This is a genomic window from Planococcus soli (assembly GCF_016881065.1).
Taxonomy (GTDB): domain Bacteria; phylum Bacillota; class Bacilli; order Bacillales_A; family Planococcaceae; genus Planococcus; species Planococcus soli.
This window is the reverse complement of the sequence record NZ_WXYN01000004.1, coordinates 115,344-230,686: the sequence shown is the minus strand read 5'-3', so window position 1 is coordinate 230,686 and position 115,343 is coordinate 115,344. Positions and strand designations below refer to the sequence as shown.

106 protein-coding genes and 1 pseudogene (1 of these 107 only partly in view) are annotated in these 115,343 nt (G+C 44.2%); 22 read left to right on the top strand and 85 right to left on the bottom strand.

Annotation, left to right across the window (positions count from 1 at the left end; genetic code table 11):
• Window positions 1-48 precede the first annotated feature (48 nt).
• Both GJB59_RS02090 and GJB59_RS02085 read left to right on the top strand, forming a co-directional pair.
• A complete protein-coding gene (locus tag GJB59_RS02090; protein WP_142828633.1) occupies window positions 49-522 on the top strand; it encodes a plastocyanin/azurin family copper-binding protein in 474 nt (157 codons plus the stop codon).
• Window positions 523-1,146: 624 nt separating this feature from the next.
• Window positions 1,147-2,769: a sensor domain-containing diguanylate cyclase gene (locus GJB59_RS02085; protein ID WP_142828631.1), complete on the top strand. Its 1,623-nt coding sequence runs from the start codon at window positions 1,147-1,149 to the stop codon at window positions 2,767-2,769.
• Window positions 2,770-2,954: 185 nt separating this feature from the next.
• Here the strand turns inward: GJB59_RS02085 and bglA are convergent, their stop codons facing one another.
• Both bglA and GJB59_RS02075 read right to left on the bottom strand, forming a co-directional pair.
• Window positions 2,955-4,394 carry a 6-phospho-beta-glucosidase BglA gene (gene bglA / locus GJB59_RS02080; RefSeq protein ID WP_142828629.1) on the bottom strand — a complete coding sequence of 480 codons (1,440 nt, stop codon included), beginning with the start codon at window positions 4,392-4,394 and terminating at the stop codon, window positions 2,955-2,957.
• Between the two features lie 13 nt (window positions 4,395-4,407).
• Window positions 4,408-6,294, bottom strand: a complete 1,887-nt coding sequence (locus GJB59_RS02075) for a beta-glucoside-specific PTS transporter subunit IIABC (RefSeq protein WP_142828627.1) — start codon at window positions 6,292-6,294, stop codon at window positions 4,408-4,410.
• A 167-nt stretch (window positions 6,295-6,461) separates the two neighbouring features.
• Here GJB59_RS02075 and GJB59_RS02070 point away from each other — a divergent pair, with 167 nt between their 5' ends.
• A complete protein-coding gene (locus tag GJB59_RS02070) occupies window positions 6,462-7,163 on the top strand; it encodes a GntR family transcriptional regulator (protein ID WP_142828626.1) in 702 nt (233 codons plus the stop codon).
• 86 nt (window positions 7,164-7,249) lie between these two features.
• On the opposite strand, the gene srtD is transcribed toward GJB59_RS02070, so the two are convergent.
• The 6 genes from srtD to GJB59_RS02040 form a co-directional block, all read right to left on the bottom strand.
• Window positions 7,250-7,897, bottom strand: coding sequence for a class D sortase, LPxTATN-specific (srtD, locus tag GJB59_RS02065; protein ID WP_142828625.1), 648 nt, complete (start codon window positions 7,895-7,897; stop codon window positions 7,250-7,252).
• Between the two features lie 83 nt (window positions 7,898-7,980).
• Window positions 7,981-8,913 (bottom strand): LPXTG cell wall anchor domain-containing protein, encoded by a 933-nt coding sequence (locus tag GJB59_RS19090; RefSeq protein WP_236015345.1) that lies wholly within the window; start codon window positions 8,911-8,913, stop codon window positions 7,981-7,983.
• A gap of 257 nt (window positions 8,914-9,170) precedes the next feature.
• Entirely contained in the window at window positions 9,171-9,461 is a 291-nt protein-coding gene (locus GJB59_RS02055) for a hypothetical protein (protein WP_142828624.1), read from the bottom strand.
• A 126-nt stretch (window positions 9,462-9,587) separates the two neighbouring features.
• On the bottom strand, window positions 9,588-10,082 hold the full coding sequence (locus tag GJB59_RS02050; protein ID WP_142828623.1) for a DinB family protein: 495 nt from the start codon (window positions 10,080-10,082) through the stop codon (window positions 9,588-9,590).
• A gap of 75 nt (window positions 10,083-10,157) precedes the next feature.
• Window positions 10,158-11,096 carry a magnesium transporter CorA family protein gene (locus GJB59_RS02045; protein WP_142828622.1) on the bottom strand — a complete coding sequence of 313 codons (939 nt, stop codon included), beginning with the start codon at window positions 11,094-11,096 and terminating at the stop codon, window positions 10,158-10,160.
• A 268-nt stretch (window positions 11,097-11,364) separates the two neighbouring features.
• Window positions 11,365-11,616 (bottom strand): hypothetical protein, encoded by a 252-nt coding sequence (locus GJB59_RS02040; protein WP_142828621.1) that lies wholly within the window; start codon window positions 11,614-11,616, stop codon window positions 11,365-11,367.
• Between the two features lie 232 nt (window positions 11,617-11,848).
• On the opposite strand from GJB59_RS02040, the gene GJB59_RS02035 reads away from it, so the two are divergent.
• Window positions 11,849-12,040 (top strand): hypothetical protein, encoded by a 192-nt coding sequence (locus tag GJB59_RS02035; RefSeq protein ID WP_142828620.1) that lies wholly within the window; start codon window positions 11,849-11,851, stop codon window positions 12,038-12,040.
• Between the two features lie 297 nt (window positions 12,041-12,337).
• Here the strand turns inward: GJB59_RS02035 and GJB59_RS02030 are convergent, their stop codons facing one another.
• The 3 genes from GJB59_RS02030 to GJB59_RS02020 form a co-directional block, all read right to left on the bottom strand.
• The gene (locus GJB59_RS02030; protein WP_142828619.1) at window positions 12,338-12,526 is read right to left on the bottom strand and encodes a hypothetical protein; all 189 of its coding nucleotides are present in this window, start codon (window positions 12,524-12,526) and stop codon (window positions 12,338-12,340) included.
• 222 nt (window positions 12,527-12,748) lie between these two features.
• Window positions 12,749-13,042: a hypothetical protein gene (locus tag GJB59_RS02025; RefSeq protein ID WP_142828618.1), complete on the bottom strand. Its 294-nt coding sequence runs from the start codon at window positions 13,040-13,042 to the stop codon at window positions 12,749-12,751.
• Window positions 13,043-13,081: 39 nt separating this feature from the next.
• Window positions 13,082-13,390 carry a TIGR04104 family putative zinc finger protein gene (locus tag GJB59_RS02020; protein ID WP_142828617.1) on the bottom strand — a complete coding sequence of 103 codons (309 nt, stop codon included), beginning with the start codon at window positions 13,388-13,390 and terminating at the stop codon, window positions 13,082-13,084.
• Window positions 13,391-13,603: 213 nt separating this feature from the next.
• On the opposite strand from GJB59_RS02020, the gene GJB59_RS02015 reads away from it, so the two are divergent.
• Window positions 13,604-13,753 carry a hypothetical protein gene (locus GJB59_RS02015; protein WP_185960078.1) on the top strand — a complete coding sequence of 50 codons (150 nt, stop codon included), beginning with the start codon at window positions 13,604-13,606 and terminating at the stop codon, window positions 13,751-13,753.
• A 108-nt stretch (window positions 13,754-13,861) separates the two neighbouring features.
• Here the strand turns inward: GJB59_RS02015 and GJB59_RS02010 are convergent, their stop codons facing one another.
• The 3 genes from GJB59_RS02010 to GJB59_RS02000 form a co-directional block, all read right to left on the bottom strand.
• Window positions 13,862-16,696 (bottom strand): YhgE/Pip domain-containing protein, encoded by a 2,835-nt coding sequence (locus tag GJB59_RS02010; RefSeq protein ID WP_236015361.1) that lies wholly within the window; start codon window positions 16,694-16,696, stop codon window positions 13,862-13,864.
• Window positions 16,697-16,698: 2 nt separating this feature from the next.
• Window positions 16,699-17,205, bottom strand: coding sequence for an RrF2 family transcriptional regulator (locus tag GJB59_RS02005; protein WP_142828615.1), 507 nt, complete (start codon window positions 17,203-17,205; stop codon window positions 16,699-16,701).
• Window positions 17,206-17,776: 571 nt separating this feature from the next.
• On the bottom strand, window positions 17,777-17,971 hold the full coding sequence (locus tag GJB59_RS02000) for a hypothetical protein (RefSeq protein WP_203583260.1): 195 nt from the start codon (window positions 17,969-17,971) through the stop codon (window positions 17,777-17,779).
• A 312-nt stretch (window positions 17,972-18,283) separates the two neighbouring features.
• On the opposite strand from GJB59_RS02000, the gene GJB59_RS01995 reads away from it, so the two are divergent.
• Window positions 18,284-19,228, top strand: a complete 945-nt coding sequence (locus tag GJB59_RS01995) for an arsenic resistance protein (RefSeq protein ID WP_142828613.1) — start codon at window positions 18,284-18,286, stop codon at window positions 19,226-19,228.
• Between the two features lie 455 nt (window positions 19,229-19,683).
• Window positions 19,684-21,093 carry a DHA2 family efflux MFS transporter permease subunit gene (locus GJB59_RS01990; RefSeq protein WP_142828612.1) on the top strand — a complete coding sequence of 470 codons (1,410 nt, stop codon included), beginning with the start codon at window positions 19,684-19,686 and terminating at the stop codon, window positions 21,091-21,093.
• A gap of 77 nt (window positions 21,094-21,170) precedes the next feature.
• Here the strand turns inward: GJB59_RS01990 and GJB59_RS01985 are convergent, their stop codons facing one another.
• The gene (locus GJB59_RS01985) at window positions 21,171-21,578 is read right to left on the bottom strand and encodes a DUF4181 domain-containing protein (protein ID WP_142828611.1); all 408 of its coding nucleotides are present in this window, start codon (window positions 21,576-21,578) and stop codon (window positions 21,171-21,173) included.
• A gap of 24 nt (window positions 21,579-21,602) precedes the next feature.
• A complete protein-coding gene (locus tag GJB59_RS01980; RefSeq protein WP_142828610.1) occupies window positions 21,603-21,818 on the bottom strand; it encodes a DUF6366 family protein in 216 nt (71 codons plus the stop codon).
• A gap of 141 nt (window positions 21,819-21,959) precedes the next feature.
• Between GJB59_RS01980 and GJB59_RS01975 the strand changes: the two genes are divergently transcribed.
• Window positions 21,960-22,136, top strand: coding sequence for a hypothetical protein (locus GJB59_RS01975; protein WP_185960077.1), 177 nt, complete (start codon window positions 21,960-21,962; stop codon window positions 22,134-22,136).
• Between the two features lie 92 nt (window positions 22,137-22,228).
• On the opposite strand, the gene GJB59_RS01970 is transcribed toward GJB59_RS01975, so the two are convergent.
• From GJB59_RS01970 to GJB59_RS01925, 10 genes are all read right to left on the bottom strand, one after another.
• On the bottom strand, window positions 22,229-22,972 hold the full coding sequence (locus GJB59_RS01970) for a GntR family transcriptional regulator (RefSeq protein WP_142828609.1): 744 nt from the start codon (window positions 22,970-22,972) through the stop codon (window positions 22,229-22,231).
• Window positions 22,973-23,048: 76 nt separating this feature from the next.
• Window positions 23,049-23,864 (bottom strand): PfkB family carbohydrate kinase, encoded by an 816-nt coding sequence (locus GJB59_RS01965; RefSeq protein ID WP_142828608.1) that lies wholly within the window; start codon window positions 23,862-23,864, stop codon window positions 23,049-23,051.
• Window positions 23,865-23,879: 15 nt separating this feature from the next.
• Window positions 23,880-24,806 (bottom strand): carbohydrate ABC transporter permease, encoded by a 927-nt coding sequence (locus GJB59_RS01960; protein WP_142828607.1) that lies wholly within the window; start codon window positions 24,804-24,806, stop codon window positions 23,880-23,882.
• A gap of 1 nt (window position 24,807) precedes the next feature.
• A complete protein-coding gene (locus GJB59_RS01955) occupies window positions 24,808-25,710 on the bottom strand; it encodes a carbohydrate ABC transporter permease (protein WP_236015343.1) in 903 nt (300 codons plus the stop codon).
• A gap of 57 nt (window positions 25,711-25,767) precedes the next feature.
• Entirely contained in the window at window positions 25,768-27,039 is a 1,272-nt protein-coding gene (locus GJB59_RS01950) for an ABC transporter substrate-binding protein (protein WP_142828606.1), read from the bottom strand.
• A gap of 35 nt (window positions 27,040-27,074) precedes the next feature.
• Window positions 27,075-28,121 carry an SIS domain-containing protein gene (locus tag GJB59_RS01945; protein WP_236015341.1) on the bottom strand — a complete coding sequence of 349 codons (1,047 nt, stop codon included), beginning with the start codon at window positions 28,119-28,121 and terminating at the stop codon, window positions 27,075-27,077.
• 284 nt (window positions 28,122-28,405) lie between these two features.
• A complete protein-coding gene (locus GJB59_RS01940) occupies window positions 28,406-29,356 on the bottom strand; it encodes a ribose-phosphate diphosphokinase (protein ID WP_142828605.1) in 951 nt (316 codons plus the stop codon).
• Window positions 29,357-29,602: 246 nt separating this feature from the next.
• The gene (locus tag GJB59_RS01935; protein ID WP_142828604.1) at window positions 29,603-32,032 is read right to left on the bottom strand and encodes a DEAD/DEAH box helicase family protein; all 2,430 of its coding nucleotides are present in this window, start codon (window positions 32,030-32,032) and stop codon (window positions 29,603-29,605) included.
• Window positions 32,025-32,351 carry a nucleoside triphosphate pyrophosphohydrolase gene (locus tag GJB59_RS01930; protein WP_142828603.1) on the bottom strand — a complete coding sequence of 109 codons (327 nt, stop codon included), beginning with the start codon at window positions 32,349-32,351 and terminating at the stop codon, window positions 32,025-32,027. The genes GJB59_RS01935 and GJB59_RS01930 overlap by 8 nt, the downstream gene beginning before the upstream one ends.
• A gap of 43 nt (window positions 32,352-32,394) precedes the next feature.
• A complete protein-coding gene (locus tag GJB59_RS01925; protein ID WP_142828602.1) occupies window positions 32,395-32,661 on the bottom strand; it encodes a hypothetical protein in 267 nt (88 codons plus the stop codon).
• Between the two features lie 269 nt (window positions 32,662-32,930).
• Here GJB59_RS01925 and GJB59_RS01920 point away from each other — a divergent pair, with 269 nt between their 5' ends.
• Window positions 32,931-33,548: a recombinase family protein gene (locus tag GJB59_RS01920; RefSeq protein WP_142828601.1), complete on the top strand. Its 618-nt coding sequence runs from the start codon at window positions 32,931-32,933 to the stop codon at window positions 33,546-33,548.
• A 253-nt stretch (window positions 33,549-33,801) separates the two neighbouring features.
• Here GJB59_RS01920 and GJB59_RS01915 read toward each other — a convergent pair whose 3' ends face one another.
• The 10 genes from GJB59_RS01915 to GJB59_RS01875 form a co-directional block, all read right to left on the bottom strand.
• Complete coding sequence (locus tag GJB59_RS01915) at window positions 33,802-34,911, bottom strand: nucleotidyl transferase AbiEii/AbiGii toxin family protein (protein ID WP_142828600.1); 1,110 nt, start codon at window positions 34,909-34,911, stop codon at window positions 33,802-33,804.
• Between the two features lie 19 nt (window positions 34,912-34,930).
• The gene (locus tag GJB59_RS01910; RefSeq protein WP_142828599.1) at window positions 34,931-35,665 is read right to left on the bottom strand and encodes a DUF6577 family protein; all 735 of its coding nucleotides are present in this window, start codon (window positions 35,663-35,665) and stop codon (window positions 34,931-34,933) included.
• A gap of 508 nt (window positions 35,666-36,173) precedes the next feature.
• On the bottom strand, window positions 36,174-36,893 hold the full coding sequence (locus tag GJB59_RS01905) for a tyrosine-type recombinase/integrase (RefSeq protein ID WP_236015339.1): 720 nt from the start codon (window positions 36,891-36,893) through the stop codon (window positions 36,174-36,176).
• A 14-nt stretch (window positions 36,894-36,907) separates the two neighbouring features.
• Window positions 36,908-37,069, bottom strand: coding sequence for a hypothetical protein (locus tag GJB59_RS19080; RefSeq protein ID WP_236015338.1), 162 nt, complete (start codon window positions 37,067-37,069; stop codon window positions 36,908-36,910).
• Between the two features lie 324 nt (window positions 37,070-37,393).
• The gene (locus GJB59_RS01900; protein ID WP_142828598.1) at window positions 37,394-40,480 is read right to left on the bottom strand and encodes a type I restriction endonuclease subunit R; all 3,087 of its coding nucleotides are present in this window, start codon (window positions 40,478-40,480) and stop codon (window positions 37,394-37,396) included.
• Between the two features lie 11 nt (window positions 40,481-40,491).
• Window positions 40,492-41,745 (bottom strand): restriction endonuclease subunit S, encoded by a 1,254-nt coding sequence (locus GJB59_RS01895; protein ID WP_142828597.1) that lies wholly within the window; start codon window positions 41,743-41,745, stop codon window positions 40,492-40,494.
• Window positions 41,742-44,309 (bottom strand): type I restriction-modification system subunit M, encoded by a 2,568-nt coding sequence (locus GJB59_RS01890; protein ID WP_142828596.1) that lies wholly within the window; start codon window positions 44,307-44,309, stop codon window positions 41,742-41,744. Before GJB59_RS01890 ends, GJB59_RS01895 begins: the two co-directional genes overlap by 4 nt.
• Window positions 44,310-44,524: 215 nt before the next feature.
• Window positions 44,525-45,298 carry a hypothetical protein gene (locus tag GJB59_RS01885; RefSeq protein WP_142828595.1) on the bottom strand — a complete coding sequence of 258 codons (774 nt, stop codon included), beginning with the start codon at window positions 45,296-45,298 and terminating at the stop codon, window positions 44,525-44,527.
• Between the two features lie 44 nt (window positions 45,299-45,342).
• Window positions 45,343-45,606 carry a hypothetical protein gene (locus tag GJB59_RS01880; protein WP_142828594.1) on the bottom strand — a complete coding sequence of 88 codons (264 nt, stop codon included), beginning with the start codon at window positions 45,604-45,606 and terminating at the stop codon, window positions 45,343-45,345.
• 23 nt (window positions 45,607-45,629) lie between these two features.
• Window positions 45,630-47,522 carry an N-6 DNA methylase gene (locus GJB59_RS01875; RefSeq protein ID WP_185960076.1) on the bottom strand — a complete coding sequence of 631 codons (1,893 nt, stop codon included), beginning with the start codon at window positions 47,520-47,522 and terminating at the stop codon, window positions 45,630-45,632.
• A 413-nt stretch (window positions 47,523-47,935) separates the two neighbouring features.
• On the opposite strand from GJB59_RS01875, the gene GJB59_RS01870 reads away from it, so the two are divergent.
• Complete coding sequence (locus GJB59_RS01870; protein ID WP_142828592.1) at window positions 47,936-48,688, top strand: hypothetical protein; 753 nt, start codon at window positions 47,936-47,938, stop codon at window positions 48,686-48,688.
• A gap of 306 nt (window positions 48,689-48,994) precedes the next feature.
• On the opposite strand, the gene GJB59_RS01865 is transcribed toward GJB59_RS01870, so the two are convergent.
• The 9 genes from GJB59_RS01865 to GJB59_RS01825 all read right to left on the bottom strand — a co-directional run bounded on the left by GJB59_RS01865 (window position 48,995) and on the right by GJB59_RS01825 (window position 61,389).
• Entirely contained in the window at window positions 48,995-50,020 is a 1,026-nt protein-coding gene (locus tag GJB59_RS01865; RefSeq protein WP_142828591.1) for a hypothetical protein, read from the bottom strand.
• 422 nt (window positions 50,021-50,442) lie between these two features.
• Complete coding sequence (locus tag GJB59_RS01860; RefSeq protein ID WP_142828660.1) at window positions 50,443-50,853, bottom strand: (deoxy)nucleoside triphosphate pyrophosphohydrolase; 411 nt, start codon at window positions 50,851-50,853, stop codon at window positions 50,443-50,445.
• Between the two features lie 26 nt (window positions 50,854-50,879).
• On the bottom strand, window positions 50,880-51,905 hold the full coding sequence (locus GJB59_RS01855; RefSeq protein ID WP_142828590.1) for an McrC family protein: 1,026 nt from the start codon (window positions 51,903-51,905) through the stop codon (window positions 50,880-50,882).
• A gap of 1 nt (window position 51,906) precedes the next feature.
• Window positions 51,907-54,867, bottom strand: coding sequence for an AAA family ATPase (locus GJB59_RS01850; protein ID WP_185960075.1), 2,961 nt, complete (start codon window positions 54,865-54,867; stop codon window positions 51,907-51,909).
• Between the two features lie 496 nt (window positions 54,868-55,363).
• Window positions 55,364-56,335: a DNA/RNA non-specific endonuclease gene (locus GJB59_RS01845; protein WP_142828588.1), complete on the bottom strand. Its 972-nt coding sequence runs from the start codon at window positions 56,333-56,335 to the stop codon at window positions 55,364-55,366.
• A 194-nt stretch (window positions 56,336-56,529) separates the two neighbouring features.
• The gene (locus GJB59_RS01840) at window positions 56,530-58,845 is read right to left on the bottom strand and encodes an MMPL family transporter (RefSeq protein WP_142828587.1); all 2,316 of its coding nucleotides are present in this window, start codon (window positions 58,843-58,845) and stop codon (window positions 56,530-56,532) included.
• 26 nt (window positions 58,846-58,871) lie between these two features.
• Window positions 58,872-59,483: a TetR/AcrR family transcriptional regulator gene (locus GJB59_RS01835; protein ID WP_142828586.1), complete on the bottom strand. Its 612-nt coding sequence runs from the start codon at window positions 59,481-59,483 to the stop codon at window positions 58,872-58,874.
• A gap of 731 nt (window positions 59,484-60,214) precedes the next feature.
• Window positions 60,215-60,469, bottom strand: coding sequence for a hypothetical protein (locus tag GJB59_RS01830; protein WP_142828585.1), 255 nt, complete (start codon window positions 60,467-60,469; stop codon window positions 60,215-60,217).
• A 23-nt stretch (window positions 60,470-60,492) separates the two neighbouring features.
• Window positions 60,493-61,389, bottom strand: a complete 897-nt coding sequence (locus GJB59_RS01825) for an acyl-ACP desaturase (protein ID WP_142828584.1) — start codon at window positions 61,387-61,389, stop codon at window positions 60,493-60,495.
• Between the two features lie 208 nt (window positions 61,390-61,597).
• Here GJB59_RS01825 and GJB59_RS01820 point away from each other — a divergent pair, with 208 nt between their 5' ends.
• Both GJB59_RS01820 and GJB59_RS01815 read left to right on the top strand, forming a co-directional pair.
• The gene (locus GJB59_RS01820; RefSeq protein ID WP_142828658.1) at window positions 61,598-62,161 is read left to right on the top strand and encodes a GNAT family N-acetyltransferase; all 564 of its coding nucleotides are present in this window, start codon (window positions 61,598-61,600) and stop codon (window positions 62,159-62,161) included.
• 57 nt (window positions 62,162-62,218) lie between these two features.
• Window positions 62,219-62,503, top strand: a pseudogene (locus tag GJB59_RS01815) (cyanophycinase); the annotation flags it as partial.
• Between the two features lie 451 nt (window positions 62,504-62,954).
• Here the strand turns inward: GJB59_RS01815 and desB are convergent.
• Window positions 62,955-64,040, bottom strand: coding sequence for a Delta(10) desaturase DesB (desB, locus tag GJB59_RS01810; RefSeq protein WP_142828583.1), 1,086 nt, complete (start codon window positions 64,038-64,040; stop codon window positions 62,955-62,957).
• A gap of 462 nt (window positions 64,041-64,502) precedes the next feature.
• Between desB and GJB59_RS01805 the strand changes: the two genes are divergently transcribed.
• Window positions 64,503-64,754 carry a hypothetical protein gene (locus GJB59_RS01805; protein WP_142828582.1) on the top strand — a complete coding sequence of 84 codons (252 nt, stop codon included), beginning with the start codon at window positions 64,503-64,505 and terminating at the stop codon, window positions 64,752-64,754.
• 168 nt (window positions 64,755-64,922) lie between these two features.
• Here the strand turns inward: GJB59_RS01805 and GJB59_RS01800 are convergent, their stop codons facing one another.
• Window positions 64,923-65,996: an aldo/keto reductase gene (locus GJB59_RS01800; RefSeq protein ID WP_142828581.1), complete on the bottom strand. Its 1,074-nt coding sequence runs from the start codon at window positions 65,994-65,996 to the stop codon at window positions 64,923-64,925.
• A gap of 393 nt (window positions 65,997-66,389) precedes the next feature.
• Between GJB59_RS01800 and abc-f the strand changes: the two genes are divergently transcribed.
• The gene (gene abc-f, locus GJB59_RS01795; RefSeq protein ID WP_142828580.1) at window positions 66,390-68,024 is read left to right on the top strand and encodes a ribosomal protection-like ABC-F family protein; all 1,635 of its coding nucleotides are present in this window, start codon (window positions 66,390-66,392) and stop codon (window positions 68,022-68,024) included.
• Window positions 68,025-68,140: 116 nt separating this feature from the next.
• On the opposite strand, the gene GJB59_RS01790 is transcribed toward abc-f, so the two are convergent.
• From GJB59_RS01790 to GJB59_RS01760, 7 genes are all read right to left on the bottom strand, one after another.
• On the bottom strand, window positions 68,141-69,364 hold the full coding sequence (locus GJB59_RS01790) for an ABC transporter permease (protein WP_142828579.1): 1,224 nt from the start codon (window positions 69,362-69,364) through the stop codon (window positions 68,141-68,143).
• The gene (locus GJB59_RS01785) at window positions 69,357-70,289 is read right to left on the bottom strand and encodes an ABC transporter ATP-binding protein (protein WP_142828578.1); all 933 of its coding nucleotides are present in this window, start codon (window positions 70,287-70,289) and stop codon (window positions 69,357-69,359) included. The genes GJB59_RS01790 and GJB59_RS01785 overlap by 8 nt, the downstream gene beginning before the upstream one ends.
• 31 nt (window positions 70,290-70,320) lie before the next feature.
• Window positions 70,321-71,166: an ABC transporter ATP-binding protein gene (locus GJB59_RS01780; RefSeq protein ID WP_142828577.1), complete on the bottom strand. Its 846-nt coding sequence runs from the start codon at window positions 71,164-71,166 to the stop codon at window positions 70,321-70,323.
• Between the two features lie 3 nt (window positions 71,167-71,169).
• Window positions 71,170-71,559, bottom strand: coding sequence for a GntR family transcriptional regulator (locus GJB59_RS01775; RefSeq protein ID WP_315898428.1), 390 nt, complete (start codon window positions 71,557-71,559; stop codon window positions 71,170-71,172).
• 15 nt (window positions 71,560-71,574) lie between these two features.
• Window positions 71,575-72,297: a hypothetical protein gene (locus GJB59_RS01770; protein ID WP_142828575.1), complete on the bottom strand. Its 723-nt coding sequence runs from the start codon at window positions 72,295-72,297 to the stop codon at window positions 71,575-71,577.
• 159 nt (window positions 72,298-72,456) lie between these two features.
• Entirely contained in the window at window positions 72,457-72,786 is a 330-nt protein-coding gene (locus GJB59_RS01765; protein WP_142828574.1) for a TIGR04104 family putative zinc finger protein, read from the bottom strand.
• 14 nt (window positions 72,787-72,800) lie between these two features.
• Window positions 72,801-73,070 carry a hypothetical protein gene (locus tag GJB59_RS01760; protein ID WP_142828573.1) on the bottom strand — a complete coding sequence of 90 codons (270 nt, stop codon included), beginning with the start codon at window positions 73,068-73,070 and terminating at the stop codon, window positions 72,801-72,803.
• A 169-nt stretch (window positions 73,071-73,239) separates the two neighbouring features.
• Here GJB59_RS01760 and GJB59_RS01755 point away from each other — a divergent pair, with 169 nt between their 5' ends.
• On the top strand, window positions 73,240-74,058 hold the full coding sequence (locus GJB59_RS01755; protein ID WP_142828572.1) for an aldo/keto reductase: 819 nt from the start codon (window positions 73,240-73,242) through the stop codon (window positions 74,056-74,058).
• Between the two features lie 319 nt (window positions 74,059-74,377).
• On the opposite strand, the gene GJB59_RS01750 is transcribed toward GJB59_RS01755, so the two are convergent.
• The 6 genes from GJB59_RS01750 to ganR form a co-directional block, all read right to left on the bottom strand.
• The gene (locus GJB59_RS01750) at window positions 74,378-76,366 is read right to left on the bottom strand and encodes a glycosyl hydrolase 53 family protein (RefSeq protein WP_236015335.1); all 1,989 of its coding nucleotides are present in this window, start codon (window positions 76,364-76,366) and stop codon (window positions 74,378-74,380) included.
• 350 nt (window positions 76,367-76,716) lie between these two features.
• On the bottom strand, window positions 76,717-78,780 hold the full coding sequence (ganA, locus tag GJB59_RS01745) for a beta-galactosidase GanA (protein ID WP_142828571.1): 2,064 nt from the start codon (window positions 78,778-78,780) through the stop codon (window positions 76,717-76,719).
• Between the two features lie 31 nt (window positions 78,781-78,811).
• Window positions 78,812-79,651 (bottom strand): galactooligosaccharide ABC transporter permease GanQ, encoded by an 840-nt coding sequence (ganQ, locus tag GJB59_RS01740; protein WP_142828570.1) that lies wholly within the window; start codon window positions 79,649-79,651, stop codon window positions 78,812-78,814.
• A 2-nt stretch (window positions 79,652-79,653) separates the two neighbouring features.
• Entirely contained in the window at window positions 79,654-80,910 is a 1,257-nt protein-coding gene (gene ganP, locus GJB59_RS01735; RefSeq protein ID WP_142828569.1) for a galactooligosaccharide ABC transporter permease GanP, read from the bottom strand.
• 110 nt (window positions 80,911-81,020) lie between these two features.
• The gene (gene ganS / locus GJB59_RS01730) at window positions 81,021-82,301 is read right to left on the bottom strand and encodes an arabinogalactan oligomer ABC transporter substrate-binding protein GanS (protein ID WP_425325252.1); all 1,281 of its coding nucleotides are present in this window, start codon (window positions 82,299-82,301) and stop codon (window positions 81,021-81,023) included.
• A gap of 171 nt (window positions 82,302-82,472) precedes the next feature.
• A complete protein-coding gene (ganR, locus tag GJB59_RS01725; protein ID WP_142828568.1) occupies window positions 82,473-83,465 on the bottom strand; it encodes a galactan degradation operon transcriptional regulator GanR in 993 nt (330 codons plus the stop codon).
• 588 nt (window positions 83,466-84,053) lie between these two features.
• Between ganR and GJB59_RS01720 the strand changes: the two genes are divergently transcribed.
• Window positions 84,054-85,667 carry a glutathione ABC transporter substrate-binding protein gene (locus GJB59_RS01720; RefSeq protein WP_142828567.1) on the top strand — a complete coding sequence of 538 codons (1,614 nt, stop codon included), beginning with the start codon at window positions 84,054-84,056 and terminating at the stop codon, window positions 85,665-85,667.
• Window positions 85,668-85,736: 69 nt separating this feature from the next.
• On the opposite strand, the gene GJB59_RS01715 is transcribed toward GJB59_RS01720, so the two are convergent.
• Window positions 85,737-86,804, bottom strand: coding sequence for a M42 family metallopeptidase (locus tag GJB59_RS01715; RefSeq protein ID WP_185960074.1), 1,068 nt, complete (start codon window positions 86,802-86,804; stop codon window positions 85,737-85,739).
• A gap of 182 nt (window positions 86,805-86,986) precedes the next feature.
• Here GJB59_RS01715 and GJB59_RS01710 point away from each other — a divergent pair, with 182 nt between their 5' ends.
• The 4 genes from GJB59_RS01710 to GJB59_RS01695 all read left to right on the top strand — a co-directional run bounded on the left by GJB59_RS01710 (window position 86,987) and on the right by GJB59_RS01695 (window position 91,707).
• Entirely contained in the window at window positions 86,987-88,111 is a 1,125-nt protein-coding gene (locus tag GJB59_RS01710; protein ID WP_142828565.1) for an amidohydrolase, read from the top strand.
• A 145-nt stretch (window positions 88,112-88,256) separates the two neighbouring features.
• Complete coding sequence (locus GJB59_RS01705; RefSeq protein ID WP_142828564.1) at window positions 88,257-89,075, top strand: alpha/beta fold hydrolase; 819 nt, start codon at window positions 88,257-88,259, stop codon at window positions 89,073-89,075.
• Window positions 89,076-89,336: 261 nt separating this feature from the next.
• Window positions 89,337-90,677 (top strand): hypothetical protein, encoded by a 1,341-nt coding sequence (locus GJB59_RS01700; RefSeq protein ID WP_142828563.1) that lies wholly within the window; start codon window positions 89,337-89,339, stop codon window positions 90,675-90,677.
• 58 nt (window positions 90,678-90,735) lie between these two features.
• Window positions 90,736-91,707 carry a class F sortase gene (locus tag GJB59_RS01695; RefSeq protein ID WP_142828562.1) on the top strand — a complete coding sequence of 324 codons (972 nt, stop codon included), beginning with the start codon at window positions 90,736-90,738 and terminating at the stop codon, window positions 91,705-91,707.
• Window positions 91,708-91,779: 72 nt separating this feature from the next.
• Here the strand turns inward: GJB59_RS01695 and GJB59_RS01690 are convergent, their stop codons facing one another.
• The 3 genes from GJB59_RS01690 to GJB59_RS01680 are packed head-to-tail and all read right to left on the bottom strand — an operon-like array spanning window position 91,780 to window position 93,736.
• On the bottom strand, window positions 91,780-92,277 hold the full coding sequence (locus tag GJB59_RS01690) for a methylated-DNA--[protein]-cysteine S-methyltransferase (RefSeq protein ID WP_142828561.1): 498 nt from the start codon (window positions 92,275-92,277) through the stop codon (window positions 91,780-91,782).
• On the bottom strand, window positions 92,274-93,167 hold the full coding sequence (locus GJB59_RS01685) for a DNA-3-methyladenine glycosylase family protein (RefSeq protein WP_142828560.1): 894 nt from the start codon (window positions 93,165-93,167) through the stop codon (window positions 92,274-92,276). Before GJB59_RS01685 ends, GJB59_RS01690 begins: the two co-directional genes overlap by 4 nt.
• The gene (locus GJB59_RS01680) at window positions 93,164-93,736 is read right to left on the bottom strand and encodes a bifunctional transcriptional activator/DNA repair enzyme AdaA (protein WP_142828559.1); all 573 of its coding nucleotides are present in this window, start codon (window positions 93,734-93,736) and stop codon (window positions 93,164-93,166) included. Before GJB59_RS01680 ends, GJB59_RS01685 begins: the two co-directional genes overlap by 4 nt.
• Window positions 93,737-93,977: 241 nt before the next feature.
• Between GJB59_RS01680 and GJB59_RS01675 the strand changes: the two genes are divergently transcribed.
• Window positions 93,978-94,334 carry a hypothetical protein gene (locus tag GJB59_RS01675; RefSeq protein WP_142828558.1) on the top strand — a complete coding sequence of 119 codons (357 nt, stop codon included), beginning with the start codon at window positions 93,978-93,980 and terminating at the stop codon, window positions 94,332-94,334.
• 81 nt (window positions 94,335-94,415) lie between these two features.
• Here GJB59_RS01675 and GJB59_RS01670 read toward each other — a convergent pair whose 3' ends face one another.
• On the bottom strand, window positions 94,416-95,297 hold the full coding sequence (locus tag GJB59_RS01670) for a fumarylacetoacetate hydrolase family protein (RefSeq protein ID WP_142828557.1): 882 nt from the start codon (window positions 95,295-95,297) through the stop codon (window positions 94,416-94,418).
• 326 nt (window positions 95,298-95,623) lie between these two features.
• On the opposite strand from GJB59_RS01670, the gene GJB59_RS01665 reads away from it, so the two are divergent.
• On the top strand, window positions 95,624-96,583 hold the full coding sequence (locus tag GJB59_RS01665) for a sugar-binding transcriptional regulator (RefSeq protein ID WP_142828556.1): 960 nt from the start codon (window positions 95,624-95,626) through the stop codon (window positions 96,581-96,583).
• Window positions 96,584-96,701: 118 nt separating this feature from the next.
• Here GJB59_RS01665 and lpdA read toward each other — a convergent pair whose 3' ends face one another.
• The 20 genes from lpdA to GJB59_RS01565 all read right to left on the bottom strand — a co-directional run.
• Window positions 96,702-98,084: a dihydrolipoyl dehydrogenase gene (gene lpdA / locus GJB59_RS01660; protein ID WP_142828555.1), complete on the bottom strand. Its 1,383-nt coding sequence runs from the start codon at window positions 98,082-98,084 to the stop codon at window positions 96,702-96,704.
• A 13-nt stretch (window positions 98,085-98,097) separates the two neighbouring features.
• The gene (locus GJB59_RS01655; RefSeq protein WP_142828554.1) at window positions 98,098-99,432 is read right to left on the bottom strand and encodes a dihydrolipoamide acetyltransferase family protein; all 1,335 of its coding nucleotides are present in this window, start codon (window positions 99,430-99,432) and stop codon (window positions 98,098-98,100) included.
• 12 nt (window positions 99,433-99,444) lie between these two features.
• Window positions 99,445-100,428, bottom strand: a complete 984-nt coding sequence (locus GJB59_RS01650; RefSeq protein WP_142828553.1) for an alpha-ketoacid dehydrogenase subunit beta — start codon at window positions 100,426-100,428, stop codon at window positions 99,445-99,447.
• A gap of 24 nt (window positions 100,429-100,452) precedes the next feature.
• Window positions 100,453-101,436 (bottom strand): thiamine pyrophosphate-dependent dehydrogenase E1 component subunit alpha, encoded by a 984-nt coding sequence (locus tag GJB59_RS01645; RefSeq protein ID WP_142828552.1) that lies wholly within the window; start codon window positions 101,434-101,436, stop codon window positions 100,453-100,455.
• 137 nt (window positions 101,437-101,573) lie between these two features.
• Entirely contained in the window at window positions 101,574-101,921 is a 348-nt protein-coding gene (locus GJB59_RS01640) for a bh protein (RefSeq protein WP_142828551.1), read from the bottom strand.
• A gap of 57 nt (window positions 101,922-101,978) precedes the next feature.
• The gene (locus GJB59_RS01635; protein ID WP_142828550.1) at window positions 101,979-103,304 is read right to left on the bottom strand and encodes an NAD(P)H-dependent oxidoreductase; all 1,326 of its coding nucleotides are present in this window, start codon (window positions 103,302-103,304) and stop codon (window positions 101,979-101,981) included.
• Between the two features lie 18 nt (window positions 103,305-103,322).
• On the bottom strand, window positions 103,323-103,688 hold the full coding sequence (locus GJB59_RS01630) for a PTS glucitol/sorbitol transporter subunit IIA (RefSeq protein ID WP_236015333.1): 366 nt from the start codon (window positions 103,686-103,688) through the stop codon (window positions 103,323-103,325).
• A 31-nt stretch (window positions 103,689-103,719) separates the two neighbouring features.
• A complete protein-coding gene (srlE, locus tag GJB59_RS01625) occupies window positions 103,720-104,772 on the bottom strand; it encodes a PTS glucitol/sorbitol transporter subunit IIB (protein ID WP_142828548.1) in 1,053 nt (350 codons plus the stop codon).
• Window positions 104,773-104,808: 36 nt separating this feature from the next.
• Window positions 104,809-105,336 carry a PTS glucitol/sorbitol transporter subunit IIC gene (gene srlA / locus GJB59_RS01620; protein ID WP_142828547.1) on the bottom strand — a complete coding sequence of 176 codons (528 nt, stop codon included), beginning with the start codon at window positions 105,334-105,336 and terminating at the stop codon, window positions 104,809-104,811.
• A 12-nt stretch (window positions 105,337-105,348) separates the two neighbouring features.
• Window positions 105,349-105,735 (bottom strand): transcriptional regulator GutM, encoded by a 387-nt coding sequence (locus GJB59_RS01615; protein WP_142828546.1) that lies wholly within the window; start codon window positions 105,733-105,735, stop codon window positions 105,349-105,351.
• Window positions 105,736-106,014: 279 nt separating this feature from the next.
• Entirely contained in the window at window positions 106,015-107,349 is a 1,335-nt protein-coding gene (locus GJB59_RS01610) for an MmgE/PrpD family protein (RefSeq protein WP_142828545.1), read from the bottom strand.
• A 2-nt stretch (window positions 107,350-107,351) separates the two neighbouring features.
• Window positions 107,352-108,008, bottom strand: coding sequence for a GntR family transcriptional regulator (locus GJB59_RS01605; protein WP_142828544.1), 657 nt, complete (start codon window positions 108,006-108,008; stop codon window positions 107,352-107,354).
• A 177-nt stretch (window positions 108,009-108,185) separates the two neighbouring features.
• Entirely contained in the window at window positions 108,186-108,872 is a 687-nt protein-coding gene (locus GJB59_RS01600; protein WP_142828543.1) for a FusB/FusC family EF-G-binding protein, read from the bottom strand.
• Window positions 108,873-109,218: 346 nt separating this feature from the next.
• The gene (locus GJB59_RS01595; protein ID WP_142828542.1) at window positions 109,219-109,917 is read right to left on the bottom strand and encodes an aspartate/glutamate racemase family protein; all 699 of its coding nucleotides are present in this window, start codon (window positions 109,915-109,917) and stop codon (window positions 109,219-109,221) included.
• Window positions 109,918-110,062: 145 nt separating this feature from the next.
• Window positions 110,063-110,806, bottom strand: a complete 744-nt coding sequence (locus GJB59_RS01590) for an SDR family NAD(P)-dependent oxidoreductase (protein WP_142828541.1) — start codon at window positions 110,804-110,806, stop codon at window positions 110,063-110,065.
• 92 nt (window positions 110,807-110,898) lie between these two features.
• Window positions 110,899-111,753 carry a phosphonate ABC transporter, permease protein PhnE gene (gene phnE, locus GJB59_RS01585; protein ID WP_142828540.1) on the bottom strand — a complete coding sequence of 285 codons (855 nt, stop codon included), beginning with the start codon at window positions 111,751-111,753 and terminating at the stop codon, window positions 110,899-110,901.
• Window positions 111,753-112,541, bottom strand: coding sequence for a PhnE/PtxC family ABC transporter permease (locus tag GJB59_RS01580; RefSeq protein WP_142828539.1), 789 nt, complete (start codon window positions 112,539-112,541; stop codon window positions 111,753-111,755). Before GJB59_RS01580 ends, phnE begins: the two co-directional genes overlap by 1 nt.
• A gap of 12 nt (window positions 112,542-112,553) precedes the next feature.
• Window positions 112,554-113,336 (bottom strand): phosphonate ABC transporter ATP-binding protein, encoded by a 783-nt coding sequence (gene phnC, locus GJB59_RS01575; protein ID WP_142828538.1) that lies wholly within the window; start codon window positions 113,334-113,336, stop codon window positions 112,554-112,556.
• Between the two features lie 78 nt (window positions 113,337-113,414).
• Window positions 113,415-114,455: a PhnD/SsuA/transferrin family substrate-binding protein gene (locus GJB59_RS01570; protein WP_142828652.1), complete on the bottom strand. Its 1,041-nt coding sequence runs from the start codon at window positions 114,453-114,455 to the stop codon at window positions 113,415-113,417.
• Window positions 114,456-114,558: 103 nt separating this feature from the next.
• Window positions 114,559-115,343, bottom strand: the 3' portion of a protein-coding gene (locus tag GJB59_RS01565) for a PHP domain-containing protein (RefSeq protein WP_142828650.1). The gene runs 31 nt beyond the window's last position; the window shows 785 of its 816 coding nt (coding positions 32-816); its start codon lies off the right edge, out of view — the gene reads right to left on this strand; it ends in the stop codon at window positions 114,559-114,561.

The window sequence follows — 115,343 nt, the reverse complement described above, 5'->3', positions numbered from 1 at the left end:
ACTTTTCTTACGTTCTATAAGAAAGAACAAAATAGAGGAGGAGAAAAAATGATCCATAAAAAGTTCGGATTAGTACTCGCCGCTGCCCTTCTGTCCCTGGCAGCTTGTGGAGAAGAGCAGCCAACAGCCAACGAGAGTGTTGAAGAAGAAGCTGTGGAACAGGAAAACACAGCGGAGGAAGAGACAAGTACAGAAGAAGAAACTACTGAGGAAGAACCAGAAGAGGAACCTGCCGAAGACAGCACCCCGGAAGCTGAGAGCGGTGCTGCTTCAGATTTATTGTCAAACGGTGAACAAACCAGTTATATATTTAATGAAGCGGGCGAGTACGCAATCTTTTGCGAGCCCCATCCAGTCATGCAAATGACTGTTCTTGTAGAAGAAGGCGCAGAACAAACAGGTGAAGTCGCCATAGATATTGCCGACTATGAGTTTGGGGAAGAAACCATCACAGTTGCCCCAGGCACTACCGTAGTATGGACCAATCAAGACCAGGTCCAGCATAATGTCGCGATTAAGTAAACAGCCCAAACCAAAGCAGCCCAGGTATTTTGAAACCTATACCTGGGCTGCTTTTCTTTGTATTTAGTTTTGAAATCACCATTCAGCAAAATACTCGTTAACGGAAGTTTAGTGTACCTCTTCAAATACTTGACGCAGTTCAATCTGTCCTTCCCCATGTCCTATAGGATCCGGCATCCGCTCCTTTAGCCATAACCCGCACGCAAACTCATCTATAAAAATAAACAATAATCAACTGATTCCTTGGACTAATATGACAATTTTTTTAATTTATAACAACCAATAGTTAATATAGACTATATTAAGTCGAGGAAACGCTGTATATAATTCTTTCTAGCAAGCATTTAAAATAAGTAATTATATCTACCTTTTATTCATTTCGAGTTATTAATTGCCCGGAAAACTTTAGTTGCACAATAAGAGTGTTTATAAAAACCAATCTATTTTTCTGCTTTCTTCGTTGTAAGAGTGAAAAAAATCATAGTTTAGGTGAAAATCCATCCTATCTTCATAGCCTTTCAACCAGGCTTTTTTCTATGGTCGAATTTTCTATACGCTCCATAGCTTTTTCGAGAACCTGCTATATAAAGAACATTAATTTTTATGAGCTTTGGGGGATGAATCATGCGTTTATCGTTAAGTCTTCGGACACAACTATCCATTATTTTTGCAGGCACTACCATCCTACTGATTTTGATCTTCGGCGGTGTTTATGGTGAACGCTCGATCAAACAGGTTGAAGTGGAAATCGGAAACTCGCTTAGTGAATCTGCTTATTTGATGGAGAATAATTTGGATCAGTATATGTGGTCCCGCTACGGCGAAACCATTATGCTCAGCAGCTTGTCCGATATCCGGCAGCTGGAGGATCCGGACGAAATAGAATCCATGCTCAACCAAACACAGGCGACTTTCCCATCGTTTTCATGGATTGGCCTTACGGACCGAGACGGAACAGTCGTTGCATCCACGGATTCAATCCTAAAAGGAGTCGATATTTCCGAACGGCCGGTTTATTTGGAGGCATTGGAAAAAACCTTTATTGGCGACGTACACGAGGCGGTGCTGCTGGCTGACCTCCTGCCTAACCCAACGGGAGAAGAAATGAAGTTCGTCGATATCAGCACTCCAATTTATGATGACAATGACGACTTTATAGGTGTTTTAGCGACTCACCTAAGCTGGGAATGGGTTGAAGAAGTTGAGGCTTCTATGCTTGATTCGCTGAAAAATCGGGACAGCATCGAGTTTTTGATTGTCAGTAAAATAGATGATGTTGTTATTTTAGGTCCTGATGACCTGCTGGGAAAACGGCTGAATTTGGAAAGCATAGAGTTGGCCAGAACCGGCCAAAATGGGTCGATTATTGAAACTTGGCCGGATGACAAAGAGTATGTCACTGGCTACATGATGGAAAATGGCTATAAAGAGTATCCTGGGTTGGGATGGACGATTTTAGTCAGACAACCAGTGGAGGTTGCCTATGCCCCTACCAAAGAACTTATGATGTTTTTCCTCATATCCGGACTTATCTTTGTTCTCCTTTTCGCTGTGATCGGCTGGTTTCTTGCGGAACGGTTAACTTCGCCATTAAAAAACATCGCTGGTGCAGCCGATCGCCTGAGGCTCGGGGAGTTTGTCCAGATTCCGCTTTACCGGGGCACATCGGAGTTGGAAACTTTATCCCTTTCATTAAGAAAACTGGTTTCGGATCTGACCCATACAGAATCGGCTTTAGTGGAAATGAAGGAAGTAGCCAACCGAGATGAACTCACAGGGTTGGCAAACCGGTACGCCCTGGATTATTACTTGCGTGAATTTATCCAAAAGCACCAAACAGCAACTGTTTTATATATCGACCTAGATGGATTTAAAAAGATTAATGACACAATGGGCCACAATGCAGGCGACGAACTTCTTATCCAAGTAGCCGAGCGGCTGAAGAAAATCGTCAGAGAAGGAGAAATGATTTCAAGGGTAGGCGGCGATGAATTTATAGTTGTCCTGCCAGTAGGGAAAGGCGATCTGGCCAACAGAGGAAAGATTGTCGGAGAAAAAATCATTTCATCTATCAATAAGCCGTACTCGCTCGATGGGCAAAGCGCTTCTGTCAGCTGCAGCATCGGAGCCGCTTTTTGGGAAGCATCCGGTTCAATCAATATCGAAGAGACGATCAGAACAGCAGACGAAGCTTTGTATGCAGCAAAGAGAGAAGGAAAAAACCGGATTCATATGTACGGCTACTAGATTTACCTGGACTTATAGGAGCATACAACATTGGGGCACTGACTTGTATAAGTCAGTGCCCCAATGTTGTCAAAAAGGAGAGAAGCTGCAAATCAGCCCCTCTCCTTCAAACTTCTCTGAATGAGTTTATAATTTCACCTCATACATTAGGCGAATAAAAGAATCGCTTATGAAAGCAACTTCTTTTATAACTCTTCGCCATTCGTCGCAATCACTTTTTTGTACCATTCAAAAGAATCTTTTTTGGATCGTTTCATTGATCCGTTCCCTTCGTTATCACGGTCGACATGTATCATGCCGTAGCGTTTCTTCATTTCGCCGGTTGTGAACGAGACGATATCAATAATTCCCCATGGCGTATAGCCCATCAGTTCAACGCCGTCGTACGTGACGGCTTTTTTCAAGGCTTCGATGTGTGATTTCAAATAGTCGATTCGTTGCGCATCATGGATTGTACCGTCTTCTTCCACCGTGTCAATTGCGCCAAAGCCGTTTTCGACGATAAACAAAGGAATCTGGTAGCGGTCGTAAAGGCGGTTCAATGTATACCTCAAGCCGGTAGGGTCGATTGCCCAGCCCCAGTCGCTCGATTGGGTATATGGATTTTCTACGCCATTCGGCAATCCGCCGTTAACGATGTTGCCAAGATTGTCATTTTCAACATCGCTTTTTACCGTCGTCGACATGTAATAGCTGAATCCTAAATAGTCGACTTTGCCGTTTCTCAAGATTTCGTCATCGCCCGGTTCCATTTGGATGTTGTAGCCTTCCCGTTCAAACTCTTTCAACACGTAGTTTGGATAAAAGCCGCGTACATGAACATCCGGGAAGAAATAGCGCTGTCTCATTTCTTCTTCCGCCAGCATGACGTCTGCCGGATTTGAAGAATACGGATAAATTGGCACATGGGACACCATGGCCCCAATCTGGAATTCAGGATTGATGGCCTTTCCTTTTGATACAGCAAGTGCGCTCGCAATCAGTTCGTGATGCCCTGCCTGGTACATCACTTCTTTGGCATTTTCTCCTTCTCCAATGACAACGCCTGAATTTGTCCATAGGAAAATCGGGTTGTTGACGTCCATTTTGTTGTTGATTTCGTTGAAAGTCATCCAATATTTCACTTTGTCCTGGTAACGGTTAAAGCAAACTTCCACGAATTTGACGAAATGTTCGACCACTTTGCGGCTTCTGAATCCGCCGTACTCTCTTGCCAAGTGGAGCGGCATTTCAAAGTGGGATAGCGTGATGACTGGCTCAATTCCATTTTCCAACAATTCGTCAAATACATTATCATAAAACTGCAATCCTTCTTCGCAAGGTTCTGCCTCGTCTCCTTTTGGAAAAATCCGGCTCCATGCGATTGATGTCCGCAAGCAGTTTAGTCCCATTTCGGCAAACAAAGCGATATCTTCTTTGTATTTGCTGTAGAAGTCAATTGCCTCATGGTTGGGGTAGAACGTATCTGTTTCGATCGTATCCGTTATCTCTCTTGCAACACCGTGCGCGCCAGCTGTCATAACATCAACGACGCTCGGCCCTTTTCCGCCTTGGTCCCATCCGCCTTCAAATTGGTGAGCAGCTAAAGCGCCGCCCCATAAAAAATCATTTGGTAGTTTTCCCATTTTATCTCTCTCCTTATTTAACAACTGTCAGTAATTTATCGCCTACAAGGCCATCCAAAATATTCTCGACGATCACTTCTTTATAAGAATCCGTATTGGTAATAATCAAAGGTGTCGTTATTCTGATGCCTTCATTCTCAATAAACTCCCGGTCAAACGTCATCAGCAAATCGCCTTTTTTGATTTTTGCGCCGTCTTCCACGTGCAGCGTAAACGGCTTTCCTTTTAGCATGACGGTATCCAAGCCGACATGGACGAGCAGCTCGGCACCTGAATTGGAACGCAAGCCGATTGCGTGTTTCGTCAATGCAATCATCACCACGGTTCCGTCAAACGGCGCATACAATTTGTTGTCCAGCGGCTCTATGGCAACGCCTTTGCCCATCGCACCTGAACTGAACACTTTATCCGAAACCTGGGAAAGGGGAATAATTTGTCCTCTTAAAGGCGCATGGATAGACTCTTCATTTAAGTTCTGCAAGTCCAGTTCCGGTTGTTGAGTTGCCGGGTCTTCGTTCACTTTTTCCGCCGCATTCTCGCCAAATCCGAAAATTTGAATCAAGACGATCGGCAGAATGATGGCAATCGCGGAACCGATCAGGATTCCCCAAATCGACGACGGGAAGTCCGGACTGATTCCGTTGACAATCGTTAAAGGACCAGGCAAACCTGCATAAGCAAAGTAATTCGGGTTAAAGAAACTTGCCGTTACAGCCCCTGCAGCACCTGCAATGCTTCCGAAGATGAACGGTTTCTTGAACTTCAATGTAATCCCGTAGATAGCCGGTTCCGTAATACCGAACAAGCCGGTTATTCCTGCTGAAACGCCCAGCTTCTTGGTTTCCTGACTTTTCGTTTTAATGATTACACCCAATACAGCACCAATTTGGGCAATGACTGCAATCGTTTGGTAAGCCTGGAAAGAATCGCGGCCGTACAAATCGAAGTTCGCTAATACCATTGGCGTGACTCCCCAGTGGATGCCGAAAATGACCAGCACTTGCCAGAATCCTCCGATGAGCGCCCCTGCTACAGCCGGTGCATTTTCAGCCAAGAAGTTATAGCCATTTGCGATTCCGTTTGCGCCTATTGTTGAAAGCGGACCGATCAATAGAATCGTTAATGGAACCATGACGACCAGGCATACGAGTGGAACAAATAACGGCCGGACGACTTCGTGTATGCGCTTATTTAAGAAACGTTCCAGGTAGGACAAGATCCATACCAAGAATAGCGGCGGCAATACAGAAGATGTATAGACGGTCTGAGATAATGCCATTCCGAGGAATGTAATGCTTTCTCCTTCTGCAATTCTTCCGGCCATTTCTGTCCAGGTCGGACTGACCAGCGCCGCACTCGCAGCAACAGCTATAAAAGTGTTGCTCTTAAAATGTTTAGATGCCGTGATGGCAATGAAAATCGGCAAAAACGTAAACGGCGCCCAAGAGATGAAGCTGAACACTTCATAGGTTCCGGTTCCTGCAAAACTGGGAAACAGTAAATTCAGTAATATCAACGCACCCTGCAAAATACCGGCTGCCGCTAGAATATAGATAAATGGTGCAAAAACAGCGGACATCGTCGCAATGATGCGATTTAAAATCGTTCCTTTGTTTTCATTGACATCATCCGCTGCTTCCAGCTGTACCAGGTTTGAAAATTCTTCAAAAACTTCCCCCACATGCTGGCCGATGACTACTTGGAACTGGCCACCATTTTCTACAACCGTAATAACACCCGGCATTTCCGATACAATTGCTTTAGCTTCCGGCTTAGAACGCTTCAGGACAATCCGAAGTCTAGTTGCACAGCGTGCAGCACTTGCCACGTTCTCTTCCCCGCCTACAGCTTCCAAGATATCTTCCGCAAGTTTTGAATAATCCCTGATTTTTGCTCCCATTTGTTTCACCCCTTTATTTGAATACTCTTACATATTAATTGTACCGGTACAATTAATCAAGTACCTAACAATATAATTATTTGTTATTAATTTAATTAAAAGAGCTTTCAGGTACTTTATGATATAATTCGAGTATCTTTCAGACATTAAAGTAAAGAGGTATCCATATGTTAAAATATCAGCACATCGCAGACGAACTGGAAAATTACATAGAAGAGCACAAACTTCAGCAAGGAGATAAACTGCCTGTACTGCAAGATCTGATGATCCAATTCAATGTGAGTAAAAGTACGGTCACAAAAGCATTGGAGCTGCTGGAGAAAAAAGGGGTCGTGTTCCAAGTCAGAGGAAGCGGGATTTTCGTCAGAAGGCATAAAAGAAAAGGGTACATCAGCCTTACTTCGAGTCAAGGATTCAAAAAAACGCTGGAAGACTTTCAAATAACGTCAAAAGTTATTGAACTCGATGTACGAAAACCGACCAAAGAAGCGGCGTTTAATTTGAACATCAGCCTCGAAGAAGATGTTTACTACGTAAAACGAATTCGTTTTATCCAAGGGCAGACGCTTTGCCTGGAGGAATCATACTTCAAAAAGTCAATCGTCACTTATTTAAACAAAGAAATTATTACCGAGTCGATCTTCCACTACATTACGGAAGGGTTAGGGTTGAGCATCGGATTTGCCGATACCTTTCTCCATGTCGAAAAACTGACCGCTGAAGAAGCACAGTATTTAGCGTTAAAAGAAGGCGATCCCAAACTGGATGTTGAATCTATCTTTCACTTAAGCAACGGCCAGCCATTCGATTTTTCCAAAGTAACGTACAATTACGTGCAGTCACAGTTCTTTCTTCAAGCAGTTCTATAGAATATGAAATGGACTGTCCAATAAATCCCCATGAAAAAGGACGGAGAAAAAAGTTTCTTTTTCTCCGTCCTTTTTTAACTGACTTCTTACATCTCTTGAACCTCGACAAGCTGCCCTTGAATAATATAACGTTCTGGTGCATACCCGATGTAATCAAATGGGTAGCAGGTCGTCAAAGTCAATGTGGCCTCATCTTTATCTACAATGACGGTTCGGTCGTCGGCATCGGTTATCCACATATCCTCGACTTTGTATTCAAAACGCTGGCCTCCATACTCAAGGAAAATAGAGTCGTCTTTTTCTACTTTATCCAACCCTGTAAAAACCGTGTTTCGATGGCCGCTCAGTACGGTATGCCTTTTTTGATCAGGAGTGGCCGTCCATCGGCTGACGTACATTCCCACCCCTTGATCCAGTGTCGCTTCATCGGCTCCCCAGTAAATTGGATATCCTTTTTCAATGGAAGGAACCACAAGCCGGCCGACCTCTTCTCCCAGTTGATATTGATCCAACTGGTCACTCATTAAGGCTGGCGGTTCTTGAACCGTTTCAGCGGCAGTTTCCGGTGCCGGCTGCGCGACTTCTCCAGCCTCTTCCGGCCCAGCATTGTTCCAACCTTCAATTTCAGCAAGCGAAACCGTCTCGGTCGCTTGAGAACTCTGCCACCATTGAAAGCCATAAAAGCCCATCATCGCAAGGCCGACAACAAGAATAGCACTATATATTTTATTCATGGAGCCGACTTGCACCTCCTTCTCTACTAAAACTAACAGTCACATACAAAAAAACCGTATTCAAGATACGGTTTTTTGTTTTCTTATTGAGCAATCGAGCGTCTTCTGAACAATAGCATCCCAGCGCCTACAGCAGCCAATCCCAAGCCTGCAAAAGCAAATAATGGATCATTGCTTGCAGTATCCGGCAATTCTCCGCCTTCTTCACCGATTCCTTCAAGCGGGACCGCACCACTTAAAACATCTTCCGGCACTGTAATAGGTTCTACACCATTAAAGTTGCTGATGGACATGTCCATGCTTTGGACCATGTTCAAGCTTTCACCTTCTGCTGAAATATCCATATCGATATACATGGACATTTCCGTCATGTAAAAAGTTTCTTTATCAACAGTCATTTCATAGCTGATGTCATTGAAATTGATTTCTTCCATCATCCCTTCCATCGACATCGAGGCATCTTCTTCCCCCATCATGGATTCAAATGAAGCAAGAACAGCTTCCATCAAAGCTTCGCCATCGCCTTCATAGCTCAACTGGTAGGCATCTCCTGCATCTTCCACCGTCATGTCTTCCCCGAGTGCTTCTGCCTGGGCAACCTGGTCGCCAGCAGTCGTCATGGCCATAAGTTCATCCAAGCCCTCTGAAAGTTCGCTCGGCAATTTCACCCAGCCTTCCACCGGATCTTCCTGGTAGAAGCCATCTTCTGTCCAGTAGGATTCCAATGTCTCTTCTTCCCCGTCAGGTGTAGAAGTGGTGACCGTCTGATGCATCGCAAAAGGATTGAATGTCACATCTTCTTCAGTATGGATTGGAACTGTGATGGATTCTCCAGTCGTAATGTCGGGCATGGTAATTTCCATCATCGTCTTGCTGGAGTAACTGTCCAAAGAAGACATTGCCTCATTGGATTTTTGCAGCACATCCGCAACACTCATGTCCGCTGCTAAAGCAGGGGTGGCTCCCGCAGCCGCAAGCATGGCAACCAAAGAGACAGGTATCGCTTTTTTCAACATGTAAACACTTCCCATTCCATCAATTTTAAGGGGCAAGTTGAAGAACTAGCATATGTATGTAATTTCCATTTAGACCCTTATAGTTCCTGTTTCCCTCTTTCTTTTAGATTAAACACATATATAGTCACGCATTTTTGGAAGTTTACTGTTTAATGCTGTGGGTTTAGCTCCCCAATACATTTTTGTTGAGTAAAATTTCTTTTAAGCTTTTTACACAAAATAAGCGCGCCATTGATCGGAGAGTTTCCACTCCCTTTTTAATGAATGATGTATAGACTGCCGTCTTTCATAATTCGAACCGGCTGATAACTTTTCATAAATTCCATTCCGACATAGCCAGTGGAATTCAAATCCGATATCCCTTTTACATAAGCTTCCTCATCTATAATCAATCGATAGTAGAAACAAGTTCCATCACTGGTATCTAAAGACTCTTCAAATACGAATTTTTCTCCATACTTCTCTTCAAAATAATCGAACGCTTCTTCATGACTTTTAAATACTGGAAATTCGGCTTGTTCTTGTTTGCTGATTCCCTGCTTCCCCACCATTTTCCCTCCTTAAAAGATTAAGTAATGATATAAATGAAAGAAAAGGCCGCAAAGGAAGTTTTTATTCCTTCATAGCCCATGAATACTTCTTCCTCAATCTTTCACTGTTTCTTAAAAACTCTCTTACAGGTAACTTTCCAACTCTTCTTTCTGGCGCAGGTGATGTCGGGAATGCATTTCAACAAGTTTAAGCCACTCCTCCGCGTTCAGCCAGCCGAATCCTCCGTGTTCAACTTTATAATTCGGGTTGATCAAGTCCACTTTCGCTTCCCAGTTTTCCAATCTCCCAATCAGTTCATCCAGCCTGCTTGCCAGCTGTTCTTGGCTGTCGGAATTATTGGGTGGTGCATTCATTTCATCGGGCAGCCTGATTTTAACCGGCGGAAATCCGCCCGCTTTCATTAATTGTTCTCCCGTCCGTGTTTTTCCGAGCGGTTGTTCTTCATTTAGCGATGCACAACTTTCTGCGCTGTCGAGGTACTCATGCGCTACTAGAATTATATGGTCATACATCTGGCCAATGGACCAAACGCCTTCTTTCGGGATATACCGGAGCTGCTCTGGAGAATAGTTACTCAGTTCCTGTTTAAAATGGAAAAGCAATTCTTTGCCGCTCATCCAACTCCTCCTTTAAATACTTTAATAGAAATTCTTTAAATTACTAAAGCAATCTTTGACGGTAATTGAACAATTTCAGAAGATCCTTCTTCTCCATAACGCCAAGCCGATTAAAACCACAAAGACCAAGGCGATTGCCAGTGTAATCACCCAAGAGACTGGGTCTTGATTCGCAATCGGCAATGTCACGTTCATCCCAAAGAAACTGAACACCAGTGTAGGAAGTGTTAAAAAAACGGTAAATAAGGTAAGAGTTTTCATTGTATTGTTCAACTCATTGGATATTAGCGAAGAATAGGAACCCGTTATACTATTCAATATTCTCGTATACAATTCGGTGGTTTCAATTCCTTGGTTATTTTCAATTTTCACATCTTCCAGGAGATCTTGGTCGTCTTCATATAATTTAATGGAATGAACACGAAACAGCTTGGTGATGACATCTCCATTAGACTTTAAGGAAGTGAGAAAATACACTAAGCTTTTCTCGATTTCCATTAAGTCGTAAAGCTGCTTGCTCGTTAATGAATCACGCAAGTTGCCTTCTATTTTAAGCCGGTGTTTATTCAGTTGCTTTAAGTTATCTAAATACTGAGTTGAGATGGCCAATAATACTTCTAATGCAAAGCGGCTTTTCATTAAGGTGCTGACATTTTTCTTTATGAGCCCGTTTAAAAAACTGCTCGGCTGGTGACAAACCGTTACTATGTAATCGGCTCCCACAATTATGCCGATCGGAATGGTGATATACGAATTAAACTGATTATTATTGGAGTCGACTATCGGAAAATCATTAATAATCAACGTACTATTCGCCTCTTCATCGTATTCGATGCGGGCCGTTTCTTCTAAATCCAACGGGTCTTCCAGAAACTCAATCGGGATATTGCAAAGTTGGGATACTCTCTCGAGTTCTTCTTTTGTCGGCGCGGTTATATTGATCCAGCAGTTGTTTTCAAAGTTCTCAACGACTTCTAAAATTCCATCGGGAGAGGATTTATAGATGCTAAGCATTCTATATCCCCCTTTCTATTTTTAATTGAAGGCCGTTTCCAACCACAAATTTAACCCTACCTCAAAATCAAAATAAAAAAAGCTTTTTATAGAAAAAAAGAAGAAAAGATAGGCTTTAATCAGCCTCTCACCTTCCTTCATATCTTCTGCTATTTCGATTTCAGTTTTCATTTCGCTTGCATTCCATTACCAAATCATAAGCATACAACTATGGTATAAGTTAAATATCATCGTACAAAATTTGATTTTTTATCTAAACGCCCCTAACTTATAGTTTGCTAAACTCTGCGCCAATTAATAAAAGATAAGCCATTCCCAACATTGCAAGGTTTGATAGAGTTCCTGCGAGGACGTACCACAGTTCTTTAGATCCTAAAGCAAATCCTATCCCCAATAACGAAATCAACCCAATTATAATTGCATCTGTTTCAACATCTATTGGCAAAAAGAAAAAAACTATACTGGTTGCTGCTGCTAGTAGTGATAAATAGCCTAGCGTATTTCTTTTATTTTTCTTCATGATTTCACCTCCAGAAAATGGATAAATGCTTCTTTTATTTAGCTCTGGCTTAACTTATCTACACTTTACAAATGAGTTAAACATGACATTCCTTTAACATGGAGATTATCATATCCAGTCGAATTTATTTATAATAACGATGCGCTTTCACAAAAAGTTTCCAGTGGTGAATGTGAATTAGGGTAATCGTTTGCCCAAGCAGGATTGTAAAGACAAAAGGAGGAGCACTAGTATGGCGGGGACAAAAATATCTCGATGGAACCTTAGTAAGGCTGGCTTTACTGCGTTTGGTTTAGCTACTATTTTCTACTTAATAACTGGTCCTAATATACCTGCAATACTTGGCTTTTTAACATCCGCAATAATATTGTTCATTCTAAATGCTGTTTATGTTTTTTACACAAACAAGAAATCAGGGAACTAAAAAAATAGTGAAACTGAAATTCTTTATATGTTCTCCGTTTCGTCCCTATGAATAGAACATACCTGTACATAAGTTATATTCATATCCCAGTCTTTGCCCAAAACTTCCATTTGGACTTTGCCAATTCATTTTTCATGTAGGCAAGCAGATCCGTTTGGTTTACCAGACTGGACAATGTTTGCTCTCAAAAAAGAAAGCTATGTTTTCTAACCAACAAACGAACATAAAAATGAGCTGGGAAATGCTGCTCCAAGCTCATAGTATCCGTTAGTTATATAACCAATTCCGTTCATTCATTTAAAACATTCCACCTTGATTGTTATCCCGTCCAGCATCTCTGCGAGCCTCTGCTTCGGCTAAATTCTGGTTCAAAGTCTTTTCCTGTTTATTTAAGTTGTATTTCCCCCGAGTCAAAACATCCACAAGAAAACTACCCGCAAATAAAGCTGCCAAGGAACCCCAAAAGATCCACATCATCCAATGCATATATTTCACCCCTTTTCATTTCAGTCATTGCTTCCATCACCCATGACTTCTTAGTATTATTATACGGTTACTACTGGAATAAGTTTCAATATTCAATATTTTAAAAGCAACAATTTATACTTTGTTTCCAGTCGATTACAAATTTAATTATTGTTGAATTGCTTACGCAGTTATTCAACATTGGGCTTGGAAGAAATAAATAAAATCCTCCTGCTTTCTGCACTAAGCAACCGAGGCCGCCTTTTTCTGCTTGCCGCACCTTTCGCATGAGTAGACATACAGCGCCGGGACTTCGCTGTCTTGGCTAATGCGCTTGTATTTATGCAGCCCGATTCTGCACAACAAGCTGCTTTCCTTGTTGTTCAGCAGCAATAACAGGATTAAGCCTATAAAACCGGCAGCGATCAAAATATACGGCAAGTTATACAGATTGAAGGTTTCATCGACTCCAGCCAACAAAAGAACGGCGCCGGCCAACAGATAAAATGAAAAGACGATTTTCAGCTTGGCAATCACCAGAACACCTCCTTCGCTTCTTTTAAAAACAGCTTGACCTCACTTTTCCATCTGCTGCACATTAGACAATTCGACTAAAGAGAGATTGGCCACTATCAAGCCAACAGCCAACGGAACAGCCAGCAGCAGCGAAGTTCCAAAGTCCTGAGGCAGCAAGGGACGGATGACCACGGTAAGGACCAAGCTCACTATCGCCGCGATTCCGATCCGGTTCAAAGACTTTTTAGATATATACTGGGTATCGCCGCAGTGCGAACACACTTTTCCGCTGGTTCCCCTGAACTTAAAAGCGATTTTGCATGTATCTTTCAAACTCCATCTATGTCCACAATTTTGGCATTTCGGCATTTAGTAACCTCCAGAACAAATCTTTTCTTCTATCTACCAAATACCCTAATTTGTGTAAGATAAAAGAGAATTGGCCATTAGGCTTTTTTTTAAATGAAGAATGGTATTATGAAAATTGTAGTTACTAATAATCCCATTATTTATTAATATCCATTCAAACTGATTACTTCAATTTGCCGCTTCGAATAATTACAGGAGGTGCATTCTCCAGATATGAAAAACTTTGCAGATGACTTGGCCGGAGCGATTTTAGATATTTTAAAGTTGGTTTGTTACTTTGTAGCCGGCGGGCTGATTGTGACCGTTTTATTGTATGCCATCACGTGGGGTATTGAATGGATTCTCGTCCATATCATGACGTAGCGGTTTCTCTTAGACTAGACGATAAAACTCAGTTTTATTGGCATTTTTCCAAAACCAAAAGCCTCTCTTAACTGTCAGCTTACACAACAGTTGAGAGAGGCTTTCTTGTTAGTTTTCTTCCGCCAGCTTGAATGCTTTTCTGCTTCTGAGACAAAGCACCAGCCACAGGAGTACATTGAAGACAACGAAGAACGCGCCGAGCACGGAAATGCTCATTATAAATGTATCCCATCCATATGCCGAAGACATCGATTCCCTAAAACCGAGCAGCGCATAGCTCATCGGAACAAAATCATGCACGGTCTGGAAAAATCCATTGGTCAGCTCCACCGGGAACATGCCGCCGCTTGCCCCCAATTGGAGAACGAGCAGGATCATTGCCACAAACCGGCCCGGATTTCCAAACGTCATCCCCAGGAACATGATCAGGAACATATAGGTGAGCGAAGTGATGACCGAGACCGCGATAAACTCTCCGATATGCTCCACTTGAAGGTTGAAGCCAAACAGCATGATGGCGTCGACAATGAGTGCAGCGGCCGTTGCCTGGACAAAGCCGAGTGAGAATTTGCTGAGCCACCAGGCTGTGCCTGATGTCGGGCGTCCTGCCGGTGCATTGATCGGGAATACCAAGTTGAATGATAAAGCCCCAACAAAAAGACCAAGCGACAAAATATACGGTGCCAGCGCATGGCCGTAGTTCGGCACTTCGCTGCGCTGGCTCTCGGTCGCGGTTGCCGGAGCAGCAAGCAAGTCGATGTTGGCATCCGCCAGTTGCGTGCCGTTTACGTCTTCTGCTCCTTCCGCCAAGCTATCAGCAAGTTCAGACGACCCTTCTGAAAGTTTGCCGAGGCCGTCCCCGAGTTCACCCGAACCTTCTTCCAGCTGATCTGCTCCACCACGAAGGCCGGCTGCACCATCCGCAAGGTCTATCGCTCCGCCGGAAAGCGCCGGAATTCCTTCAGCCAGCCGATTGGCCCCATCCGCTAATTCGCCGGAACCGGAATTCAGCGCTGCCGAGTTGGCAGCCAGCCCATCGGCTCCCTGTTGAAGCTGACCGGCTCCTTGTGCCGCTTCTGATACTCCGGCCGCATAAGCAGCTGTTCCTTGTTCCAGTTCCACTGAGCCTTGCTGCAAAGCACTCGCACCTTCAACAAGTCCTTCCGAACCGGAAGCTAGCGACGATACGCCTTCGTTCAACGACGAACTGCCTTGCGCTAAACGGTCGACGGCTTCCGCCAGCTGCGGAAGATTTTCCGTAGCTTTTTCCGCTCCTGCCAGCAGCTTGCCACTGCCTTGCATGGCTGCCTCTGCACCTGCTGCAAGAGAGGATGCACCCGGGATCAGCTGATCTGCAAGTGCACTATGGACCGCTCCATACCCGTCGAGTGCCTGAACCGCTTGAGGATTTACTTGCTCCACAGCGCTGTTCAATTCCGCGATTTGTGCCGGCAATGAACCAAGCGACTGAAACGCGGGAATCAGTTGTTCGTTCAAATCGGCGGATACTGCAGCGAGGTTCGCTCCAAGCGTTTCAACAGCGGCCTGCTGCACCGCTGCTTGTTCTTGGGTACTGCCGGATACTGCAGCTGACAGCTCTGCCTGCTGCTCTTCGGTCAGACTGCCAAAAGCCGGTGATGCTTGCAGCGCTTCAACTGCCGAGCCGGAAGATGCTGTCTGCAATTCCTCCACTCCTTGCTGCGCCGCAGCCAAATTGGCCTGCAGCGCTGATGCATCCTGCACGTTGCTCGCAGCAACAGCGCCGTTTAATTGGCTGAGGCTTGCTTGAATGCCTGCGAGCCCCTGCTGCAAGCTGTCGATTTGATCGGCAGCGGGCAGGCCGCTATTTAATGCCTTCAGACCTTCTTGCAATGCCGAACTTCCGGTCTTTAGTTCGCCAAGGCCTTCGCTCAGCGCCGCTTGGCCGGAAACCAGTTGCTGAATGCCTGAAGAGCTGTCCACTAGTCCGCTCGTTTGCGCCTGCAGTTCATGAAGTCCCTCATCCAGCTGTGCACTGCCTTGCTGAGTTTCCGAAAGCCCCTCACTCAACTGCTCCGCTCCCGGCACAAGAGATCCAAGACCTTCAGCCAGTTTTTCGGAACCTTGAACGAGCGTGGATCCTTTGTCGTTCAATTCCGCTGTCCCTGCAGCGAGGCCATTGACCCCACTCTGCAGTTTTCCTACCCCTTCCGTATAGTCAAAAACCCCTTTGTTCAGCCCTTCTGCTCCTTCCTGCAATGCGGTCGCACCGCTCGCAAACTGGCCGACGCCGACTTCCAATTGCTCGGCGCCTTCCTGGAAAGTCAAACTGCCTTCTGACAGTTCGAGCAGCCCTGCCGTTAGGTCGGTGTTGCCGTCCTGCAGCTCTACCGTTCCTGCATCCAGCTGTTCTGCGCCGTCCGCCGCTCTTCCGACACCTTCTCCAAGCGTTTCAATTTGCGCAAAAACCGCTTTGACGTATTCTTTTGTGACGTTCTCAGCGATTTCTTCTTTAATGCTCGTTGTCGCCTGTTTGCTGACCGCTTCAATAAAAAAGCCGCGGCCGGGGTTGGTTTCATACTGCAAATTCATGGCTTTTGGCTTGTCGTCCATGACAGATGCCGCATTTGCCGAGAAATTTTCCGGAATGGTCAATACCATGAAATAGTCGCCATCGTTCATTCCTCGCTGTGCTTCTTTGGCATCTGTAAAATGCCAGTCAAGCGTGTCGTTTTCTTTCAGGTTGCCGACCAGTTCATCACCGACAGCAAAGGTTTTGCCCTCATATTCTGCAGCTTCATCTTCGTTGACGACCGCTACCGGCAGTTGATCGGTTTTTCCGTAAGGATCCCACGACGAACCGAGGAAAAATCCGCCATAGATAATGGGGATGAACATCATGATGATCATCGTCCCGAGTAAAAGAGGTTTGGAAAACAGCTGTTTCCATTCCTGTTTCAGCATGTTCACTTGTCATCATCCCGTTCTTTGTCTATTACGTCGCTTAAGGTTTCCCGGTTCCAGTTTAAAGTCGGCAAATTCGACGTGCCTAATCCTTCTTTCAACAGATCTGCTGCTGTTACTTTAGAAAAATACTCGATCAGCAAGCGGTCTCCTTGGGAAAAGACGCTGCGGAGAAGCTTCTGTCCTTTTTCGGTGTATTGCTTATCATGAAACGCGAGTCCGATCAACCCCGTATCCGGATACATCTGAATCGGCCCTTCCATAGCTTCAATCACATCAAGCATGGTAATATCCGCTGCGGGTTTCGCAAGCGAAACACCGCCGTTATTCCCTGAAACCGACACGGCAATCCCCTGGACGACTAATTTTCTTATGATTTTTTTCATATAGGATGGCGATACGCCCAAGCGCTTGCTGATTTCATCTGAAGCGAGCGGCGCGCTGCTTTCCTGTGTGGCAAGCAAGACGATAATGCATAAGGCTTGCTCTACCCCTTTGGTCAATTGCATCGTGAACACCTCTTTCTTCTACTTTGAATATCCATTATGGATATTCTTTATCCAATTAGTGATGATACGCTCTTTTTTAAAAAATGCAATAGCTGAGTTTGCATTTTCAGCTGATCGGCGAAAAAGAACAAAAGTAAAAACAGCAAAGACTGATCCCTCGCTGCTTTTACATTAGGCGTATTTGCTTCAAACCTTCAAGACTGATTCTTTTCAACGCATTCGGTGCAAGTAAACCGGCCTTCATTTTTTAGATAAGCTTTAATTTCTGTAAATCCTTTTCTTTTGGGGTACCGCATCTTTACATGCACGACCTCGCCCCCTTCAATTTCCCTGTTGCACAATGAACACTTCGGATTTTCGTTAAACACTGGAATCGCCTCCGGTTCTGTTTAGTAATGCTGGTTTCTAAGAGATTTCTTTCCCCTCTTGCTAATCAGATCGATACGTATTCCTTTTATCGCTTTTACGCTTCGAATTTCTTAACTTGTCCAGCCCCAATGCTATCGGGATCGGAATCATCAGCAGACCATAGGAAAGGCGCGTTAAAAATCGAGCATTTTCAGTGCCTGGATTATTGAACAAGTAGATGTTCAATACGATACACCCAATACCTGAAGATAGCGCCAGTATGAGCAAGACTGACCGTAAAACTATTAAATACAAGCTGCATCACCTCGTCATTTTCTTTTTCAAAAGTGAAAAGAGAAAGACCACAACAATAAAAAACAAAACTGTGAGTGTTACGTCTATCCAGTTGAGCATTCAATTCCTCCTTCTCCCTGTTCTATTTTGATTTATGTATGCCACTCTACAATACATAAGACAATTTATGATCAAAGAAGCAAAAGCCCCATGCTACTCTGTGAATTCCGTCCATCTTAAGAATAAAGTTATTATTTCCACTCTCCATTATACCAAAAATGCCCATAAATGTTATTCTTGAAGTTCAGTATCTATTTATGCAACAAATGAGTAAACAATTTTTTGCAAGTTCATTTTAGCGATGGTTTTTCAGTATTCACCGACCATGCTACGATTAAAAACACATAACATTTCGGTTAGGTCAGGTGAACTGCATATGAGCTTATTTGAAAAACTATATACTGTAATTACTTTTTTGGCTGCAGTCATTGGAATTGCCGCCGGACAAATTGGTGCCCTTCAAGAAAATGCAGATCGCGTAATTGTTCCTCTGCTGATCGTGATGCTTTACCTCACCTTTCTGCAGATTCCACTCCAAAAAGCGAAGCTGGCTTTTGGCAATATCCGTTTTTCTTCGGTGACGCTGCTGATGAATTTTGTCTGGACGCCGCTTCTTGCCTGGTTCTTGGCTTCGCTGTTTTTAGGAGACCAGCCGGCTCTTTATATCGGCTTTATCATGCTGCTGGTGACGCCGTGCACAGACTGGTATTTGGCCTTCACCGGAATCGCTAGAGGCAACTTGGCGTTGTCGACTGCGATCCTGCCCATGAACTTGATTCTGCAAATTATTTTATTGCCGTTTTACCTCCTGCTGTTCGGAGGTACTGCAGGCGGGATTGAGATTTCGTTTTTGCTGGAAAGTGTGGTTGCTGTACTGCTACTTCCTTTACTGCTGGCAATTGCTACAAAAGGACTTGCTAAAAATCGGACGTGGCCTTCAATAACCAAATGGAGCGCGCTGCCGATCGTGTTTCTTAGCCTGGCCATCGCGGCGATGTTTGCTTCTCAAGGCGAACTGCTGCTGAATAACCTGGACTTGCTGTGGCAGCTTCTTGTGTCCATCCTGCTGTTTTTCGTCATAAATTTCATTGTCGGCCAAAAGATGGGAGGACTTATGAAGTTTTCTTATGAAGACACAGCCAGTTTGAATCTCGCGACATTGGCGAGAAACTCCCCTATCGCGCTGGCCATTGCGATGACCGCATTTCCGGACCAGCCGTTGATTGCCTTAACGTTGGTGATCGGTCCTTTGCTGGAGTTGCCCGTGCTCGCTGCTATCACCCAAGTCTTGCTGGTTCTTCGGAAGCGCAGCCTGTCATAAAAAGCACAATCGACCCTGTAGCAGTCGATTGTGTTTTTTTCGTTCTTACTCAGCGCTGACATTAAGAAAGTTTAATTTTTCAATTAAATCTTTTGTGGTTTTTTTGCTTTATTTCCCAATAAAACTATTGAGATTTTTCGAAAAGTGGTAGCACACCCCTTAGAAATGGCTCTAAGCCTTGCTGCAGCTGGTTATTACGATGATTTCTAAACTAGATTCTCTTCTAAAGGATCTGTTCTAAGCGTTTTCATTTCCAACAACGTATTGTGCGTATTTTCACATGCAATTTGTATGCTTTTATTCGCGGATAATGTGTCAAAGTTGTGGCGGGCCTCTCTTCCAGCCCTTCGAATTACATTGAGTTTTTAAAAGAATTTTTGCTATAGTAGCAAATAGACTCAAATGATTATTGAAAAGTCTGCACGCCAAAACTATAGATAGAAAGAAGTTGCGTTATGAACTCTCATGTACAAGTAAAAAGACCAAAAACGATGGCCGCTATTTTAATGATTGGATCTTTTATCGGGTTATTTGGTGAAACTGCATTAAACATGGCGTTGACCAACATCATGGAAGACTTTGCTATCACCGCAGGGACTGCCCAGTGGCTAACGACCGGCTATTTACTGGTATTGGCCATCTTGGTGCCGTTGTCCGCTTACCTGGTCCGCTGGTTTACGACGCGCCAGCTGATTGTTTCGGCATTGCTCATTTCTTCCCTCGGCGCATTGCTTGCTGCGCTGGCACCGAGTTTTTCTTTCTTGCTGGTCGGCCGTTTGGTCCAAGCGATCGGAACCGGCATCTTCCTGCCGTTAATGTTTAGTGTCATTCTCTTAATCTTCCCGATCCAAAAACGCGGCTCGGTGATGGGCATTGTCGGGTTGGTCATCACCGCAGGTCCAGCTCTTGGACCTACATTAAGCGGATTGATCATCAATGCCAGCAGCTGGCATTATATTTTCTGGATGATGGTCGCATTAAATGCCCTGTTATTGATCGGTGCGTTAAAAACGGAGAACGTCTCGGACATCACCAAGCCGAAAATTGATGTCGTCTCGCTCCTATTATCGACCATCGCATTTGGCGGCATCATCTTTTCCTTGGCGACATTGGCAGAAACGCCATTTACAGAACCGACTGTTTGGGCTCCGTTGCTTGCAGGTGTGATCGCCTTGCTGCTGTTCATCAGCCGCCAGCTGAAGATGCCGCAGCCAATGGTCAACTTGCGCGTCTTCAAATACCCGATGTTCGCACTTGGAACCGTGCTGATGTTCTTGACTTTGTTCGTCATTCTTTCTGTGGCGATCCTGATTCCGATTTACTTGAAGAGTGTACTGGCTTATACGTCGATTGCCGCAGGTTTGTTGATGCTGCCGGCTAACTTGATCAACATCATCATGGCGCCGATCGTCGGATCCAACTTTGACCGGGTGGGCGCCCGCATCTTCACACGTGCCGGTTTTGCACTCGTAACTGTTGCAGCTGTCGCTTTCCTTCTGATCTTGTCAGCGACAACTCCGGTATGGCAAATTATTGCTGCTCTGTGCATTTTGTTCCTGGGCATTTCCATGACCATTATGCCCGCACAGACTCACGCAATGAATCAGCTGCCGCCAGAACTGTATGCAGATGGTTCAGCCGCTATGAACACCCTCACGCAACTGGCAGGCGCTGCAGGTACCGCAATTGCCATCACCTTATTCACAGCTGGCCAAGAAAACTACATTGTAGACTTTGGCGCAGGCAATCCCGCTGAGTTTCTGGCCTTCGGCACCCATCACGCGTTTTACGCGGTGTTGGCAGCTGCAGCTATTGGCTTGATCGGATCGTTGTTTATCAAAAACAACCGTGCCGCTCTGAAATGACGTGAAAAACCACCCGTCCTTATACAGGATGGGTGGTTTTTTTGTTGAGTTTTTTAATGTAATTGAATGACTCGTATTCAATATCCCAAATTAAGTAAATCAAACTGAATGGTTACGGCTATTACTGTTATCGTAATAACCATCTCACCAATTGTCAGGATCGACTGCTTGGGATTGTCCGAGTATTTCCATTCAAAGAATGCCCTAACGGAATAGTCCGCTACCGAAAGTAGGATTACTGGAACCAGATAAAAGGCTATTGAATACTCTTTGAAAATTACCAAATACAAAATGACAATCAGTACCACTGCCGTCGAAATCCTCAAAAACCAGTCCACTTTTTTATGGGTCTTGTTAATATGGTTATAGGAAAACCACTCCCGCTTTTCTTTTTCGATTTTGAATATTTTTCTCAAGGAGAACTTCACTAACGAAATCAAAGCGAATAAAATGACTAGCGCTAATCCAATCTTCAACCAAAACATGCTATTTCCTCCTTGAAGACCTCTTTAACTAAAAAAGAATTGGTAAATGACATAACCCAAAATCAACACAAGAATTAATAGGACCATGCCTTTCCAGCCCATGTTGCCCGCGATGTCTGTAACGTTGCCGTTCCCGGCGCTTTTATCAAATTCATCTCGCGCAGAGCCTCCAGGATTGCGTTTCAGCTCGTTTTGTCTGAGGCGCTCTCTGGTTTCCTTAGCATTCTTTCTCGATTCCATCCCACTTCCCCCTTTAATTTACTAATAATTCAATTAATGTATACTATTATTATGACATAGATTTCTGGTCCTGCTCTTTATTGTCCAAAAAAAGAAGCGTCAAAATGCGAAGAAGATCCAGAATAGAACGGAGGGAAATCCATGAGTGCAAATCTATTGTTGTCGGTCGTGATGGTGGTTGTCGGTGTGGCATTTTTAATTTTGTCGTTCCTGTTTCCAGGTGAAATTACAATCGGTGCCTTTATCGCATCCTTGGTTATTGCTGCATTCTTTTATGTACTGCACAAAAAACAAAAGAACCGGGTTCACAGCCACTGAGTATAAGAGAACAGCAAAAGCACCGCAGAAAATTCTCTGCGGTGCTTTTCATGTAAGCTCTAACTGGCTCATCACTTGATGATTCCATCCGGTCACTCGGTATAATCAGCTTCGATATAAAATTTCACGCGTTCACCGACCATATAATACTTGGAATAATGGACAGGCGATCCATCAGGGCAATAAATGATTTTCTTCACCAGGATGACAGGCGACGTTTTATTGATTCCTAAGTGTTTGCAAAGCTCTGCCGGGGGATGGACGTATTCGATCTCTTTTTTCACTTTTGTGAAGGGGATCTTGTACTTTTCACGTATCAATGCAAAAGTAGAGACACTGTCATCCAGCAGATCGTAAATGCCGGGATAGATGTTCACTGGCAAATAGGCAAAGTCTATGCTGAACGGCCCTTCCGCATCTTTGACGAGGCGGACGAGCTCGACAAATTCGGTCTGTTCATGTTCAAATGCTCTTGAGGCTTCTGCATCGTCCGTGATGATCCGTTTGTGCAGAATCTCTTTTTCGATGTTATTTTCCTCTGTAGACAACCCTTCTGTAAAACCCTTCAAATTCAATAGATGCAGGTCTTTTTTGGAAGCCCGGACAAATGTGCCTTTGCCGCGAATCACTTCGATGACGCCTTCCTCGCCCAGTTCCTTAATGGCCCTCCGTATAGTGATGCGGCTGACGTCAAAGATTCCACACAGCTCGGATTCGTTTGGAATCTTGTCTCCCGCCTTCATGTTATTCGTTTTGATCCATGCCTTGATGCCTGACTTTATCTGCTCATACAGCAATACAGGACTGTCCGTATCCACGCTGTTTTGATCCATCATCCAAGCTCCCCCTATACTTAACATTCGATCATTCTATGATTTAACTGTACATGAGGAGCAGTTCGAAAACAATTTTTTAGAATTCCTTCGGGTATCCGATCCCGCCGTAAAACCCGCATGTCGCTTCGGCGGATGCCGTCGCTTTTTCGATTGCTTTTTCCATGCTTTCCCCGTTTAGATAATTCACCAGAAATCCGCCTATCAAACTGTCGCCTGCCCCCATCGTGTCGACAACGGTAATTTTCTTCAACTTTTGTTCAAAAACCTTTTCCTCACTGATAAACAAAGCAGGCTCATTGCCCCTCGTCAGAGCCGCTGCTTTAAAACCGAACCCTTTCAGCTTTTGGACAAACCAGTTCAGCTCTTCTTCCGTCAATTCTGCCGCCGAGAAAAAAGCATACTTGATAAATGGCGCCACCTTCTCGATATAGTCCAGTTCCAGATGGTTGGAGAAATCATACGAGATGTCAATGACTTTGGCCAACTTCTCCAGTTCGCTTTCCATGGACGAATAGCAGCTGACGTGACAGACATCAAAAGCTTCAATGAAATCCAGATCTTCTTCAATCAGCTGCAGTTTAAACCGCCGTTGAACTGAATTTTTTGCGCCGCTCATAAACACGCGGTCGCCTTCATCCGTCAGGGCGACACGCGGCTGGCCGCTGATGCCTTCCGCTGTACGGGACAGACCGAAGTCGATGGCTTCTTTTTCCAACGCATATTTGATGTGCTGCGCTTTTTCATCGGTCGCGAAGATGCCAATGTATGCAGCCTTCTCGGCTCCATTTTTTCGGGCATTGACAGCAACGTTGACGCAATTGCCTCCCGGATAGTATTTCTGTTGATCCAAATAGCAATCCACTACATTATCTCCAACTGCAATCAGCTTCATTCCAAATTCCTCCTCTTATCCTTTCACAGATCCTTCCGACAGCCCTCTGACTAAATATCGCTGCAGGAAAATCAACAGGACGACCATCGGGATGGTCGCAATCACCATTCCTGCAAGCAGCACGCCCCAGTCGGTTCTGAGTGCATCCCGGAAGTTCATCAAGCCGGACGGAATGGTCTTCAGCATGTCCGAATCAATGAACACCGTCGCAAACATAAACTCGTTCCATGCGAAGTAAGCCGTCAACACGATTGTCGTCACAATGATGGGAACCGACAGCGGCAAATAGATGCGGGCGTAAATGCCAAACTCACTGCAGCCGTCAATGATGGCCGATTCTTCTAGCTCTCTTGGAATACTCAGGAAGAACGCGCGGATCAGGATGATCGTCAGCGGCAGACGGTACGCCACATACGTTAAGATCAGGGCCCAATGCGTGTTGATCAAATCCATCCAGGTCAGCATTTCAAAAAGCGGGATCAACGCAACTTGGGGATTCATCATGATGCCTCCGATGGTGAATATCAGGGCTACATCAATCCATCTCGATTTATAGCGCGACAGCGTAAACGCTGCCATCGATCCAATAATGACAACCAGGAAAATAGTCGCTAAAGTCACCCAAAGACTGTTGATAAAATATCCGGAAATCCCCATCGACCAAGCCGTCGCGTAGTTCTCGAAATGCCAGACAGACGGCAGCCCCCATACATTGTTATAGATTTCATCATAACTTTTCAAGGAAGAAACCACCATCCAAAAAAGCGGATAAAGGATGACAAAAGCAAACAACAGCAGACCTAAGAGAATCATGTTTTTCGAAACTTTCGTCGACAAACTGGTTTTTCTGGACGCTTTAACGCTTTTTGCAGAGCGCTCTTTCGTACGCTTTTGATCCTGCGTGAGTACATCGGATTTGATATTTTCAGTTGTTTTTGTCATCCTATTCATCCTTTCCGGTTCCTGAAACCTTGATTTGGATCAGGGCGAAAATCGCAGTGACGACGAAAATCAGCGTGGCAACAGCGGACCCGTAACCCATATTGTCTTTGAAAAAGCCCTGCTGGTACATATACACCGATAACGTCATCGAGCTCGTCCCCGGACCGCCGTTGGTCAGTATGTACGGTTCGTTGAAAACGAGCATGGATCCTGTGATGGTGATGAGCATGTTGACGAATAAAGCTTCTTTTACTTGCGGAATCGTAATGCTGAAAAACTGCCGAATTTTTCCGGCGCCGTCAATGTTCGCCGCCTCGTATAGCTCTTTAGGGATTTTCTGGATCGCTACGATAAACAGCATCGTGATAAAGCCGATGCTCTGCCATTGAGACATGGCAATGACTGCATAAATGGAAGTTGTCGCATTTCCAAGCCACGGCACTGCCAGATTGCCCAAGCCGACCAGTTCCAAAAAGCTGTTTAACAGCCCCATCTGAGGGTTGTAGATAAAGTTGAACAGCAAGGCGATAACCGAAATCGAAATCATAACCGGTATGAAATAGATGACACGAAGCATCGGTGCTATCCGTCGGAAAAGCTTGTCTTCCAGGATCGTGGCCAGAATCAACGCGAATGCTACTTGAAAAATAACGGAGATTATGGCGTACTTGACGTTGTTGATCAAGGCAGTCATTACGACTTTATCGCCAAGCAGCTGTTGAAATGCTGAAAACCCGACATATTCTTTCGTCGGAGAAAAGACGCTAAAGTCAAAAAAGCTGTTATAGAAGTTTTGGACGAGTGGAATATAGATGAAGATTCCCAAGAACAAGAGGCTCGGCAATATGAACAAGGCTGGGATCATCCGGTTTCTTCTGGCAATCATACGTGCACCTTCTTTCATTTTAATAAGTCCTAATATTCACGAGAACATTAGGACTTATCCAGTTCTGGTTTGCTGCTATTTTTGGTTTTCCGCTTCCTGCTGTGCTTCTTTCAAGATATCTTCAGGCGTTGTCTGCCCAGTGGCCAAGCTTTGTCCGCCGCGCATAAAGACGTCTGCTACATTGATATTGACTGCATTATCGAACCATGGCGCGGTCGACGAAGCATTGGTGATCAGTTCGTACGCCTCTAGACTTGCCGGGTTGACGTTCTCTTCCGTGACTGCTCCTTCAATGGCATTCAACTGTCCGTCTGTTTTCGTGAAGTCAGCAGCTGTTTCTTCAGAAGTCAGGAATTTCAGGAAATCGATGGTTTCTTCTGGTGCGTTTTTGCTGACCATCCAACCTTCAGGTGCGCCGGTAAGTGCTGTCGGGTCGCCTTTTGCCCCTTCAACTTCCGGGAAGTCGAAGAATCCGAACTCTACATCTCCCGCTTCCTCGACCATCTTGATCTCCGCAAACTGCATATACAATATCGGGACTTCACCGGCAGCGAACATATTGCGCGCCGCTTCGTGATCGATTGCAGTGGAAACTTCGCCCATATAGCTTGTCAGTTCATTGAACATTTCAAGGCCCTGAACGTAGCCTGGATCCGTGAACTCAGCCGTTTCCGAGTTGTAGTCTTTTTCCAGGACTGCCGGATCAACGACACGTTCGAAAATGGTCCCGAGGTAATGGGAGATCGCCCACGTATTGGTCAAGCCTTCAACCAATGGCTGTTCATAGCCTGCACTTTGAAGCTTATCGAGCGCTTCAATCAACTCGTCATAGGTTTTCGGAATTTCGATATTATTTTCTTCAAAAGCCGCTTTATTATAGAAGAATGCTTTTCCATCTACCGTAAACGGAATGCCATACGTCGTGTCGTCAAAAGTGAATCCGCCGAACTGGGAATCAATGATTTTCGATGACCATTCCTCGTCTTCTTGAATGACCTCATTCAACGGCATGATGCGTTCAGAAGAAACCAGATTTTCAGCAAATGAATCCGACCAGGCAGTGAAAATGTCCGGCAGTTCATCGCTCGATACCAGGACACGGACTTTTTCTTTATAAGCATCGTTCAGGACGTAATCCACGTTGATGTGGACATCCGGGTTCTGCTCCATGTACTCTTTGATTTTTTCATCATAGAAAGATTTTCTCGGTTCATTCGGCCATCTGTGGAAAAAGTCGATTTCCACTTTGCCATCCGCATTGGCACTTTGTTCCCCACCTGAATTACATGCAGCTAATAACGTCGAAAGCAGAAGCAACAAAATCGAAAAGCACAATGTTTTCTTCATTTCGTATCCCCTTTCTGATGAACCCCGCTTATTTTTTAGTAATCCATTTTCCACATATATCTTCTGACGGACAACGGATGTCCCGTGTGTTCAGCCAGTGCATCCGCATACAGGCGAAGAACCGATCCCGCAAGCGCCGGGCCGAAGTATTCTTTCAAGTCTTCATCCACACCTTCGTAGTTCAAGGTTTCGATGTCGACCACTTCCACTTTGTCGCTGAATTTCTGTACGAAGTCCAGTGCGCGCTCATCCAGCGGACGGCTTGTTCCGGCGCCTTTAACAACCAGGAATGGCACGTCATAATCCGTGATTTCGAACGGTCCATGGAAGAACTCTCCTGAATGGATGGCGTTTGAATGGATCCACAGCATCTCCATCAACAGGCAGCTCGTGAACGAGTAGGCGTGGTGGATATATGCACCGCTCGCCATTGTGTAAATGATGTGTTCACGCTTGTTCTTTTTGCCGAATTCATTTGCAGCATCCGCAAATTGTTCGATGTTTTTCTGGATCAGTTCGCCGACATTCGGCAACTGGCTGACAACGCGTTTGTATTTTTCATTCGGAGCCAGTGCATTCAGCAATTCGAAGATCAATGTGTAGAAAATGCCGACTTCACCATCGATGGCATCCGAACCGTCTTTGTAGTTGTAATGGACGATGTGTTCAGCGGCTTGGCATAAAGGAGATTCCGCTTCCATCGAGATGGACACGGTCAATGCGCCTTTTTCGCGAGCAAAGCTTGCTGCTTCGACCGTTTCAGGAGTGGTTCCTGAATGGGAGCGCAAAATTACCAGTGTGTTTTCACCGACACTTTTCGGGTTGCGGTGGATAAACTCGTTGGCTGTGTAGACGAAGCTTGGAACTTCCGTTTCCTTGCTGATGAAATATTCTCCGAACGACAGGGAAGCCATTGAACCTCCGCATGCTACAAAATAGACATTCTGGATGTCGCGGGATTTTACCGCTTCCAATACGTTGGCAATCTGATTCGCATGCTCCGGCTTCATGGCCGTTCCTTGCACTTCATGGATGATTCCGCCTGCTGCTTCTTCAATAATTGTACCTTGCTCTTGTTTCATTTGAACACCTCCATAATTTATAACGTCATATGACGTTATATTAATTAGTATTATAATCCGAAGTATTTTAAATAGTCAATATAATTTGACAATTTAATTTATTTTATTTTTAAAGGTGTTCAAAAAGCTTATCCAACACTGTTTCTCTTGATGCTTTTTTTTTGTGATGCTTGCTAAAATTACAAATCAACAAAAAAAGGCGCCGCATATAGCGGCGCCTTCAGGTTTCAAACACTAATTTTTAAAGAATTAAGGATATCTAGTTCTACTGCCAGGCACTCCTATTATTCAAACAAAGGCGTAACGGGTTTTTCGTTATGAACGTGTTCAATCGCTTCAGCCAACAAAGGCGCGACGGAAAGAATCGTAAGTTTTGGCGTCTGTTTTTCTTCGGGGATGCGGATGGTATTGGTGACAACCAGTTCCGTAACGGCCGACTCTTCGATTCGCTGGACTGCGCCGCCTGAAAGAACCGCATGTGTGCAGCAGGCATAAACAGCTTTCGCGCCATTTTCAACCAAGACATTGGCAGCTAACGAGATCGTCGTTGCGGTATCAATGATGTCCACAATGATGATGACGTTCTTGCCTTTGATGTCACCCACAATATTGACCACTTCGGGCTCGCCTGGCTGTACTCGGCGCTTGTCGATAAAACCGATCGGAACGTCCAGGTGGCTTGCCAGTTTACGGGCTCTTCCCAGCCCGCCGTTGTCCGGAGCTACAACAATGGCATCTTCCAATCCTTTATCCAGGAAATGCTTCGACAGGATCTTTTCACCGAGCAATTGGTCTACCGGCATATTGAAGAATCCCTGGATTTGGGGAGCATGCAAATCCATTGTGATGATGTGGGTAGCCCCTGCCTTTGCCAGCATGTTGGCCACCAATTTTGCCGTGATCGGTTCACGTGAACTCGCTTTCCGGTCCTGTCGCGCATAGCCGTAGTAAGGCATGACGACATTGATGGTTTCCGCAGAAGCCCGCTTTAGCGCATCGATCATGATCAGCAGTTCCATGACGTGCTCATTCCCCGGTTGGGAAGTCGACTGAATCAAGTAGACTTTTTTGCCTCGAACACTTTCTTCGATGTGTATTTGAACTTCGCCATCGCTAAAGTGGTTAATGGAGCTTTTCCCCAGCTGACAACCGAGCTCATCCGCGATTTCCTGGGCCAGTTCTGGATTTGAATTCAATGTAAAAAGCTTAAATTTTTCCCCTAATTGATAAGCCAAATGATAGCCCCCTTCAAAAAATTGTTGAACCTATTTGATAGCTGACCGGCTTACTGCCGAGGTCAACCAACTGGCATAGTACTTGCAGCAGTTGCTTTTATGATAACGCGTTGCTGGGGTAATAGCCAATGGTTTAAGAGGTTCATTTTTGTTGAATGGATTAATTGTCATAAGTTTTTCACTGTCTTTTAGCAGCTGAAGTTTCGAGAGAGCTTGCACCTTACAACTCCCTCTTTACGTAACAGTTTAATTTAATGTTAAGGATACCGACTTTCTCTCGAAATAAGCATGCAATCGGTAGTCTGCTATCTCTTGAGTCCATTTGTACAGGAGCTCATTTTCTTCTACAGAAGGCTGCAGCTGAAATTTGAAGATACCATCCTTAAAAGAAGCGATACCTTCTTTCGCACTCCCACTCCACTTCGTCATTGGCATTTGCGCAATCAAATCTGTCATTTTCTTTTGATCGTATGTACGCAGCCGTTTCCCCTGGATATCACTGAAGTCTATGTTCATTCGGTAGTCTTTTTCAGTTAAGTACTTATGAAAGAAAGGTGCCGCTTCTTCCGATGTTATCGGCTCAAGCCACCTCTTTTCCCCTTTTGACAGCATATAATTCAAGACAACCATCTTGTAACTTTTGGTCATACCGGTTTTTTCAGCTTCCAAAAACCAGCCTTTAAATTTCAGCCAGACCTCTTGTTCTTTTTCCATCAGCTCATCCGCAAAAGCGAGCATTCCAACGTAACTGCCAAACTCCTGTTTTACCGTTTTGGAGTCGAGGTTGGCATGAAGGTGGAATTCCAAATAAGTTGGGCGTCTTCCCATTTCCTTTTTCAAATCACGGTATGCCAAAACCAACGCCTCTTTTCGGGGCGCTCTTTTTCTGCGCATTTCCTCCAGCAGATTGATTACTTGCAAATCCAGATTAAATTCACAAAGAGCCGGCACAAGCGGTTCGCTAGGTTTACTTGAAGCTCGGCTTTCTTCTTTATTAAAAACAGCCAGTTTCAAGTCAGCATTTCGGTAATTGCCAATAAAATCAATGATGACGCAATGCGACTTTCCTTCTGCAATTCGCAGGCCACGGCCGATTTGCTGCGTATAAACGGCCAGCGATTCGGTCGGCCGGATGAAAAGAAGGGTATCCACTTTCGGAATATCGACGCCCTCATTGAATAAATCAACTGTGAAAATGAGATCAAGTTCACCTGAATCCAGCTTGGAGCGGGCAGCTTTGCGCTCTTGTGGATGCGACTCGCCATGAAGCGCAATTGATCGAACACCTTTGTGCTGAAAGAAACTGTTCATATACATCGCTTGCTTGATAGATGAGCAGAAGGCTATCGTTCGCGTCTGTTTTTGCCGGCTCCACTCTTCAAAGATCTTTTCGGCAAACTCTTTTCGCAGCTGCACTTGCAGTAATTCCCCTTCATCATACCGGGTTCCTCTCCATGGAATAGCCGAATAATCGGTATCATCGTAAACGCCGTAATAATTGAATGGAGAAAGCCAACTGCGCTCTATGGCATCTAGAAAGTGAATCGAGATAGCAACATTTCCATCACATAACGCGTAAACGTCTTTATTGTCCATGCGGTCAGGTGTAGCGGTAATGCCCAGTAAAAACTTCGGCTCAAAATGATGGAGCAAACGCTCGTAAGTTGGCGCGGCTGCATGATGGAATTCATCCACCACAATCAAATCAAAAGCATCCTTTTCAAATTGGTCCAAATGATACTGGCTGCCTAGGGTATAGATTGATGCAAAAATAAAATCAGCATCGGTCTTTTTCTCGGAGGCATTATAAAACGCACTCGACCGGTCCGGATGAACATGCCGGAAGGATTGCTCTGCCTGAGTCAAGATTTCTTCTCTATGTGCGACAAACAACACCCGTTTAAATTTCGCCGCAAAAAAAGCGGCTAAATAAGTTTTGCCCAAGCCCGTTGCCAGCACCACCATAGCCCGACTGTAATCTTCCACTATTACGTTGTCCAAGGCTTCCAGCGCTTCACTTTGCGCAGGTCTAGGTGAAATAGGGGCTTGATAAGAGACTGGAGTCTCCGCTACTTCAGGCGGATGCGGGAGAGTCGGCCCGACCGTCATTTCGACTTCCTCTGCTTCCGACCACACAGGGCTGATAGGCCGTTTAAGATTTGCTGCATTATGTAAGGACCGATATTCTGCCAATGTCTCTGTATTTAAAGATACTGTTTGATCAGCATAAAAATTTTTCAGAAATTGAACGGTCGCTTCTTCAAAAACCTCCGCGTCCACAGAAGTCGGCGCAATTAAGTTCCACTCCACCCCTGTGGTTAATGCGGAGGCTGATAAATTAGATGATCCCACAATTAGCTGCGAAGCTTCTGTTCCCCGAAACAAATAAGATTTCGGATGGAAGGAAGTTCCCCCGCTCTTCCAAATCCGAATTTCCGCAGAAGGCAACTCTTCCAAAAGCAATTGCAGCGCATCCGGCTGCGTGACAAACAGATAGTCGCCTACCAACAGCTTAATCGGTACCCCTCTTCTAGCCGCCTGCTGCAGGAAAGGAATGATCTTTTTCACACCGGACTTCATCGCAAACGCCGTTATCCATTGAATCTCAACCGCATCTTTTGATAATCTCTCCAAATGCGAAACAAGCTGAGAAGTGACCAGTTCCAGCTTAGTCATCTTCAACCTCAATTAGGAAGATCCGCTTTTCAAATCCCCCGCGCTTCTCTGCTTTTGCCTGGCGTACTCCTTCCAACTCTTCAAAAGAAGAACCGTGGATTTTTGTTGCTGCGTGAAGAAGTTCGAGGATGTCAGCCAATTCTTCAATTGCTTCTTCATTAGTTGCTGCTTCTTTATACTCTTCTAGTTCTTCGCTTAATTTCTTTTTCACTTCAGCTTCATATTCAACTTCCCCAAGAATACGGGTTGAAAATTCTTTGCCGGTCTTCTCAATCACTTCTGGTATAGCATCACGGACTAGCTTGTTATAGATAGGCATAGGAAAACTCCTTTTAAAATATAGATTATGTCAGTATTTTTTTTCATTTCTTATCTTTATAATCTGAAGAAGACTTAGCACTGGGCTTCTCCGGAAATGCATACATAGATTTATAGTAGTTTTTTGTATCAAACCTCTTTACATATCTCTTAGCACAAATTGATGCCATATAAATGATACCAACTATCTCCACGAATTCTTCAGTGTATTCATAATCAATTACTATAATGTGGTCTGAACCATTTTCTTTTAAATCGTTTATCCACATTTTTGTATAAATATTATTACCTAAAATTATGTCTATAATCATTCTATTTCTCTCTCTATAATTTCTTAAAAGTCTACTCTCATTACTATTCTATATTTTACTCTCCCCACCCTTTAACTTCTTTAATCTATTTAATTAAAATGTGATTCATTAAAGTACACTTTTACGAACGCTTTGAAAAGGGCCGAAAATGACCATAAAGAGCGTTCGTAAACGTGTCAAATGACTTTACGAACGTTCGCGTAATTGTATACACTTTTACGAACGCTTTTCAATTATAATTAGAGAAAAGAATTGTTTCGAGGTGAATTATGGAACATCGCAAATTTGGTTACATACGTGTCAGCAGCAAAGATCAAAATGAAGGACGTCAATTGGAAGCCATGCGGAAAATGGGCATCACTGAACGGGACATTTATTTGGATAAGCAAAGTGGGAAAAACTTTGAGCGCGCGAACTATCAATTACTGAAACGGGTTATTCGAAAAGGTGATATCTTGTATATCCACTCACTGGATCGGTTTGGCCCGAACAAAGAAGAGATTCTTCAGGAATGGAATGACCTCACAAAAAATATCGAAGCGGATATTGTGGTGTTGGATATGCCGTTATTGGATACGACTCAATATAAAGATAGCATGGGCACATTCATTGCGGATTTGGTTTTGCAGATTCTTTCCTGGATGGCTGAAGAGGAACGGGAACGTATCCGGAAACGGCAGCGTGAAGGAATCGACTTGGCGCTGCAAAATGGCATTCAGTTTGGCAGACCCACGGTTTTTGTTTCAGAGGAGTTCAAAGAGGTTTATAGAAAATGGAAAGCTCAGGAGCTAACAGCTGTGGAAGCCATGCAGGAAGCCGGAGTTAAAAAGACTAGTTTTTATAAATTGGTAAAAGCATTTGAAGAAGAGATGGTTAAACTATTATAGATAGAAGAAACTTTTTAATAATTACTGTTCTTTCCTCTAACAAATAAGGTAGAGGGGCTTTTTACAAAAGCAACTTAATTCTAATTAACATATACTATCGGAGCAACTTTAGACACTAAGACTTCTTTCGAGCGATTCTCGGCCACCTAAAAAAGGGCCGTAATTAATCCGGCCGCTATGTTACCTAAAAGAATTAGAAATGGAAAGTTTTATCCGGCCTTAACGTAGAAAAATAAACCTGCGCTGAAACTTATTATTGATTGTTTAATTCCAGCGCTTTGTAGATATAGAAATAAGCTTCCGGGGAACTCTTTTTCACATTATTAATATTTTTTGGCCGCCAAATATTATCTTCACTTTGTCTTACACTGACAGGTATATCAACCTTCCAACTGGACATATCTTTATTGTTAAATCGCTCAACAGTCGATTTTTCTTTTAAAATCAATTGGGCTAAATAAGCAGCTTTTGATGCGCTAACCACAGCATCACGCATAAGATAACTTTTACTAAAGATAAAATCTTTAATTCGATTAACACCATCTTGTAATTGAGCATATTCCTTTTTGCATACCGAACCTTGTGCACAAATAATTAAAGACGTGTTAAATATATCTTCTAACACATTCTCTATACTCAATTCAGTTTTATTCCTGTACCTTAGTTCTTGTTCAGCGAATTGACTAAATGTGCGTTCCACTGTTTCTAAATTTTCAACTTCATCAAAGAGATTTTCAATATCAAAGAGTTGCTTTATAATTTCTAATTCTTTACCTTTAGCGTAGGGTATCCCTGTCGTTAACGGTGCAAAAGCCGTTAATTTATCTCCTAGTATACTTTCCACAGTAGGCATATTAACTTGAATTTCGGGGTCTTCATAATCAATAAATTCACATTTGATACTTTTAAAGACTGTTTCTTCATAATGGCTGCTTTCAAACAAAACATCTAAAAGAATATAGTGTGGCTGCGATGGATTTACTGCTGATTTATAATAAAACTTATAGTGGGACTTTGGAACATCATTCGCTTTTCTCTCGTTTTCTTTCCACTCATAGAAGATGCTGCTTTTTGCTACTAATTCATTAGCTATTCTTTCTAGTTCTTTTATAGTTAAGTCATTCTTTTCCTTTTCAACGATAATATCAATATCAATGGAAAATCTATGAAGATTATCTAATAGTAAAAGTAACGATGTTCCACCTTTAAAAATAAAACTAAGTTCGCTTTGACTTAGTAATTCTAATAAGTGTAAAGCTTTAGTTACTTTTTCTATGAGTTCCGGATTACCTCGTTTCTCTTTTCCCAATTTTATTGAAAGCTCTTTAATCCATTCACTTTCAAATGTTCTGGTTGCAATCATATAATATCCTCCAATGCAGTTAAAAAATAATGTTAGTTTCTTCACTTAAAAAGCCTAATACTTTGTTTAACACACCACGTTTGCCAGCATATTGCCTTATTGTAGATCGTTTAACAGTATATTCGTTGAATAAATTTTCTAGTATATTTGCTTTTTCTTTTCCTTGATATGGCATTAATATAATTTCATCGATAAACAAATCTACAATAATTGCTTCTATCTTGGGAATAACAAATTTATCTAATTGCATAGTTGGTTTGTGCAAAACTAAGGGCGAAACGATTGTGCTATATCCATCTTTCAACATATAACTAGCTGATGTATTGTCTCGGGGTGCAAATACAACATTTTTTTCATTTAAGTATAGAAAATTGAAAACATCATTTATTAGATTAGATTCCACTTCAACAATTATATTCATTGTGCTGGGTTGATGAACCATAAAATTATTGAGCCATTCTGTTTCCCATATAACAAAGTCTACATACGGAAATTCTTTTTTCAGTTTCCTAAATATCCGTTTCGCATCCTTAGATAGAGTCGGTATAAACAACTTTTCGGGACCTATTTCATAAACGCCTCTCGAAACACTCCTAATTACGCCTTGCTCTTTTAAATGGTATACTCTCCATCTAAAAGTTGTTTGCTTCAACTCACCATTTTCTAGTTCATTATAAAATTTAAACAGCTCTTTTGTTGTAAATCTTCGATTGGTAAATTTTTTAATTATTTCCTCTTCTTTCATAACTGACATTTCCGCATTACTCCTCTCTTTTATTCTCACAATCCTAAGCAAGAGTAACTTCAAATATTTATTTCTCTATTATAGTATCCAAAATTTAATTAAAAACTAAATTTCTAACGTTTTACTCCACCAAACATTCGTCATTTAATTGAATATAATGACGTTTGTTGGTTTAACAATAAGATTACTTTAACATTTCTTTATAAACTAATCAAACTCTATTGTATGGCTATTTATAATATTTTTTATCTACCCAACATTAATCATTTGAATGCGTTTAGTGACATTTGTTGGTTTTACGTTTGTAGATAATAAAATTTAAATTTCATTATCCAACATTTAGCTTTTAAAAACGTTTAATGACGTTTGTTGGGAGTGTCTTTTAAAGTAAATCAAATAACTACTAGTAGTTATTTAAACGAGTAGAAATCTTGTTGCAAAGTAGAAAAGGACTACCGCAAAGAAATCAGTTGCCCTTTCTTATTTTCAATTTCTTAAGTTTATTTCGATGCTATGTCTATAAATACTTGTCTACGGTTATTTCAGATACTGTAAGATAGTGTTGAATCCAAGTTTCAAGTGATTGATGTCCTGTTTGCTGCGCAATAGTCGGCAAATCTGCTCCTGCTATGTGCATTGCCATCACTTGGCTTTTCCTGAAATTATATCCCGTAAGCCCTGTCCATCGTTGCAAAGCTTTATAATAACCTATTTCACTGATTGTAGTGCTTTCATAGCGTCCATTCTTATACACTCTTCCTACGAAGTAATCGTCTGCCCTTAAGCAGTATTCGCGTATATAGAGGTTGATTGCATTGATGACTTCTTGCGTAAGCCTTTTAGTGTGCCATCTTTTTTGCTTCTTCAAATAAACATGTACAGATTTGTTTTTCAGATCAAAATCTCGAATTTTCAAGCGAACCATTTCATTGGGTCTGTTAGCGGTTACTAGGTTAACTAAACAAATCGCCTTTGCTCTTATCGGAAGATTATTAAGAGTCGTCGTCAATTCCTTCTTATCAATGGCTGACTTTCCTCGTACCTGAAGTAAATGTGCATATTGATCTTCCCGATACATTTTCCGCATCGCTGAAAGTTCATATGCAACTCTAGTCTCTCCTTTGAATTCTATTCTATGAATCACGCTAAAGTATTTTCTAATAGCTGCCAATCGCCGTTCCCATGTTGTTTTTTTAATTCTTTTTTCGGTCAAAGATATATATAAATAATCAAGCATAGCCTCTATTCCAACTACTTGGCCCCTACTGCAGCAGTATTCTTTGTACCTCCGAATATCCCCTTCATATTGTCTTGGAATCTCCTCCATCTTTTTTCAATATGAATTTTTCTGTTACGATAACGCTTCTGGGTTTCCAGTGTTTCTTGGTGAATTACTAGTTCAAAATCTGACATTCTACTTCCTCCTCATTTCTTTTCAAAATTATTACGAGCCAACATTTATGATAAATTGATTTTGAAAAGAATTATGAGACAAAGTAAAAGAGACAAGAAGAAAATTTAAACCTTCTTCTCTGCCTCTTATAAACTATCGTTTTTGAAAGGGTATTATATGATATAGATTAATTAAAAAACTATATATTATTAATTAATGAACTTGTAAATTTCATAAAAATATAGATATTGAAGTATTTTTCTAATTGTAATACAACATAAGTGACTAGTCCGTTGCAGAGTAAAACGCTCACTATTTTCTAGTGAGCGTTTCTGTATTTTATTTCATGATTTAAATTTCGATTTAATCCGCGGCACAACCTTTGTCAGATAAGGTGTTAAAGCAAAATTATGCATGAGTTGATTGGCGCCTTGTTTTTTTGTTGCAGCTGAAAAATCCAAACTACCAATCAAGTCGTCGATGTACGGAATGTCTTGTGGCGAAGTTGTTGAATAAGCTTCAATAGACTTTTCAAGAACTTTACCGTTTATGCCCCACTCATCAGCAACTTCATAAATTAGAACCCTCTTCTTACCATTTTTCCAATCTTCAAATGCCTGATCAAAATGAATGTCACTCGAAATATTCCCAGGTTGTAATTCTTCCACGACAAATTCTTTCAATAATTTAGCTTGTTCATGTTCACCGAAGTTACTCAACTCTGCAATTTCTTGATGGATGATGCGTAAAGTTTCTGCATCAACCGTTTGAACACCATTCGTTGAGGTTGCTTTAGATCCGATTAAGTTCAGAATATGATTGGCATCTATGATTTGCGAACCTGCAAGTTTCGTTTTACCTGCTAAAGTAGGAGCTGTAGTGCCTGGTAACTCTTCTCCTTCTTCAAAGGTTAAGTTACGGTAGGCGCCGATATATTGTAGCCATGTACGTTCATCCATACCAAAGGTTGCATCATCCCACGCATATTCATAATACTGCTCGACTAAGTTAAACTGTACGGCAGCTTCTTTGTACGCTTGTATGAACTGTTTCTTCTCCTCTTCAAACGGTTTAATCGATTGCCAGTTTGTTGGATCAGGTAACGTATTCACCATCTCTATAAATGCGAGTTTTAACCTCTCAACTGCTGTTGTATACGGCTCGACAATTGCTTTACTACTTGTTCCACCGCTACCATAGAGTTTCAAGGCAATGTTGACTATTTCTTCAGTAATTTTGGGGTATTGGAAATTAATAATCGTTCCAAATTCCTTATTGGAACCATATACACGATTCGTTCTTGAATAAGCTTGAATCAACCCGTGTAATTCCAACGATCTGTCTACATAAAGTGTATTGAGTAGCTTAGAGTCATACCCTGTTAGTAATTGATCGGCTACGATGACAAGGTCTATATTTTTAGGACTGCGTCCACTTCCCCCTCTCGTCGTACGTTCAATCACATCTTCAAAATATGCGTCTTCTCCGCGCTTTTTATCACCACCCACAAATTCAATTCCGGTAAATGCCCCGTATTCTTTAAACATATTTTCAATGATGACAGGATCTATCCGTTCGGTCTCTTCTTCACTGCCAAAACTAAATGTCATGGCAATATTTAATTGAATATCTCTTTCGGCCATCTGCTTTTTAAATTCTTCGAAGTAAGCAAGTACACGTTTTTTATAAGCGACTGTTAAAATCGCATTAAATTCTCGGTTTTGAGACTGTGCGTCCCACTGTGTTAATATTTCTTCGACAACACTCGGAATATGTGTCTCATCGTAGTAAGCAAGTAACCCTGCTTTTTTTGCAGCTTTTTCAACATCTAAATCTGACAGCTGTTGCATTTCTCGTTCTAACGTCTTTATGTCCACATCTGGATTCTGGTTCTGAAGCAACTCAATAAGCTGATCTCTCAGATCTTCATAACTTTTAAACTCACCCGTATTAATGTAATCGACATGGAAGCCGAGAACGTTTCTGTCTGCAATTGCTTCCTCAATTGTATACTGGTGAATGAGTGGGCCAAATAGCTTTTCAGTCGTATCAATTAGTTCACTTTTTTCATTTATTTTGCCTTTAGCCTGATTTTCATCAAACAAAGGCGTTCCGGTATAGCCGAAGAATAAACTGTTGTTGTTGAAGTACTGTTTAATCGTCCCCATCATTTGACCCATCGTTGTCCGATGTGCTTCATCAATAATAAATACGATTCGCTTATCAGCAAGACCTGTGTCATTTGCTTCCATCAAATCTTTCACTAAACTATTCAGCTTGAATGTCGTCGTTACAACAATGCCGTTATTAGGTGAATGCATGATTTTACGCAACTCATATGTGTATTTTGTATCATCCACAGAAACGGATTCATACGCTGCATAGGCTTTGAAGTTCTCGCTTGTACGGCTGTCTAACTCACGACGATCGACGAGGAATACTACCTTATCAAAGCCTGCTCTCGTGGAGAGAAAAAGGGCCGTTTTAAAACTTGTAATTGTTTTCCCTGAACCTGTCGTATGCCACACAAAGCCTCCATGTGGGATACGATCTTCATTATCCCATCCAAATGCCGCGGCTTCGACCGCTTGCAAGGCATGCACTTGATAGGAACGCATAAGCATATGGCGACGATTTTCTTCTTCTCTTGCTTCGTCAATCACTAAGTAATCCCCGACCATTTGATGCGCCATTGGAATCATTAAAAATTGGTTAATGACTTCTTCCCAGTTGTTCACAGGGATATTGTCTTTATTAGCCCAGTGGAAGAGGAAACTTGGATTGAAATCATGCACCGTTTTAGGTGTCGCAAAATAACGTGTCGCAACTTCAGAAGTCACGACCATCATTTGTGAAAATGCCATAAAGTTCAACGTATATTCCCCAGCTTGGTAGTAACGTTTGAACTGACTATAAGCTTCATCAAAGGTTTTATCAGCCCGTTTTTGTTCAATATTAATCAGAGGTAAGCCATTGATGAGTAAAACAAGATCAAAACGATTGCCGTTTGGCGTCGTGACTTCTCTTGCAATCGTGTAACTAGAATCTCCTCCACTGACTTGTGCTTTTTTAAAAATGGTTAGCGTGATCTGTTCTCTCGTCACCCGAGGGTTAGGATCTCGGTAAATGCCATCAATCTTTCCTTTAGACCCTTCCATCGCTAATAATTTCGCCGCTTCAAAACTATTGGTAATTTGGTTCACTTGAGCCATCACTTGATTAAACTCATTATCTGTTAACGGAACACTTTCTAATTGATCGACGTTAATACGGTTCAATTCGCTACGCCAATGATTAATTAAATCATTCGTTGTTACTTTTCGTTTCGTTCCATCAAGTTCTTCAGGTGATTCCCATTTGAAGCGTTTTAACTTTCCAACAAAACGATCTTGAAAACTTGCTTCTGAAACATTCTTTGGTGCATTACTCATTAGAACACCCCTTAGACAAACATTTCTTCTAAATATGCTTGTTTCATTGCTTTTAATTTGTTGAGTTTTTGTTGATGGTTAGTTATAGATTCGTCTAGTTTTTTAAAGAAGTCACCAATTAATTGTTGCTCTTGAATATTTGTTGTTATTAAATACTTAACATCTACTAATTGAGACACTTTTATACTAGGTTGAACTGCACCCATTACTATTTTATTTGCTTTTTCTCTATTATCTACCGTTGTAAACACTGCATATAAATAATCAGAATAAAAGTTTTTATTAGCTCTAAAACCTACAATATTTTGTGCAATTACTGCAAACTCATTATCATCAGCTAAACTTACAACTCCGATTCTTCCAACAGTAGAAAATAATATATCTCCTTTAGAAAGATATCCTCTTAAAGAATTTTCATATGAATTTTGATCCAAAAACTTACTTACCTTTGAGTAATCAGGAAAACGATTTCCTAATGAAGCTACTTCTATTAAATGGTAATCTCCATCTGCATTTAAAGGTGGGGTTTTGCCCCTATTATCCACTGATTTATCAACTATTTCTGATAATTTTTTATATGTCCATTCTCCCGTAAACCCTGAAAACCTTCTTTTTGGTACCAGTTCTCCTTCAGCAGGGAACATCTCAGCAAGATAAGCAGATTTCAAAGCTTTTGTTTTTTCTAACTTGCGCTGTTCGAGAGATGTCATTTGATCTAAGTGTTTAAAAAACTCACCAATTTTTTGTTGTTCTACTCTTACTGGCATGTTTATTTTTAATTTATGGATTAAAGTAGCGTTATAACTTTGTTGTTTAGTACCCTGTGTATATTTAAGTCCATATTCCTCACCATTTTTCATATACCATTGCAACAAAAATAAAGAGTCAAGTAATTCTTTATTTGGGTATATCGCCATACATGATTGATTCAAAGTTGTATCTATTCCTAGTACTGCACAATTCCCCCGTGTACCTGCTGCTTCAAGTCCTGTTATTGCAATTATAAAGGTACCTTTAGGAACAATTTTTAAATTCGCATTCTTCCTTCCTTTTTCGGTAATCTTTTCTATAGTTTTAGTTACTATACCTTTATTTAATTCTCCACTAGATAACCAATTTATTTCACCATTCCAATATCTTTTATTTGCACGTGAAGGGGTTTGGCCGTTGTACAAGTTATCAATAACTTCTTCCATCGTCTTTTCTTCCCAAAATTCCACAAACCCCTTAAACCTTCTTTTTGGTACTAACTTCTTTTCTTTCAAGACTCAGTCACCACCAGTTGCTGCATCATTTCATCTAACTCTTGCTCCAATTGTTTACTCTCTTCTTCTAGTGTAATTAACGTTTCAGAATAACGATTTTGTAATTGCTCGAGCACTGCCAGTTCTTTTATTATAGGGTTTTCAATTAATCGCAAGACTTTAGAAACGAGCGTACCGAACCACTTTTCATGCATGAGGTCATCGATTTCTTCATTCGTTAATGTTTTGATACGATTTTCTGATGCTTCTTTCAATTCTTGATGTAATTTCTTCACGTCGCGAGTTAATGTTGTCTTTTCATTTAGCAAGCTTTCCACTTTTTTCAGTAACGTATAATCTGGACTCCCTTTTTCTGATTCTTTTAATAGAGTTCGTATCACTCCTATTGTGAAAGCATCTTCTTTGTCATTCAATGCTTCACTTAACACAACTTCTTCATCACTTTCTTCCACTCTGGCTGCTTCCACTAATTCAGTTAATTCAGCTTGGATTTCAGTAATTTTAGTTTCTTTTTCTTCTATAGTAGCGACCTCTTCAACAAATAACTGTTTCATAATTAATTCAGTCGGGACAATACTACTTACCCAGCCATCTTGCTCTTCTCTTTTTGTTTTCCCAGAACCTTTTGTAACCATTAGCGGCTCGCGTGTACGACCAGCCGTGTAGAAGTCAGTTAACGCGATAATCTCTGTATCTTCTGTCAGCTTGTCTTTCCAGACTTCTGCAATAATCTGATAGCCATCGTATTCATCAATATGATTGAATGCTAATAACAACTCTTTAACTTCTACTAACATCGCATCACGTAGTTCAGGGATAGCATTTACATCATTGATCGTTTTTAATAATCCCCAATACTTGTCCATATAGGATACTAATTGTTGTTCGACTGCTTTTGACTTTTGAACGACATGATCATCAGTCAAAACTTTTTTCTTCAAGTCATTTATCGATTCTGTCAACTCAACATATCCACTACGCACTTCTTTCCACGCCTGTTTGATAATTGTTGGAACAGATTCTTGTAGTACTTTTAACTCCGCAATGTTGGCATACGGAATACCACCGTAAAGGTGGGCATCGACGTCTTGCGGAATTTTCTCCTCAATCGATTCGATATAGCGTGGAATATTTAAGTTGTAATCATTCTCAATGATTTCATCTCTCGTTGCTAAGTGACTATAGCCAACTTCTTCGGTACGCATCGCGTATGTATCTACAATTCTTGCAATGTCTTTTTCTTGTAGAACGTTTTGCTTTCCTTCTTTCACAAATGTTTTAGAAGCGTCAATCATTAATACAGGCGTGCCAAGCGGACGACCTTTCTTCAAAATAAGGACGGTTACAGGAATCCCTGTATTTGTAAACAATTTATCTGGAAGACCGATGATTGTATCGATATAATTCTTTTCTAATAAGCGTTTACGTATTTCTCCTTCTGCGCCACCTCTAAATAACACACCGTGTGGTAAGACAATCGCCATTGTTCCTTGTTGGCCTAAATGGAACAGCCCATGTAAGAGAAAGGCAAAGTCTCCTTTTGAGTCAGGTGGCAACACGCCCGCAATTTCAAAACGTGGATCACTCACTTTTAAATTGGATTTATTCCAGTTCTTTACTGAGTACGGGGGATTCATAACCACCGCGTCAAATTGCACACCTTCGTTTGGACGTTGTGGATCTTCTGGCCAATCTTCTGAAAGTGTATCGCCATTATTGATCGTCATTTTTTCCGGACGTACGCCGTGAAGTAGTAAGTTCATTCTCGTTAAATTATAAGTTGCAGTGTTTTTCTCTTGGCCGTAATAAGCTAAGCTTTTCTTCTCATCTTCTGATAAATACTTGCTTACAGTTAATAAAAGTGAGCCAGAACCGACAGTCGGGTCATAAATTGTTTCAATTAATTTGGTTTTCGCAACGATTTGAGCCATGACTTCACTCACTTGTGATGGCGTGTAGAACTCTCCAGCTTTCTTTCCGGATTCCATTGCAAATTGTCCAATCAAATATTCATAGGCGTCGCCCAATACGTCCCCTTTTTGTAAGGCCACCATATTGAGGTCAGCAAAGAGTAAAACGAGTTCTTTTATATTTTTACTACGTTCATTTAAGTTGCTGCCTAATGCCGTGTCTGTCAGGTCTAGTGTCGAACTGGAAAATAGTCCTTTGAAATCATCAGAGTCTCCAGTCACTGCAATCGTTCGTTCAAAGTGATTCAAGCTATCTGTTACTTTTTGAACTTCAAATTCTCCAGAACGAATATCACTAATCCACGTTTGGTATAAGTGTTCTGGTAAGACGTAGTAACCAAGATAACTGGACATCATTTCTATAAGAGGTTCAGGATATTGGGCGTAGTTTTCACGATACGCTTCAATTACTTCCTGTTCGGCATTTTGTTTCATCCCACTAGTGATTCTAAATGTATCAATCGTTTTATCACTTAGGAATTTGTAGAACATTAACCCCAACATATAGTCTTTATATCGACTGGCATCCATTGATCCGCGTAACTCATTGGCGCCGTCCCATAGTCTTCTTTTAATTTCTTCTGATGTAATCATTTTATATCCCCCAATAACTTTTCTAATATACTCTATATAACATATCCATATTATCCATTAATTTTAGCACTCTCTTCATTATAGCAGTCTAATGAAGTACCCATAATGATAGAGTTATTACAGATAACTCTCTAATATTCATCCAAGACTTTTTACTTCGGATAATGTTACTCCACATCTTATTGTCATATGTCGGGAATTCTTGCATGCTTTTTTCAAGGCTTCGTAACTAATCTCGTACTCTTATACTGGTCATACATTCCACTCATCCATTCGTACAGTTCTTCATCGCTCATGATTTTAACTAATTTTCTTGTAGTTTTTAAACGTTTACCAAAAATTTTTCTTTTCGTCATTGCTAATTCTTCTGCATGCTCAAAAAAGAAATTTGCTATCTTCGTCGTATCTGCTAAAATATCTTGAAGATTCCAGCGCTGCGCCTCCAAGAGTTTGTCCGCTACCAATGAAGGTCCCATCCGAGAGTTCCAATTTATTTTCCAATCATAGTTCAACTCCATTACTCTCTTGGTTTCCGAATATAGAAGGTCAAACCACACAGCTTGTACACGACCGCTAAAAATGATGTATGGATTTCTCCCGCCATGTCCATCACAACTACTAAAAGTAGAAATACCAGCTGCACTCAGTGACTTAACCAAACGCGCTACGCCTGTTTCAAGAACGAAAGTATTTACCTTCGCACCATGTCTTCTCTTAACGAAATACTTCCAAGAATTTGATATGTCATCCGGCCCCGCTTCATGGTTGCTTGCAGGATACCAGATTATGCGTTCCAGCTGTTCATCCGTCAACGGACTGTGAAGGTGAATCTGTCTACCCTCTATCGCCACGTCGCAATCGATTTCCTTAAACATCCTTTCAACTAAATACAATTCTTCCCTTGTATTGCTTGGACTAAAATAAACGGAGTCAGATATACGGTTGATCAGAAACCCTCTCGCTTCCATTGCGTTAGCTAGCCTTTCCACAGAGCACTCTCCTCTCATTTTTAATTTGAGTTGATGACATGAATTCACTGCGCTTTTCGCTGGTCAAATAACTGCTGCAAAAAGAAGTTTTCCTTTTCCAGGCGCATACCTTCCAAGTACTCTTCCATTTCAATTTTGACAATCGATAACATAGCCCGTCTTTTTGTGCCTGGCATCTCTTTTATTAAATCCATCACATCGACCGAACTGAAGTGGGAAGGTGCTGCTATATGCCTAGCAACTCTTACCTCTCTTCTGTGGCCTACATGTCCATATCGCAACACTACTTTCCAATAATTCCACTCCATGTTAAGTCCCCCTTTTTATTGTGTTATTCGATTAAGTCAAATGATGATGCAATTCCTATTTTTTTATACATTTCTGCTTTTTCATCCATCAGTTGTTGTTTAGCTTCATGAATCGTAGCTTCATAGCGCTCTTTATCTTCTTTATACTGCACGGATGCAGCTTCTTGAATTTCTAATGAAGGAATTAATATTTCTAGCGTTCCAAGAAGTTTCTGATTCAACACCTGTACGGTAGATCCCCCCATCAAACTGCTTAACTGATATTGACCAATTGGACTTTCCATATAGGCTTGAAGGAAATGAGGATTTACACTGCTGTTTTTCGGACGGATGCCTATAAAATTTTGAGAAAGCAATACAGTCCCTTCGTGAGGTGGAATTACCGCAACTTTAATGTTGTTTCCTCGCGAAGAAATAATGACGTCTCCCGCTTGAACCTGATAAAGCGAAGGCTTAAAGTTTGTTTTCATCGTGACACTTTTTAACTCATCCATTAAGATTTTTCCATCTTGCACATCCGATAATTTAATGAGCTTGTACTCCCCATCTTCTGATTCTTCGCCGGTCTTAGAGGTAATATTCAAACCCCTATAAATTGTGCCCAGTGCTTGAACTTCGACGAGTTGATTCTTGTTTTCCTCTAAACGATCTAACCGAATGCGATAATTGCCTTCACCCTCAAGCTCAATTTGATTGTTTTGAATGTACCTAGCAACATTCAAGTTCTCTTCAAGCTCCGATAATGGAACCAATGTGCTAAACCCTTCTTCTTCAAGCCCTTCATCTAGAGCTTGATGGATTCGGTTGATATGTTGCGGGCTTAAGTGCCTTGCTTTGTTTTTTTCAACAAATAACTCGTTCGCCTGGATAAACTGGATCTTTTGAAGCTTATTCTTACTTTTATTTTTATTAAGGACCAATAAGTTGATTGAAATTCCAGCGTTGTGGAGGAGATTAGACGTCAGTGCTATGACAGCCTCAATTTGATCGGTATCAATCAAATTTTGACGGATATTTTTTTCCAATCCCCCTCTAAAAAGGACACCGCTATTAACTAGAAGAATAGCTCTTCCTTTCCCTGACATGGACGACAGCGCATGCAGAAGGAACGCCATGTCGGCACTTGATTTTGGTAAGTCCCCGAGTGAAAACCGGTTGAAGGGGTCATTCGTCATCTGGATGTATTGTTGCTCTTTTAGTTTTAAAGCAAAAGGAGGAGCCATGGCGATATAGTCAAACTTCTTCACTCTATTCTTTTCAATAAATTGAGGCTCAGTCAATGTATCTCCCAATAAAAACTCAGCTTTTTTACTGTTGGCTAGTAGTAAGAAAAGTTTTCCCAAAGCCCAACTCTCTTGATTGAAATCTTGCCCATAAAGAGAAACATTCTTTTCAGGATGCTGCTTTAGTACTTCCAATAAAGTTCCTCCGTAACCAGCTGTTCCATCGTAGAAGGAGGTTTCACTCTCAATATTCAATAATGAAACAAGTAACTGATTTACGGAGTGTGGGGTAAGATGTTCACCGCCTACTTTTCCAGATAACTTCATCATTGTGTTTCTAAGTTCGAATGCGACATCCATGTAATTTTTGATTGGTTCTTTATAGATGGAAAGCAAAACTTCAAAGATGGTTTTGTTGTCAAAGTTTTTCCACTTAACGCTCAAGCTGTTATAAACATTTTTCAGTTCTGGAAATTCTTCTTCTATCAAATAAAAGGCTTGAATTAAGTTCTCTGTGGTATTGCTCGCATCTTTAATGAGATAAGCCAATCTCGCTTTTTCCGGTAACCGATCTCCGTTTGTCTCTTCTAAGTGTTTGATGCTAAGCCCTGTTAAAATAATTGGCCCCACATTCTCCGAATTAGTTGTTCCTCTTAATGCTTCTGCAATTTGCCAAATTTTATTTTCGTTCATGAAAACCATTCCTCCTTAGTTAACTTTTCTATAAAATTAGTATATAACTAAAATCATAAAATGTAAATAATTTTATTTAGTATTTTAATTACTAACTTTTAAAACGTTAGTTATTTCTATTATTTAATGGTTTACCCTATGAAAATACTTTTCTTTCCTCACTGTCTACAAAGCGGAGTTAAGTACTGATAATTCTTCCTTTAAAAATGATTTAATAACTAGATAGCATCTCATTTCATGCCCATTATGTCTTCTTGAAGTAAAGTTCGACTTGTTCAACTATCAAGACTTAACTTCAGCAGAGCCATGTTAAAAGAAAACGTATAAAAGTGAGCAAAAATTCTTCAGTACTGTAAAATGGGTGAATATGGATGTTGGCAAGCAGATGAAGCTTTTTACTAAGGGGGATATTTATGGTTTCAGTGACGACAAGAATAGGCAAAGTAAAACAACCAAGGGGCGGCTATATCAACCCTAGAGATTTGAGTTTGGTTGAATTAACTGATGGCATCCAGTTGCATCCAGAAGAAAATATCCACGCGACGTTGGTTGGGTTAGCGGTTGATTATTTGACTCGATTTACTTTGGGTACTTCTTTGGAAGAAGCTTTTGCAATTTCTCTGAAAGGGGCAAGAAATGTAAGAGAACTTGATTATGCTATGGAGTTGATAAGTGGAATTAACGGTCTCGATGATAACTCAATAGAGAACGCATGCCAATTGGTTGGGTTTGATGTTGCTTTTAGAAATAGTCTTGCAGCCTATACGCCCGTGCAGTCTATTCAACCGGATTATTTTACAATTTCTAATATCAGAACGATGGTCGAACGAGTTATTGTTTTCAGTAAAAAATATGGACCCATCACAAAAGACGGCTTTACTTTTGAAGGCGGTTATAATCAAACCATCACTACTGGAGACGGTGATTTCTTAACCGAAACAGGACTCTGGGATCTGAAAGTTTCCAAGTCGGGACCGACTAACAAACATACGCTGCAATTGCTCGTCTATTACCTGCTGGGCCTTCATTCCCTCCATGATGAGTTTGATAATCTTAAAGAATTAGGTGTATTCAATCCACGCTTAAATCGCGTTTATGTTCTACCTATCAAAGATATCCCTTCTAACATTATTTCTGCAGTTACTAGTGAAGTTATTGGTAATTGAGGATCGTTTATTTGGGTCGATACAAACGGTAATGGATAGGTAACAATTAGCGAGGCAAAAGCAGCAGGTTACAATATGCCGATCATGAGTGACCATTGGTTGTACTCCTATATGCGAGATAATGACAACGACGGTATGGTTGGTGAGTAAGCTCCAGGCTTAAGTACAGACAATCCTCTATTGTCGATGTTTAGATTATTTAGGGAAACTAAAAAAAGATGGCTTCCGCAGAATACCGAAGTCATCTAATCGCAGCCTAGCTGCAGGGTACCTTTTTTATAAACTGTTCATTAAACGGAGCGCGGATCAGTTTTTCCTATCCCTTTCTCCTTTTAGCTCCCTTTTCAATTTTGATGCAGTCCCTTTTTTCTTTTGTGGGCTGAATATGGAAAGAGTAACGGCACTTTTTTTATGGGTTTTGCCAATGATTTGATATAAGTTTTTTTCAATATAACGCAGCTGTTGATGATTTATTTTTTTTGTAGCAAGGATATCGTATCCCCATATGGGTGGCTTTAAAATATTTACACATTGATTGCTTTCTCTAACGCGCTTGAAGTGACGATGCGAACTATCCCATACGATATGATGCTTCTCATACGTGTTCTCATGTTCGTTCTTTAGACAAGGCAACACGATATATAAATCTCCCTTTATTTCTTGAGTTCGCTGATCATGTATGTCAGCCGTTGCGGTTTGCCACGTGATATAAGCTATACGATTTTTGTAATCCGAATTCGTCTCTTCTGTCATTTGCCTCGGGTAAGTTGGTTTTTGTTTTCTCGAAAATAATTCTACAATGATAAAAGAAAAATCCTCATCAGAATGAGACAAAAATCGCTTCTCCATATGCCTTACATCAATCCACTTTCCCTTTGTGTCTATATCCTTTACCATATCCCGAACAATCAACACAGCTGTAGATATATTGCTTTTCACATATGTAATATACGCATCATCGTATTGTTGACTATTTTTCAAGTAAGGTGGTTGAGCTATATTTCGACCTTTTTCTTCTGCTTTACACGTGGCGTAATCAATATATCTCTCAATGTAATAAGCTCGTGCTTCTCCCAAAGGCCCCTGTTTTCTTTTGGCTTTTCCTAATTGTTTCTTACGCTTTTTCTGTTCCTCTATTTTTTGTAGAACTTCTGAATTACCTACAAGATTGTCATTCGTATACGTTTCACTACAGTCATAACAGATTTTCCATTGTTTAATCCACTGATGCTTTACATCTAAATCGCTGGTTGTTTTCAAATAATCTTTCACTTTCTTTTGCAACCAATTGTTTTCATTTACTACTTGTTTCCCACAAATGATACAGTCCATCGTACACCTCCAATCGTTGCGTTAGTTGAAGAAGGAAAAAGCTTTACTTCTTTTTCCAGTAAAGCACCCATTTAAAAACCACATTATCATTAATAATTACATCGATCATTAGAAAAATTAAGAACACTACACATTTTAATAAGAGCCCGCAGCGGATTCAGTACATGTTTAACCGCCGCACAGCTTGCTTAGAAGCTTTGCATATTTAAACAAGCTATGGTTCTATTAGGCAAGTTTAAAATATTCATTATTACACCCACCTCAAATAAGAACTTAAGTTCTTATTTATATCACAATCACTTTCCAAGTAATCCTGTTTTTCTTTTAGAAATAAATTTTTGTTAAGAGTGCTTGGTCTTTACTCGGACGATTTAATTGATGATTCTTTATATACTAACTCGTCTACCATCTGTAAAAAATTCTTATTTTGTCGATTGATAAGTTGATGTTAGTTTTTCAATCGCCGAGATATCTGCTGGCGCCCATTCCAACTGACTGAGCTCATTTGGCTGCAACCATTTCATCGGAATGTGCTCAGTTAACAATGGTATACCTACGACTAACGTGCAGTAAAACGCCGTTAAGTGAACAACGCCGAAGTCGTATTCGCAAACGGTATGTTCAACTTGTTTGCCAATTTTAACGGTGCAATGCATTTCTTCTTGAATTTCCCGCTGTAATGCTTCTTGAGACAATTCTTCTTGGTCAAATTTTCCTCTTGGAAATTCCCAAAGCCCCGTCAACGCTTTTTCATTTCCACGCTGTGCACAAAGAATTTCCTCTCCCTTGGTAATGACCGCTCCGACAATGTTTATAATTTTTTTAGATTCTATTCTAAACAACTTCTACTCTAATTTATTTAAATAAGAACTTTTATTAACTTTCGATAAATCGCTGCCCAAGACTCACTTAAATCAAGAGTCATAACTTCCATCGTCATCCGGTCATTCCAAATATATTGTTCATCTACCTCGCAAGAATTAAATGGATAGATCAATACTCCTCTTAACTGTAAATCTTTGTCCTGGTGCATCAGATAGGTGAACAATTGATACATGTTGTGGCTATGGAACGACGACTTTCCATGATGGACCTGGAAGACGTTTTTGTAAAACTTCGCATCGATAATAATTTTTTCTCTCTTATTTTTATGAACTAAAGACACATCGGTCTTCATACCTGGCAGGAATGCTTTATTGCCTTCCAACTTCCATTGCATCCCTTCTGCTTTAACGCGGTAATTTTTCTGTTCTAATTTGTAAAAGTTAAATAAGAACTTCTCAAATATACCGTTCAACGAACGTTCGTCCAGTTCAGCTGAGAACAGGTTCCAATTTCCGTTTTTATGGGAGAGCAACATGAGTTCGTGTAATAGGAGTGCGATTTGCAGCACCCTTTTATAATGCCCATTATGTCGACTGAATATCAGTTTGGCAAAAGAAGACTTGGTTAATGGAGGCGCTGCGACTTCCGGCATCAACTCCATGTACTTAAAGCTTCGGCTCTTTGTTTCCTGTTTGACGTGTCGGTTCAGTGTGATCGATTTTAATGTGGATTTGATCAATTGATTAATACGGATGTTGGCGGTGTACTCGTCTTTTTCACAGACAACTATCGGTTTTTTCGAAATGATATAGGGGATGGATTCTTCCATGATCATTCGTCCGGATAACCGATTAGTAGGTTCTGTGGTTGCTACATAGTCCTTCACCAATATCCTCCGATTAACAAGCTTCACTTCTTTTAAAAACTGATTACAGATAAAGTCATAAGTGATTAACTCTTCATCCACTTCGTTCTTACTATTGATCAGTTCTGGCAGGTTTTCCGCATAACTGAGCAGGACAAAAAGGTTTCGTATGGGAACTTTAAAAACTTCTCCCATCTTATATATCCTCAATCAGTTGCTCAACGATTTCAGGACGGTCAAAGAAGTACTCTTCAAGCAATGGAAGGATTTCAAAACTCATGATTCCATCAAACCAGTAGTCTTCGTCTATGTCCTCCGGCTTAGAAGAAAAGAAAGAGTGTCCGATGGCATAACCGCTTCCAAGTTGATAATCATTACTTATCTCAGCATTTAATTTTTCAACTGTCTGCTGAATTCTGCTCACCATCTCAGTGGAAACGTTCGCTTCAATCATATGCTCACGCCACTTATCGTTAAATGCCGGTTCTAAGGTTACAAATGCAAATCGGCGGCGCAAAGCTACTTCTAACTGAGCCAGTGATCGGTCTGCCGTATTCATCGTGCCGATCAGATGCAAATTGCTTGGAACTGTAAACTTCTGTTTCGAATAACCCATTGTGACAAATTCGTCCCGTTTATCCCGCTCAATTAGCATAAATAATTCACCGAAGATTTTTGACAGATTGCCTCTATTAATCTCATCGATGACAAAATAATAATCTTCTTCCGGATTAATCAGAGCCCGCTCACAAAAATCATAAAAAACGCCGTATTGAAGCGAAAAGCCATTTTCCTTTGGTCGGAAGCCCATGACAAAATCTTCATAGGAATAGTTTTGATGGAATTGGATCGTTTCTACCCGGCTTTCATCTTTTGATCCCATAAGAGAATAAGCCAGTCTTTTGGAAACAAAGGTTTTCCCTACACCTGGAGGCCCTTGAAGTATGATATTCTTCTTGTACTTCAGAAGACTTGCAACTTTGTCGTAGGTTTTTTCATCAATAAATACTTCTTCAAGAAATGCCTCCTTAGAATAGGATTCATAAATTTCCTGTTCGCCTATCGTTTCGCTAAAAGCTCCCTTCAGATTCGGTTTCAAGCGCCACATAAAATGGTTATTTTCTTCGTTTTCTCCTTCAAACAAGACACACCAATAGCAAACACTTCCATCGTCCCGGAGCACATCTTCCAATACTGTTGCTGCCTTGATTCTTTTAGCTAAATTAACCACAGGGCTGTTGAAGGAAGATTGTTTCATCCCAAGTGCTTCTGCCAATTGAGTAGCAGTCGCCTGTCCCCCCATCTCGTTCATTTTCGCTAAATAAACCAAGTCTCTGTCCTGAAAGATGTTTTTGTCTGCCAGTAATTCGCTCCATTTATCTTTGGTGAGTTCTGTTGAAGGAGAATTTGCAGAAGTTGCACTTTCTTCATTCCCAGTAAATTCTTCGAGAACATCAATGATTTTGCTGTGAAGGTCTTCGTAAGTGAAGTTTTCAGCGCTGCTCACATGCGCTACACTTCTTTGTCCACCTTTTGGATGCTCGTCGCCATTGTGTAATCCATATTCAATGCCTTTCGGATCAACAGACACGAACAATTGTGGTGCAACCCGGTGGTTGGCATACTCCGCTTCATAGATCGCTAGCCAGCAGCGCGACGTTCCGAATTGATTGTTCCAGCTGTAGCCATTCAACACTTTATCTTCTACAAACTTCAACTCTTTCAACTCTTCAAACTGACGGATGGCACGATGTATTTTCGTAAGCTCAATTTGAACTTTCTTCTTTTTATCAAAATAATGGATTTGGAAGAGCAACGAAAAGTCACTCCATGAATTAAGAATCTTCGTATCGTATTTTCTACTTGTCTCTAGTTTAATCAAATCCAATTCTTCAATTGTTATGGTGCCATCCTCCAATATCTTTTCAATAATTTTATGGCGAATCAAATTCACTTTTTCATCGTTACGGTATTGGTCGCTAACTTTTTCTAATATGGTAGGATCGATTTCGGCTATTTCCTTTAACATCAATTCTTGATCGTCTTCAAAGCGGCCCAATTTTGTTGAGAGGTCAAATAAATAATCCATTGCACTTTCTACTTTAATCTGATCGTAAGTAGTTGTGCAGTAAAAGAAATCTTGTATATCGAGTACCGTCAGAGCAGGATTCTCTCTTTGGAAATGTTTCAGAACTTCGCTGCAAATATAGCGGTAAATCTCGTAATTCTTCCCTGCTGTTCCAAGTTTTAATTCAATATTATAGTCAGCCTTTATTGCGGTAAATATTTCCTGTTTATAAATTGGATATTCTTTATAATTTTTCGCAGCCAATAAATAACCAAAAAGCGGGGCGCCAAGTGAAATCTCTTTACTAAAGACTTTACCTTCTTCCCGGAAATTCTCAATCCGCTGACTAACCGTAGTGTCCGAGTGATAAAGGGCATTAAGAAGTGCCGCCACTTCCACTGGTTTTGCTTCTGCGAATTTCACCAAGTCAGCCGTATTGCTCCAATGCACGAAACTGCCAACACTCGGGTTGTCCTTTTGCAACTTTTTCGTAATATCAATTATCGTCCGTTCGTTAATCTCCTGCCCTTTTAAAAATCCATTCAGCTGGGTAAGCACTTCCAGTTTATAGGCTTCATCGTATAAATCATTCTCTTTAAATTTTATGTATCTTCTATAAGCCATGTCGATATACGGACTATCAAAGAGTTTTTTCCTCATTTCTGAATACTCTTTTTCTGAAGGCAAGCATCTCCCTCCTATGAGTTCTTTCTCGAAATAGATTTCTGCCGCTTGTTCAAGCTCCGGTCGAATAGTCCATAAAAACCGATTGCTTTTATGGTCTATTTCTCCTACAAAAGGAATATGCCAAGTTCGATCTTTCCCATTATCTTGCTTAGGAAATGCGATTTCAGGTGATTGTTTCATAATTCTTTTGCCTAACTGATTGACTAGAGTATTAATCGCTCCCGTTCCTTTAAATCCAATAGCACGAGCAATAGGAGTCGCATGCGGACGGCCATCATATAGCATGACGGCTAAAATCATCTGTTTGTCTTTTTCTCGAAACACCTCTTCGTTTCGAAGCAAATCCAGCCACTGTTCTTTAGTTATTTCCAACGGTGTATTAAATATGGTTTGTTGAGCCATTATTATCATCCTTTCGATAAACAAGGTTTCTTCTATATAATTTTATTTAACTAACTCTTACATTCTATATTAACAAATATTAGCATTTAATTCGGGAATTTTTATAATATTCTGCTGTTTAAGTACTCTAGCAAACCTAAAACAGTTGAATAATACTTGTAGAATTTAAAATTAAAAAGCTTAGATACTGCCGCTTCGCAGTATCCAAGCTTCGATTGTTATGTTCTATAGATAATATCGTCCTTCTAATCAGGATTTTTAATAAAAAAAGAACTTCTCTTATTCCGACTTCTAGATATTTTATGGCAGCTTTGGACATCCAATTTTTAATACATATATCGACGGTCCTCTATTCCTTATAGGAGGTAAAAAAGACTTCGTTTGAATCAAGGTCTTTACTCAAATAGATTTTACAGGAAAATCGCCACTTGCTTTAAATTGTCCAAAGAGAAAACGGTTCTTTCGTTCATTCATCTTGCTTCAAAACTCGAGCGGCTTACTCCCCGACCATCCCATCATTATCATTATCCCGCATATGGGGATATAACCAATGATCACTCATGATCGGCATACTAAAACCTGCTGCTTCGGCTTCTTTAATCGTCACCTGTCCATTGCCATTAGTATCGACACTGGAAACATCACTACCTGTGGTTACAGCGGGTGACTCAGCAGGCTCACTGTCTGTTTCCGCACTAGAATCAGTAGGCTCACTGCCGGTTAACCCGAGAGATGCGTTTACTTCATCTGGATTCACGTTGTCAAAGGTATCCACGATTTCGTTCCCCATTACCGTATATATATATTGATAACTGGAAGGAATCTGCGTTTCTGTATCCGGATAGGTGATGATGGCTTCAAAATTTGTGGCTCCACCTGCGTCACGGATAACGTCTTCCATATACGCTTGATCGCCGTGGCGGTTAAGCGTACTTTCTTGCGGGGTAATATTATAGGCATTCGACACCCCTCCAAGAGAATCTGCAAGGACATGCCCCTCGTCTAATACGTCACTTTCGACACCCGGTACCTTTGCTTCATCGGAATAGTACCTGCCAGACGATAAGACAGGTTCGGTGCTGTCATCTTGTACAATGATTTCGTCTGCAACGACACGCTCCAGCTGCCCGTGTTCATTGGTGAAGGCCCAATAGTCACGGTCTCCATAGCCAATGTTAACGGCGACGTTCGGTTCACGCGTTCCTGACACATCCCCGCCATCCACTTCGATCAGCTCGTATCCTTCGAACAGCTCCTCAATTGGCTCGGCTGCTGGTTCCTTTGCTACGGGTTCCTCCACAACCGTAGGGATCGTTTCTTCTTTATCGCTGCTTTCATTTGCTTCAGCTGTGGTTACTTCTTGTGCATCTGTTTCTGTATCTGTAATTGCTGCATCTTCTACTTCCGTACATCCCGCCATAAAAATAACCGTTAAAAGGACGATTAGATAATTCATTTTCTTTGTCATTTGAAGACGCTCCTCTACTAGTTTCATGCTGTTTCAAAATGTTAATTTATAAAAATTAACATTTTGAACATAATAATACTAGTATATTCCAATATTAGCTTTATAGCAGTAAATTCTTTTATGATAAATTTTATGAAAATAATTACGAGGCAAAACAAAAGCTGCCGGGAGTTTCCCGGCAGCTTAGAGTATGATCATACAGGATTTTCTTCTGCATTTTTCACTTTCACTTTTTCTTTTTTATCCAGTTCCTGCAGGAGTTTTTCTCCTTCGATGTCCAAATCCGGCAGAAGCTTATCTAGCCATTTCGGCATCCACCAGATTTTGTCGCCGAACATCGACATAACCGCTGGCACGAAGATCATCCGGATCAGGAAGGCATCCACAAGAATCCCGAATGCCAAGGCAAAGCCGATCTGCTTGATCATGATGTCGTCCGTGAAGATAAAGCCGGAGAACACCGAGACCATGATCAACGCTGCAGCGACGACCACTTTGCTCGCGGTCTTATACCCATTCACAATGGCACGGTCGCCTTTTTGCCCGTGAATATAAGCTTCGCGCATGGAAGAAACAAGAAATACCTGGTAATCCATCGCGAGACCATACAGGATCCCCGTCACTAGTATCGGAATAAAGCTTAACAAGGGACCGCCTGTATCAATTCCGAACATCGAACCGAACCAGCCCCACTGGAACACGGCTGTAGTTGCACCAAATGTGGCCATGATGCTCAGCAGGAAGCCGACAGTCGCTTTGATCGGGATAATGATTGAGCGGAACACAACAAGCAGGATGAGAAGCGACAGGATGACGATGATTCCGATGTAGATCGGGAATACTTCCGCTAATTTCTCTGAGATGTCGATATTGACCGCAGTCAATCCGGTCACGCCAACTTCAAGCTGTGTGCCTTCGACAGTAGCCGCGTCTGACCGCAAGCTTTCCACCAATTCTTTTGTCGTGTCATCTGTCGGGCCGCTTGCTGGAATGATTGAAACGATGGCGATGGTTCCGTCTTCGTTAAAACCGCCCGGGGACACTTCAGAAATGCCGTCAAGCTGAGCGATATTCGTCAGTAGCTGGACGTATTCCTCTGGATCGACTGGACCTGCATCCTCATTTTCTGCAACGAGCAGCAATGGACCGTTATAGCCCTCGCCAAAACTGTCAGATATGATGTCGTAGCTTTGTCTGACAGCCGTATCCTCGTTGGCGCTGGCACCGGATGGCATGCCAAGATTCATCTGCAGTACCGGAATCGAAAGAGTTCCCAGAACTGCAATGACAAGCAGTACTGCAACCCATTTGGCTTTGAGAATGCCGGCGATCCAGCTATGTGCAAAGCTCGGTTTGGAGTCTGTTTTTGCGTTTTCCTTATGTCTTGTCTTAACGGAAACGATTCGTTCACCGATCAGCCCAAGCAATGCGGGCAGAAGGGTCAGTGCAACGAGCAAGTCGATCAGGACAGTCAAAGAAGCGACGATCGCCATGCTGCTCAGGAAAGAAATGCCGATGACAAGCAAGCCGCTGAGTGCGATGATGACGGTCAGAGCGGCAAAAAATACCGCACTGCCTGCTGTACCCAGTGCACGGGCTGCCGCTTCTTTTGCGGACAGCTTTTGGTCAATGATCAGCTTGCGCTGTCTGTTGACAATAAATAACGCGTAATCAATTCCGACTGCCAGGCCAATCATCAGACCCAGGACCGGCGTCAGACTATTGATCTCAAAAAAGCTGGATACGGCGAACGTGCCGCCGACGCCTACACCGACGCCAATCAATGCCACGACGAGCGGCAAACCGGCCGCAATGAGCGAACCGAGCGTGACAACGAGGATCACACCGGCGATTGCCAGCCCGATAATTTCATGCGTGCCGCCGATCGGGATGTCCACCCCTTGCAGCGTGCCTGTCGGGATGACTTCCATAGACGTATTATCTTCCACGGTAGAAGCAGCTGCAGACAACTCAGCACGCTCATCTTCCGTCAGGTCTTCCGCCTGTTTTGTCATCTGGAATTGAAATAAAGCGACGGTGCCGTCTTCAGAAATTTGGACGCCTGGAACTGGCATTTCCTGAACCACGAAAGGCCGGTGGTCAACTGTTGGCGTCTGCAGCTGGCTCAACATGCCCTGCATTTCCTCCATCTGGGCCATCGCTTCCCCGTCCTGCAGCATATCCATCGGATTCACCACATGATCCAACTCGTAAATTTCGTTCACAGCCATTGCGAGAGCTCCCGCATTTGCCGCTTCATCAATAGATTCCCCTTCCGGAACCTCAAAAATGTAACTTCCCTGGCCGCCCGAAGCGACCGGGAAATCTTCCGCCAACTGATCCAGCACGTCCTGGGCAGCAGTTCCGTCAATTCTCGTTTCACTGCTTGTGTTCACACCATTTGTGACGATGGCGGTGATGATGACTCCTAAAATGAGCAGCCAGCCGGCAATGAAAATCCAGGGCTTGCTGTATGCCGTTTTTCCGATGCTGTAAAAAAACTTTGACACGTTTGCAACTCCGTTCTCTATGTTCTTTAGTTGAAGCCTTTTCGTAAATGAGCAAAGACAATATCGACATACTTGTTAAACTCATTGTCTGTTTCATGTTGTTCTCCATCTTCCGGCAATTTCACGTCGATGCTTTCATCAAGAACCGGCAAAACCGCACCGAACACAGCGCCGATCAGAATATGGTAATACTCTTCCGGATATTCGCTGCCAAACTCTTCACTGATGCCGCGTCTGGCAAAATCCTGTACTTCCTTTAACGCACCGGTTACATACAACTTAAGTGCAGGGTGATTCCGGGACAGGGAAATGAGCCAGTTGAGCCGCTTTAGTTTATTAATCGTAAAGCTGCCCCGAATATACATTTCGATGGTGCTCAGCGGCGTATAATCATTTGCAGAAAATGAAAATTGGTCGTCTTGCTCTAAATAATCATTCATCGTCAAAGAATTGGCAATCGCTTCTTCCTTGCATGAAAAATAATTGGCAAACGTCCGGCGCGAATAGCCGGCCTTTGTGACGATATCTTCTACTACAAAACCATCCACTCCACGCTCCACTGCCAAATCGAAGGCAGCTTCAGCCAAAGCCTGGCGGGTCGCTATTTTCTTCTTATCCCGTAAACTGCTGTCTGACATTCTGTCACCTCATTTTCGATACTTTCATGTTATAACATAAAAAATGCACAAAGGGCAAACTTTCTCTTTGTGCATTTTTATAAAAAGTTGTATAAGTTTCATTCAATCGAAAAATCGCACCGTTGTGTCAGGCACAATTCAAGTGAACAGGTTGTAGAGCACAAGTGTCTCTATTTTATGGCTGTGGTCAACTTATTTAAGATTCACCATTCTTCCTCCTCCCTGTTTCTTTTCAAAATCATTGTTATCCCAGTGTATGTGTGGATCCTTTAGAGATAATTGTCAAATCCCTTAATTTAATAAAATAAATTATTATCTAATTTCCTGACTAACTGAAAAACTCACCTCAATTAGGGGCGAGTTTTTACCTATACGGTTCTATAAATAGCTGTTCTTATACTTAAAATTCTAGTTGGTTTCAAAATTATAGACAATCCTCTGTTGTCTATATCAATATTTTAGAACGTAAAAAGCCACCCTCCAAAGAAGATGGCTTTCCTTTTTCCGACTCCTGTATCCTCGGTTCCTAATATATAATGAAGCAATTATTTATTCTTGCCGTGTTAATATCATTGGAACCTAGTTGGATTTTCTTTTCACCAAACCAAATTTCATCTATTTCACTAAAGTGATGCATCTTTCATACAGTACGTACTTGTCATACTGTTTTAAGAGATTCAATTTATTGCTCATATGCTTTCAACTTAGGCTCAATAACTATAGTTGAGTAATTAATTTTCGATTTCAAGAATAGCTTCGATTTCTTCTTGGATCTCTTTATTCACCAAAAGAGAACGTTTTTTTCTCAATTCAAGATCCATTTCTTTGTCAATGAACTTATTCGTATGTTTGTCAAAACAATTAAAACAAATAGAGTAAAAGTCTTTTTTCTCATTCTCTAAAAAATTAAATTCCCATGTTTCAATTTCCAAATAACTTACTTTATCTTTCGTTTCTTTTCCACATAATTCACAAGTTGTTTTCATTATAAAAGAACCCTTTCATCCATCTACCTTTTATTTTTTTCTAGCTGGCGATCTTTAATTCTTTTTAGTCGCCCGTGATATTTCATTATATTTGCTTGTGATTGTTTGGCCTCTTCGCTAGTAGGTTGCAAGTTGTCAATATCCCAGTATTTAATAACTACATCTAATACTTGGTCAAAGTATTGCAGGGGTCCATAATTCGTATCTATTGCAATGGTTTTCATTCTCTCGTTAAAGTCCGGCATAACGGCACCTGGCATAGAGAAATTAATAATTACTTTCTCAAAAAAAACAATGAAATTCGGATCAAGTTCAAGATGGGCTTTCACCGTGTCACGATAGAATGCATAATGAAGTGCTTCGTCTTTCGCTACACGTCGAAGCAATGTTGCTAAATCTTTGTCGTGAAGACCCGCTACCTTAGCTACATTATTATAAAAAACCAGTGTAGCTAACTCTTGCAAAGTAGTATAAGCCATGGTTGCTAGAGGATTAGTGAAATCTGGAAACCAGCCACTTTCAACTACTCTTTTTCTTAATTGATGCAATCTTACGGGATCTACGTTTCGTGTCACCAATAAATACGTTTCCAGTAAGTTAGAGTGCTGGTCTTCTTCAGCCGTCCAAGTGCGTACGAAATCATTTATTACTTCCATTGAATTTTTAAATGTATAATCCAAATGCGAAGTATACCAAGGTAAATTTACTTCTGTAAGTAATGCTGTTTCTACTGCAATAATTACACCTTCCGGAAGAGTTACTTGACTCTTATCCCAAGGAACTCGTTTAAAGGACATGGCCTTATCCCATGGTATAAATTCGTGATAGCTCCAGTCAATATTTGCAGAGCGTTCCTTATGTAATTGATATAATTCTTTAAGTCGCGGTTCTAAGCGTATATCCAAATCTGAATTTAACATTATCTTTTCTCCTTTAGGTGTTTTTCTAACTTTAAACCATTTGAACTTTTTTAACAATTATAATGGTGATATTCTGGCTGGCTTACTAATTTAACTAAAGATGTGATTAAGAAAGGGTAAACTTCAATTAACGGACCCTTTTTGAACGATTGCTGCCTCGCTTGAGCGGTAAAGGGAAATTAAATGGAATGAAGGGCGTGTGAGTGGAATGGTCGATCTAGGTGATAAACCCCTATTAGCAGGAGAGAAAGTTATTCTTAGACCGTTTAAGAATGAAGATTTTTCTTTTATCGAGGAATGTTTAAAGGACCCGGAAGTATTAAAATTGACGGGAAGTAGTTCGGATTTTAATCGGGAAGCAACGCTCCATTGGTACAATACAAGAAATAAACAAACTGATCGCTTGGATCTTGCGATTGTTGACCAATCCAAGGGCTTCTTAGTAGGAGAAGTCGTAATCAATGCATACGATGAAAAAAATCATAGCATGAATTTCAGAATTCTCATTGGACCGAGAGGACGCAATCAAGGATTAGGAACGGAAGCGACTCGACTCATCATTGATTATTTATTTAACAATACAACACTCGATCAATTAACTTTAAGTGTTTTCGACTTTAATCCGAGGGCAAGGTATGTTTACGAAAAGGTTGGCTTTGTGCAATCGAGCATTGATAAAAACGATTGGGAGTTCGAAGGCAACTGGATTGACTCGATTAATATGAAGTTAACACGAGAGAATTGGCTCAACAGACGAAAAAATGGGCATTGAACAAAAAGGGGCAACGCAGTAAATTACTGTTGTTTATAATTTGTTACGGAGGTATTTATGAACACTCACTACTATTTAGGTTGGTTTAACGATTTTTTTCCTGAGCGTCTGAGTGAAGTGTTGCGGGAAGATATAACAGATAGAAAATCGCTCATTATGATTAGCTCGAATCCATTAGATGACGAAGTAGATGGTGCAGCTGAGCGCTCGTGGCTTGATCATGCTGGCATCTTATTTGATGACTATCATTTAATCAATTATGGCGTTCAAAAAGATGATGCTCACACCTTGATTCAAAACGCTTCCGTCATTTTCTTACTGGGTGGCGATACAATTAAACAAAAGGTTTGAATTTCCATTAGCATAAACTTATCTTTGCAATCGAAAAAAACGCACCATCCCTAGAACTGTTTCCATCCCAGAATTGATGCGTTTTCTTCATCCGTTACTATATTAAACTTTTAATACCCTATTCTTCTTCCAAAACGATCAGGTCGTAGCTTCTGATGGTCGCGTCTGTTTTAAAGGCGACGGAGACATCGACCTGCTCGCTGTCCAGCGATCGCTGCGTCAGCCCTAGCTTATTTGGGAATGCATAAAAATCCGATTATACTAAGATATTTACTAAAGTGGTTATTCATATTTAGAGCTCCACGTCCCGATTTCAGAAGACACTGCCAGGTTCAGCTGGCGCCGCAATGGCAATCAGCCCGTTATTTTCAAAAAAGAATCACAAAAGGGCTGTCACCAAAAATCATTTTCAATGACGTTTTGGAACAGCCCCTTTAAAATTTTAAGCTTGTTTTATTCCCTCTCTACTACCGCTGCCATTCATCGGCCGCGGCTTAATCGCTTCTGGATTCAGACCATTCCCGAGCGATCCATAGGCCAAACCTGCCTGAGGATCGATTAAGTCTTTCCCATTGTAGTAGACTCTGGGAGTTTTCCATAATGCTTTTAAAGCACTCGACATTGGCATCTCGTGATAGCGATTTGGCCAGTTATCCTTTATATGTTCTTTGACTAAAGGATAATACTTCGAGCTCATACTCGGAAAGATGTGATGCTCGGTGTGATAAGAAAAGTTAAAATGCAATACGTCAACCCACCGCGGAACCGTCACCGATAAGGTATTGGCCAGTGGATCATTTACCGGAACGAGTGGATTCAACCGGTGATTAGTCGAAATGTATCCCATGACAATTGCATTCGCAATTAAATGTGGGATCAAAAATATAAACAGCCAGTTTGTTATTCCCACAAAGAAAATCAGCCCTATCCAGGAAACCCACGGCAATAAAAACTGGAACCAGACGGCCTTGCGTTTTTCAGGCTGAAACTCCTTAATGTAAGCGAAAAATATTTTAGTCGAGTGCAGTGTGAATGTAAAACACAAAGCGAAAAACTCCAGAGATGCACGGACTGAAAACGGCAATCGGTAGATCAGTTTCAGCGCAGGCTTTTTGTCTAAGTCTTCTTTTGACAACCACGTATCGGGATCTTTCTCTTCATGCTGCGTATGAACATGGTGGGTCACGTTATGCCATTTGCGCCATAGCAGCGGCCCTGTTAATAGAGGAAAAAAGAAAACAGCTCCTAAAAAATTGCGCAATCCGGCTCCTTTCACTACGGTTCCGTGTAGGATTTCATGCCCTAGGAATCCCATTGCGGCAAAACTCGCTCCGATTACAAATGAGATAGCGATGTTCGCAAGAAAGGGTAAATCATATACGCTAATCGCCAACATTCCTGCGATTGTAATCAGTAGATAGGCGAGTCCGCCAAGCAAACGGCCCGGAACCCGGTTAAATGCTTTTTTGGGCAGATGCGGTGATACTTTAGATGCGTACCAGCCAAATGAGTGAAACTCTTTGTTCATGTTATTTCCTCCAATTAATATACAATTACTTTTTTTCTAACGATCAAATACGCTCAAAAACTGGGACAGTGGGGTTTAAATAGATAATCACACTTGCAGACGTCTTGTATATGTTCAAGGGGACAGCCTTTTATGTACGATTAGATGTTCAAGATCTTATAAAAGTTTTAAACGCCGCTTTCAGCGCTTTTAATTTGCAGCCTCCTAAATTCCTCTTCTAAAGCCACAAGCACTGGTTGCAAGAATTCCACTATGCTCTACTGTATAGGTTAACTCTATAAATTCATAATATTTATATGATCTTTTCTTTATTTATTTATCTTTTTTCTCAGTAAACCGAATATAATCAGCCGTTTTTAGAGGTTGAAGTTTAATGAGTAAGGGTAGAAGAGAAATACAAGCACCCATAGAAGAAAATAGAATCATTCAAGAAATTATAGCTAGACTTAAGGAGGAAACAGAATGGAACAGAAATTAGCAGCCACTAATGATGTACTGTTTTTCGCTTTTAAGTATGCATTAGGCAGCAGCTCAGATGCCTCGGTACTGGTCATTGGCACCATCAAAGAAAATATCAGGAGTATAAAAGAGTTCGACTTGAGAACATATATCCGTGAAATATACGAGTGCAGAAATTCAGGCATGATTACAGATGAAGCGACTTGGCTTGATTTTGCAGATTATCTTCAGGACGAATTGAGGAGCAGGGAGTAACAAAAGGTTTGGCTTGATTGTATTAAGAGTAAATCAGTAAGCTGCTTAGTTGGATTAGTGATTTTCCGCTGTAGTTTTTCTTTCTTCAGAACAAGCCTTAAAAAGACAAAAACGCACCCATCCCAGAGCCACCTAAGGCTCAGGATGGGTGCCTTTTCTCAATCTTTTTTATTCCTCTATCCCCATCGACTTCTTATACCCTTCCAAATACGTCTTCTCAGACGGACTGCTCATGTCAAACGAGCTCATGGCGCGGTGCCAGTTTGGATAAATCGGCACTGGGCGCGCAGTGGATTCGATCAGGTCGTGCTCATCTTGCGTCAGCTTGATCTCAAACGAAGCGATGTTTTCCTTGAGCTGCTCTTCGTTGCGGGCTGCGATGACGATCGGTCCGACGTTCGGACGGTCACGGACCCATGCATATGCAATCTGCGGAACAGACGCGTTATGGTTGGCTGCGACCTCTTCCAAAGCATCAATCACCTGGTACAACCGCTCCTGATCCTGCACCCATGGCTCCGGCCATCCGGCGCCTTGACGTGTGTTCTCTGGCGCCTGTTTATTGCGCCCAATCTTGCCGTTCAAGAGCCCTTCGCCTAGGGGACTCCAAATCATCGAACCGATGCCGAGCTCGCTGCCTGCCGGAAGCAGTTCGTATTCCGCTTCCCGCGCTTCTGGCGTGTAGTAGATTTGCTGGGTGATCGGCGGGATGTTGCCGGATTGCTCCGCGACTGTAAACGTTCTGGCCAAAGCCCAGCCGCTGTAGTTTGAAACACCCCAATGGCGGATCTTGCCGGACTTCACGAGGCTGGTCATCGTTTCCACTGTTTCCTCGACCGGCGTCTGTCCGTCCCATAAGTGGACAAAGTAGACGTCCAGATAATCCGTGCCAAGTCGCTCGAGCGACCCTTCGATGGACGTCAGGATGTTGCTCCGTGAAGCTCCTCTAGCGTTAGGGTTGGTTTCGTCGATGTGGAAGCCGGTTTTTGATGTCAGCAACAGTTCGTCGCGCCGTCCTTTAATGGCTGCGCCTAAAACGCGCTCCGCATCCCCTTTTGAATACAGATTAGCGGTATCGAACATATTGATGCCAGCTTCCAGCGACATGTCGACCATCCGGCGCGCCAGCTTTTCATCGATGTTGCCCGCTGCTTCAAAACCGTTTGTTCCACTGAAAGGGACTGTCCCGAGTATATACTTCGGAACACGCAAGCCCGAGTTTCCTAAATAGATATATTCCATAATTGCCTCCTCGTGTAGATGCATTGTTTTTTATATTGGACAATACTTGGTTACCCTTTGGCTGCAAGAGCAAAACGGAGGCTTTCCTATTTTTTGAAAACCTACTCCTAAAGTCTTCGTGTTTTCTGCTGTAAACGGTTTCCATCCTATGCTATACTGGCCTTATCAAACGACAGAAAGGCTGATGGGTGGACGATGCGCAACTAATCTTGTTTTAGCGGCTGAAATTTAGAATTTCAACTCACGCAAAATAGGATTAGTCTGCCCACATCTTGATAACTGTCGAGCCATTGCACATTGATGGCTTGTTTCGATCGGGCACCATACGGCTAATCCTTCCAAATTTATTTGGGAGGATTTTTTAGTTCTCCCAGAACCGAAGGGAATGATTGGATGAAAGAACTATTGAAATTGCAGGATGTCCGCTTTGAATTGATGGGCACGGTAATTTTCGAAGAGGTCAACGCGAGCATTCAGCAAGGCGAAATCATCGGTATCATCGGCAAAAACGGAGCCGGCAAGTCAACCTTGCTTCGGCTGATTGCTGGTGAATTGGAGCCAGCAGCAGGCGACATCCACTGGCTCCGACCGAACATCGACACCGTATTTGTGGAACAGGAAACGGAAACGCACTCGTTCAACGAAGTCACGGCTTCCGAAAGCGCGCTGCTGAAAAAATGGCACGTGCCGGAACATGACTTCCCGCTTCTCAGCGGAGGGGAAAAACTGAAAGCCCGGCTTTCTGCTGGTTTGTCCCGGAATGCCCAACTGCTGTTGCTGGACGAGCCGACCAACCATCTGGACAGCGACAGCATCGAGCTCTTGCTGGCGCAAATCCGCAAGTATCCGGGCACCATCATTCTGGTGTCGCATAACCGCCACTTTCTGGATGCGGTTGCAACGAAAATCTGGTCGCTCGAAAACCATAAACTGATCGAGCACAGCGGCAATTACACCAGCTATATGGATGCGCGGCAGCAGAAACGATTGACCCAGCAGCGCGAATACGACAAGCAGCAAAAGATGGTGGAGCGCATCGAATCGCAGATGGACGTGCTCACTTCCTGGTCGCATAAAGCCCATGACGAATCGACCACGCAGGATGGCTATAAAGAACATTACCGGATGAAAGCCAAACGCATGGACAAGCAGGTCAAATCCAAGCAAAAGCGGCTGGAAAAAGAGTTGGACAAGATCCACGCGGAAGCGCCCGAGCCTGAATACGAAGTCAGCTTCTCGATGAACGCCACGCATAAAACCGGCAAGCATTTTCTCGAAGTGAGAGATCTGTCGAAAGCGTTCGGCGGCAAACTGCTGTTTAAAAAAGTGAATTTTGTTATTTTGCACGGGGAGAAAGTCGCCATCGAAGGCGCAAACGGCAGCGGCAAGACGACCTTATTGAAAATCCTGCTCAGGCAGGAACCTGCGGAGGGCAGTGTCTGGATGTCCCCTTCTGCGAGCATCGGCTACTTGACGCAGGAAGTGTTTGACTTGCCGCTCGAGAAAACGCCGGGTGAGCTGTTTTACAAAGAGACGTTTATAGCGCGCGGAAAAGTTCAGAACTTGATGAAGCATCTCGGCTTTACGGCCGCGCAGTGGAAAGAACCGATCGGCGCCATGAGCATGGGTGAACGCATCAAGTGCAAGCTGATGGTCTATATTCTGGAGGAACGGGACGCGCTGATTCTGGACGAGCCGACCAACCACCTCGACTTGCCGTCGCGCAAGCAGCTCGAGGAGACGCTTGCGCAGTATACAGGCACGATGCTGGTCGTCTCCCATGACCAGGCTTTCCGGGAAAAAACGACCACCAGCAAACTGGTCATTGCAGATCACCGCATCGAGAAACAACTCGACGCACCCCCTCCGGAACGTGACGAAACTGAGGAATTGCTGATGCGGCTTGAAACCGAACGGCAGGAAGTGTTAGGGAAATTGAGCTTCATGACCGTAAAAGACAAGGATTATGCAGCGCTTGATCAGCGGTTTGGTGAACTGACGCAGGAGATTAACAGACTGAAATCCTGAACAACAGTAACTGAATGAAAGCCGGGTCAAAGATAGACAGTTTCATATGCATACGAAAAGGGCCGCTCCTGCAAATCTTAGGAGCGGCCCTTTTTCAAATGGAAGTATTTATATTTCTAGGCGCGGATCCATTTCCAGATTTCGCCCGGTGTTGCATTTTTGCCGTACATCAAAATACCGATCTTGAATATTTTCCCGGCCAGCTTCATGAAGACCCAGACACTGACAATGAGGATGGCCAGCCCGATAATGATTTCAATCCACGGCCACTCTTCCAGCAGTGACAACCGCAAGATCAGGATCGCTGGCGAAGTGAACGGAATATACGAGCCGACTTGTGCCCAGATGCCGCTTGGGTCATTGAACACAGGTCCCACGAAGATCAGCGCTGCAAACGGCAGCATCATGATCATCCCTTGGAAGTTTCCAGCAGTCGAAATGTCTGCCATTGTGGCCCCGATGCCGACGAAAAGAGCGGCAAACAATAAGTAGCCCAATACTGCGATTACCAACATCAACGCCAGTTCCGGCACGAATAAATACTCAAGTATCGGCACATCGATTTTCCAGACAAGAACCGGCAGCACCAGCACGATAAAGACGAGCACTTGAATGATGCCGAGCACAAAATAGCCGATAATCTTACCTTGCATCAGCTCACCCGGAGTCAGCGAAGACAAAATAATTTCAGCGATTTTGTCTTTTTTCTCTTGAGACGCACTTTGGAAGATCGCCATGCCGGTGAAAACGATCGACAGCAAGACGGCTGCCGCAAATATTCCCGGTACGATACGTTCCAGGAAGGCGTCATCCATTCCTGCTTCAGTTTCTGCAGATGCGTTGGCCGAAGCTTCTTCAAACACAACACCTTGGGTAATGACGCTTGCTTCTTCAGGCGTCAATCCAAGTTCTTCGATTTGCATCGCCTGCAAAGGAGCGCCCAATAGCTGCACTTCATTCATGAAAAGGGGACTGATTTCCTCGCTTTGGTAAACCGGCAGGACGCCTCCGTCGAATGCCCGCTCATCGATAAAGACATACGCACTGTTCGCTTCGGATTCGAGTGCCCCTGCAGCTTCCTCTTCCGAAATATCGGTCGGCTGCAGTTCCCATTCAGCTCCGGCTTGCTGGACTGTCGCTTCCAGATTTTCATAGACGCCCAGCTGGTCGTTGACGAATACCGTTGTAGACACGGCGTCCTCATCCGAGTTATTGAACAGGTCGGGAATGAGGTAAAATGCCAGAAACAGAATAGGCGATATAAACAAACCGATCAGGAATGTTTTGTTTTTCATATTCCGTTTGATTTCCCATTTGGCGACTTTCTTCGTATTACGCATCCAAATTCTCCTCTCTCTTCAAGAGATTTTTATCTGTTGCGATGTCGATGAAGATTTCATGCAAGGAAATCCGGTCGATGGATAATTCCTGGACATCCAGCTGCGTGGGCAAATTTTTCAGCCATGTGGCCGGCTGCACGTCTTTAGACAAATACAGCACCGCCGTTTCTTCTTTTTGCTCGACACGCTCGACTTCAGGCAGGCTTTCCAATAAACTCCGCTCATTCACGCCGTGGATGGTGCATTTGAAATTGGCGTATTGCTTTTTCACGTCATCCAGCGGTCCGTAAATCACTTTTGTGCCGCGGTGGATCAGAAACAGCCGATCGGCCATTTCTTCGACCAGGTTCATTTGGTGAGACGACAGCAAAATTGCCGTGCCGTTTTGCGCCAAGCCACGGATTTCGTTTTTGAACAATTCCTGGCTGACGGGGTCTAAGCCGGAAAAAGGTTCATCAAGGATCAAGAGTTCCGGTTCGTGAAGAATAGCGGCGATAAACTGGACTTTCTGCCCCATGCCTTTTGACAGTTCTTCCACCGATACTTTGTCTTTCCCTTCCAAGTCGAATTTCTTCAACAGCTCCAGCGCCCGTTCTTTTGCGCGGTCCAGCGGGTAGTCTTTCAGTTCCGCCAAATACAGCAGGATGTCCATGACTTTGACGTTTTTGTACAAGCCGCGTTCTTCCGGCAAATAGCCGATTTTGTTGCGCGGAATGTCCTTTTTCCCTTTGTCCCGGAACGTGATGGTCCCTTCATCGGGATACATGATGCCCATGATGTTGCGGATGGTGGTGGATTTCCCGGCTCCGTTTGGTCCGAGCAGCGCCATGATTTCGCCTTTTTTCACTTCAAATGAAATATTCGATACAATCCTTTTGTCTTTAAAGGACTTCCCTAAATTTTCTACAGTCAGCATCGTCTCCACTTGCTTTCATCCTTTCTTGTTCAAGATTGGGTTACTTGAGTAACAGATCGATAATTTCTTCTAAATCCAGTGCGGCATGATCGATTACCGTTATGTTTTGGACCGCGAAATAATGTTCAGTCGCAGCTGGATCTCCAGATATGATTTGCTGGCGGTCTCGCGACATTTCTCCGGGTACTGAGCCATCAGGCAGCCTATCGAGCCAGTAGCGACGGTAGCTTTCCAGCAGCGCTTCTTTTTCGTAATGGCCAATCGCCTTGCCGTCCCTCATGACGAAGATGTAGTCCGCCAGTTTCCGCAAATCGTCTGTCTGGTGGCTAGTGATGATGACGGCCCGTTCTTTAGCGTCCATCCAGTCGATCAGCAAATCCATGAAATGCCGTTTGGACGGAATGTCCAGAAACGCCGTCGGCTCATCAAGAATCAGCACTTCTGTATTTCGCGGCAAGGCCAAAGCCAAGCTCAACTTTTGCTGCATGCCTTGCGACAGTTTGCCGAACCGTTTGTCCAGCGGAATATCAAACAGCCCAACCATCCGCTCGAACAGGGCTTCATCCCACTCTCCATATAAAGAAGAAATCATTTCTTTCAGCGTCGTACCGGTATAAGCATCCCACCCGATGATTTTCTGAGGGTGAAAGGCGAGCTTCTGTTTCCAGCTTTCGTCCTTGCCCGCTGCGGTTTCGCCAAAAACTTCGATCGTTCCCGCATCGGCATTCGCCAAGTTCATGACCAGTTTCAGCAAGGTGCTTTTTCCTGAGCCATTGTTGCCGACCAATGCAGTAATTGTCCCCGGCTCGATTGCCAAACTGATCGGCCCCAGCTGAAAATCGTCCAGGCTTTTTTGCAGCCCGTTTATTTCTATCCATGAAGGCATCGCTTATTCTCCTTTCTTGCGCTTTTCCAGAATTGCATGGAAAATTGCTGTCATTTCTTCATCGCTGTAGTCGTAGCTTCGGGCAGTCTCGATGGCCCGTTCAAAGCTTTCAGAAACCGAAGCCGTTTTCACTTCCTGCTTCAATACATCTTTTATTTCCGCGACGTAGGTGCCTTTGCCGTGTGCCGTTTCGATAAAGCCTTGTGCTTCGAGGTCCTGATAGGCTCGGCGTATCGTGATGACGCTGATTTCAAGGTCTTTTGACAGGGCCCGGATGGAAGGCAGCGGCGTTCCGGCAGTGAGATGGCCGCCTGCAATCAATGCCTTCAACTGTTTTTCAATCTGATGGTAAATGGGTTCACGCGATTCTTTGGATAAGCGTATCGGCAGCAAGACCAGGCCCTCCTTTCATAAATAATCCGCTTTTTCAATATCTTTTTTCATGACCCTTTGCCAGTAATTCCATCCTGCATAGATGGTCAACAGGGAAACACCGATGGACAGCATCGGCCAGTTTTGAGCCATTCCGATCGTCCAGTAAATCAGGCCTTCGTCTGCCAGCCACTGGAAAGCCGCGTAAAAAACGGCAACACCCAGCACCAGATAGATCATCGACTTGGCCAACAATTTTGTATCGAATGTTCCGCCTGCTTCACTTGCCGCCATGGCAAAGCCCAATGCAACCGAGACTGCCAGCCAAATGGCGACAAAAGCCGTGTAGCTCAACGGTGTGATCATTTCCCGAAAACTGGAAGACACAACCAGCAGCATGACGAGTAACATTAACTGATACGGGAAAGAATACACGCTGTGGATGATAAAGCGGCTTTTGACAATCACCGCTTTCGGAACCGGCAGCTGCTGGAGCATAATGACTGCCGGTACTGTCCATAAATCCCCGTCCATTTTCTGCATCTGGAATATTTTCGGTTTCATCCAGGCCGGAAACATGATGAACAGCAGCAAAAATAATAAATCAAACGCATAAAAGTTGTCTGCCAGGTAATTATCAAATGATGTTAGAAAAATAAAACCAACGATTGTGTAAAAAGCCAACATGAGCAATGAACGCTTTATTCTTGCCTTTAGTTCAAAACCAGCCAGCCAAGCCGCTTGTTTCCATGTGTGCATAGGTGATCACTCCTCTTCTACTGTTCCACTGTATATACTCACATACACAGTAACAAGTTTTTTATGGAGTTGTCAATCTTTATAATAAAAATGTCAAAAAAGAGCTTTGCCATAATTTGGGATCGCTTGGGTCAGAGCTCTTTTGATTGGTGGAGCATATTATTTTTTGGTTGCAGTTTCTCGGCTTAACAGTCCCGCTTCATTTTCTTTGGACAGTTTCATAAAGAACGGATACACAAATAGGCCAGCCAAAATCAACGTCGGCGTCAGCAACAGAAGATCCCATCCATCTAAATCGAAAATCAGCGCTGACATAATAATAATGAAAGCTGGAAGAAAGCTAAAGATTGCTGTTTTCTTTCTCGACTTCGCTACAATGTATTGTGTTTGCCCACAGTATGGGCAGTTTGCTTTATTCGTAAACTTTAAGGTTTTTAATACGATCCTTTTCCATGCCCATTTTCGTCCGCAATTTTCACAGTTCGGCATCCTTACACTCCCTTTTATCGTAAATATTTTGTATTATCCGCTTGCAGATAGCGGGTAAAATAAGCGCCGGTGATCAGCAATGCCACGGTCAGCGTCATCGAGGTGATTCCGAGAAACCCAAGCCAATAGCCTGCTAGATTGGCCACGCCGATCAGCAGAAAACAGATCGAAGTTGCCAGGCTTTTTGGATCTGTGCTCGGCGTTTCTTTCATTTTCCGGAAGATTTTATTGACTGCAAACCCTATAATGATGAGAAGCAGTAGTGTTGCGATAGTTGGCCACATGTTCAGCCGCCTCCTTTTATTTCCTTGGTTCTATATTTACGCGTGGGGTTATGGAAAGTTTCGCATTCCGAAGGTTTTTCAGTCTAGAACTTCCTAAATTCTGGACCCTCCTATCCTTAAAGACGTACAATAAGAAGGAACGATAAGCAAAGGGGAGGAATTTTTTTCTATGGCAAACGACAAGGTTTTCACATTCCACAACGGGGTCGAAATTCCCGATATCGGATTCGGCACTTGGCAGATTCCGAACGAAGAAGCATACGCGGCAGTGACGACTGCTTTGGAAAATGGCTATACGCATATCGATACAGCGCTGGCTTATCAGAACGAAGAAAACGTCGGCAAAGCGATTCAGGACTTCAATATTTCCCGGGAAAAGGTCTTCATCACCAGCAAGCTTCCGGCTCAAATCAAAGGCTATGACGTGACGCTTGCAGCTTTTGAAGAAACCATTTCAAATCTCGGCGTCGATTATTTGGATCTTTATTTGATTCACGCGCCGTGGCCATGGGATGAAATCGGCAAGGATTGCACAGAAGGCAATATCGAATCGTGGAAAGCGATGGAGAAGCTTTATAAAGACGGCAAAATCCGCGCAATCGGCGTGTCGAACTTCTCGGAACAGGATATCCAGGCACTTTTGGATGCTTGCGACATCGTGCCGATGGCCAACCAAATTCCGTTCTATATCGGCCGCGATCAAGCGAGCTTATTGGAGTTCTGCAAAAAGCATAATATTGTTGTCGAAGCTTATTCGCCGCTGGCAACCGGACAGATTTTGAACAGCCCTGACATCAAAGATATGGCTGCTAAATATGGCGTAACCCCTGCTCAATTATGCATCCGTTATTGCCTGGAGCATGGCACATTGCCGCTTCCGAAATCAACGAATGAAGAACGCATCATCGAAAACAGCCAACTGGATTTCACCATTTCTCCAGAAGATGTCCAAAAGCTTGATGCTTTTGAGGATGTTCGCGCTAAATAATAAAAAAACCGCCAATTGGCGGTTTTTTTCATTTTTATATGAACTTTTTTCTAGAAAGCTGATGTCCAAGACGGATAATTTGCTTGAAACCCAACTTTTTCGACGTGTGAATTTCCAAATAATTGGACATACGTTCTATAAAACCCAAAATACGTTCCATTTCGCGCAAAATACGTTCCAAAGTGGCTCGATTACGTTCCAATACTGCCCAGATACGTTCGGTAATGGAAACAGTTTGCCGAGACAAACTGCCTGTGTTCGTGAGCAAAACCCGCTCACGGACGACAATCACTCTTGGATTTCAGTATTGGACGTTCAATTATTGATTAGCCGCCTCAGCATCTTGTACCCGGTACAAGGAAAAGTCATCCAGACTTCCCCAGGCGCCGCCATCCGCTTTTACGCTGCCGCCAATCGTCACTGTTCCGTCTTCCACAAGGATTCCATCCAGTTCCGGGTGGCTCCAGTTGGCCCAACCGTTTACAGAGGTTTCCATCGTGTAACGCTCGCCGGCCGTTTCAGCGTAAATGTACATTTCTGAGTTCTCAGCATCTCCCCCTTGCAAAAAAGCAGAAAGTTTATAATATCCAGGTTCTAAACCGGTAATGGTTTGCTCAGCCTGGAAATCGACTCTGTCCGCTGAGTAGAAATGCAGCGAATAGTTTCCGGATTTGGCATCCGATGCTTTGTTCTGATAGCTCGTGTGGGGAGCTGAACCGTTTCGGTGGGTGATGTCCCATACACTCTGGTCGCTGCTTTCAAATCCTGGGTTCTTCACGAAATTTTCCGGAGAGATTTCCAGGTTCGCTTTGACCGTCCGACCGTCTTCCAGTTCTCCATCAATCACATAACTGCCGGCGCCGCTGTTGATCGCCTGCTGCAATGCTTCTTCATCCCATGCGACTTGCGCCGAACCTTCACTTCTGTCGTTGTAAGTGACAGTCACCGTTTGGGGCAATGCAATCGCATCTCCCGCAACAGCCAAGATAGAGAGATCCTTCACCTCATCAATTTGCAATGGAGCTGTTGCTCCTGTCTCCAAGTATTTGAAAACATTCAAAGATGGCAATGGACGGCCGTTAAAATCAAACAGGGCCTGATTGTCGACTGCACTGCCGCCGTACCATTCGCCGGCATCTTCAGGATCGTATTCCGCAGCAAAGCTTGTCGCCCAGCCGGATCCGTATTTTTCCCAGATCATTTTGCTCTTCTTCAGCTTTTTGTCAGGCGCTACCGGAATCCAAGCCGGTTCCCAATAAAATACACCGAGACCCGCATCCCCTGTTTCTGCAACAGCGGCCGCCACATCTCTGACTGCATGCGCTTGCCCCTGGACTGTAATTGGATAGTCTAAAGTTTGGCCCGTGCTTTTCGGTGCAGTGTTTCCGTGGCCATCGCCGTCTTCTGCCGTATAGGCATACGAAGTTTCTGCCACCATGACTTTTTTGCCGTACGTATCCGCCACATTTTTAAGTACAGACGACAAATTCGTCAATGTGCCATGCCAGAATGGATAATATGAGCTGGCGAAGACATCGTAGTCCACCTTATTGTCTTGGAGTGTTTGCGCGATCAATGCATATCTTCCCGCAGTTTCCGGGTTGGTGAAATGCAGTGCGACCAAAATTTCCGGATCAAGCTCTCTGACCGCCCGGCTTCCCTCATTGAACAGCTGGCTCATGTTGTTCCAGTCTTTTTCTCCAGCCATCGCGCCGTTGGTTTCATTTCCAATCTGCACCATGCCGACGTCAATGCCTTCATCGAGCATCGCTTGGAGGCTGTCCTCGGTAAAGTTGTGGAGCGCTGTTTTCTTGTCTTCAAAGCTTAAGTTTTTCCAAGCTTTTGGCGCCTGCTGCTTGGCAGGGTCTGCCCAGAAATCGGAGTAATGGAAATCCACCAGCACCTCCATGCCATTGGCAGTCGCCCGTTTACCGATTTCAACCGCTTTTTCCACATCGTTGTTGCCTCCGCCATAGCCGTTTCCTTCCGAATCATACGGGTCGTTCCAGATGCGCACTCTGACATAATTGACGCCGGATTGCTCTAATGTCTTGAAGATGTCCTGCTTTTTCCCGGCTTCGTTGTAGAACTTCACGCCGCTTTCTTCCAAGGCAAGTATGCTGGACACATCGACGCCTTTAATAAAATCGTCATCGATTCCAGGCACGCGCTCCACGAAAATATCCGCCTGTACGGGTTCGGGTTCCGCAGCCAGTGCTGGTGTATTGCCAAATCCTAGAGAACCCATCACCATGACAGCTGCTGATGCAGCCGCAAGTGAAGCTTTCCATTTTCTACTCTTTGTCATCCTCTTTCCACATCCTTTGATTTATTGTCAAAAAGGATTTTGAGAACCCTTTTATAACCAGGAACAGTAAGAACTTACTAAAAAGCACCCGCTCAATAGATTTCCTATGAAGAGCGGGTGCCAGAGACAGTTATATAAAGGGTTTTGTAAAACTATATTCTTTATTTCAGTTGTTATCACAACTCTAACTGCCAAATAATTGGACATACGTTCTATAAAACCCCAAATACGTTCTGTTGCGCGCGAAATATGTTCCAGAGTGGCTCGATTACGTTCCACAGCAGTCTAAATACGTTCCAAAAGGCCTTTTTACTAGCCGATTTCATTTTCCAGCAATAAAAATCTTATCCCTAGCTATCTACCGCCAAAATCCGCACTTCATACTTCGCCAATGCCAACTCGCCAGACAAGTCCTCGCCAGTTACCAAGTCTTTTGCTGCCGCATCGATCGACACGGTTTGCTCCTGCTCGGTGAAATTCATAACAAATGCGTAGTCTCGGTCTGTATCCTGACGCACCTGAACCGAAACGCCGGGACCGTGCGCAACCGGGAATACCGGTTGGAGCGACAAATCACGAATCAACCCCTGGTAGAAATCGCGGTGGAACTGCTCTTCCAAGCGGCCACCGATGTAATACGCCTGCCCTTTTTCATAGCGGTTGCTTGTCACGGCTGGCATTTCGGCATAAAAATCCTGTTCGTAAGTCCCGACGACATCCGCCGACCGGTTTTCCAACACAGTCGCATAATCCGTCAATTCGTAGGAACGGCCCCCGTAATGGACCGCATTCCGGTCGCTTGGATACAGCGTATCGGTTTCAACCGGGTTGATGCCGAATACATCCTGCAGATCTTGATGCCAGCCGCCTAAATACGTTAGGTCATACTCGTTGACGATGCCGCTGATATAGGTCATCACTACGGTGCCGCCATCTGCTGCAAAGCGCTTCAACCGGGCAATCGTTCCTTCGCTTGCCAAGTACAGCATCGGCACAACAAGCAACTTATAGCCCGAAAAATCCTGTTCTTTCGTAATGACATCAACCGGGATGTCCTGTTCCCAGAATGTCCGGTAATGCTCCTGCAAAGTTTGCGGGTAGGACTTCGTCTCGCTTCCGTAGCCTTGGGCATGGTCCAGCGCCCAATTGTTTTCCCAGTCGTAAAGAATGGCGACGTCTGCCGGGCGATTGGTTCCCACTACTTGAGACAGCTTGCCCAAAGTCTCGCCGACTTTTGCTACTTCTTTAAAGACGCGGTTTTCCGCGCTGTTGTCATGGTCGACGACCGCTCCGTGGAATTTTTCTGAAGAGCCGCGTGATTTGCGCCACTGGAAATACAGGATGCTGTCCGAGCCATGCGCCACCATCTGCATGGAAGACAGCAAATGCATGCCTGGCCGCTTGGCCTTGTTGACTTTATGCCAGTTGACCGCACTCGGCGTGGATTCCATCAAAAGAAACGGCTGCTGCTTCAAGCTCCTATACAGGTCGTTGATAAAGCCGACTTTCATCGCCAGATTCGCAGTCGCTTCCCAATCGTTATGCCACGCCGGGTACGCGTCCCAGCTGATGACGTCCAAGTGCTTGGCGAATTTGCTGTAATCCAAACTTTGGAAAGGAATCAAATCGTGGGTGTCCGCCATAAAATTGGTGGTGATCGGGATTTCCGGCGTCAATTCTCTGATCGCTGTCACTTCATTTTCAAAGAAAGAAATGGTCTGGTCTGTCACAAAACGCTTCCAATCCAAGTTCAAGCCGTGCACCATGTTTTCGCCGATAGGAGACGGCGATTCGATTTGTGACCAGTCGCTGAACGTATGGCTCCAGAACGGTCCCCACCAGGAATCGTTCAAAGCTTTCAAGTCGTCCGCGTATTTTACTTTCAACCAGCTTCTGAACGCATCCTGGCATCTGTCGCAATGGCATTCTCCGCCGTACTCATTGGAAATATGCCACATGAGCAACGCAGGGTGCTTGCCGTAGCGTTCCGCGAGCATTCGGTTCATCTTGGCCGTTTTTTCACGGTAGACCGGTGATGTGAAGCAATGATTGTGCCGCCCTCCGTGCAATTGCTGAACGCGTGACTCGTTGACGCGCAGGACTTCCGGGTATTTTTGCGACATCCAGGCTGGACGCGCTCCGCTCGGCGTCGCCAAAATGACGCGGCCCCCGATGCTTGCGATATTCTCGATAATGATATCCAGCCACTCAAGATGAAACTGGCCTTCTTCCGGTTCCAGCGTGCTCCAGGCGAAGATGCCCAACGAGAACGTATTGCTGCCCGAAAGCTTCATCAATTTCAAGTCTTCTGCCAAGATTTCCGGATGGTCTAACCATTGGTCAGGGTTGTAGTCTCCACCGTGCAGCATGAAACGGGCCGCGGTAGTATAGGTTTTTTCATTTGTAGGCATAATGTTCTCCTTCCGGTTGCTGCAGTTTTTGCTGTCAGCCTTTTGTTCCGCCTGCCGTCAAACCTGAGACAAAGTTCTTTTGCAGCAGGAGGAAAATGATGGCGATCGGGATGCTGATCAAAATGGCGCCTGCGGCAAAGGTCGTAAAGCTTGCGCCCATGACGTCATTGACCAAATTGTAGAGGCCGATCGGCAATGTGTAGTATTCAGGCGACCGCAGGATCGTTGACGCCAGGATAAAGTCTCCCAGCGGTCCCGTAAATCCGGTCATCGCTACGACTGCGATCATCGGCTTTGATAGCGGCATAATGATCTGCAGAAAAATTCTCGTGTTGCTTGCGCCGTCGATTTTAGCGCTTTCATCCAGATCCATCGGAATGGAATCCATATAGCCTTTCATCAAATACGTGTTCAGCGGAATCAATCCGCCGATATACAGCAGGATCAATAGCCAGTGGCTGTTCATCATTCCGAGGATCTGCGCTAATACGAAAAGTGCGATCAACGCGGAAAACTGTGGAATCATCTGCAGCAGCAAGAACAGCGTCAAGGCATTTTGTCTCCCTTTAAAACGGAACCGCGAAAAGGCGTAGGCGGTAAAGGACACACAGATGACCGCGCCGATCATGGTGAAAAGACTGATTTTCAAGGAATTCAAGTACCACTGGACATACTGCAGGCTTTCACTTCCCGCAAACAACTCCCGGTAATGATCCAATGTCGGATTTTGAGGAATCATGGTCGTGCTGATCAAGCTGTTGCCGGGATTAAAGCTGGCTCCTATGGTCCACAGCAGTGGATAAATGATGATGATCGCCATAAAAATCAAAATCGCATGGGAAATCAGGAGACGAAAAAATTTTGCTCGGTTCATTTTCAAGCCCCCTCCTTAAATGCGTCGGTCCGTCTGAACTGCCATAGCGCAATCGCGATGACGAACACAGACAACAGGATCGTCAATGCGGCTGCCAGTGAATACTGGCTTGACTGCAAGGTCAGTTTATAAATCCAGGAGACGAGAATGTCGGTTCCTCCGGCAGTGGAGCCCGGCACAGATGGCCCGCCGCCGTTAAAGAGGTAGATGATGTTGAAATTATTGAAGTTGAACGTATACTGCGTAATGATCACCGGTGCCGTGGCAATTAAAATCATCGGCATGGTGATGTTGCGGAACTGCGCAAAAATCGATGCGCCGTCAATCCGTGCCGCTTCATACAGGTCATCCGGAATTGATTGAAGAACCCCTGTTGTCACCAGGAAGATAAACGGAAAACCGAGCCACCCCTGCATGAGGATCAATGCCAGCTTGGTCCAGTTTTCATCGGTCAGCCAAGGAATGGCATCGATGCCGACCATGCCCAAAATATCGTTGTTGATGGCGCCGAAGCTGTCATTAAACAGTCCGGCAAAAATCAAAATCGTGACAAATCCCGGAACTGCCCAAGGCAGAACGAGAACGATCCGGTAAAACTTCTTGAAGCGAAGGTCTTTTTGATTGACCAATACGGCCATGAAAATGCCGAGAGCGACTTGAAGCGTGGAAGCGACAAGCGTCCAGATTACGGTCCAGCCGAGAACACTGAAAAAAGTCGAGCGCCAAATATCGACGGTGAAAATTTTCGCGAATGTATCAAATCCCACCCAATCGGCTAAATTAGCCGGCGGGGAATGGTATAAATCGTAATTTGTAAAAGCCAGTGCAAAACTGAAAAGAATCGGGAAAATAACCGCGAAAATCAGGATAAACAACGACGGTCCGCTGATTAAATACGGATAGCCCTGTGCGATCAAGTTTTGGTAATCGCGTTTCAGCGAGCTCATCGGCCTGTTTTCGTCACGCCGCTGGCCATTTTTATAGGCATCCCGCAAATTTACATAGTAGAAAGCAAGACCAAAAATCGTCACGATGATCGCAATCAAACCTTCAGCTAAAAGAAAAATCGAGTTGTCGCGCGGGACTTCCGTACCGAGTGTGGCAAGTCCCCAAAAGCCCATGTTCAGAAGATCGCCGAACACCACGAAAAAGGAGATGCCAAAACCGAGAAACAGCAGCCCTTTAATCCACTGCTTATTATAAAATTGGCCAAGTCCGGGCAGAATTGATAACAATAAGGCTATTTTACGAGCTTGCACTTTCCTCACCTCTTTTTATGTATGGCCCGGCAAACAAGCAAGTTTGCCGGCCTTTACAACAAATGGCGCCAACCGTTTTAACGTTTGACACCATTTCTCGCTATTGCAAATCAGTTGCCGCCATGAGTGGCTTCAATTTGTCCTTCAATTGTTTCAACAGCCTGGTTTAATGCATCTTCAGGTTCTGCTTTGCCTGTTGCGATGGTCTGCAAGGCTGAGTCAGCCGGCGTCCATACTTCGTTCATCGACGGGATGTTCGGCGTCAATTCGGCAAAGATGGATTGCTCAGCTACCGCTTGGGCAACTTCGCTTTCAGCTACGACTGGGTCGTTAGCCAACGCTTCTACTGCAGGAACTTCCTGTGTTTCTTCAAAACGTGTACGGGAATTTTCTTCATTTGCCAGGAACACCAGCAATTCTTCGGCAAGTTCCGCATTTTCCGAATAAGCGCTGACGTTGTAGCTTTTCACGCCAATAAATGAACTCATGTTTTCGCCATTGTCCAATTCAGGCAATTTCACCATTCCGAAGTCCACGCCTGCATCCGTGAACGGATCCACGTTCCAAGGTCCGGAAATGATTGCAGCTGCTTTTCCTTCAGTGAACAACGATTCCAATACGTTGATGCCCTGTTCCCCGATGATTCCTGCCGGGAATAAACCTTCATCGTAGAATTTCTGGATGTAATTTGCACCTTCGATCGATCCTTCATTGTTCAGTCCAACATCCGTCGGGTCATAGTTGCCATCGGCATCCTGCCCGAAGATGTAGCCGCCGTAGCCGCTCATGACACTTTGTGCGTAATAGATCTGGTCAAACAATGCCAGGAATCCGAACTGGTCGCCCGTTGTCGTTTCCTTCGAATACTCGTACCACTCTTCAAGTGTCGCCGGCAATTCTTCTTCCGTGATCAAATCTTTGTTGTAGTAAAGGATTGTCGACTCTACCGCTTTCGGCAATCCGTAGACTTTTCCGTCTACCATCTGTGATTGCATAGCCGCATCCGTATAAATGGATTGAACGTCTTCTTCAACTGCTACTTCTTTGACCAATCCTTCAATAACTGCCGTGCCGATTTGGTCGCCCGCCATGGTCAAGACGTCCGGTCCGGTTCCGCCTGGCCCATCAAGGCGCAAGTCTTCAATCTGCTGTGCATATGGTTTTTCAACAATTGTGATCGTTACATCATTTTCTTCTTCAAATTGGGCAACGGCATCTCGGATCCCGTCAGCTTTTTCGATATCTTCCCAGACAATCAGTTCACGGTCCTGGTCTTCCGCAGCTTCCCCGCCTGAAGAGCCTTCCCCGCTCTCCTGTGGTCCACATGCACCCAATGCCAAACTTAACGCGACTCCACTCATTAAACCAATATACTTTTTAGATTTCTTCACGAACAAACACCCTCTCAAGTCATTTTCGAAACTCTCTCCCAAGTTTCTGATGAAAGCGCTTCCTGAAATTCAATATAGCATTGTTAGAAAAAACTGTAAACAATTAATTTACTGAAAACAGTAAAAAGTTTTACGAAAATAAAAAAACAACCTGTTTTACCAGGCAGTTTTCTAGTTCGTGCTTTTTCTGACAATCAAACTTGCCCCTAAGTACAAGGTCTTCGTGCATTCCCGCTTTTCCAGCAATTGCTCGAGCAATAAGGAAATGGCATTCTTGCAGATCTCCGCCATGTCGATATGGAATGTAGTGAGTGGCGGTGAAATGTATTTGGCAATGCTGATATTGTTGATGCTTACGACACTGACTCTTTTCGGTATTTGGATGCCGTGTTCATTTAACGCCTGAAGGCACCCGACCGCAATCGGATCCGCCGCGATGAAAAAAGCGGTCGGCAGCTGATCGTCCAATTCCTCAATCGCTTTGGTCATCAGCCTGTAGCCATTGTCTACTGAAAATCCTCGGTGGCAATACACGTAGCGGTCCTTAAGCAGCCCTTTTTTCTCCATGTAATCACGGAAAGTCTGTTCGCGGATATCCATTTCGTCGCCGTCTGTATTCGGATTGTGGTAGGTGCCGCCGATAAAACCGATATCCTGGTGGCCTTTCTCAATGAGAAAATCGATCGTTTTTCTGGTGATCTGTGCGAGATCCGGTTTTACCGAATCAAAATGCTCCGGATCCGGTGTTGAATCAATAAACACACCGTGGGGCGTCAGCTTTCGCAGATGTGCAATTTCTTTGTCTGCAAATGTTCCAACCGCGATAAAGCCTTCAATATTATCTGGAATTTGGCTGATGCCGCCCTCTATTTTATAAGTGGTCAATTCCACGTTGGAAAGCTTGGCCATTTTTTCTATTTCAATGCGCATGGTCTTAAAATAAACATCTTCCAACTCTTCTCTTTCGGTCAGCCAATACAAAAAAGCGATGTTTTTCACGAGTGATTTAACCGTTTTTTTCCGATAGTTCAGCTGTTCCGCTGCATCAAATATCTTTTCCCGTGTTTCTTCAGGCACCGACAAGCTTTGGTCATTGCTCAGCACGCGCGAAACCGTAGAAATAGAAAATCCGGATTTTTCACCGATGTCTTTAATTGTTGCCAATCCTTCCACCTCCACTTATGATTCAAATCTGATTAAGTAAATTGTTTTACTTAATTTTTACTTGTTTTTTCCTAATTGTCAAGTTATATTAAATTGCTATATAAAACTTACCATTTTAGTGGCTTACCGAGGTAGAAACGCTGTAATTTTCTTTCTGCAGAAGAGACGCCGTTCGCTTTTCACAGCGGTCGACGACTTGGAAATAGATTCACCACTGATTGTGGACAAAACAAACGGACCAAGTAAAAGGCTAAATTTTAACGCTAGCATCTCCCGCATCGCTCCCCGATTCTGGATTTCCGGACATTAGGCTGAAAGATAGGGAATTTTACAGCACGCAAATGTTTTTCACTTTCATCCATACATAACAAAAATGTGCATTGCGCTATAGTTTTCACCATTTTCCACCTATACTTATTGGTCAGGAAATACTCCCTTGTAAGGGGGTTTTTTCTCATTTCCGGATGCTTTGGCTACTAAAAATGAGAGACATTGGATTGTTTTGGCAAAAACAATATGCTATCATTGTTATCAGAATATTGCGTCTAGAGTGATATTCCAAAATATGAAGATACAGGGGGAAACTACATGGCATTACCGAGAAAATCAGCTTGGCCTTTTTTATTATTGCTTGTTCTTGCATTGTTCCTGGCAGGATGCGCAGGCGGCGGCAGTGACGACTCTGCAGGTTCAGAAGATGAACCGGCTCCTGACAGCGGCGAGGCGACCCAAGGCGGCGACCTGATCCTTGCCGTACTATCCGATGCCTCTTCTTTGGATCCACATGGCGCTAATGACGTACCATCTTCTGTCATTCAGGCAAATATTTTTGAAACTTTAGTAAATCGCGATGAAAACAGCGAAATCATTCCAGGCTTGGCAGAATCATGGGAGCCGGTCGATGAGCTGACTTGGTCTTTCCAGCTCCGTGAAGATGTGACTTTCCATGATGGCGAACCCTTTAACGCAGAAGCCGTCAAAGTGAATTTGGACCGCATTCGCGACGAAGCTCTGGCATCTCCACGCTTCAACTTGTATGAAATGATCTCGGAAGTTGAAGTGATCGGGGATTACGAAGTCCAGATTACAACTGAATATGCCTTTTCTCCATTGCTTGCCCATCTTTCTCACGCAGGCGGCGGCATGATTTCACCAGCCACTATTGAAGCCGATTATGAAGCGGTTGCCGGAGGCGCTGATCCATTCTCGGTTGTTTCCGAAAACCCGGTTGGTACAGGGTTCTTCAAATTTGAATCCTGGGAACCAGGCTCAGAAATTCGCCTGTCGAAAAACGAAGACTATTGGGATACTCCAGCAAATGTAGACACGGTGACATTCCGCGTCGTGCCTGATTCACAGGTGCGCGCAGCAGACCTTGAAACCGGAAACGTCCACATTATCGACCCGGTTCAGCCGAACGAAGTGTCCCGCATCGAAAACTCAGGGGTTGCTTCCATTACACAGGAGCAATCCGCCAGTATTGCCTACCTCGGATTCAATACCGAAAAAGCACCATTTGATGATCCATTAGTGCGTCAGGCGATTTCCTACGCCATCGACCGCGAAGCAATCATCAGCGGCATTTATGATGGTGTCGGTACTGTCGCGCAAGGCCCGGTTGCACCTGGCATCTTCGGCTACACCGAAGACGTTGAGTCAATTGATTTTAATATGGATGAGGCACGGGCTCTTCTTGAAGAAGCCGGCATGGCAGATGGATTCACGACAAGCATCTGGACAAACGATAATCCGCAGCGCCAGGCAATTGCCGTCCTTGTACAGGAAGCTCTTGCTGAGTTGAATATCGAAGTTTCCATTGAAGTAATGGAATTCGGCTCTTATATTGAACGGACTTCTGCAGGGGATCATGATATGTTCATCCTTGGCTGGTCCAACTCTACGGGAGACGCAGATTATACACTGTACCCGCTGTTCCATTCAGCTTCCAAAGGAAATCCCGGGAACCGTTCGTTCTACGACAACCCGGAATTCGATGCGTTGCTTGATGAGGGACGCCGTTCAACTGAAGCTGCTGAACGCGAAGAAATTTACGCAGAAGCGCAAGCGATGCTGGCAGAAGATGCCCCTATGGCTTACCTTCTCCACCAGGACTACCTGGTTGGCGTCGCTGATACCGTAACCGGATTCGAAATCGATGCAGCTGGAATCTATCAGCTGCGAAACGTCTCCATTACGCAATAAAGCCCATAAAAAACCGAAGCCATTTTTACTGGCTTCGGTTTTTTTGTGGTTCCAAAACATTGGTAAGGATCAGACAAACTTCATGTCTCCCCATTCAGAACTGCCTCTCAGCATCGCTTTCAGCAAAGTAAAGCCGGCTTCAAAATCCTTCAAATCCGCCATTTCGATGGGCGAATGGGAATAGCGGCGCGGGAAAGTGATCGCCGCCCCTAAAATGCCCTCTTTCACCAGGTGAACTGCCGATAGATCCGTCGTCCCGTTGGGCATAACCGACAATTGAATCGGCACATCGTTTCTCTCGGCATATTTGATGATCAAGTCTTTCATCTGCGGAGCCATCAAATTGCCGCGTGCACCTCCACCGGACAACAAAGGCAGCACCGGCCCTCTGCCGATAGCAATCGGATATGTGTTGCCGTCCGGGGTATCTGCGCAGGCAATCGTATCAAGAATGATGGCATAGTCGGGATCAATCTTGTAACCGGCTATTTGTGCTCCCCGCAGACCGACCTCTTCTTGTACCGTGATCACTCCGACCAAAGTGCCGCTAAAGTCTTTATCTTGAAAGGCTTTGAATAATTCCACTAACATGACACAGCAGCTGCGGTTATCGATCGCCTTGCCGCAGATCAAGTCGCTATTGGTAAATCGGTCAAGATCGCTGATATAAGTGATTGAGTCCCCGATTTCAATGCCCATCTTCAGCACTTTTTCTTTGGAGCGAGCTCCAACATCGACGTACATCTCGCCAATCGGCAAAACTTTGGTTTTTTCGCTGGCGGTCTGCAGATGTCCAGCTTTCACACCGACGACGCCAAAGTGGCCGTTCACATTCACTTTGCGTCCGACCAGCAAGGCATCCATCATACCGCCGGTCCGTTCCATCCGCAGAAACCCTTTGCTGTCGATGGCGCTGACCATGCAGCCGATTTCATCCGAATGCGCAGATACCAAAACTGTCGGACCTGGTTTGCTGCCTTCCAAGACCGCGTAGATATTGCCCATGTGGTCGATTTCCACGTCGGCCAGCGGTTCCAGCAATTCGGCCAGCCGTTTGACCACCTGGTGTTCTCTTCCGGGACTGCCCGGCAAAGCTGCAAGCACTTTAAGTTCTTGAAAAAATTGCTCTTTAAACATGTGCATTCTCCTCTTCTTGGATTCTTTACAAGGTTTATTCTACTTGAAAACAGACGGCCAGTCTTTCGGAAAATTTTGTTTATTCCGAATAGAAGCCATCAAATCGCTCTCAACAGCCTCTCCTTCTCCCCCGATAATGGTAAACTAATTAATAAGTTTATTCAGAAAGGGGATTTTTATTGATGATCATGATTCAAAATGCGTGTGTGTGGAATGGCAAGGGCGAAATTTCCGAGAATTTTTCTTTATTGATCGATGGTAAAAAATTCATCGGCATGGGGGAAGGCCTGGAATTGCCTGCCGGCTGCAAAACGATTGATGCAGGCGGCAAAATTGTCACACCGGGGCTCATCGATGTCCACACCCACCTCGGGATTACCGAAGAAGGCATTGGAAAAGACGGCAAAGACCATAACGAAACAAGCAGCCCTGCTACGCCGCAGCTGCGTGCAATCGACGGAATCAATCCGTTGGACAGAGGCTTCGAGGATGCACGCCAGGCCGGCATCACCACAGTCCAGGTCATGCCGGGAAGCGCCAATGTCATCGGCGGCGAAATGTCAGTGTTGAAAACAACAGGGCATATCGTTGACGACATGGTCATCCGCTCCCCTTCCGGCATGAAGGCAGCAACCGGAGAAAACCCGAAAGTGTTCCACGGTGGAAAAGGAAAAATGCCGACCACACGGATGGGCGTTGCCGCACTGCTGCGGGAAAACTTGATCGAAGCGAAAAATTACATGGAAAGTGAGAAAAAAGAGCGCAAACTCGGAATGGAGAATTTGGTAAAGGTCTTGAACAAAGATATCCCTCTCCGTGTTCATGCGCACCGGGCGGATGACATTGTCACTGTACTTCGCTTAAAGCGCGAGTTCGGAATCGATGTCACGATCGAACATTGTACCGAAGGACATCAGATTGCTGACTATATCGCAGAGCACGACGTCCGGGTTTCGGTCGGCCCCACTTTGTCGACACGCTCGAAAGTGGAACTGAAGGACAAGCAATGGTCGACGATCAAATCGCTGCTTGATGCAGGAGTGCCGTGTTCGATTACCACAGACCACCCAGTAGTCGGCATCCAATATTTGCTGACAAGCGCCATCCATGCCATCAACCACGGCATTTCGGAGGAACAGGCATTGCGAGCACTAACTTCCGATGCCGCCAAACATCTGGGCGTGGAAAATCGGGTAGGTTCGATCGAAGTCGGAAAAGACGCCGATTTCGTCATTTGGAGCGGCAATCCGTTTGAGCTTCAGCATCACGCGGAAGAAGTTTTCATTGACGGTGCCAAAGTAAATTAAGAAATCATTCCCATTCAATTTATCCTTTGCAGAAGCCGCATAGTCGATGTTTCCAAGAAATCCTCATTCAATTGCAGTTTATTTACTGTCAGCTTAGGGAAGCTTATACACCAATACAGTTTTTAAATTAGAGGAGGAGAAATTTTTGGGACATTATATTGAAGTGGAAGACGGCGTGAAAGTTTATGTAGAAGATGTAGGATCAGGGCAGCCGGTAGTATTCATCCATGGCTGGCCTTTGAACAGCAAAGCGTTTGAGTCGCAGGTCAGCATCCTTGCGCAGCAAAATTTCCGGTTTATCGGCATCGATCTGAGAGGATACGGGAAATCAGACAAGCCGTGGTCAGGCTATGATTACGATACGGCAGCGAGCGACGTTAAAGCGGTCGTTGATCATTTGAAACTCGAGAATTTCGTGCTTGCCGGATTCTCCATGGGCGGACCGATTGCGATCCGCTTTTTAACAAAGTTTGGCCAGCAAGACGTAGACAAATTGCTATTGATGGGAGCAGCGGCTCCAGTGTTCACACAACGTGAGGATTTCAAGATCAACCTGAAGCCTGAAGAAGTGGATGACATCATCAAACAAATCAAAGAAGATCGACCGGCTTTTCTTGCTCAATTTGCGGATATGTTCTTTGAACAGAAAAAATCACCGCAATTCCTGCAATGGTTCCAGCAGCTTGGCCTTGAAGCCGGAGCGCATTCGACCATCAACTCGGCAATTGCATTGAGAGACGAAGACTTGCGCGGCGAATTGAAAGGCATCACCGTGCCGACAGCCATTTTCCACGGGAAAAAAGATCAGATTTGCGCCTATGAACTGGGCGAAGAACTTGAAAAACAAATACCCAATTCAGTTCTTGTTCCATTTAAGGACAGCGGACATGGCATCAATGCAGATGAACCTGAGCGCTTTAACAACGAATTGTTAAGCTTCCTCAGAAGCTCTGGCGTAAAGTAATACGAGTTGTATATGTTGAACTAAAGAAACCTGCTTTTCCCCGGCGCTAAGAGACAGAGTGGATTGGCAGCTATCCTAAATTTTTCTGATGTACTCATATAAGAGTTGGAACATATCAGCAGACGAAAATCATGAATTCAACATATAGATAAGAGGAAAGGACGGATTAATATATCCGTCCTTTTTTTTTGCGAAAATGTGATCTAAATTTCCAACTGCTCCGTTATGTTTATATGAATTCAAAAATGAGGAGTGGTTTTTATGAAATGGAATAAAGTTTTAGTACCTGTACTCGGAGCCGCGTTACTGATTCCCGGAATGGCAACAACCGCATTGGCAGATGAACATCAATTGCCGCCAACAGAAACAACCGGCGTGGAACTTCGCGCAACATTGGATTCCTTGTTATCGGAGCATTATGCACTCGCTGTCGATTCCATGATGAAAATCTATGACGGAGACGAAGCGGCAGAAGCAGCGATAGCAGCTCTTGATGCCAACGCTGCTGACATGGAGCCGGTCATCGCATCTGTTTACGGCGAAGAAGGCGGAGCGGCTTTTGTCGAAATCTTTGATAAGCACAACATGGGTACGGACGATTACGCCGCTGCCGTTAAAGATGGCGATGAAGCCATGCAAGAAGAAGCGTTAGTCGAGATCCAGTCATTTGTTGACGACATGGGTGCATTTCTTGGCACCGCAACAGAAGGCAACCTTCCGGAAGACGGCGCAACTGCTGCTCTTCGTGAGCATGAAGATTTCGTTCAGGAAACATTTGATCTATATGTAGAAGGTGACTACGAAGCGGCTTACACATCTTACCTGGAAGGCTTCACCCAAATCTTTGGAGCCGGAAGCGCCATCAGTGGAGCCATTTCCGCTCAGTTCCCAGATCAGTTCTCTGATCCGAACACACCAGCCGGCGACTTCCGTTCGACAGTCAACCGCATTGCGGCTGAGCATTTCGCTTTAGCGCAATTGAGCATGACAAAAGGCTATAATGGTTCTGAGGACTTTGACTTTGCCGATTGGGCACAAGATCAAAACACAGAAGAGTTCCGTGCAGCACTTGCTTCTGTTTATGGTGAAGAAGCGAGCAACCAATTTGTTGAACTTTGGAACAACCAGCACATCTCCGTACAAGGTGACCTTGCCACTGCAGCAGCAGCTGACGATCAGTCCGCTGTCGAAGAAGCGACAGGTACTTTGACCAGCACGTTTGCAACAGACCTAGGGACTTTCCTGAACGGCGCAACGGAAGACCGCATGCCTTTGGATGAAACCATTGCAGGCGTACAAGCACATGAAACTTCAGTTGTGGATACGTTCCAGCAATATGTTTCAGGCGATTATGCCGCATCTTACGAAACATACCGTGCAGGCTATGCCATCATGTTTGATATCGGCAAAGGATTGAGCGGCGCAATTGTTGATCAATTCCCTGAGAACTTTGAAAACGCGGCACCTGAAAAAATGCCGGCAACAGGACTTGGCGGCATGGCTAACCAGTCGAATACAATGATCCTTTGGATTACATTAAGCACAATGATCTTATTGGCAGCTGGAACAATCACGTACCGCCAAACCAAAAACCAGCAATAACAAATTCAGGGAGGGCCAGTGGCTCTCTCTGTTCCTGATTGGAAAGGAGGAAATGCAGATGAAGCAGCTTGTCACTATGGGAACAGCCATCATTTTATGTCTCGCTTTGTTCATCATTTTAAAGCCTTTGGCTGCCAGCCCAACGGTTGAAGAAAAGGTTGAACCCGTTGAATCCACTGTGCAAGCCGAGCAAGAGGCAGATGAGGAAGAGGTATCCGGCAACTATGTCGACAAGATCGCGGAGTTTCCTATCCTTCCGGAACAACGGGAAAAGCTGCAAATGCTGCAGCGGGAACGCCAGGAAAGCATAAAAGGCATGGAGCCTTCCCAGATTGAAGTTCCTTCTATCGGTGTCAAAGCGGCCATCGAGCCAACCGGCATTTTGGATAACGGCGAAATGGGGGTGCCGGAAGATGTAGATCAAGTTGGCTGGTTTGAGCCTGGCTTTAAAGCGGGCGCAAAAGGCAATGCCGTGTTGGCTGGACATGTCGACAGCTTGACGGGTCCGGCTGTCTTTTATGAGCTGACGGATGTAAAGGTTGGGGAAACCGTAATTTTGACGGATGCCGATGGACGCGAGATGGTTTTTGAGGTGAAGAACCTGACCAGCTACGAAACCGATGAAGCACCAATCGAAGAAATCTTCGGCAACTCGGACAAGCGAATGATCAACTTGATCACCTGCACCGGTGATTTTAACCGCGACATTGGATCACATGAAGAACGCCTGGTCGTTACAGCCGAATTGGTTTCCGATTCAAGTGTCAAAGAAACACCGCCAGAGCCCCCTGCAAATGTGGCGGCTACTGCTTTCAACATCTCCTGGCACGCGGTGCGTGACGACGCTATTATCGGCTACCGCATCTACGAGGAAGATATTGAAACAGGCGAAATAGAGAAAATCGAAACTGTCTCGCTGTTTGACAGAAAGAAAGTCGAACTCGAAACGGATGACTCAAAACGCTATTTCGTCACTTCGGTGGATGTCGATTTGAATGAATCTGAAAAAGCGGAAGCGCAAGTGAAGTAGGAAACACAATAAAGCACGAGCAAAACAATAATGAACCCCAGCTGATTTTGATCAGCTGGGGTTCATTATTGTTTATTTTAGGGTTTGAGCATGTTCTGCAAACTCTTTTTCATGGCGGAGCAGCCACTCTTTTCGGGTCAGCGTGCCCGCGTATCCTGTCAGCTTCCCGGTGGAACCAATGATGCGGTGGCAAGGTACGACAATGGTGAGCTTGTTTTTGCTGTTGGCGTTCCCTACCGCCCTCACTGCTTTGTCGCTGCCGATCGCTTTGGCAATTGCCCCGTAAGAGACGGTTTCGGCATATGGAACTTCGGTTAATGCCGCCCATACTTTCTGCTGGAATGGGGTGCCGGTAGATGTGACAGGAAAGTCGAATTCCATGCGCTGTCCCTTAAAATATTCTTCCAGCTGCTGCTGGCAATCCACAATCACCTGCGGGCTGCCCGGATCGACCGGAACATCCACTGTGTTTTTTTCACTGAACAGGATGGAAATGATGGCGTCGTCTGTTCCAACGATTTCCACGATGCCGATGGGGGATTGAAATTCAGCGTGATGCAATCCATTCATAATAAAGACCTCCATAGATAGAATGTGGCATATGCCTGCCACCCTTCCCAGTTTTTCGCAAGCACTGTAATTTCTTCGATTGTCGGCTTCCGGTCCATTTCCAATTGCGCCTTTAAAGCATTGTGCAAGCCAACATCCGCCAGTGGAAAGGCCGATTGGCTGTGCAGGCATTTCATCATGACGTAATTGGCCGACCATGCACCAATTCCCCGAAGTTCTAATAATGAGCTTTCCATATCCGTTTCCTGGAGCAGCCGTTCCTTTTTCAAATCGCCTGTTGCCATTGCTGATGCAATGCCCAGAATATATTCCGCTTTCCTGCCGGTAAGCTGCAGCGCTCTTAAATCAGCGACATCCAGCGCAGCGATGGTCTCAGCGTTTGGAAACGCCCAATATTTCTCGCCTTCGTAAACGAGCGATTCTCCGTAATTCTCGACAAACCTTTTCTTCAAGGTATAGGCGAACGTAAGATTGATCTGCTGGCCCATGACCGCCCATACGAGTGCTTCGAACAAATCCGGAACGCCCATGACCCGCAACCCGTAATATTGCTGGACCACTCCGCCCAACACCGGATCCGTTTCCGCCATGGCATAAAACCCACGCAAATCTGTTGCCAGATCAAACCAGTCCTCCACATAGGCAACAGCCCTCTTTCTTTCAGCTTCCGGCGGAGCGCCAAGCGGAAACTCGATGCGCAAAGCTCCAGCCACGGACATTACGCGAAACAGCACAAGCTGCCCATTAAGCTTCAGCAGCTTGGTGACAACTCCGTCTTTAAGCTGGTACAAGTTTTCCTGTGAAGATCGGCCAAGATGAACAAGACATTCCTCAAAATTAAAATCAGCAGGCGTTTTGATTTCTACAAACAGCGCTTCACCCTGTCTCATGAAGAAACCGGCTCGCTTAGCTTCCGGAATTCATGCGGAGAGTGAGCTTTGAGCTTGCGGAATATTTTATAGAAATTGGATGGGCTTTGAAAGCCTGTTTCAAAACACACTTCAAGATTGGATAAGCTGGTTCGCTTCAACAGTTCGGCCGCCTTGTCGATCCGGATCTTTTCCAGGATGGTCCGGGGAGTTTCCAAAGTTTCCTGTTTGAACACACGCTCAAGGTAAGACGGACTCATGCCGACATGAGCAGCTATATCCTGCAAGCTTATGCTTTCCCGATAATTGGCCGTCAGGTATGCCATCACTTGGCGTGTAAGTTCTTCGTCAGGTGAATATTCCGTTTCCGGCTGGCATCTTTTGCATGCCCGAAATCCTTTTTCTTCAGCTTCAGCTATGGTCAAATAAAAATCGACGTTGATCTTTTTCGGTTTCCGGGACCGGCAGGATGGACGGCAATAAATTTTGGTTGTTTTAACCGCTGTGTAAAAAAGGCCGTCATACTTCCGGTCACAGGCCATGACTTTTTCCCACATCTCATCAAAGGAAAAATTTATTTTTTCCATCATCTGGTCTCCCTCCACATGAATTAGGCGCTTCTCTTCAATATACTCTTTGCCTCATTATATCCCAGAACTGTGCAATCTTCAGCTTTGCGCTTTCCTTGTTTTCTTCATTCTATAACCATGAAGCGGACCATGCATCCTCAATCTTGCCTTTACGGTCTGAAAAATTGCGAGTGAAAAAATTTTACTTCCAGCCCCATTCTCTTATAATGGGTAAGATGTCTATGAAAGAAGGAATAAGTTCATGATACAAATTTTTTGGTACGTTTACGCTGCACTTCTGGCTACGTCCACGATTGCATTTTTCATTCATGGCGGCTATAAAAGCCCAGTTTTTCTGATTGACCTGGCATTTACGGTCATTGCCTGGATTGGCCTGTTCGGATTTGTGACCCATTTCCAGATTTTCACGCCATTTGCCTGGCAAGTGATTCTTGGCGCAGTGGTGTTATGGGACCTGCTGTTTTTCTTCTTTATCAAGGCGCATTTCACTGAACAAGAGCCGGAAGCCGGTACGCTTTCCATGACCGTCTTTTCAGGACTGTTTATGCTGATATTGCTCGGCCCACTTTATTACGCTTTATTCCAATACGCATTCTAAAGGCTCTGTCCTGCCGAATGCCAAAGACCGCCTGCATCCAATTTCCATTGGACATAGGCGGTCTTTTTTTATGGCAAAATCCTACCCTTTCAGATCCTCCACCGGGTTCTCCAAAGGTTCAAAGCCATCAATTCGGCAGCCCACCACGTCGCCTTGCCTAATTACCACAGCGCCCGGGGTTCCGGTTGAAATAATATCACCTGGCAGCAAGGTCATGACTTTGGAATGGAAGGAAATCAGAAATTGCGGCTGAAAAGTCATATTCGATACCGTATTTTCCCTGTGTACTTCCCCGTTGATCATGGTGGCCACTTTCAGCGCAAGAACGTCGTCCACTTCATCCGGCGTCACGAGATGCGGGCCGAAGCTGAAAAACGTATCAAAGCTTTTGGCACGCGTTAAATACCGCGGGTTTTTCTGCAGAATGTCTTCGGCTGTCATGTCGATGATTGTCGTGTAACCGGCAACAACATCCAATGCGTTTTCTTCCGATACATCTTTGCATGTCTTGCCAATGATGATGCCGAGTTCAGATTCTGCAGTAGTGCGCTCGGATTGCAACGGCACCTGTACCGTTTCGCCTGGCCCAATAATCGTGGTGGCTGGTTTCATGAAACTTGCCGGTTCTGTACTTGGTGACACTTCATGGAGGTCAGCTGCATGCTCCACATAATTCAAGCCAATTCCCCAGATTTTCTGCGGACGGCGATAAAGCGGAGCATAGCTGACCTGATCAAAAGGCAGGAGCAATTCCTTAAAAGATTCCTCTTTTATTTTTTGCTGAAATTCATCCTGAAACCAATGATTCAACGCACTCAACTGATCGGATTCCATCAATTCCAATAAATTGGTTGCCCACTGCTGGTTGAATGTTTTGTTTAACCGCTCAAATGTCACCACCCCTGTTGGCAGCACTAATGCGGCCGTTTCCTGACCCTGTTGTTTGATTGTTGCTAAGCGCATTTTCCATTCCTCCCTTTCATCTGCAAGAAGCTTTTTCTAATGAGCCCATTAATTTGAAAACTTGTATCCTTTTTATTTTAACTCAAAAAATGCCGGAAAATTCTATTATTTCAAAGAGAGTTAAGCTGTAAAGCTTCTTTAAAAGAAATTCAGGCAACTTTTGGGTATAAAAGTGAACATTTTAAATGCATCTTTCCCCGCCAGACTGCGCAATCCCTGTCACGGCGGTGTACAAAGGAGCTTGGAAAACGTATAATAAGGACATGAAAGCGGTTTATAAGATGGCTTTATACCCGCAAATCGGACTCTGACGAGAAGGTGCTACGATGATGAATTGGGAAGAACGCAGACAGATCGTAAAGGTCGCTAACCTCTACTATTTCGACGGTCAAACCCAGGCGCAAATCGCCAGTAAGATGGGCGTCTCCCGCCCAGTCATTTCAAAATTGCTGAACAAAGCAAGGGAAATGGGCATTGTGGAAATTTATATCAAGGATGAAAACGCGCATACTGTGGAGCTGGAGCAGCAGCTGGAGAAAACCTATGGACTTAAGGAGGCACTGGTTGTGCCAGCGGCCAATTTGAGCACTGAAATGGTCAAGCATGCGCTCGGTAAAGCAGCGTCTTCCTATGTGTCGAAAAATATTAAAGACATTAAATCACTGGGTATTTCCTGGGGCAGCACCTTGTCCAAGTTTGTGCAAGAATATCCCTTTGAACAACACCGGGATTTACAGATTGTCCCGCTGGTGGGAGGAATGGGCCGAAAATTTGTGGACATCCATTCGAATCTGCTTGCTTACCAATTGGCACAGAAGATGAACTCCTATTGTTCCTATTTATACGCACCCGCAATGGTGGAATCACTGGAACTAAAAGAGCGCTTGGTTCAGTCGGAAGATATTGCGATGGTTCTGAAAGAAGGACGCAGCGTGGAAATGGCAGTGGTGGGACTTGGCAATCCGTTTGAAGGCTCGACAATGACTGAGATGCAATATTTGACTTCGGACGATTTGGATTCTTTAAAGCTCGCTGGGGCGGCAGGAGATATCGGTTCACGTTTTTATGACGCGGACGGCTACCAGATCAAACATCCGTTGAATGATTTGGTTATTGGCCTGGATCTTGAAGAATTTAAAAAAATACCGCAGGTTATCGGCATTGTCGAAGGTGCCCATAAAGTGGAAAGCATACGCGCTGCTTTAAAAGGCGGCTACCTGGACGTATTGGTTATCGATGACGTAACAGCAGACTTGCTGCTCCACCCCCCGGGATCAACTGACTGAACTTATTTATAAAAGCCGATTGGTCCGATGCTTTGAGCATCGGACCAATCGGCTTTTTTATAAACCAGTATACTGGCTCTTTGATTGTTGTCCAGATTCTGCGGACGCCTGCGCATTTCTAATGATGTACGCCTTTTCCGAGCCAGGAAGCAGCAGCTTCATAAAGACTTTCTGAAACGGTCGGATGTGCATGGATCATCGATGCCAACTCGTCTACTGTTCCTTCTAACCGCATATAGGCAGAAGGCTCCGCAATCATTTCGGTCACATGTGGACCAACCATGGAAACGCCCAGGATTTCGCCATACTTGGTATCGGCTATTAGTTTGGTGAAGCCTTCCTTTTCGTCCAAAGTCAGGGCCTTGGCGTTTCCAGCATGATCGACCTTCACCACTTTATAGGAAATCCCTTTTTGTTCTGCCTCTTCTTCCGTCATCCCAACGCTTGCAATTTCTGGGCTTGTATACACACAGCGCGGCACGACATGATAATCGATTACCTCTTTTTGCCCCGCTGCATTGGCAGCAGCAACCAGTCCTTCAGCGCTTGCTACATGGGCAAGCTGCCAATTGCCGACCAGGTCCCCGGCTGCGTAAATATTCGGCAGGCTCGTGGCCATGTATTCATCCACTTTTACAAAAGGCCCATTCATCGCCAAGCCCAGTGAATCGAACGCCGACGTATTTGGAGATCTGCCGACTGACAGCAGAATCATTTCTGCCTGCAAGGTTTCTTTCTGTCCTTTTTGGTTTTCGGTATGAACCAGATGAGGGCCGCTTCCATGTTCCACTGCCGTTACTTTGGTCGATGCCAAAATAGAAATCCCTTTCTTTTTCAGCGACTTCGCCAGCACTTTTGCAGCATCGGAATCTTCGCTCGGCACAATCCGTCCGCTCATTTCAACGATGGTCACCGGTACACCAAGTGCCGCAAAGATGCATGCAAACTCCACGCCGATGATGCCGCCACCGACGATAACCATCGAAGCTGGAATGTCCGTGATGCTAAAAATTGTGTCGCTGGTGTGGTAGTTTTCTTCTTGCAGCCCTGGAATCGGCGGAACAATCGGTTTCGAACCGGTGGCCAAAATGATTTTATCAGCTTTGACGGTTTCTTCTTTGCCGTTTTGATCCACTCGAATGATGCCATCCGGCTGCACTTCTCCATAACCGTTCAAGACATCAATTTTTCCTTGTTTCATCAAATAGGCGATGCCCGTCCGCAGTTTTTGAATAACCTCGTCTTTGCGTTGCATCATCTTGGACATCGATACTGTTACAGGCCCTGTTTCGATGCCCCAGCTTTTGGCTTTCTCGATGTTTTCTATGACTTCGGCGTGCCGCAGCAAGGTCTTGGAAGGAATGCAGCCGCGATTGAGGCATGTCCCGCCCAGCTCCCGCGCCTCCACCAAAGCCACTGTCCTGCCCAGTTTAGCTGCTCTGATAGCAGCTACGTAGCCTGCCGGTCCACCGCCGATCACCGCCACTTCATATGTCTTCAATAGGATCGACCCCTTATATTAATAATTCAAATGGATTTTCGAGCACCGCCTTCAAATCCGTCAAAAAGGCGGCCGCAGGGGCTCCGTCAATGACGCGGTGGTCAAATGACAGCCCGACTCCCATCATGGGACGCAGCACAATCTGGCCGTTCAGGGCGACCGGCTTTTCATTGATTCGGCCGATTCCAAGAATCGCCGATTCCGGTTGATTGATGACGGGGTTGAATGTATCGACCGCGTACATTCCAAGGTTGCTGATAGTAAAGGTACCGCCTGACATTTCGTCAGGCTTTAATTTGCCGGCTTTTGCTGCCTGTCCTGCTGTTTTGCAGGCGATAGTCAGTTCAGCCAATCCTTTTCTGTCTGCATCTTTAATAACTGGCACCAACAGGCCATTTTCAAGTGCTACCGCCAATCCAATATTAATGGCGCCATGATGGACGATTTCATTGCCTTCCAAGGAAACATTGATGTTCGGGTGGCGTTTTAAGGCATGTGCCGTCGCTTTCAAAATGATTTCTGTATAGCTGAGGCGGTAACCGGTCTGTTGTTCAATCGGCCCCAGCAATTGTTTGCGCATGGCTACTGCTTCAGACATATCAATTTCACTGTTGAGCGTAACATGCGGGGCGGTCGTTTTGCTGTGGAGCATCCGCTCGGCCACTGCTTTTCGGATCCCTGCCATTTTCACACGTTTAGCCGGTTGGGCTCCAAGAGCGGCTGGCTTGCCAGCCTTTTCTACGTCTGCCCGGTAAATTTTCCCGCGCGAACCGGTTCCGGCGACTTGCTGCAAGTCCACCCCTTCAGCCGCCGCTACTTTTTCAGCAAGCGGCGTAGCACGGCTGGCAACGGCGGCAGCGGCAGCTGGGGCAAAGCTTTCAACATCCGCCTGGTGAATCCGGCCGTTCGGACCCGAGCCGTCGACTTCGGTAAGGTGGATTTCCCTTTCCCGGGCGACTCTTCTGGCAGCCGGAGTTGCCCGGACTTTTTCCGGCTGTTCAGAGGGGTTCTCCGTCATTTCGGGCTCTGGCTGCTGTTCCGGCGTTTCCCGGGCGGCGGGCTTGCTGCTGACGCCCGATTCTCCAGGAGGCGAATCGGGAACTTCTTCTCCCGCTTCGCCGATATAGCCAACAACATGGTTGATCGGCACTTCATCGTCTTCCTCAAAATAGCGTTTCAAAAGAGTTCCTTCTTCATAGGACTCGACTTCGATGTTGATTTTATCGGTCATGATTTCAAACAGCGGTTCCCCGACTTCGACCAGGTCCCCTTCTTCTTTGAACCATTGAAGCAGTGTACCGACTTCCATGGTGCTGCTGAGCTTCGGCATGAAAATTTCTTTAGCCATCCTTTTTCCTCCTTACAGGCGGTTTAGCGTTTCTTTGACGGCTGTCACGATATCAGCCACTGCTGGAACCGCCGCTTTTTCCAGCTCCGGATTATAAGGAATCGGAACCGCTTTGCCGCCCAGCCGCTTGATGGGTGCATCCAAATAATCAAAGGCTTCACTTTCCGCAATCAGGCTGGCAATTTCGCCGCCGAATCCGCCGCGCTTTACCGCCTCATGGACAACCACTAAGCGCCCGGTCTTTTTGACGGATTGAACGATGGTTTCAATGTCGAGAGGCACAAGCGTCCGGGGATCGATCACTTCAACATGGATCCCCTCTTTTTCGAGCTCTTCAGCCGCCTCCAGCGACTTGTGGACCATGAATGCAGTAGCGACGATGGTTACATCCTCACCTTGTTTTTTGATATCAGCTTTGCCCAGTGGAATTGAATAGGCTTCTTCCGGAACATCGGATTTTGTCCGGTAGCAAAGTTTATGTTCGTAAAAGATGACCGGGTTGTCGTCGTCAATCGCTGCTTTCAATAATCCCTTGGCGTCGTAGGCTGTTGACGGCTGCACCACTTTCAGGCCGGGAATATGTGCCATCCAAGCCTCCAAGCTTTGCGAATGCTGTGCTGCTGCTCCAGTTCCAGAACCGGCTGGCGTCCGGAGCACCATTGGAACTTTTCCTTTACCGCCGTACATATAGCGAATTTTTGCTGCCTGATTGACCATATTGTCCATCGCAATGGTCATAAAATCGGAAAACTGCAATTCCAGAATCGGACGCATTCCGGTTAATGCCGCTCCGACCGCCGTACCTGAGATGGCCGCTTCTGAAATAGGCGTATTGCGGATCCGTTCCGGACCAAATTCCTCAATCATTCCGCGTGTAACACCGAATGCGCCGCCATAGACTCCGATATCTTCGCCTAGCACAAACACATCTTCGTTTTCACGCATTTCCTGGCTCATGGCTTCTCTTACTGCTTCTAAATAGGTCAGCTCTCTCATGCGTCGATTCTCCTTTGCTCCGCCTTATGCGTAAATGTCTTCCATCAAAGCATCCAATGTCGGCTCTGGACTGTTTTTTGCGAATTCCACAGACTCTTCGATTTCTTTTTTCGCATCCGCTTTGATTTCATCTGCGTCCTGCTGCGTGAAAATTCCTTCTTCGATCATTATTTCAGCCATCAATTTGATCGGATCCCGCAAGAGCCACTCTTTTTCTTCCTCGCGTGTCCGGTACTTTTTGGCATCGCTCTTTGAATGCCCTTTCGAACGGTACGTTTTCGCTTCGACAATGGAAGGCCCTTCGCCGTTCCGCGCCCGCTCTACTGCTTCATTGACGCCATTCATGACGTCGAATACATCGTTGCCATCGACGACTTTTCCAGGAATGCCATAGCTTGCAGCACGTGCGGCAATGTCTTCGATATTGATCATTTCCCGCACCGGACCCGACATGCCGTATTGGTTGTTTTCACAAATAAAGACGACCGGCAATTTCCAGATGGACGCCAGGTTGATCGCTTCATGGAAGCTGCCTTCATTTGAAGCCCCGTCCCCGAAGAAACATAAGACAACGTATCCCGCTCTTTTCATCTGAGAAGTCAGTGCAGCTCCCGCAGCAATCGCAAATCCGCCTCCGACGATGCCATTGGCTCCAAGATTTCCTTTATCGACATCCGCAATGTGCATAGATCCTCCTTTGCCTTTGCAATAGCCTGTCGTCCGGCCAAATAGTTCCGCCATCATGCCGTTGACGGTTGCTCCTTTGGCAATGCAATGGCCATGGCCGCGATGTGTGCTGGTAATTTTATCCCGCTCTTCCAGGACAGCAATCGATCCAACTGCAGAAGCTTCCTGTCCAACACTCAAGTGAGTCGTTCCATGAATCATCCCTTTTGCAAAAAATTCATCCACCTTTTCTTCAAAAAAACGGATCAGCCACATTTGCTTGTACAGCTCTCTTAACTCGGTTTCTTTTACTTGAGGCGGCAATTTCAGTTTTTGTGTCATCTTTCTTCCTCCTTTTACATATGTTCTAGTGTGTGACATATGTAAAATATAATATTATTTGATTATTTAGTCAAGTTATTTGAAAGGGCCCTCCCTCTCGTATGAATATGGAGAAGTCGGGCCCTTGGACGGAGATGCTATTTAACTCGGCTTTTTTTCTGTTTGTATTGCTTGAGTATCTTTCGTGAAGCATTGACGTCTTTCAAAAGACGGTATGGTTTGCTGACAGTGCGAACCGGCAGGGAAACGAGCAGATGGCTCAAGTCGTCCTTGTACTCCTGCGTGATCCGAGTCGGCTTGGAAGAAATCCGGTCATAAACTTCTTTATAAAATTTCTTATTAACATCCACGCGGAGCTGCTTGGTCTTATTGCATTGCTCGCATCGAATGCTTTTTATATCGTTATTGATATATGTGATTTCATGATTTACTTCTTCTCGGCAATGGCTGCAAAATAAAGCTGCTTCCATAGTTTTAATTTCCATGTTTGGACACCTTCTCATTTCGTTGATTGGGTTTTTCTCTACATGAAATTCGGTGGACTAGGCTTTCACCGGGGTCTCTTTTTCAGTTTCCGCCTTAAATGTGTCATCCTGCATGCGGCGCAGGCGCCAAATTGTCGAATCTTTGGTTTGTTCGACATCATCGTAGCCGATAATTTCACCTTTTTTGATATCCCGCTTTAAGCGGACACTTTTGTCAACCAATCCTAGCGGCAATGCTCCTTTGGCACGGGCATCCTGTGCTGTGAGTATATGGCCGTACACCGTAAATCCTCCGATGCTGTCCAGAAAATCGCCGGAGGCCAAGTCGATTTTTGCCACGGTCACTGTTTCCGCCTGAAGCCCATGCCAAGGCGCAATGGTCGCTTCATTGTAGATATAGGCGCGGGCGATGGAAATCGGGGTTTCCAGGCTAGTCAGGTGATACGGGCGGTAAAGCACATAGTTCGGCCCGTCCCCCATGCTCAAATACTTTAGTTCGTGATTCACTTCTTCTTTTTCAGAAGCGATAATTGCGAAGACCCCTGGTGCGATGCCGTTGATGTATTCAACGATCCCTTTATTGCTGATCTCTCCGCCATCTTCCTTCAATTTAAAGATTTCCGGCAAGCCTTTGACATCACTTACAAATCCGTGCATGCCCGGTTTATCAGGCAAAAAACCTGTGGCATTGGCCACTGCCGTCATTTCAACCATCGTTTTTGTGCCGTCCTGGAAAGAAGCAAGCATTTTCGGGCTGGCTCCTTTTCGGGCTGCTTCTTCCGCTGCCGTATCCGGATTGGCATTTAAGTTCAGCGGGTTATTTTTTCCTTTTCCAAGAGCCACGACTTCAAATCCCAGCGCATCGGCAAAATCGAATAATTCCATGATGGCTCCGGGTTCATCACCGGCAGATCCCGTGTAGACCACTCCGCTGGCATCAGCCATTTTCTTCAAAATAACCCCTACAGTAACGTCAGCCTCTACGTTCAACATAACGATATGCTTGCGGTTCAGGATGGCATCCCATGCAATTTTTGCTCCGATGTCAGGAACACCGGTTGCGTCGACGACGACATCGACTTCTGGCAGTGAAGTGACCAGTTGGGCATCTGTCGTCGCCACCACTCTGCCTTCTTTGACGGCCGCGGCCGCTTCCTTAACATTATTGGTTTCTATAACATCGTCCGCCTGAACACCCGACTTTACATATGCATTGGTGACATTGCCGATTTGAATATCTGCTGTGATGACCACACGCATACCCGCCATGCTTTCGATCTGGGAAATCATTCCTCTCCCCATCTGGCCAGCTCCCACAAGCCCAACTTTGATGATATCGCCATTTCGCTCAAGTTCTTCAAGTTTTCTATTTATCCCCAGCATGAGCCAACCTCCTCTTTTTTAACGTTTAATAATGCGAATCGCGGAGCCGACCTGCAATTCGGGCAATGCTTTCTTTTCGACGCACATGGTTCCAGGCAGACTGGCTTCTGTTTCGCCATTAAAGGCGATGGTGCAATGGCCGATTTCTTCCAGTGTGTCATTGACCTTGCTTCCCACAAATAATATCTCGTATTGCTGTCCGCTGATTTCCAGCACATCCCCGGCTTCGACTTTCTCCAAAAGATCTGCCCGTTCATGAATCACGCCGATTGACCGCAGCGATTCGGGAACCGTATCGTTAAAAATGACCAGCATGTTTTCTTCAATGAAAATTTCCACTTCTTCACCAATTTCAGTTATTTTCGCTTCATATTTTTTGGTCATCATATCCTCCACCTGACTGCCCCCTTATTTTTTAGCTGTACAGTCCAAAACTGAACAGGTATGCAATAACAACTGCTACTGGACCTGTTATGACACGGGACAGCAACACCGCAGGAACTCCGACTTCAATCGTTTCCGGCTCTGCTTCTCCCAACGTCAAACCAACTGGTACAAAATCTGCCCCAACCTGCGGATTGATGGCAAACAGCGCAGGCAGCGCCAATTCCGGCGGGATATTGCCACGGCCAATTTCTACACCGATCAGAACTCCAACTACCTGTGCAATAACTGCTCCCGGCCCAAGCAATGGGGATAAGATCGGCAATGCACAAATAACAGACAAGAGCAGCAAACCGCCAATATTCCCAGCTAATGGCGATACGAAGTTGGCGATCAAATCACCGATTCCGGTATAGGTAATGATTCCGATCAGCATACTGACAAAAGCCATGAACGGCAAAATGTTCTTCAGCACCTGATCAATCGTTTCCCGGCCGGCCTGGTAGAAAATCCCGACCACCTTACCGGCTCCGCGGCCGATTTTTTCGATGATGTTCATCTTTTTCGGCTTCTGGTAGCCAGCTGCCTTCAGCTTGGCTTCTTCTTTTATCTCCTGCGGCGTCTTTTCACGTGCTGCTGGACTTCGAACTTTTTCGACGGCGTCCTCCACTGCATCTTGATCTTCGTAAGGAGCTGCTACTGCCGCAATGTTTTCATGCTTGACCCCGGAAACGAAGTTTTCTTCGTTGATGAACTTCATCAGCGGCCCTGACGGAGAAGTGGCGTTGACGTTGACTGTCAAGATATTCATTTTCGGGTAAACGCCACAGCGTGCAGTTCCCCCGCAATCGATGACAACACAAGCCATGGTTTCTTTATCGTAGGAACCTTTAAATCCATCTACCGCTTCGGCACCGGTCAAATCGGCAATTTCCTGTGCTATCGGATGAATGCCGCCGCCTGTTACCGACACAATGTAACGTTTTTCTTCATTTGGCCGAATGGTCAGTGGACCGCCCCATCCGCCTCTGCCTTTAGTTATGGTCACTGGCTTATAATCCAATGGCGTGTGATTGCTGCTCATTTTCTTTGCCTCCCTTTTTTAAACCACTCGGATCAATTAAACTTCCATGCCACGCGCTTTCATCATGCGGACCGTGATAATCTCAGTGACAATGCCGCGTATCAGAATCACGATGATACCTACAATAAAGAAGCGGATCGCCAACGGCCCCAATGAAAATCCAAGCTGCGTGATGCCAGCGGAAATTCCCAAGTATACGAACAATTCAGCGGGATTGGCATGTGGGAACAGGCCAGTAATCGGATGCACAAAGGAAACCGCTGAATCGTAGAATGCCGGCTTTTGTTTTTCCGGCAAAAATTTCCCGAACGTATAAGCCATCGGATTGGTCAGGAAGAAAACCGCCAAGACGGGAAAAAGCGTGTAGCGCAAAATGATATTTTTTGTACTTTTGCGGGCCAGGTTATTGATGCGCTCTTCCCCGACCAAGCGGATAAATGCATTGACGGCAGTAATCAAAACAACAAGCAACGGGATAATGCCGGTCACCAGACCAATAAATGTATCGCCTCCCGCTTGGAACATGCCTATAAACCCTTCGGCCAATCTAACTAAAAAGTCCATTTTTCTTCCTCCTTATACCGCTAGATTTGTCTTTTCATTCATTTGTGCCTCTATTTTTTCAATTGCCATCTCAAAAGCTAAATCCACCGGTTCTTCCCCAAGACTTGCCTTTAATGTGTCCAGCGGCAAACCAACATATTTCACGAATGGCTCAAAACGGCTGAATACCGTCACTCCCCGCATCAATTGGCTTTCAACAACAGTTCCAGTTTCGTCCGTTACGATAATTGCTATTGCCCCTATTCCCAACTTTTGTTTTTTGATCCCCACCCCTAAGTATCCTGATGGTCTTCTGCTCAGTTTTTTAATCGTGCCGTGGTAGTTTTTCAGTTGCGCTTTGGCCATCCAAAGTTGTAGCAGCCAGACGGCAGCAAACACAACAATGAACCATCCCCACATAATTTACGCCTCCTTTACATTTGTTCAGTGTCGTGACATTTGATATTACCCCTATTATAAAAGCGCTTTCACAATAAATCAATAGCAATTGAAAGAAAATTCAAATTATATTACACTTTTTTTCCGGTCTTTCATTACGCTTCAACCTAAAAAATCATAAAAGTCCAACTTATGAATCCATATTTTATCCGCTGCTTTAGACATGGCTTACACTAAAAGATAAAAAAATTGCAAAAAAAAGAAGCCTCTCACCAGAAGGCTTCCTTCCCAACAATCGCTTTACTGTTTTGCAGCTTTCGTTAACGCAATCAAAGGGGTTAAACTATCAAGCTGCTGTATTTCATTTATAGCGTCGATCAGCCCATCGGCTTGTTCCGCTCCTATAATCGGATAGGTCAGTTTCTTGAACTTTCTCGCCAAATCTTCATCGGTCATTGGATTTTCGATGCTACCTGTTGCATTTTTCACTATATGTTCGATTTTTCTTCCATCTTTAAGAAAAGCAATGGCAATCACTTCTTCCTCTTTGACCGTCTCATCTACTCTCGGCTTAATCTTAGTCCTGAAATCGACAATTGCAGGATCTTTCACTTTCGAATCTGTATATTGTTCTTCGCCTGCATCTCCTTCAAGGAAAGCCACAGCACCTGTATGGTAGATGCTGAACTTGCCTGCCAAACCTGTTGGCGGTGTCGGTTTCCCTGTTAACTCTAATACATACGGATGAACTACAAGTTCAATCCGCTCTACATCTTCAGCTTTTACTTGCTTGCCTAAAGCAATGCAGGCATCAATGGAGGGATGGAGAACAATTCCGCAGGCATAGGGTTTAAAGGCATTTTTCAACAACTCCCACCGCTCCCCCCATTGAACGTTCACTTTGGAAAGATCGTGTTCAGGAGCCAAAACATTGGCGAATCCTCTTTTCGCTTCCAGTACTTCTGTAGAGCTAGTAAAATTCCGCTTTGCCAATAATGCAGCCATTAATCCGTTCTGGGCTGCCTTTCCTGGGTGGAATGGCTTCGTCATCGTCCCGAACATTTCCCGCAATCCGAAAGACTGGGTTCCAGCAATCCCCAGCGCCCAAATCATTTGTTCTTCGTCCAATTCCAATAAAATCCCGGCTGCCACTGCCGCTCCGAAAACCCCTGTCGAGCTGGTGATGTGGTATCCCAGGTGGTAATGGCTCGGATACACAGCATTGGCAATACGCAGCTCTGCTTCACAGCCCAGGATAAAGGCATGCAATACTTTCTCGCCTGGCAGGTCCATTTTTTCGGCAAGTGCAAAAACCACAGGAGCTACTGGGCCGCTTGGGTGATGGATGGTGTCCAGGTGGGTATCGTCGTAATCAAAGATATGGGAAGACATCCCATTGATTAGACTTGCCAAAAGAAGATCCACTTTTTCTGTCCGGCCGAAAATCGAAACTTGTTCCGCAGATTGGGTATCTTCTTTCAACGCGAGCACCATGTCTACAGAAGGATGGCTTGAAGCGCCGATTGCCACGCCCATCCAATTGAGGAGGCTCTTCTTACCGTGCTGCCGGACGTCTTCTGGAATCTCTTTAATGCTCGTCTTTAAAATATTTTCCACTAATATTTTCGTCACCATGATTACATTCCACCCTCCGCTATCTTCTTCATTGCATGGATTTTTGCTTGCCGAACATGGTATTTTGCCACGCTCTCTGCAAAATCTCCATCACCCAGCTTAATAGCTTCAAGAATCTGTTTGTGCTCTTCGATATTTTCAAGCGGCCGTCCGGAATAGGACAGCGACGTCGTCATTAACAAGTTGATCTGGGTTTGCAGCATGTTCATGATGACTTCCAGATAAATATTTCCGGAAAGTCTCGCCAGCGCCAAATGAAACGCTGAATTGATGTCGGATAATTTTTCAATCTCTTTAGCAAGAGCTTTCTTTTCAGCTCTTTCAATATAGCCAGTCAGTTCTTCCATCATTTCAGCTGTATGGATCTGCGCCAGCTTTCTAGCCGCCAGACCTTCCAGAAGTTCACGCACTTCATAAAGTTCCGCTGCCTTTTCTGCAGATAAGGCGATGACCTTTGCTCCTTTATGCGGTTCATGGATGACCACTCCCTGTTCTTCCAGTTTTCGAATAGCTTCCCTGATGGGGGTACGGCTGACACCCAGTTTTTCAGCAAGGTCCCGTTCCGTCAATGTATCGCCTGCTTTTATTTCGCCTTTCCGTATAGCGCTATACAAATAGTCGTACACGGTATTTTTCTTTACCTCGCTAATTAGCTTCATCCGTCTAATCCTCCATTAAGTTTCTAAATGGTATACCATATTGTAGATACAGTCTATATTTATCAGAAAAATAAGTCAAATAATAATTTTATCCTTATTAATGGTATACCAAATAAAAAAGAACCATTCCCCAAGAATCGGTTTTCACGACGATTGGGAACGGTTCTTTTGTGTTTTTTATTTCTGGAACTGGCCGATAAATTCATTCAAGCGGTCCAGCGTTTTGACATTGTTATTGCAGGCTGCAGAATCCTGGCAAATGTAATTGCCTCGCTTGATAAACTGATCCTGTCCCGAGCTTTTCGTTTTGGCGATGAACATGCCGACTTCACTATGGCGGTTGCATAAAGTGCATATGCCCTGCTTGCCGCTGCGGGTAAAGCTGCCTTGAACACCGATCAATCCATCGTTTTCATGGACCACCAAATACATCAAATTAGAACTTTCCGTCCAGGCTAAATAGGAAGTCCGGCCAAGGTTGATATTCTCAAGCTTCGGACCCTTCAATTTTTTTGCTTTAGGAAATAGCTTTTTCAATCCCTGGTCGCTGACTGCGTTAAATGGAATGATGTAGGGCTGAAGCTGTTCCAAAAAAGTTTCCGCATCACCGAGTTCTTTTACCTGCACCAACGGCTGGAGGATTTTCTTTTGCTGCTCTGTGAGGGATGGGAACAGCTTATACACTTTTTCGTGCGCAAGATGCCTCAGGACATTCAATACCTCTGCATCATTTGTGCTGGCTTGTCCTGCCACCAGAATTTTGGTCTGGTCCTTGATGAAATTGTATTGGTCGTTCCGGATAAATGCTTTCAGATTGTCCGCCGTGCTGTCGCTGTTGTGGTCTGTTTCTTTAACATGGATCATATGAGCCCACTCCTTATGTTTTTTTCGCTGCATGTATAAGGAAGAAAGCCGGGCAGAAAGAACGGCTGGATTTTGCGGGAGCGATTAAAGATTGCTTGTAGCCCCATGCAAAGTATCGCCTCTCCAAATACCAGGCTTTGCATGAGTTTTTTCTGACGCTGACAATTGGACACCGATTGTCATCTGATATCACCTCCTTTAAAGGCAAGGGTTTAGCTTGTGGTTTTATCATACTTTATCCAGCGCCGGTTTTCCATCCAGCTGATTCTCATCGGGTCTGCAGAGAAAAAAACCGTTCCACACAGTCAGGACGGTTTTTGGGCATTGAATTGGCTGACTCTATGGATCAGTCGCTTAAAATCATTTTGACAATCTCATCAACATGAATCTTGACAGTATTCAATTGAGGAATATCCAGGTCTTCCGGTTTGAAGATCATCGGAAACTCGGTGCAGCCGAGAATAAGACCTTCGATACCCTGCTGCTCAATCAGCCGTTGGGCAATCCCCAAAAGCTCTTTTTTCGTTTTTTCTTTGACAATTCCCTTTTCCAGCTCCTCAACGATTTTCCCATGAATAAATTGCTGTTCATCTTTGTTTGGCACAACTACCTCTTGGCCGTTTGCGATAAATGGATTTTTAAAAAAATCGCTTTCCATGGTGAATTGGGTCCCCAATAGGCCAATCTTTTGAAGCTTCATATCCTGAGCTTTGCGGTATGTTGCTTCAACAATGCTGATCATCGGGATGTTCACTTTCTGCTGAATCTGTTTAAAGACGAGGTGCGGTGTGTTGGCCGAAATGACAGCGAAATCCGCCCCTCCTCTTTCCAGGCTTAGTACAGCAGCTGCCAAATATTCCGCCAGTTCCTCTTCCTGTCCACTTTCGAGCAAATCGAATATTTTGTACATATTGATGCTGTAGATCAGCAATTCAGGCAGGCTTTCCTGGTTTCCAGTCCGCTGCTGGAACTCACTGATAATGGTTTGGTAGTAATCGACCGTGGACTCAGGTCCTGTCCCTCCGATCATTCCCAGTTTCTTCATACAGCTCCTCCTTTCGATTCGGCTTCTCCTTGTTGAATGCCGTTTTTTTCATACAGCCACGTTATTTGAAAATTCCCTAATGAGTGCAAATAAAACTTTCCAATAGAAAAAGAGCCACATGCAGCAGCTCTCTTGTACCTCTTATTTACTGAGCGGTATAGCCACCGTCGACCATTAGTGTACTGCCCGTTACAAATTCATTTTCAACAAGGAATACCATGGCATGTGCAATTTCTTCCGGCTGCCCCAGTCTTCCGACAGGATGCTTGTCCACCAATGCGTCATAAAAGTCACCCAAAGCCTCTTTACTGACCATACCGGACTCCACATAGCCGGGTGCCAATGCATTTACTCGAATTCCATGCTCTGCGTATTGCAATGCCAGGGATTTGGTCATCAGGTTTACCGCACCTTTAGTGGCATTATAAGCAAATGCACCGCCTTCACCAACAGATCCCAAAATGGAGGATGTGTTGATGATGACACCGCCATCGCCATTTTTCAGCATGTTCTTAATCGCGTGTTTGGCACCGAAAAAGACACCATCCTGGTTGATGGAAATGACCTTATGGTAGTCTTCATACGTCAATTCATGGGTGACTCCGAGGACGCCGATGCCCGCATTGTTGACCATAATGTCAACTCTTCCGTAGCGCTCGACTGTTGCCGCAACCAATTGTTCAACCGATGCCTCGCTGGCTACATCGACCTTAACGAAAACGATGTCGGCGTTTCCCTGCTTCAGCTGCTGTTCCGCCTTTTGGCCGCCTTCTTCGTTAAAGTCAGCAATCACCACTTTTGCCCCTTTTTCAAGAAACGCTTTTGCTGTTGCCAAGCCAATACCGGATGCTCCACCTGTAACGATTGCCACTTTCCCTGCTAAATTCATCTATTCATCCTCCTCATGTTGGAAAATTCTCTCACCTTCTATCAAACCATAGTAATCAGATTATTACAACTTTTCTGAAGAAGTGGAAATCCTCAATTTGCAGATTTTGCAGCTGCCGGGAAATAGCGCTCCTTCATCTTGGTCGATAGGATTTCTAAGACGATGGCAAAAATTAAAATCATGTAAGTGATCATTCCCACTTCCCGCAAATCGAAATAGAATCCGGAAGCCATGAATAATTCAAAGCCGATTCCACCTGCTCCTGCAGCTGCGCCCATGGCAACTGCCACCGCAAAATTAATTTCAAAGCGCAGGAATGTCCAAGACAAAAGATAGGTGAAAGTGGATGGGAGAACCGCATGCACGACGATATGCCACCAGTTGGCTCCTGTTGCACGCAATGCTTCAATGATTCCTTGATCTACTTCTTCAAAAGCTTCTGAAAATGCTTTAACCAAGTAAGCGATCGAGTGGAACAACATGCCGAGCACTGCTGCTTCACTGCCTAATCCAGCTGCAATGGCAAAAATCAATACCCATAAAACAGTTGGAACCGCACGAACAAAAGCGACAATGACTCGCACTGTTTTTGAAATCCACGCTTTTGATAAATTCGATGCCGCCATCAGTGCCAGAAAAAACGCGATGATGGCTCCAAATATTGTTGACAAAAATGCCAACCCTAATGTGACGCCCATTTGATAAAATGCTTGCCCCCAAGTGAAATGGGATAGCGCAGGTTCCAGAAACATCTTTTTTAAATTATAGAAAGTTTCCGGGATCGCCTTGGACAAGTCCAGTCCCGTGTAATCGAAGAATAAAAACGCCGCAATCGTCAGGGCTATGAGCACCGTAACGGTCCATGTCATGACGCGTTCCGACTTGCTTCCCATCTTAATTGCTATCCGGCCGCTGGCTTCACGTTTTATGTATGTACTTGCATCCATTAGATAATCACCTTCCTGATATAATTTGACATCAGCTCGATGACAATCACAGCAATAATAATACTGAATGTGACCAAGGCGACAGCATTGTAATTTAATGTCTTGTAGTACAGGTCAAACGTATAACCGATTCCTGTACCGGTTAAGATGCCTACTAAAGTGGCGTTGCGGATATTGGTTTCAATCATAAATAAAATCCAGCTAATCATCTGTGGCATGCATTGAGGCACAACCGCTTTAAAAACAATCTGAAAATATGTCGCACCGGTTGCCCGCAAAGCTTCAACCGCACTTTGGCTTGCTTCGTCTATCGATTCGATAAAAGCTCTTGTCAGAAAACCAACAGAGCCCACAAATAAGGCTAAGTATCCAGTCACCGAGTTTTGTCCAAAAGACAGCAAGAGAATCAATGCCCAAGCTACAACCGGTATATTTCGAGAGGCGGATGCGACAAACCGCGCAAACACGCCAAAGACTTTTTTGGTTCCTGTTGTTTTCGAACCCATCAAACTTAAAAAGAATGCAACGGCCGTACCGGTTGTTGTGGCTGCAATCGACATAAGAATTGTTTCAAGCAATTTCTCCAAAATCGTTGGAAGGCGTTCAAGAGATTCCTGGGTAATCATCAGATTTGAGAGGATCCAAGCGCCCGCTTTTGGCAAAGTGGCGATTCCATGGATTATATTGAATCCGGTAATTGCGGAAGACGCAAGAGTCATTCCAATAATCAGCAGGATAAAAAAGATTGTCTGCCATTTTCGGCTGGCTTTCATTGTTTTTTCATTCACTGTAATTGCCCCTTACACCATGATTAGTTCACGGATTTCTGGAGTAGCCTGTGTCTGTGTGCCATAAATCTGATCGGTATGGTTTCGGTGCAGCCTGTAACTTGGTCCATCAAAGACGATTCCGCCCTTGTTCAAACCGATAATCCGGTCAGAGTAGCTTTTAGCTATCTCTACTTGGTGGAGATTGACGATACAAGTGATGCCAAGCTCTTGGGTGATTGACTTTAAATGGTCCATAATCACTTTTGAAGCGTTGGGATCGAGCGACGCAATGGGTTCATCGCATAGGACGATTTTTGGTTCTTGGATCAGTGAACGCGCAATGCCTACACGTTGCTGCTGACCGCCGCTCAACTGATCACAACGTTTATAAGCATGCTCTTCAATGCCCAACTTTTTCAAAAGGAAAAAGGCATGTTCTTTTTCTGCTTCCGTAAAACGCCCCAAAACCCCTTGAATTGTTGTCTTATAGCCAAATCGTCCGTGCAGCACGTTTTCAATAACCGATAAGCGCGGCACCAAATTGTAATGCTGAAAAATCATACCGATATTCGTACGCACTTTTCGCAGTTCTTTTTTGTTCAACTTTCCGACTTCCTGACCATCGAAAACAACTTTTCCTTCATCAATTTCGACCATTCGATTGATGCATCGGAGAAGTGTCGATTTACCAGCTCCAGAAGGTCCGATGATCGATAGAAATTCACCAGATTCCACTTCAAAATTCAACCCTTGCAGCACTTTCGCATCCGAATTATAGGACTTTCCGAGATCTTTGATTTGCAGTAAAGACATGCTCATCGTCTCCTCTTCACCTTAATTTTTCAGACAGCGCATTCTCCTTGAAGGGAACGTGCGGCTGTCTTTCGGTTATTATTTAGATAGTTCACGGATTGGATCGAACCATGCATCTTCAACTGGTGCAAAACGCTCATCTGCTGATTTGAAGAACAGTCCTGATTCGCCCGAGTCTTCCGGCACAAAGATTTTTTCGTTGTTTGCGATTTCGTCTGAAGTGAATAATTCTTGTAAAGCGTCATAATCCTCTTGGCCAAGCACTTCCATATTGGCTACAAACGGGGCATTCAGTACAGGTGTAACGCCCATCAACGCAAATTCACCGCCTGTTACTGTATTAAACGGTTCCGCCGCATCATCTTTGACTTTATAGATTGAGCCGACTTCGTTGGCTTCGCCTTCCGTTACTTCCACGTAGTTTTCAACGCACGTATCACAGAATGCAGCTACTTCTGCGCTATCATTCAATAAGTTCACAGCTGACCCTTGGTGAGAGTTTCCGAAAAGCACTTGTGAGAATAATGGACCGCCTTCCATCAAGTCTTCCGCTGTCAGGTTTTCATAGCCGGATTGCTCAGCGAAATGGCTGATGATGGTTGAAGAAGGGACAACAAACCCGGATGTGGAGCTATTTGAAACAAAGGACATCTTTTTCTGTTCCAGCGTATCCAGTGAGAATTCGCCGTCCACTTGGAACTCTTCTTGAGCATCGACATTAACTGCCAGCCAACTATGGTAAATTGCATCCTCGATTGTACCTGATTCTCCTGTTGGCACGACCAATGGTTCAACTGCATCGTTTCCATTTTTTGCTTCAATATATCCCTGTGCACCCATAAACGCCAAATCTGCATTATTATTGACCAATGTCTCAATCGCAATGGCGTAATCGGTTGTCAATTGGTGCTCGACTTCTTTGCCTGTCGCTTGTTCGATAGCTGCTCCAATTTCATCACGGGAAGAAGTCATGTCCGATCCCGATTCATTTGGGTACCAGACCACTTTTATCACATCATCCACTTCTGTCTTGCCTGCTTCCGCGTTGCCTTCCGAACATGCTGATAACAGTAAAGCCGCTCCAACCAATAGTGCCATTGCTGAACTTTTCTTCTTCATGGTCGATTCTCCTTTTTGTGTATCCGGAATGAGCAGGCGTCCCTGCTTTGTCTGTTTCATTACAACACAACTCAAAAACTAAATACTGAAATTTACAGGAACTTCATAGTCTTTTAATGATGTTAATATCTTCAGGGCTGACGATATCTCCAGGCTCTACAGCTGTACCGAAAGCTCCATGGTAATCACTGCCGCCGGTCATCACCAAACCGTATTGCTGGGCAAGCTCTTCCACTTTTTGATGGTCTTTGGCTGAATGGTCGAAATGATTGCGTTCGATTCCACCCAGGCCCGCTTCCAGCAACTCGGGTACCAGATCAAAGGAATCGAGCTGTCCCGGATGCGCCACAACAGCCAGGCCCCCATCAGCGACAATGGCCCGGACGGCCTCTGCTGCATCAACATAATCAACGTCGCCTGCTGCGACACCCGTCCCTTTGAACAAACTTTTATAAAGAAACTTGTATTCTTTAGATGTATAGTGGGCATCAGTCAGCTGCTGCATAATATGCTGCTTGTAGACAGTGGCTGATGGCTTCGCCGACTCTATGACTGCTTCGGCATCCAAGTTAAATCCAGCTGCTTGAATTTGGCTCACTTGCCACATCGAATGGTTGTGTCGAAGTTTCAGCAATTCGCTGCATAGCCTAGTGATGGATGGCGCTTCCGGAGAAAAGTGATAGCCCAGTATATGCACTTTTCGCTGCCGCTTGAAATCATAAGCCGAAATTTCAATTCCAGGTATCGCTTGAATGCTATAGGTTTCAGCAATCTGTTGTTGTTCCTGCCAACCTGACACTGTGTCATGATCGACAAAACTGATGGCTGTAAGCCCGGCTTTTTTCGCCTTTTTAATGACTCTCTCTACTGAATCCGCTCCGTCTGAAT

Bases quoted from the DNA above. Each gene is read 5' to 3' on its own strand.
- GJB59_RS02090 (WP_142828633.1), top strand. From the start codon at position 49: ATGATCCATAAAAAGTTCGGATTAGTACTCGCCGCTGCCCTTCTGTCC.
- GJB59_RS02085 (WP_142828631.1), top strand. From the start codon at position 1,147: ATGCGTTTATCGTTAAGTCTTCGGACACAACTATCCATTATTTTTGCA.
- bglA (WP_142828629.1), bottom strand. From the start codon at position 4,394: ATGGGAAAACTACCAAATGATTTTTTATGGGGCGGCGCTTTAGCTGCT.
- GJB59_RS02075 (WP_142828627.1), bottom strand. From the start codon at position 6,294: ATGGGAGCAAAAATCAGGGATTATTCAAAACTTGCGGAAGATATCTTG.
- GJB59_RS02070 (WP_142828626.1), top strand. From the start codon at position 6,462: ATGTTAAAATATCAGCACATCGCAGACGAACTGGAAAATTACATAGAA.
- srtD (WP_142828625.1), bottom strand. From the start codon at position 7,897: ATGAATAAAATATATAGTGCTATTCTTGTTGTCGGCCTTGCGATGATG.
- GJB59_RS19090 (WP_236015345.1), bottom strand. From the start codon at position 8,913: ATGTTGAAAAAAGCGATACCTGTCTCTTTGGTTGCCATGCTTGCGGCT.
- GJB59_RS02050 (WP_142828623.1), bottom strand. From the start codon at position 10,082: ATGAGCGGCAAAGAATTGCTTTTCCATTTTAAACAGGAACTGAGTAAC.
- GJB59_RS02045 (WP_142828622.1), bottom strand. From the start codon at position 11,096: ATGCTTAGCATCTATAAATCCTCTCCCGATGGAATTTTAGAAGTCGTT.
- GJB59_RS02040 (WP_142828621.1), bottom strand. From the start codon at position 11,616: ATGAAGAAAAATAAAAGAAATACGCTAGGCTATTTATCACTACTAGCA.
- GJB59_RS02035 (WP_142828620.1), top strand. From the start codon at position 11,849: ATGGCGGGGACAAAAATATCTCGATGGAACCTTAGTAAGGCTGGCTTT.
- GJB59_RS02030 (WP_142828619.1), bottom strand. From the start codon at position 12,526: ATGCATTGGATGATGTGGATCTTTTGGGGTTCCTTGGCAGCTTTATTT.
- GJB59_RS02020 (WP_142828617.1), bottom strand. From the start codon at position 13,390: ATGCCGAAATGCCAAAATTGTGGACATAGATGGAGTTTGAAAGATACA.
- GJB59_RS02015 (WP_185960078.1), top strand. From the start codon at position 13,604: ATGAAAAACTTTGCAGATGACTTGGCCGGAGCGATTTTAGATATTTTA.
- GJB59_RS02010 (WP_236015361.1), bottom strand. From the start codon at position 16,696: ATGCTGAAACAGGAATGGAAACAGCTGTTTTCCAAACCTCTTTTACTC.
- GJB59_RS02005 (WP_142828615.1), bottom strand. From the start codon at position 17,205: ATGCAATTGACCAAAGGGGTAGAGCAAGCCTTATGCATTATCGTCTTG.
- GJB59_RS01995 (WP_142828613.1), top strand. From the start codon at position 18,284: ATGAGCTTATTTGAAAAACTATATACTGTAATTACTTTTTTGGCTGCA.
- GJB59_RS01990 (WP_142828612.1), top strand. From the start codon at position 19,684: ATGAACTCTCATGTACAAGTAAAAAGACCAAAAACGATGGCCGCTATT.
- GJB59_RS01985 (WP_142828611.1), bottom strand. From the start codon at position 21,578: ATGTTTTGGTTGAAGATTGGATTAGCGCTAGTCATTTTATTCGCTTTG.
- GJB59_RS01980 (WP_142828610.1), bottom strand. From the start codon at position 21,818: ATGGAATCGAGAAAGAATGCTAAGGAAACCAGAGAGCGCCTCAGACAA.
- GJB59_RS01975 (WP_185960077.1), top strand. From the start codon at position 21,960: ATGAGTGCAAATCTATTGTTGTCGGTCGTGATGGTGGTTGTCGGTGTG.
- GJB59_RS01970 (WP_142828609.1), bottom strand. From the start codon at position 22,972: ATGATGGATCAAAACAGCGTGGATACGGACAGTCCTGTATTGCTGTAT.
- GJB59_RS01965 (WP_142828608.1), bottom strand. From the start codon at position 23,864: ATGAAGCTGATTGCAGTTGGAGATAATGTAGTGGATTGCTATTTGGAT.
- GJB59_RS01960 (WP_142828607.1), bottom strand. From the start codon at position 24,806: ATGACAAAAACAACTGAAAATATCAAATCCGATGTACTCACGCAGGAT.
- GJB59_RS01955 (WP_236015343.1), bottom strand. From the start codon at position 25,710: ATGAAAGAAGGTGCACGTATGATTGCCAGAAGAAACCGGATGATCCCA.
- GJB59_RS01950 (WP_142828606.1), bottom strand. From the start codon at position 27,039: ATGAAGAAAACATTGTGCTTTTCGATTTTGTTGCTTCTGCTTTCGACG.
- GJB59_RS01945 (WP_236015341.1), bottom strand. From the start codon at position 28,121: ATGAAACAAGAGCAAGGTACAATTATTGAAGAAGCAGCAGGCGGAATC.
- GJB59_RS01935 (WP_142828604.1), bottom strand. From the start codon at position 32,032: ATGACTAAGCTGGAACTGGTCACTTCTCAGCTTGTTTCGCATTTGGAG.
- GJB59_RS01930 (WP_142828603.1), bottom strand. From the start codon at position 32,351: ATGCCTATCTATAACAAGCTAGTCCGTGATGCTATACCAGAAGTGATT.
- GJB59_RS01925 (WP_142828602.1), bottom strand. From the start codon at position 32,661: ATGATTATAGACATAATTTTAGGTAATAATATTTATACAAAAATGTGG.
- GJB59_RS01920 (WP_142828601.1), top strand. From the start codon at position 32,931: ATGGAACATCGCAAATTTGGTTACATACGTGTCAGCAGCAAAGATCAA.
- GJB59_RS01915 (WP_142828600.1), bottom strand. From the start codon at position 34,911: ATGATTGCAACCAGAACATTTGAAAGTGAATGGATTAAAGAGCTTTCA.
- GJB59_RS01910 (WP_142828599.1), bottom strand. From the start codon at position 35,665: ATGTCAGTTATGAAAGAAGAGGAAATAATTAAAAAATTTACCAATCGA.
- GJB59_RS01905 (WP_236015339.1), bottom strand. From the start codon at position 36,893: ATGCTTGATTATTTATATATATCTTTGACCGAAAAAAGAATTAAAAAA.
- GJB59_RS19080 (WP_236015338.1), bottom strand. From the start codon at position 37,069: ATGTCAGATTTTGAACTAGTAATTCACCAAGAAACACTGGAAACCCAG.
- GJB59_RS01900 (WP_142828598.1), bottom strand. From the start codon at position 40,480: ATGAGTAATGCACCAAAGAATGTTTCAGAAGCAAGTTTTCAAGATCGT.
- GJB59_RS01890 (WP_142828596.1), bottom strand. From the start codon at position 44,309: ATGATTACATCAGAAGAAATTAAAAGAAGACTATGGGACGGCGCCAAT.
- GJB59_RS01880 (WP_142828594.1), bottom strand. From the start codon at position 45,606: ATGGAGTGGAATTATTGGAAAGTAGTGTTGCGATATGGACATGTAGGC.
- GJB59_RS01875 (WP_185960076.1), bottom strand. From the start codon at position 47,522: ATGAACGAAAATAAAATTTGGCAAATTGCAGAAGCATTAAGAGGAACA.
- GJB59_RS01870 (WP_142828592.1), top strand. From the start codon at position 47,936: ATGGTTTCAGTGACGACAAGAATAGGCAAAGTAAAACAACCAAGGGGC.
- GJB59_RS01865 (WP_142828591.1), bottom strand. From the start codon at position 50,020: ATGGACTGTATCATTTGTGGGAAACAAGTAGTAAATGAAAACAATTGG.
- GJB59_RS01855 (WP_142828590.1), bottom strand. From the start codon at position 51,905: ATGGGAGAAGTTTTTAAAGTTCCCATACGAAACCTTTTTGTCCTGCTC.
- GJB59_RS01850 (WP_185960075.1), bottom strand. From the start codon at position 54,867: ATGGCTCAACAAACCATATTTAATACACCGTTGGAAATAACTAAAGAA.
- GJB59_RS01845 (WP_142828588.1), bottom strand. From the start codon at position 56,335: ATGACAAAGAAAATGAATTATCTAATCGTCCTTTTAACGGTTATTTTT.
- GJB59_RS01835 (WP_142828586.1), bottom strand. From the start codon at position 59,483: ATGTCAGACAGCAGTTTACGGGATAAGAAGAAAATAGCGACCCGCCAG.
- GJB59_RS01830 (WP_142828585.1), bottom strand. From the start codon at position 60,469: ATGAAAACAACTTGTGAATTATGTGGAAAAGAAACGAAAGATAAAGTA.
- GJB59_RS01825 (WP_142828584.1), bottom strand. From the start codon at position 61,389: ATGTTAAATTCAGATTTGGATATACGCTTAGAACCGCGACTTAAAGAA.
- GJB59_RS01820 (WP_142828658.1), top strand. From the start codon at position 61,598: ATGGTCGATCTAGGTGATAAACCCCTATTAGCAGGAGAGAAAGTTATT.
- desB (WP_142828583.1), bottom strand. From the start codon at position 64,040: ATGAACAAAGAGTTTCACTCATTTGGCTGGTACGCATCTAAAGTATCA.
- GJB59_RS01805 (WP_142828582.1), top strand. From the start codon at position 64,503: ATGGAACAGAAATTAGCAGCCACTAATGATGTACTGTTTTTCGCTTTT.
- GJB59_RS01800 (WP_142828581.1), bottom strand. From the start codon at position 65,996: ATGGAATATATCTATTTAGGAAACTCGGGCTTGCGTGTTCCGAAGTAT.
- abc-f (WP_142828580.1), top strand. From the start codon at position 66,390: ATGAAAGAACTATTGAAATTGCAGGATGTCCGCTTTGAATTGATGGGC.
- GJB59_RS01790 (WP_142828579.1), bottom strand. From the start codon at position 69,364: ATGCGTAATACGAAGAAAGTCGCCAAATGGGAAATCAAACGGAATATG.
- GJB59_RS01780 (WP_142828577.1), bottom strand. From the start codon at position 71,166: ATGCCTTCATGGATAGAAATAAACGGGCTGCAAAAAAGCCTGGACGAT.
- GJB59_RS01770 (WP_142828575.1), bottom strand. From the start codon at position 72,297: ATGCACACATGGAAACAAGCGGCTTGGCTGGCTGGTTTTGAACTAAAG.
- GJB59_RS01765 (WP_142828574.1), bottom strand. From the start codon at position 72,786: ATGCCGAACTGTGAAAATTGCGGACGAAAATGGGCATGGAAAAGGATC.
- GJB59_RS01760 (WP_142828573.1), bottom strand. From the start codon at position 73,070: ATGTGGCCAACTATCGCAACACTACTGCTTCTCATCATTATAGGGTTT.
- GJB59_RS01755 (WP_142828572.1), top strand. From the start codon at position 73,240: ATGGCAAACGACAAGGTTTTCACATTCCACAACGGGGTCGAAATTCCC.
- GJB59_RS01750 (WP_236015335.1), bottom strand. From the start codon at position 76,366: ATGACAAAGAGTAGAAAATGGAAAGCTTCACTTGCGGCTGCATCAGCA.
- ganQ (WP_142828570.1), bottom strand. From the start codon at position 79,651: ATGAACCGAGCAAAATTTTTTCGTCTCCTGATTTCCCATGCGATTTTG.
- GJB59_RS01720 (WP_142828567.1), top strand. From the start codon at position 84,054: ATGGCATTACCGAGAAAATCAGCTTGGCCTTTTTTATTATTGCTTGTT.
- GJB59_RS01715 (WP_185960074.1), bottom strand. From the start codon at position 86,804: ATGTTTAAAGAGCAATTTTTTCAAGAACTTAAAGTGCTTGCAGCTTTG.
- GJB59_RS01710 (WP_142828565.1), top strand. From the start codon at position 86,987: ATGATCATGATTCAAAATGCGTGTGTGTGGAATGGCAAGGGCGAAATT.
- GJB59_RS01700 (WP_142828563.1), top strand. From the start codon at position 89,337: ATGAAATGGAATAAAGTTTTAGTACCTGTACTCGGAGCCGCGTTACTG.
- GJB59_RS01695 (WP_142828562.1), top strand. From the start codon at position 90,736: ATGAAGCAGCTTGTCACTATGGGAACAGCCATCATTTTATGTCTCGCT.
- GJB59_RS01690 (WP_142828561.1), bottom strand. From the start codon at position 92,277: ATGAATGGATTGCATCACGCTGAATTTCAATCCCCCATCGGCATCGTG.
- GJB59_RS01685 (WP_142828560.1), bottom strand. From the start codon at position 93,167: ATGAGACAGGGTGAAGCGCTGTTTGTAGAAATCAAAACGCCTGCTGAT.
- GJB59_RS01680 (WP_142828559.1), bottom strand. From the start codon at position 93,736: ATGATGGAAAAAATAAATTTTTCCTTTGATGAGATGTGGGAAAAAGTC.
- GJB59_RS01675 (WP_142828558.1), top strand. From the start codon at position 93,978: ATGATACAAATTTTTTGGTACGTTTACGCTGCACTTCTGGCTACGTCC.
- GJB59_RS01670 (WP_142828557.1), bottom strand. From the start codon at position 95,297: ATGCGCTTAGCAACAATCAAACAACAGGGTCAGGAAACGGCCGCATTA.
- GJB59_RS01665 (WP_142828556.1), top strand. From the start codon at position 95,624: ATGATGAATTGGGAAGAACGCAGACAGATCGTAAAGGTCGCTAACCTC.
- GJB59_RS01655 (WP_142828554.1), bottom strand. From the start codon at position 99,432: ATGGCTAAAGAAATTTTCATGCCGAAGCTCAGCAGCACCATGGAAGTC.
- GJB59_RS01650 (WP_142828553.1), bottom strand. From the start codon at position 100,428: ATGAGAGAGCTGACCTATTTAGAAGCAGTAAGAGAAGCCATGAGCCAG.
- GJB59_RS01645 (WP_142828552.1), bottom strand. From the start codon at position 101,436: ATGACACAAAAACTGAAATTGCCGCCTCAAGTAAAAGAAACCGAGTTA.
- GJB59_RS01640 (WP_142828551.1), bottom strand. From the start codon at position 101,921: ATGGAAATTAAAACTATGGAAGCAGCTTTATTTTGCAGCCATTGCCGA.
- GJB59_RS01635 (WP_142828550.1), bottom strand. From the start codon at position 103,304: ATGCTGGGGATAAATAGAAAACTTGAAGAACTTGAGCGAAATGGCGAT.
- GJB59_RS01630 (WP_236015333.1), bottom strand. From the start codon at position 103,688: ATGACCAAAAAATATGAAGCGAAAATAACTGAAATTGGTGAAGAAGTG.
- srlE (WP_142828548.1), bottom strand. From the start codon at position 104,772: ATGAGCAGCAATCACACGCCATTGGATTATAAGCCAGTGACCATAACT.
- srlA (WP_142828547.1), bottom strand. From the start codon at position 105,336: ATGGACTTTTTAGTTAGATTGGCCGAAGGGTTTATAGGCATGTTCCAA.
- GJB59_RS01615 (WP_142828546.1), bottom strand. From the start codon at position 105,735: ATGTGGGGATGGTTCATTGTTGTGTTTGCTGCCGTCTGGCTGCTACAA.
- GJB59_RS01610 (WP_142828545.1), bottom strand. From the start codon at position 107,349: ATGGTGACGAAAATATTAGTGGAAAATATTTTAAAGACGAGCATTAAA.
- GJB59_RS01605 (WP_142828544.1), bottom strand. From the start codon at position 108,008: ATGAAGCTAATTAGCGAGGTAAAGAAAAATACCGTGTACGACTATTTG.
- GJB59_RS01600 (WP_142828543.1), bottom strand. From the start codon at position 108,872: ATGATCCATGTTAAAGAAACAGACCACAACAGCGACAGCACGGCGGAC.
- GJB59_RS01595 (WP_142828542.1), bottom strand. From the start codon at position 109,917: ATGAAGAAACTGGGAATGATCGGAGGGACAGGACCTGAGTCCACGGTC.
- GJB59_RS01590 (WP_142828541.1), bottom strand. From the start codon at position 110,806: ATGAATTTAGCAGGGAAAGTGGCAATCGTTACAGGTGGAGCATCCGGT.
- phnE (WP_142828540.1), bottom strand. From the start codon at position 111,753: ATGGATGCAAGTACATACATAAAACGTGAAGCCAGCGGCCGGATAGCA.
- phnC (WP_142828538.1), bottom strand. From the start codon at position 113,336: ATGTCTTTACTGCAAATCAAAGATCTCGGAAAGTCCTATAATTCGGAT.
- GJB59_RS01570 (WP_142828652.1), bottom strand. From the start codon at position 114,455: ATGAAGAAGAAAAGTTCAGCAATGGCACTATTGGTTGGAGCGGCTTTA.